Source organism: Streptomyces sp. NPDC048481 (assembly GCF_043200075.1).
Classification (GTDB): Bacteria; Actinomycetota; Actinomycetes; order Streptomycetales; family Streptomycetaceae; genus Streptomyces.
In genome coordinates, this window is record NZ_JBICXC010000012.1 from 170,216 (window position 1) to 254,235 (window position 84,020).

The following is an 84,020-nucleotide window of genomic DNA, read 5'->3' on the forward strand; positions in this document are numbered from 1 at the left end:
GTCCGACGCCGCCGCAGCCGGTGCCCGCGCCGGACCCGTCGCCGTCGCCGATCCCTCCGGGTCCCGAGCCGGTTCCCAGTCCGGAGCCGGGCCCGCCTCTGAGCTGAGGTCGTGGCCCGAGGGGCTGCATGGCCCGGCGCGAGCGGGCGGCGGCAGGTGGCTTGGTGCCGTCCGCCGCCGCCCGCTCGGCGGTGACATGTCCGTCCGGAGCCGTGCCCGTCCCGGATGCCGCGTCGCGCCCGGACCGCGCATCCTGCGCGGACTGTGCGCCCGCGGACGGCGGGGGAGACGTCCTCCGCCGTCCGCGCGCCGCGCGTGGTCCGTTACGCGTCCACCTCCGAGCGGTCGCCGCCCCACAGGGTGTGGAACGCGCCCTCGCGGTCGACCCGGCGGTAGGTGTGGGCGCCGAAGTAGTCCCGCTGGCCCTGCGTGAGCGCCGCGGGCAGGCGTTCCGCGCGCAGGGCGTCGTAGTAGGCGAGCGCGGCGGCGAAGCCCGGCGTGGGGACTCCCTGGAGTGTCGCGGAGACCAGCACCTCGCGCCAGGCGTCCTGGGCGGCGGCGATCTCCGAGGCGAACGTCGCGTCGGAGAGCAGGCTCGGCAGGTCGGCGCGGGCGTCGTACGCGGCGCGGATCCGGTCGAGGAAGGCGGCGCGGATGATGCAGCCGCCACGCCAGATCGACGACACGGCTCCGAGGTCGATGTCCCAGCCGTACTCCTCGCTGCCCGCGGCGATCTCGTGGAAGCCCTGGGTGTACGACACGATCTTCGAGGCGTACAGCGCCTGCTCCACCCGGTCGGCGAAGGCCTGCGCCTCCGCCTCGCCCAGCGCGGACGCCTTCGGGCCCGCCAGGTCGCGGGACGCCTCGCGCAGCGCCGCGTGACCGGACAGCGAACGGGCGAAGACGGCCTCGGCGATTCCGGACACCGGGACCCCGAGGTCCAGCGCGATCTGGACGGTCCAGCGGCCGGTGCCCTTCTGCTCCGCCTGGTCGACGACGACGTCCACGAAGGGCCGGCCCGTCGCCGCGTCCACGTGGGACAGCACCTCGGCCGTGATCTCGATCAGGTACGAGTCGAGGCGGCCGGTGTTCCAGGTGCGGAAGATGTCCGCGATCTGGGCGGGCTCGTACCCGGCGACGTCGCGCAGCAACTGGTAGGCCTCGCCGATGAGTTGCATGTCGGCGTACTCGATGCCGTTGTGCACCATCTTCACGAAGTGGCCGGCGCCGTCCGGGCCGACGTGCGTGACGCAGGGGGAACCGTCCGCCGCCTTCGCGGAGATCTTCTCCAGCATCGGGCCCAGGGACTCGTACGACTCCGGCGAGCCGCCCGGCATGATGCTCGGGCCGTGCAGCGCGCCCTCCTCGCCGCCGGAGATGCCCGCGCCGACGAAGTGCAGCCCCTGTTCGCGCAGCTCGCGCTCGCGGCGGCGGGTGTCGGCGAAGTGCGCGTTGCCGCCGTCGATGATCATGTCGCCGGGTTCGAGCAGCGGGGCGAACTCCCGGATCACGGCGTCGGTGGGCTCACCGGCCTTCACCATGACGACCAGCCGGCGGGGCCGCTCCAGCGCCGCGACGAACTCCTTGGCGGTCTCGGCCGCGATGAACTCGCCCTCGCCGCCGAACTCCTCGACCAGGGCGCGGGTACGGGCCGCCGTCCGGTTGTGCAGCGCGACCGTGTAGCCGTTGCGCGCGAAGTTGCGGGCGAGGTTGCGCCCCATCACCGCGAGACCCGTGACGCCGATCTGGGCTGAAGTGCTCATACGGTTGGCTCCTTGGAGAGGTGTGCCCGTCAGTATCGTCCTCGGTCCATCCTGACGGGTCGCGGGTCCGGTTTCCCGCCGGGTTCCCGTCGTGCCGCCGGCCGGACGTGAGCGGCCGGTTGTCGCCTTGTCATGGCCTGTTCGGGGCCCTTACTTTTGCCGCTCCTGACGCATGTCGAGGGGGATCTCCATGGCCGTACGCGGCCGGCACCGCCGGTATCAGCCGAACAGGATCAACCGAGCCTCGCTCACCGTCACGGCGGGCGGCGCCGGCATGGCGATACCGCTCATCGGCGCGGGAGCCGCCCAGGCGGCCGACGTGGACACCTGGAACAAGGTCGCCGCCTGCGAGTCCAGCGGCGACTGGAGCATCAACAGCGGCAACGGCTTCTACGGCGGACTGCAGTTCACCCAGTCCACCTGGGAGGCGTACGGCGGCGCCCGGTTCGCGGCCCGCGCGGATCTGGCCACCCGCGACCAGCAGATCGCCGTCGCCGAGAAGGTCCTGGACGGCCAGGGTCCCGGCGCGTGGCCGGTGTGCTCGGGCAAGGCCGGGCTGAGCCGGGGCGGACACGCGCCCGACGTCCACCCGGACGGCGCGCGCGCCAAGTCGGCCGGCTCGTCCACCGGGGCCTCGAAGGGGCATTCGCAGTCCCAGCAGTCTCGGCAGGCGCCGCAGTCCAAGCATGCCGAGCAGGCCAAGCAGCCCAGGACGTCTCTCGACGACGTGCGGGCGCACAGCACCCCGCAGTCCCGTGCGGGCACGGCGCGGATGTACACGGTCGTGCGCGGCGACACGCTCTCGGGCATCGCGGACGCCGAGGAGGTCAGGGGCGGCTGGCGCGGGCTCTACGCCGCGAACCGGACGACCGTCGGCGCCGACCCCGACCTCATCCTGCCCGGTCAGCGGCTCAGCCTGGACGGCCGGACGGCCGCCCCGCGGACGCCGAACGGGGCCGGGCACCACCCGCACAAGCCGAAGACCTCTCCGGAGGCCGAGGCCGGTAAGCACAAACCGGCCAAGAGCGCCAAGGACAAGGGCGCCAAGGAGACGGGCTCTCACGGCAGGGCGAGGACCGGCCACGCCTTCGTCGCGCCGGTCGGCGCGGCGACCGGGACGCCGTACCACGCGAGCGGTTCCTCCTGGTCGAAGGGCTACCACACGGGCGTCGACTTCCCCGTGCCCACCGGGACGTCCGTGAAGGCGGTGGCGTCGGGCGAGGTGGTGAGCGCGGGCTGGGGCGGCTCGTTCGGCTACCAGGTGGTCATCCGGCACGCCGACGGCCGCTACACCCAGTACGCCCACCTGTCCGCGATCTCGGTCCGGGACGGGCAGTCGGTGAGCGGCGGTCAGCGCATCGGCCGCTCCGGCTCCACGGGCAACAGCACGGGCCCGCATCTGCACTTCGAGGTGCGGACCGGGCCCGGCTTCGGGACGGACATCGACCCGCTGTCCTATCTGCGGGCCGGTGGCGTCAGGATTTGACCCGCTCCCGATGCCGGTCCACGACCGGCATCGGGACGAACAGACCTCCGTACAGCGGGGTGTAGAACGACGGGGGCACGTCCGGGACGGACGGCTCCTCCTCGAAGGGGACGCCCTCGGCGGCGCGCGCGGGGGCCGGCACGGACGCGGGCGGCACGGGTGCGGACGACGGCCTTTCGTCGCCGCCCTGCGCCGGCAGCTCGCGGAGCCGCAGGACCTTCGGCCCCACCTCGTCCGGCCGCACGTCCTGTCGTCGTGCGTCTTCGCGCCCGGCGGCTTCCGGTCTCGGGCCTTCCAGCCTCAGACCGTCCAGCCGCAGGTCTTCCAGCCTCACGTCGTCCGGCCACGCGTCGTTGAGCCGTGCGTTCTCCAGGCGCGCGTCGCCCAGCGCGGGGGCGCGGTTCAGGAGGCTGTTCCCGAGCGGTGTCGCCGCCGCCGATCGCCGGGGCAGCCGGAGCACCGGCCCCAGCGGGGGCGCCGTGGCGCTCCGCGCGGCCGGGTTCGCGGCATGCACGGCCGGGGTCGCCGGGATCGTGATCTTCACGGCGGGGCCCGCGGCCCGCACGGCCGGGGCCGCGTTCTCAGCCGTCGTCGGGGCGGGCACGGCGCCGGGCGTGCCGGGCGTGCTGTCGGCCGGGGTCGTGGTCGCGGGGGGCGGGCCCGTGACGGCGGCCGGTGCCGGCGTCGCCGTTCGCTCCTGGCTCGTCTGGAGTCGCTCCGTCGTCAGCAGGATCAGGCCGCCCGCCGCGACCACACCGCAGCCCAGGGCGAGCACGGTGCCGGTGGTGCCGTAGCGGAAGGTCTCGCCGAACATCGTGATGCCGACGGCCGCCGCCACCACCGGGTTGACCACGGTCAGCGTGGCCAGCGGAGCCGCGAGGCCGGCGCCCCGGTAGGACGCCTGCGACAGCAGCATGCCGGACGTGGCCAGCACGCCGATCACGGCCAGCGAGGGGACGTCGGCGGCCGTGACGCCGTCGGTCCAGTCGACGGCGACGGTCTTGGTGAACACCGACGACATGCCGAACGCGATGCCGGACGCGGTCGCCAGCAGCATGCTGCGGACCGCGGGGTGCCGGTGCGCGGCCCGGCCGGCGATCATCAGGGTCACGACCGCGCCCGCGGTGACCACGGCGACGGCCACGCGCTGCGCGGTGCTCAGCGACTGCGCGTCGGACGCGCCGACGAGGGAGAGCAGGCCCGCGAGACCGACCGTCGCCATGACCGCGCCCCGCCAGGCCGTCGCCCCGGCCCTGCGGCCGACGAACAGGGCCGCCATGGGCAGGGCGAACACGATGGTCAGCGCACCGAGCGGCTGGACCAGGCTGAGCGGACCGTAGGCCAGCGCCACCACGTGCAGAAGTCCGCCGAGACCGTTCAGCGCCACAGCGGCCCACCAGCCCGGACGGCGCAGCGGGGCGTACTCCTCGTCGGGCGAGGACACCGCGACCTGCTCCTGCACGATCGCCCCGGCCGCGTACGCGACAGCGGAGACGAGCGACAGGACCACGGAGAACGCGAGGGCGCTCATGAGCTGCTCCTCTGCGTGAGGCGGGGGCACCGGGCCCGACGCGGCGAACGGTCGTCATCCATGACCAACACGATGCCCTGTGGATCTGTTCCCGTCGTCGTCCCTGAGCACCCAATGAGTCCTACTACCGATGGAGTACGACGGGCCCGCCGTCCTCCCCCAGGCGGGTGACGGACCGGGGATCCCCCTGACCCACGCCCCTGACGGCCCTTGGTACTACTGGACTTCGTGACTCTCGACCCCGGTCTCGGCCTGCTCCGTCCGCTCGGCGGCTTCTTCGCCCTGCACACCCCCGCCGACGGCTCGGCGGGCCCGGCCCCCGGACTGCCGACCCTCGCCCGGGCCTACGGCGACCCCGCCGACGGCGCGGCGCCGGGGCCCTTCGGGGATCCGCTGACGTTCCGGGTCCGCAAGGTGGTCCGGGCCCTGCGCGCCCCGGAGGAGCGGATCGGCGCCTCCGTCGCCCAGCAGGGGCTCGCGGCCCGGCTGTGGTCCGTCACGCTGGGCTGCGCGGTGCTGTACGGGCGCGTCCCCGACCTCGCCCCGGAGCTGCTGCGCTGGGACCCGGACGGGGCCGCCCCGGACGACCTGTGGCTGACGCGGGTGCGGTCCCGGCCGGCGGACGCGGCGACGGTCGCCGAGGTCGTCGTCGACGGCCATCTGGAACCTCTCGGCGCGGCTCTGCGGGCCCGCCACCCGGTCGCGGGGGGCCTGCTGCGGGGGAACGCCGGATCGGCCCTGGCCGCGACGGCCCGGCTGCTGGAGCAGTGGGCCCGCGGGCACGGCAGGCCCGACGTCGCCGCACACGCGCGTGCCCTCACCGCCGACCTGCTCGCCCACCCCCGGCTGGCGGGCGCCGGCGTCCTCACCGGCGACGTCTTCCGCCGCCGCAGCTGCTGCCTGTACTACCGGGCGCCCGGCGGGGGCCTGTGCGGCGACTGTTGCTTCACACGACCCCCGCGCTCTTCCCCACGCGCCCCGTCTGAGTGACCATGAAAGGGAACCGGTCGCAAAGATGGGGGTTACGGGTGCGAGTGGGACTGCTGACCCGGGAGTTTCCCCCGGACGTGTACGGCGGCGCCGGCGTCCACGTCGAGTTCCTGGCCCGCGAGCTGCGGCGGCTGGTCGACGTCGACGTGCACTGCTGGGGCGAGGGCGCCTCGGACGGCGTACGGCGCCACCGCCCCTGGTCCGCGCTCGACGGGGCCAACGACGCGCTGCGCACGTTCTCCGTGGACCTCGCCATGGCGGCCGCCCTCGAAGGCCGCGAGCTGGTCCACTCACACACCTGGTACGCCAATCTCGCCGGGCATCTCGCCCAGCAGCTGTACGGCGTCCCGCACGTGGTGACCGCGCACTCGCTGGAGCCGCTGCGGCCCTGGAAGGCCGAGCAGCTGGGCGGCGGCTACGCCCTGTCGAGCTGGGCCGAGCGGACCGCGCTGGAGGCCGCGGACGCGGTGATCGCCGTCTCCGGCGCCATGCGCGACGACGTCCTCGCCTGCTACCCCGCGCTCGACGCGGACCGGGTGCACGTCGTGCACAACGGGATCGACACCTCGCTCTACCGTCCCGACCACGGCACGGACGCCCTCGCCCGGATCGGTCTCGACCCGGACCGCCCTTTCGTGCTGTTCGTCGGGCGGATCACCCGCCAGAAGGGCGTGCCGCACCTGCTGCGCGCCGTCCGGGACATCGACCCGGCAGCGCAGGTCGTGCTGTGCGCGGGCGCGCCCGACAAGCCCGAGATCGACCAGGAGTTCCGGGACCTCTTCGGCCGGCTGAGCGGAGCCCGCGACGGCGTCCACTGGATCCCGGGGATGCTGCCGCGTCCCGAGGTGATCCAGCTCCTCACGCACGCGGCCGTGTTCGTGTGCCCGTCGGTGTACGAGCCCCTCGGCATCGTCAACCTGGAGGCGATGGCGTGCGGCACGCCCGTCGTGGCCTCCCGGGTGGGCGGGATCCCCGAGGTCGTCGAGCACGGCGTGACCGGCACGCTCGTCCCCCTGGACGACGAGGGCGAGGCCTTCGAGGCGGGTCTCGGCCGCGCGATCGACGAGATCCTCGGCGATCCGGCCGCGGCGCGCCGCATGGGCGAGGCGGGCCGGGTCCGCGCCGTCGGCGAGTTCGGCTGGGACGCGGTGGCACGCCGTACGGTCGGACTGTACGAGGAGATCCTCAAACAGGCGTAGAGAGCCCCGCGCCGGGGCAGCCATGGGTATCAACCAGGGTGAGGGGAGCGACCAATGCGTCGTGGCGGGCCTTCGGTGCTCGGGATCGTACTGGCGGGCGGTGAGGGCAAACGGCTGATGCCGCTGACCGCGGACCGCGCCAAACCGGCGGTCACCTTCGGCGGCACGTACCGCCTCGTGGACTTCGTGCTGTCCAACCTCGTCAACGCGGACGTCCTGCGCATCTGCGTGCTGACGCAGTACAAGTCGCACTCGCTGGACCGCCACATCACCACCACCTGGCGGATGTCGAGCCTGCTCGGCAACTACGTCACCCCGGTCCCGGCGCAGCAGCGGCTCGGCCCGCGCTGGTACCTCGGCAGCGCCGACGCCATTCTGCAGTCGCTGAACCTGATCTACGACGAGCGGCCCGAGTACGTGGCGGTCTTCGGCGCGGACCACGTCTACCGCATGGACCCGCGCCAGATGCTGGAGCGGCACATCGACAGCGGCGCGGGCGTGACCGTGGCGGGCATCCGGGTGCCGCGCGGCGAGTCCTCGTCGTTCGGGGTGATCACTCCGGGCTCGGACGGCCAGACGGTCGAGCGGTTCCTGGAGAAGCCCGCCGACCCGCCGGGGCTGGCGGACGACCCGGAGTCGGTGTTCGCGTCGATGGGCAACTACATCTTCACGACGAAGGCCCTCATCGAGGCCCTCCAGCGCGACTCCGAGGACGAGCGGTCCGTGCACGACATGGGCGGCTCGATCCTGCCCCAGCTCACCGAGCGCGGCGAGGCCGCGCTGTACGACTTCCAGGACAACCACGTTCCGGGGGAGACCACCCGCGACCAGGGCTACTGGCGTGACGTCGGCACGCTCGACGCCTACTACGACGCCCACATGGACCTGATCGCCGAGCGGCCGGCCTTCAACCTGTACAACCGCAACTGGCCGATCTACACCCACTCGGGCCAGTTGTCCCCGGCGCGTTTCAACGCGGGCGGCATCGCCGGCGAGTCGATCATCAGTGCGGGCTGCCTGATCCGCGGACAGGTCACCCGCTCGGTGCTCTCACCGGGCGTCGTCGTCGACCCCGGCGCGGTGGTGCAGGGCTCGATCCTGCACGACAACGTGCACATCGGGCGGGGGGCGGTCGTGCGCGGGGCGGTCCTGGACAAGAACGTCGAGGTCCCTCCGGGGGCGACCATCGGGGTGAACCCGGAGCGCGACGCCGATCTCTACACCGTCTCGCAGGGCGGCGTGATCGCCCTGGGCAAGGGCCAGCTGGTCACGTAGACGCCGGGCCCGGTCATGGGACGCCGTGCAACGCGAACGTCATCCGATGTTGACTGTGCGTAGCACGATCGTACTTGACCGTAATCGGTGGTGAGAGGTTGACTGCCTCCTCACCCCATCGTGACGCGAGGCGAGCCCTTGACTGCTGAAGATCTGCTGGCACCGCTGGACCTGGCGTTCTGGAACATCGAGTCCGCCGACCACCCCATGCACCTCGGCGCGCTCGGGGTCTTCTCGGCCGCGTCGCCCGCTGCGGCCGCCCACGCCGCCGATCTGCTCGCCGGCCGGGCGGCCGCCGTGCCCGGACTGCGCATGCGGATCCGGGACGTGTGGCAGCCCCTCGCCTTCGGCGGCGCGGTCCGCGAGCCCGACCCGGACTTCGACCCCCTGCACCACGTCCGGCTGCACGAGCGCGCCGCCGACTTCCAGGCCGAGGCGGGCCGGCTCATGGAACGGCCGCTGGAGCGCGGCCGCCCGCCCTGGGAGGCGCACGTGCTGCCCGGCGCGGACGGCGACTCCTTCGCGGTCCTCTTCAAGTTCCACCACGCCCTCGCCGACGGACTGCGCGCGCTGACCCTGGCCGCCGCCGTCCTGGACCCCATGGACATGCCCGCACCGCGCCCCCGGCCGGCCCCGCCCCCCGCGCCGCTGCTCCCGGACGTGCGCAGACTCCCCGACCTGCTGCGCGGGGCGGTCTTCGAAGTCGGCCGCGCCCTCGACATCGGCGCGTCGGTCGCCGTGTCGGGCCTGGGCGTGCGCTCCAGCGCCGCGCTCACCGCCGAGTCCACCGGGACCCGCCGCACCGCCGGCGTGGTCATCGACCTCGACGACGTGCACCGGGTCCGCAAGGTCGCGGGCGGCACCGTCAACGACGTGCTGATCGCGGTCGTGGCGGGGGCCCTGCGCCGCTGGCTCGACGAGCGCGGCGACGGCAGCGCCGGGGTGCGGCCCCGTGCCCTGATCCCCGTCTCCCAGCGGCGCCCGCGTACCGCGCATCCGCAGGGCAACCGGCTGTCCGGATACGTGCTGCGGCTCCCGGTCGACGACCCCGACCCGCTCGGCCGGCTCGCCCACTGCCGGACCGCGATGGACCGCAACAAGGACGCGGGTCCCGGCCGGGGCGCCGGGGCCGTCGCCCTGCTCGCCGACCACGTCCCGGCGCTCGGCCACCGGCTGGGCGGGCCCGTGGTCGGTCAGGCGGCCCGGCTCTGGTTCGACATCCTCGTCACCAGCGTCCCGCTGCCCGGCTTCGGCCTCAGACTCGGCGGGAACCCCCTCGCCGAGGTCTTCCCCTACGCCCCCCTCGCCCGCGGGCAGGCCCTCGCGGTCGCCGTCTCGACGTATCGCGGCCAGGTCCACTACGGGCTGGTCGCCGACGCCGAGGCGGTCCCCGACCTCGACCGGTTCGCGGGCGCGCTGACCGCCGAGGTGGAGACGCTCATCACGGCCTGCGGCTCTTGACGGGAACGGGTTTGGAGGAGCGGCCCGGCGCTCCGTAAAATTCCCCGTTCGTAGGGCGGGCGCGGTCGGAGCGCCGCACACGTGAGCAGGGAAAGCGGCAGCGCGATGACGGTGACAGAGGACGGCTCGGCGGCGATCGCGGACGACGTCGTGGACGAGGTCGTGTACGGGCCCGGCATCGATCCGGAGCGGCTGGCGGTGTGCCTCGCCGTGCTGGACGAGCTCGACAGGCTGGACGTCGACCACCCCGACGCGATCGCCGTGCGCCGGGCCACCGCCGGCGTCTACCGCACGGTCAAGCAGCGCCGCAGGCAGGAGCGCAGGGCCGCCAAGACCGCCCACGACAAGGCCGTCACCGAGGCCACCGCCACCGGCTCCGCCCAGCGCATCGACGACGAGACCGAGGGCATCCTGCCGTCGTCCGTCACCGAGGAGGGCAGGATCGCGGGGATACTCCAGCGGCCCCGCTCCTGCTACACCTGCAAGACGCGGTACGTCGAGGTCGACTACTTCTACCACCAGCTCTGTCCGGCCTGCGCCGAGCTGAACCGCTCCCGCCGCGACGCCCGCGCCGACCTCACCGGCAAGCGCGCGCTGCTCACCGGCGGCCGCGCCAAGATCGGCATGTACATCGCGCTGCGGCTGCTGCGCGACGGCGCCCACACGACGATCACCACGCGTTTCCCCAAGGACGCCATCCGCCGCTTCAAGGCCATGGACGACTCGGCCGACTGGCTCCACCGGCTGGAGGTCGTCGGCATCGACCTGCGCGACCCGGCGCAGGCCGTGGCGCTCGCGGACCGGGTCGCCGAGGCGGGCCCGCTCGACATCCTCGTCAACAACGCGACGCAGACCGTGCGCCGGCTGCCCTCCGCCTACGCGGCGCTGGTCGACGGCGAGGGCGCCCCGCTGCCCGCCGGCGAGCTGCCCGCCCACCACGTCATCGGCGCGTTCGGCTCGGGCGCGGTGGACGGCCTGGCCGCCCTGCCCGTCGGCATCAGCGGCCTGGACGCCCAGCAGGTCGCCGACCTCGCGCTGGTCGCCGGCAACGCCAGCGTCGCCCGGCACCTCGACGGGACCGCGATCGACGCGGGCGGGCTCGTCCCCGACGTCGTCGACAGCAACACCTGGGTGCAGACCATCGAGCAGATCTCCCCGGTGGAGCTGCTGGAGACCCAGCTGTGCAACTACACGGCGCCGTTCATCCTGATCAGCAAGCTCCGCCCGGCCATGGCCGACGCCGCGCGGAAGGCGTCGAGCGGACGCGCCTACGTCGTCAACGTCTCGGCGATGGAGGGCGTGTTCGGCCGCGGCTACAAGGGCGCGGGCCACCCGAACACCAACGCCGCCAAGGCCGCGATGAACATGGTGACGCGAACCAGCGCCCAGGAGATGTTCCAGACCGACGGCATCCTGATGACCTCGGTCGACACCGGCTGGATCACCGACGAGCGCCCGCACTTCGACAAGCTGCGGCTCGCGGAGGAGGGCTTCCACGCCCCCCTCGACCTCGTCGACGGCGCGGCCCGGGTCTACGACCCGGTCGTGCGCGGCGAGGCGGGCGAGGACGTCTACGGGGTCTTCCTGAAGGACTACGCGCCCGGCAAGTGGTAGGCCCGCCGGACGCGCGGTGAGGGGCGCGGGCGGGGGCCGTGCGGCCCGGCACGGGCGGGTCACCCCGGCCGTCCGCCCCTCCGCGGCCGTCAGGGCGTGCCGCGGGCCCTTCGCACCCGTGTTCCGCCGTCCACCAGCAGGTCCGCGCCCGTGATCCACTCCGCCGCGTCCGACGCCAGCCACAGCACCGCCCGCGCCACGTCCTCGGGCTCCCCGATGCGGGCCAGCGGCAGGGCGGCCGCGGTCTCCCGCTCTCCCGGCTCCCACACGAACCGCGCCATCTCGGTGCGGACGAGACCGGGGGAGACCGAGTTGACCCGGACGCCCGGGCCCAGCTCTCCGGCCAGCTGCCGGGTCAGGTGCAGCAGGGCCGCCTTGCTGGTGCCGTACGCGCCCACTCCGGGGCCGGGGTGCGTGGCGCCCTCGGTGCAGATGTTGACCACCGTCCCGCCGTGCTCGCGCATCCAGCCCCGCCACGCGCACTGCACCAGCCGCAGCGGCGCCTCGACGTTGACGGCGAACGCCTCCCGCCAGAGCGCGGGGTCGGCGTCCATCAGGGGCCCCAGCGGCTGGTTCGTCGCCGCGTTGTTGACCAGGACGTCCAGCCGGCCGAACGCGCGCAGGCACAGACCGGTCAGCGCCTCGGGGTGACCGGGGTCCCCGACGCTTCCGGCCAGGCCCACCCCGTCCAGTTCGGCGGCCGCGCGCCGCACGTCGTCCGGGTCGCGCGCGCTCACGCACACCCGCGCCCCGGCGTCGGCAAGCGCGCGGGCCACGGCCCGGCCGATGCCCCGGGTGGCCCCGGTGACCACCGCGGCCCTTCCCCGCAGAACGTACCGTCCGTGCGACGACGTCATCGGCGTACCGTCTCACGACGGCCTGTCAATCGACAGTCCTCATACGGGAGTTGTGCACCGAGACCAGCTCCAGCACGGTGCGCCAGTCCTCCAGGACGCCCGCGTCGAAGACGCTCGTCAGAGCGTCCTCGTCGGCCTGGCGCAGGCTGAGCAGATCGCCGTCGGCCGGGACGCCGCGCCGGGGATGCAGCCGTACCAGACCGGCGACCCTGGGCCCGAGCAGCGGCCGCACCGCGTCGGCGGCCCGCCCCGCCCGGCCGGCCGGGTCGGCGGGACTCAGCAGCCGCCCCACGGGACGGACCAGCCCGGCGAGCTGGAGCTCCTTGTCCGCGGGCCGGGCGCGGCGCAGCAGCGCGGCCGTGCGCAGCGCGTGGTCGTGGAGGTCCACCGACGGGGCCGGGCGGCGCGTGGCGTCCCGTACGCCGCGGCACGCGTACAGCAGGTCCATCAGCTCCTCGACGCTGCGCAGCTCCATGCGTCGGTCCTCCCGGGAGTCGGCCGTTCTGCACATCAGCAGATCATGGCCCGCTTGCGATCCGGCGAACGGCGCCTGAACGACGCGCCCGGATCGGCAGAGGTGTTCACCGTTGTACGCCGGTCGAGTGAACACGACGGGTATATAAGGGTGTATAAGGGTTCAATTCACCTGCGGAGACGTTCGGGTCACACGCCACGGTTGTCCCAAATCTTCTGGCGCTATCGAGCGGCACCCCGCTCATCTGGTTACGCTGTCACCGACGGACAGCAGGACGGAGTGCCACCCACACCCACCGTCCGTCTGGGACAAGCCGGTTCACCACGGCCAGCTCTCCTGGGAGTCACCGGCGCAACCGTGTCGCCACCGACTCCAGCCCGACCCGAGGGAGCGTCCAGCGCCGGACCGCAGAGTGGCCGGCACGCCCCGAGGGTGATCCGACACATAAGGAGTGCGCGGTGACACCGGAGAAGACGAATCGCGAACAACGCCCCAAGGAACGCACCGAGCGCGCCGGCCGACGGCCCGGCGAGCTCGGCAGCCTCGACGTGTGGGCCCGCTCCGCCCCGATCCGCCTGGCGGGCTACGAGGACGACCTCGCCGAGCCCCACATCCTGCCCAGCGTGGACTGACACCGCCCGCGGGAACCCTCGCGATCGCCGACCGCATGGGCGTGCGCCGCACAGCCCGCGCCCATGCGAACCACCGACCCTCCCGATCCCGCGCACCGGTCCCCACCCCTGTGCCGGCCTTGCCCGCCCGCCCCGCGTGCGTCTGCGCCCGTCCCCGGCCCCCAGGGCTCGCGCTCAGTCCAGCGGGGCAGTCCGCCGCCACGGCCGCAGGGACTCCAACTGTTCGGCCAGGCGCAGGAGTTCGCTCTCCGTCCCCGGCCGGCCCACCAGCTGCACGGCCGTGGGGGCGCCGGACGGCAGCGTCCCGAAGGGGACGGACATCGCCGGCCAGCCCGTCAGGTTCCACGGCGGGGTCAGCGGCGAGTAGTTCGTGTTCACCGCGATGTTGCGCAGCCAGCCCCGCTCGTGCCACGGCTCCGACCTGGGCGACCGCCGCGCCAGCGCCGGAGTGAGCAGCACGTCGTACCGCGTGAAGAACGGCTCCAGCCGCCGGCGCAGCTCCTCCCGTGCCGCACCCCCGCGGACCCGGTTCACGAAGCGCCGGCCGACGGCCGCGTGCACCCGGGTGCGCCGGGCCAGCAGCCGGGCGTCCAGACCCCCGGCGTCCACCGCGGTGCCCGCCGTCCAGTGCGCGAGCGAGGTGACGCCGAGCGACAGCGGGTACGGCGGCTCCGCCCGCTCCACGTGATGGCCGGCCCGCACGAGCACCCCGGCCGCCTCCCGGGCCGCGTCCGTGTACGGCCGGCTCACGGTGACCCCGGCCAGCGGACTGCGCACCGAGACGGCGACTTTCAGCGCGCCGGGCTCCACGGGTCCCGCGAACTCGGAGCCGGCCAGGACCGACAGCATCAGCCGCACGTCCCGCACGGTCGTCGCCAGCGGACCGTTCTCCGACATCCCGAACCAGTCGCCGTCGCCGATCCCGGCCGGCACCACCCCGTGACCCGGCTTGATCGTCACCAGCCCGCAGTTGGCGGCCGGGATGCGCAGGGAGCCCATGCCGTCGTTGCCGAGGGCGATCGGCGTCATCCCGGCGGCGACCGCGGCCGCACTGCCGCCGGAGGAGCCGCCCGCCGTGCGGGAGACGTCCCAGGGATTGCGGGCCGTGCCGTGGACGCCCTCCGTCGTGCCGAAGACGCACAGCTCCGGCACGTTGGTCAGGCCGACGACGACCGCCCCGGCGGCCCGCAGCCGGGCCACGGTCACGTGGTCGGCTTCGGCCGGCGCGTCCGGCGTCGCGGCCGAGCCGACGCGGGTCGACTCGCCCCGCACCCCGAGATTGTCCTTGACCGCCAACGGCACGCCGGCCAGCGGGAGTCCGGCCAGGTCGGCGCGGGCGGCCACCTCGTCCGCCTCGGCGAGGGCGGCCGCGGCGCGCACCGTGCGGAACGCCCCGATGCGCCCGTCCAGCCGCTCGATGCGCGCCAGGTGCTCGGCCAGCACCTCGCGGGGCGTGACCTCCTTCGCGCGCACGGCGGCGGCGATCTCGACGGCGGTCCGGCCGGTCCAGACGGTCACGGCAGCTCCTCGGGGCTCGGTCACTACTCATGAGTACACGCAGGTGCGCGGGAGAACTCTGCCCCGCCGAGCCGCTCCCGTCGACCTCGCACACGATGCGCCGCCCCCGGCCGGCCGGCGGTGCGGCCCCTCCGGGCGCCGCGCCACGCCCCGACCGAGCGACTCCGCGGGGCTGACGGTCCTGGTGACGGGGGCGTCACGGCCTGCGTGCCGACTGCGCGAGCCGGGTCGGCGGCAGGTACTCGCGCACGTACGTCCGGTGCCACCATGCGCCCGTCTCCCGCAGTTCCCGCCGGGTCGTGCAGCGGTAGCGGAACAGGCGGGCGCGGACGTGCCGCGGCGGCCGGCCGGGCGGGAACGGGGAGCGGCGCAGCAGCCTCAGGGTGTCGCGGTCGTCCTCCAGCAGCCGTTCCACCAGGGCGGCGAACCACGCCCCGGCGTACGCGGGGGAGAGCGCCGCGAACCACATCATCCAGTCCAGGCGCAGATGGTAGGGGGCGAACTGGCGCGGGCGGCGGCGGGGATCGCCGGGCTTGCCCCGGAACTCGTACTCCCGCCAGTCGGAGTCCTCGCGCGGCACCTCGTCGAGCGTGCCCTCGACCACCACCTCGTAACGGATCCGGCTGACGCTGCCGAACGCGCCGTAGGTGTTGACCAGGTGCAGCGGATCGAAGGAGCGGTTCATCACCTGCCGCCGGGACAGCATGTTGACCACCGGGTGATAGCTCAGGAACAGCAGCAGGGCGGCCGTGGCCAGGACCACCACCTCGAACCACAGGGGTGCGGCGGGCGCCGTGCGGTGTCCGCCCGGCAGGGCGAGCGCGGACACGGCCAGCACGACCGTGATCCAGTTCAGCCAGGCGAAGTTGCCCGACAGCACCAGCCACAGCTGGGTGGCGGTCATCGCGGCCGCGGCCGCCGTCGCGACCGGCTGCGGGGCGAACAGCAGGAACGGCACGACGAGTTGGGTGACATGGTTGGCGGCCGCCTCGACACGGTGCAACGGCTTCGGCAGCCGGTGGAAGTACCAGCTCAGGGGGCCGGGCATCGGCTGAGTCTCGTGGTGGTGGTAGAGGCAGGTCAGCTTCCGCCAGCAGGCGTCGCCGCGCATCTTGATCAGGCCCGCGCCGAACTCGACCCGAAACAGGAGCCAGCGCAGCAGGAAGAGCACGACGACGGGCGGGGCCACCTCGTCGTTGCCGAGGAACACGGCGAGGAAGCCCGTCTCCAGCAGCAGTGACTCCCAGCCGAAGCCGTACCAGGTCTGCCCCACGTTCACGATCGACAGGTACAGCGCCCACGGCGCCAGCCACAGCGCCATCGCCGCCCACAACGGCACGAGGGAGTCCGCCCCCGCCAGCAGCGCCGCGGCCAGAGCGCAGCCCGTCCAGGCGCAGACGGCGAACAGCCGGTCGGAGTAGCGCAGGTGGAACAGGCTCGGCGCCCGCCGGAAGGGCACCCGCCGCACGAACAGCGGGATCGGCAGCATCCCGCGCTCGCCGAGCAGCGGGCGGAACTGCAGGGCCGCCGTCAGGAACGCGACCAGGTACACGGCGGCCAGGCCGCGCTGGAAGAGCAGCCGGCTCAGCCAGTACTCGGGTGCGTTGAACCAGTCCACGGCCGTGCGCTCCTCCCGTCCGCCGCCCCGTCACGGTGCGCGTCCGGATCCTCCGCTTGCGTGACCGGGGCGGGTGAAGCAGACAATAGTGGGCGAATCCCCGCAAGGGGGCGGACCGAGTCGATGCGGGAGAACGTGGTGCGACTACCCACTGCCACCGTCCTCACCGCCTGCGCGCTCTCGGCGGCGCTCCTCGTCGCCGGCCGCGCCGGTGACGGAGCGAAGTACACGATGCCGGGCCCGGACGCGGTCCTCCCGGCGGCGCAGGGCCGCGTCCTGTTCGCCGACCCCCTCACCGACCTCTCGGACACCGGCGCCGACCCGGAGTCCGCCGCGGACGCGGAGTCCGGCGCGGACCTCGACCGCGGCCTCGGCCCGGACGCCGTCGGACCCGAGACCGTCCCCGAGATCCCCGACCCGCCCGACGGCGGCGGGCTGGTCCCCGACGGGCCGGACGAGTCCGACGCGCTCGACCCGTCCGACCCCGTCTTCGGCAGCCCGGTCGACACCGTCCTCGGCTGACCGTGGCCGCAGGCCCCCGCTCCCCGGTCGAAGAATCGGGCAAACCCTGGCAAGGTGGCCCCATGGCTGATCGGGGAGCGAGTGCCCTGTCACTCCCGGACGACTGGCCCGCCCACCCGGATCCGATCCTGGCGCTCAACCGCATGGGCAGCTTCGACTGGGACCTGGACTCGGGGCTGTTCCACATGGACGCCCGGGCCCACGAGATCTTCGACATCCGCCCCGACGAGTACGACGGCGATCCGGCGTCCCTCGGTGTGCGGGTCCCGCCGAACGAGGCCATCCGCCTGGACGCGCTGGTCGCCCAGGCGATCAAGGACGGCAGCGAGAACTACGGCGCCTACTTCCGCCTGCGGATGCGCGGCGGTGACCTGCGCTGGACCCACACCCAGGGCTACATCCGGCGCGACTCCACCGGCCGCCCGCGCCGCATCGTCGGCATCGTCCGTGACGCGACCGACGAACTCGGCGACCTCGCCGCCCGCCGCGACGAGAACGCCCTCGACGACGCGCGCCGCGACCAGACCAACGTCGTCCAGCTCACCACGGCGGCCCTGGCGCACGCCCGCACCGTGCAGGACGTCATCGACGTCCTCAAGGACACCCAGGGCCTCACCCATCTGGGCGCCACCAGTCTCGTCATGGGCCTGGTCGAGGCCGGGCGCATCCGGCTGATCGCCGAGGGACCCGAGGGCAGCTTCGTGCCCGGCACCCTCGTCACCCGGATCGACGAGCCGTACCCGATGAGCGAGGTGGTGCGCACCCTGACCCCCCGCTTCATCGAGTCGCCGGACGAGTTCGCCCGCGGCTATCCCGTGCTGTGGCCGCACCTGACCGACCTGCGGATCACCTCGGCGGCCTATCTGCCGCTCATCGTGCAGGCCCGCCCGATCGGCGCCATGGGCCTGCTCTACAGCGACCGGCGCGGCTTCACCCCCGAGGAGCGCAACATCCTCGTCGCCCTGGGCAGCAGCATCGCCCAGAGCCTGCAACGGGCCATGTTCTACGAGCAGGAGAAGGACATCGCCCAGGGCCTCCAGCAGGCCATGCTGCCGCGCACCATCCCCAGCGTGCCCGGCGCCGACGTGGCCGTCCGCTACCGGGCCGCCACCATCGGCGGCTCGCTCGGCCGCGACATCGGCGGCGACTGGTACGACCTGATCCCGCTGCCCGGCGGCGCCCCCTCCGGGGGAGGCCGGGTCGGCGCCGTCATCGGCGACGTCCAGGGCCACGACACGCACGCGGCCGCCGTCATGGGCCAGCTGCGCATCGTGCTCAGGGCCTACGCGGCCGAGGGGCACACGCCGGCCACCGTCATGGCCCGCGCCTCCGTCTTCCTGCACGAACTGGACACCGACCGCTTCGCGACCTGCCTGTACGCGGAGGTCGACCTGTCCACGGGCGTCGTGCAGGTGGTGCGCGCCGGGCACATCGACCCCCTGCTGCGCGCCCCCGACGGCGCCTGCCGGCGCGTCCCGGTGCCCGGCGGGCTGCCGCTCGGGCTGTCCGCCGAGTTCGGCAGCCTGGAGTATCCGGTCGGCACCATCGAACTCGACCCCGGCCACACCCTGCTGCTGTGCACCGACGGGCTCGTCGAGCAGCCCGGCGCCGACCTCGACGACGGCATGCTCGCCCTCGCCGCGTCCATCTCCGCCGGCCCCGGCGACGTGCGCGCCCTCGCCGACCGGCTCATCGACGTCGCCGAGGAGCGCGGCGGGGACGACGACGTGGCCCTGCTCCTGCTGCGCCGGCGCGGGCCGGACGGCACGCAGACCGGCAACCGGCTCCAGCAGCACGTCGCGCCGGGCGATCCGGAGGCCCTCTCCGAGGCACGGCACATGATCCGCGCCGCCGTGCGCGCCTGGGGCGCCCGGGACCGCTCCGACGAGATCGAACTGGTCGCCGACGAGCTGATCACCAACGCGCTGATGCACACCGAGGGCGCGGCGATCGTCACCCTGCGGGCGCTCACCGGCGGCGAACGGCGGCTGCGCGTCGAGGTGGAGGACTCCTCCAGCGCGCTGCCGCGCCGCCGCGAGGCGGGCGAGTCGGGCGTCTCCGGGCGCGGTCTGATGCTGGTGGACCTGCTCGCCGACGGATGGGGCGTCGAGGCGCGCGGCGGCGGCAAGTGCGTGTGGTGCGAGTTCGCGGTGCCCCCGCGGTGACCGCCCGGCCCACGGCACGCCGCACCCGTCCCGCGAGGCGATGTCCGTCCCCGGTGGCACTCTGGACGTATGCCGGAACTTCCCGAGGTCGAAGCGCTCAAGGACTTCCTGGCCGAACAGGCCGTCGGCCACGAGATCGTGCGGGTGCTGCCCGTCGCGATCAGCGTGCTGAAGACGTACGACCCGCCCGTCACCGCCCTGGAGGGCCGGCCCGTGACCGCTGTGGCCCGGCACGGAAAGTTCCTCGACCTGGCGACCGGCGACGGCCCCCATCTGGTCGCCCACCTGGCCCGCGCCGGCTGGCTGCACTGGAAGGACCGCCTCCCCGACGGACCGCCCCGCCCCGGAAAGGGCCCGCTGGCCCTGAGGGTCGCCCTGGAGACGGGGGAGGGCTTCGACCTGACCGAGGCCGGCACCCAGAAGCGGCTCGCGGTGTACGTGGTGCACGACCCCCGGGAGGTCCCCGGCGTGGCCCGGCTCGGGCCCGACCCGCTCGCCGACGACTTCGACGAGGCCCGCTTCGCCGCGCTGCTCGCGGGTGAGCGCCGCCGGCTGAAGGGGGCTCTGCGCGACCAGAGCCTGATCGCGGGCGTCGGCAACGCCTACAGCGACGAGATCCTGCACGCGGCGAGGATGTCCCCGTTCAAACTGGCCTCGTCCCTGACCCCGGAGGAGACCCACACCCTCTACGAGGCGCTGCGCACCACGCTCACCGAGGCGGTCGAACGCTCGCGGGGACTGGCGGCGGGCCGGCTGAAGGCCGAGAAGAAGAGCGGCCTGCGCGTCCACGGCCGCACCGGCGAGCCCTGCCCGGTCTGCGGCGACACCGTCCGGGAGGTCTCGTTCAGCGATTCCTCGCTCCAGTACTGCCCCACCTGCCAGACGGGCGGCAAGCCGCTGGCGGACCGGAGGATGTCCCGGCTGCTGAAGTAGCGCGGCGGCCCGAGCGGAGCGCGGGCGACCGCCTCCCCGGGCTCGCGTCCGTCCGGGACGTCCGCCTCAGCGCGCGGCCGGCGTGTGCGCGTCCAGCGTCACCAGGTGCTCGCCGCCCGCCGTGCGCAGTTCGTAGGCGACGATCTCCTCGGGGTGCCAGGCGGCCGTGCCCTGCACGGTGTTGGGCCGGGCGTCGTGGCGGGGCACGGTCCAGCTGGTCACGGTCTGCTCGGAACCGTCGGCGCCGATGGCGATCAGACGGCAGGAGCGGGGGCCCGCCCCGTCCTTGACCTGGAGCTCCACATGGCTGCCCCACGCCTCGTCCTCGGTGGTCACCTGCGCCCACACGCCCGACTTCTCGTCCGTGGCGGTCAACCGCACGGCGTCCTCACCGCCGCTTGCGCTGCCCGCCGCCATGGCGAGCACGGGGGCCGCCAGGGCGACGACCACGGAGGCCGCCACCGCGTACAGCACCCGCCGGCGCACGGCCCGGCGCCGGGCCGCCACCTCGGCGAGCAGCCGCTCCAGCAGCTGCGGGCCGGGGCCGGCGAAGGGGTGCACGGTGCGCGGGGTCGCGCGCCGGTAGAGCATCATCTGACGTGCGGTGGGGCCGAACTCGGTGACCTGCGCCGCACACTGAGGACACTCCATGAGGTGGTCCTCGAAGCGGAAGGCTTCCGCTTCGTCCAGCACGCCGAGCGCGTACGCGCCGACGTCGCGATGCCTTTCCAGGGACCTCATGCCGAAACCTCGTGCCGTTGAGTGCCAGTGGGGTTACTCCTTGCTCCCACCGGTACGCACCAGGCCGCCGAATCACTCAAGCCGCGTACCGAATCGTGACCCACATATTCGGAGCGGCCGGCCCTGCGGATTGGTGTGAATCTAAAAAAGATGAATCGCCAGATGCCCGAGGGGCAGTCCGAGCTGCCAGGCGGGCGTCCAGACCTTCGGTCCCTCGTCCTCGCCGGCCCCGGTACCGCCGGGCACCGCGTTGAGATCCGGGGCGAGCAGCTCGGTCTCCTCCAGCCAGCGCCAGGCCGCGGCAGCCAGTTCGAGATCGGGAGCGGGGCCGTCCAACCGGGCCGCCTCCGCCCTCAGTTGAGACATACGTTCGTCGACCCAGTTCTGCCACGGCTGGTCGTACGCCGTGAGCGAAAGCCAGGTCTCCAGCTGAGTGACGACCCGGATCCCGGGCAGCTCCCCGTCGGTGTCGGACAGGAAGATCGTCAGCGCCAGGGCGTCGCGCCCGGCGCGGAACTCGAAGGACGTCGGCGGCATGAGATCGCCGGTCCGCAGCAGTTCGTCGGCGATGTACTCGGCGTACAACCAGGCCATGGGAACGGTGAGTTCACCGCCGCCGGTGCCGTCCGTGCTCTGGTGACCTCTGTGCAGCATCCCTTCCTGCCTTCCTCCGGTGCTTGCGCGTCGCCCGTTGCCGGGACCCCAGTCCGCAACACGGATAAGGACACCCGATTACCCGAAGGGGGTCCACGGCAAGGCGCTTTACGGAGGCTTGACCCGATCGCCGGTTTCAGTGCAGGTCGGCCGCGTATCCCGGAAGCACCCTGCGCAGGGCGCGCAGCGCATAGTAGGCGCGCGACTTCACCGTACCGGGCGGAATTCCGAGCGCCTCGGCGGCCTCCGCCACACTCGCCCCTCGGAAATACACCAGCACCAGGACTTCACGGTGTTCCGGAGTGAGTGTCTTCACAGCCTCGCGGACGTCGAGGGCGGCGGCCGCCCGCTCGGCGTGGTCGGCGCAGACGGGCGCGTTCTCCAGGACGGCGTCCCCGACCTCGGGCGGCCGGGCCTGCCGTGCCCGCCGCGCGTCGATGGCCAGCCGGCGGCCCACGGTGAGCAGCCAGGGCCGTACGGAGTCGAAGGCGTCGGCGCGCAGCGCCTCCGGGTGCTGCCAGGCGCGCACCAGCGTCTCCTGTACCAGGTCCTCGGCGCGCTGGCGGTCGCCGTCGCACAGGCGCAGCAGCAGGGCGAACAGGGGTCGGCCGTGTTCGCGCTGGAGCGCGGCGAGTTCGTGTTCGGCGGTCGTCGTCCTGGCGGTGAGGGCGGTTCCGGCGGTCATGGGCGTATGGCACCGCAAGGGGCGGGATCGGGACAGGGTGCGCACCGGGCTCTGCGGCGGACGGTCGATCGCGTCGACGAACGGTTCGACGAACGGTCCCGGCTACGCCGATCGCGGGCATCGGCCTGGACGAAGGGAGTGCCGGAGCCGTCCACCGACGTCGATGGATTAGTAGTGATACATGCGTAAATATGACAACCCATCCGAACCGGGGTGATCCGATGCTCGCCCGCAGACAGCAGGTGGCCCTGGCGCTGACGGCCCTGCTCACATCGGCCGCCGCCTGCCAGGCCCACGGTCACCGTCCGGCCGGCCCCGACCGCCCCTCGGCCGGCCGGGCCGGACACCCCGCCCCGGCCGCCGCCCGCGACTTCACCCTCGTGGCCTCGGGCGACATCCTCCCGCAGGCCACGGTCGTCGACCGCGCCCGCTTCGACGCGGGCGGCGCGGGCTACGACTTCCGCCCCCTGTTCGAGGACGCCAGGCCCGTCGTCTCCACCGCGGACCTGGCCCTGTGCCACCTCGACACCGTCCTCGGCGCCGAGGACGGCCTCACCGGCTCCCCGCCACCCGGCTCACCGGCGCCCGGTTCCCCGGCGCCGGCCTCACCCGCACCCGGCTCCCCGCCGGAGATCGCCGCCGCGCTCGCGGCCACCGGCTACGACAGCTGCTCCACCGCCTCGCCCCACAGCCTGGACGCCGGCGCCGACGGCGTACGGCGCACCCTCGACGCGCTGGACGCGGCCGGCGTGCGCCACGCGGGCACCGCGCGCACCGAGGCCGAGGGCAACGCGGTCACCCTGCTGCGCGCGGGCCCGGCGACCGTCGCCCACCTCGCCTACACCGGCGACACCGCGGGGCATCCGCCACCGCCGGGGCAGCCCTGGGCCGTCGGCCTCGCCGACCGGGACCGCATCCTCGCCGACGCCAGGGCCGCCCGGAAGGCGGGCGCCGACGTGGTCGTCGTCTCCCTGCACTGGGGCACCGCCTGGCAGGACGCCCCGGACGAGCGCCAGCTCGTCCTCGCCCGCGCCCTCACCGCCTCCCGCACCGGCGGCCGCCCCGACGTCGACCTGATCGTCGGCGCCGGCCCGCACGTCCCCCAGGCCTACGAGAAGGTCAACGGCACCTGGGTGGTCTACGGGCTGGGCGACCAGATCGCGGGGGAGATGTTCAACGGCCAGGGCCTCCAGGACGCCCGCGGCACCCAGTCCACCGTCGCCCGCTTCACCTTCACCCGGCCCGCCCGCCCCGGCGGACGCTGGCGGGTGCGCAGGGCGGAGTCCCTGCCCGGGATGTTCGACATCGACGCCGGCCGCGTGGTCGACCTCGACCGCGCCCTCGCCCGGGGCGCCGAGGTCGAGGGCGTACGCGACCGCATCAGGGCCGTCACCCTCAGCCGCGGCGCGGCCGCGGCCGGACTGGTGACGGACGGAAAATGACGTGAGGCGGGCGGCTGCCGTCACGGCACCACGGTCACCGGCCAGCGTCCCGCCTTCACCAGCCGCACCGCCACGGACCCCACGATCCGGTGCCCGGCCTGCTCGGAGGCGCCCACCACCACGGCGTCCGCCTTGAGCCGGTCCGCCGCCTTCACCAGACCGCCGTAGGGATCACCGCGGAACGTGTGGAACTCCCAGCGCACGTCGAATATCCCGCGGGTCCGCTCGGCGGCCTCCCGGATCTGCGCGACGAGGTCCTCGGCGATCGCGTCGCTCGTCTCCGCCACCGGCGCCCCGAGCGCCGCGCCCGCCGCCAGCACCGGCTGCACGTACACCACCGCGAGCAGGGCGTGCTGGCGCCGGGCCAGACCGCCCGCGTAGGCCGCGGCACGCAGCGAGGATTCGGAGCCGTCCACCCCGACGAGAACGACCTTGGGCCCGTCCGTGCCCCGCTCGAACTGGTGGGCCGGCTGCTGCGAGTGCTGTTCCGTCACGGCCAGAGGCTATCGGAAGCCCCTGATCCGGCCCCTGGCCGGGCCGCCGTCCGCTCCCCGTGCGGGACGCTCGACGGGCGGCCGGGCCCGGGTGTTCCTACAGTCGAGACATGAGTGCCCCCGCGGAGACCGCCACGACCGAGGGCGCTGCGGGCCCGCCCCGCCGGCCCGCGAGCCGCTTCCTCAACCGGGTGCCCGAAGCCTTCGCGACGTTCTTCGGCGCCCTCGCCCTGCTCTGCGTCCTGCTGGCGCTGATCCCGCCCCTGCGCCGCCTGCTGCGGCCGGTCGTGCGCTTCCTCGACCTGCTCATCGTCCCGGTCAGCGCCAACCTCGCCTACGCCGTCTTCCTGCTGCTGCTGGCCGCGGCCATCGCCGCCCGCAAGAAGGTGGCCTGGTGGCTGGTGGTCGTCTACCTCGGGCTCCTCGTGCTCACCGACGTCCTCGGCGTCGTCGTCGGCCTGTACGCGCAGTCGGTCCCGTCCCTCGTGGTCTGCGGGCTCGCGCTGGGCGTCCTGGTCGTCGCCCGGGGGGAGTTCTACGCCGCCTCGCGCCGCGCGGCCGTGCGGCGGGCGCTCGCCGTCCTCGTCGTCGGCCTCGTCCTGGCGATGCTCGCCGGCTGGGGCCTGGTCGCGCTGTTCCCCGGCACGCTCCCGGCCGGCCAGCATCTGGCCTGGGCCGCCAACCGCGTCCTGGGCGGCCTGGTCTCCGCGGGCTCCTTCGACGGCCGTCCGCCGCGCGCCCTGTACTTCCTGCTCGGCCTGTTCGGCGCCCTCGCCCTTCTCAACGCCGCCGCCGTCCTCTTCCGCTCCCAGCGCATGGAAGCGGCCCTGCACGGCGACGAGGAACCCCGTATCCGCGCCCTGCTGAAGGCCTACGGCGGGCAGGACTCACTCGGCTACTTCGCCACCCGGCGCGACAAGGCCGTCGTCTTCTCTCCCAGCGGCAAGGCCGCCGTCACCTACCGCGTCGAGGCGGGAGTCTGCCTGGCCAGCGGCGACCCCGTCGGCGACCGCGAGGCCTGGCCGCACGCCATCGCCGCCTGGCTGGACGCCGCCCGCCGCTACGCCTGGGCGCCCGCGGTGATGGGCGCCTCCGAGGACGGCGCCAAGGCCTTCGCCCGCGCCGGCCTGGGCGCCCTGCAACTCGGCGACGAGGCCATCGTGCACGTCGCCTCCTTCGACCTCGGCGGCCGCGAGATGCGGGTCACCCGGCAGGCCGTGAACCGGGTGCGCCGTACCGGAGCCACCTGCCGGGTCCGCCGCCACCGCGACCTCACCGAGCAGGAGATGGAGGAGATCGTCGGCCGCGCCGACGCCTGGCGCGACACCGAGACCGAACGCGGCTTCTCCATGGCCCTCGACCGCCTCGGCGACCCCGCCGACGGCGACTGCCTCCTCGTGGAGGCCCTCGACGACGACGGCCGCCTGCTCGCCCTGCTCTCCTTCGTCCCCTGGGGCGCCGACGGCGTCTCCCTGGACCTGATGCGCCGGGACCGCTCCGCCCCCAACGGCGTCATGGAGTTCATGGTCGCCGACCTGTGCGCCGCCGCCCCCAAACTCGGCGTGCGCCGCATCTCGCTGAACTTCGCCGTCTTCCGCTCGGTCTTCGAGGAGGGGGCCCGCATCGGCGCCGGACCCGTCCTGCGCCTGTGGCGGCGACTGCTGCTGTTCTTCTCCCGGTGGTGGCAGCTGGAGGCCCTCTACCGGTCCAACGCCAAGTACCGGCCGCAGTGGTACCCCCGCTTCCTCTGCTACGCCGACGCGGGCTCCCTGGCCCGGGTGGGGCTGGCCTCCGGCATCGCCGAGGGATTCGTCAAGGTGCCCTCCCTGCGCACCCTGTGGGGCCGACGGCGGTCCACCGGCGGGCCGCGCCCCGCCACCACCGAGGGGCTGCCGCCCACCGCGGCGCTCGGCCTCGACGCGCCGGACGGGGCGGCCGGACCCGCCGGGCCGGACGCCGGCCTGCCCGAACAGGTCCGCGTCCGGCACCGCACCCTCGACCGGCTGCGCGCCGCCGGCACCGACCCCTACCCGGTCGGCGTCCCGGCCCGCACCCACACCCTCGCCGAGGTGCGCGCGGGCGGGACGGTCACCGTCGCGGGCCGCGTCATGCGCGTCCGCGACTTCGGCGGCATCGTCTTCGTGACCCTGCGCGACTGGTCCGGCGACCACCAGCTCGCCCTCACCCGCGACACCCTCTCCCGCGAAGCCCTCGACACCTTCCGGGCCGACACCGACCTCGGCGACCAGCTCTGCGCCACCGGCACCGCGGGCGCCAGCGACAAGGGCGAACCCACCGTCTTCGTCGCCTCCTGGCAGCTCACCGCCAAATGCCTGCGCCCCCTGCCCGACAAGCGCCGCGGCCTCACCGACCCCGAGGCCAAGGTCCGCATGCGCTACCTCGACCTCGTCTCCAGCCCCGCCGCCCGCGACGTGATCCGGGCCCGCTCCGACGCCGTGCAGGCCCTGCGCCGGGGACTGCTGGAGCGCGGCTACCTCGAGGTCGAGACGCCGATGCTCCAGCAGATCCACGGCGGCGCCAACGCCCGCCCCTTCACCACCCACATCAACGCCTACGACCTCGACCTCTACCTGCGCATCGCGCCCGAGCTGTACCTCAAGCGGCTGTGCGTGGGCGGCATGGAGAAGGTCTTCGAGATGGGCCGTACCTTCCGCAACGAAGGCGTCTCCTACAAGCACAACCCCGAGTTCACGATGCTGGAGGCCTACCAGGCCTACGCCGACTACGACGAGATGCTCCACGTGGCCCGCGAGCTGATCCAGGGCGCGGCCACGGCCGCCTTCGGCTCACCGGTGGCCCGCAAGGACGGCCGGGAGTACGACATCTCCGGGCAGTGGCCGGTCAAGACCGTCTACGGCGCGATCTCCGAGGCGCTCGGCGAGGAGGTCGACGCCGACACCCACCTGACGGTCCTGCACCGGCACTGCGACCGGGCGGGCGTCCCCTACACCGCCGACGACGGGCGCGGCGACGTCGTCCTGGAGATGTACGAACGCCTCGTCGAGGAGAAGACCCGGCTCCCCACCTTCTACAAGGACTTCCCCACCGACGTCTCGCCGCTCACCCGGCAGCACCGCGTCGACCCGCGCCTCGCCGAACGCTGGGACCTGGTCGCCTTCGGCACCGAACTCGGCACCGCCTACTCCGAGCTGACCGACCCCGTCGAGCAGCGTCGCCGGCTGACTGAGCAGTCCCTGCTGGCCGCGGGCGGCGACCCCGAGGCGATGGAACTCGACGAGGACTTCCTCGACGCCCTGGAGTACGCGATGCCCCCGACCGGGGGCCTCGGCATCGGCGTCGACCGCCTGGTCATGTTCCTCACCGGCCTCACCATCCGCGAGACCTTGCCGTTCCCTCTGGTCCGCCGCCGCTGACCTGACACCCGCCCGCCGTCACCGGGGTGGCCCGCGGCTGCGCCGTGCGGGTGGAATCGTGCGGCTCAACCGGTGTCGCCGGGGTGGGTCGGCGGCCCGCCGGGCGACTGATGACTGCATGAAGAAGGAGCAGTTGTTCACGCGCCGCCGGGCGTTGCTCGCCGGCGCCGCCGCCGTCGCAGCGGCCGGCACGGTCAAAGTGTTCGGGTGGGGCGAGGACGGCGAGCCGGTCAGGGCCGCCGCACCCGCCGCGGGCGCCCCGGCCCGCAGCCTCCCGCTGAAACCCTCCGCCTACCGCCTCCAGCCCCTGGCCGGTTACGGCCCCCCGCCCACCGCCCCCGTCCGCACCCCGGTGCGCCACGAGCCGCTGACGAGCATGACCGGCCGCGGCCGCACCATGGTGCTCACCTTCGACGACGGCCCCGACCCGCGCTACACCCCCCAGATCCTCGACACCCTGGCCGAGTACGACGTGCGCGCCACGTTCTTCGTGTGCGGCGAGATGGCCGCCGACAACCAGGACCTGCTCGCGCGGATGGCCGACGAGGGCCACGTCGTCGGCAACCACACCTGGTCGCACCCCCTGCTGACACGCCTCACCCGCCGTCAGATCCACTCCGAGATGTCCCGCACCAGCGACGTCATCGAGACGGGCTACGGGGAGCGGCCGCGCTGGTTCCGGGCCCCCTACGGCGCCTGGAACCGCGCGGCCTTCCAGCTCGGCGCCGAGATGGGCATGGAGCCGCTCGCCTGGACGGTCGACACCCTCGACTGGACCACGCCGGGCGCCGGCGTCATCGCCGACCGGGTGCGCAAGGGCGCCGCCCCCGGCGTCGTGGTGCTCTCGCACGACGCCGGGGGCGACCGCTCGCAGAGCGTGCGGGCGCTGCGCACGTACCTGCCGCGCCTGCTGGACTCCGGCTACCACCTCACCGTGCCCCGGCGGCAGTACGCCTGACCCCGGCGCCCCGCCCGCCCGGTCCCGGCGCCGCTCAGCGGACCTCGGCCAGGCGGGCGAAGGCGACGACGTTGCCGTCGTAGCCGTTCGCCTTGGAGAACCCGCCGCCGCACGTGATGACGCGCAGTTCGGGGGCGCCCTTGGAGGCGTAGACGCGGTCGCCGGGGAAGTCGCTCTTCTCGAAGACCTCGATGCCGTAGATCTCGAACACCGCGGTCCTGCCGTCCCTGCGGGACACCTCGACGCGGTTGCCCTTCTTCAGCGCCCCGAGCCCGTAGAACACGGCGGGGCCGAGCTTGTTGTCGACATGGCCGACGAGGACCGCCGTGCCCTTCTCGCCGGGCGAGACGCCGCCGGTGAACCAGCCGGCCAGGTTGGGGTCCTCGGGCGGCGGCGCGCCGACCCAGCCGTCCGCGTCCAGGCCGACGGCCATGACCGGGGCGTCCACCCGGATGGCCGGGATCCGCACCCGGTCCGGTTCGGCGAACGCCAGCGGGGTCGGGGCCCGGCCGAGGACGCCGGCGGCGGTGCGGCCGTCCGCGGCCGCCGCGGCGGCCGGCTGGGGCGGGCCGACGTCGAACTCGCCCGACCCGTTGCGGATCAGCGCGAGCCCGGTCAGCAGAACAAGCGCTATCACGCCCCAGGGGGCGCGCTTCCTCTGCCGCTCCTCTTCTTCCGCGGCCTCGGACAGCTCGTACGCAGACATTCGCCATCCCCTTTCGACGCGGCCGTCGCCGCGTCCCTTCGCGCATACGAGAACGCTAAGCGCGACGACGCGAACCGGCGACGGGACGACGGCGAACGGGTGGCCCCCCTCCCGCGCGGTGCGCCATCCGAGTTGACGGCGAAAGGATTTTTCTGACGGTCCGTGACCTGCGGCTATATGCGATTGTGTGCATGGCGGGCGGCGTGTCCTCTCACCAGGACGGACCAGTCCCGAAATGCGGGCCCGCGCACGGCATCCGAGGGTCGTGCCGGGAGGCGCTTTCTCGCCGACATGCCGGGGACGGGCCCCGGGGCGCCTTCCGCGGAGGATCACATGCCCACCACTCGCGCCCTGGCCGCCTCGGCGGTCTCCGCCGCCGCGATCGCCGCCCTCGGACTCGCCGCCCCCGCCGCCGTCGCACGCGACGGCATGGGCGCCAACCCGAGGAACATCGTCGTCCTGCCCAGCGTCATCGCCCGCGGCGGCCAGCTCACCGTCACCGTCGACGGCTGCCCCGGCGGCGGATCCATGACCTCGCCCGCGTTCGCGCAGGCCCCCCTGACGCCGGTCAACGGCGTCAACCAGACCGCCAAGGGCACGGCCACCGTCAGCGCCAACGCCCGCCCCGGCGCCTACGACATCACCGTCAACTGCTCCGGCAGGACCCTGACCCGTCCCAACGCCTTCACCGTCATCGGCGGCGTCCGCGGCGGCCTCGGCGGCAGCGTCGGCACCGGCGCGTCCCCGACCGACATGGCCATCGGCGGTGGACTCGTCGCCGCGGCCGTGGTGGGCGGCGGGCTGTTCTGGATGCGCCGCCGCGCCGAGCGCCGCATCTGACGTCCGACGTCCGCCCTCGTCGAAGACCGCACGCGGCACAGGACTTCGCCCCGGTCCCCGAGGGGGACCGGGGCGAAGACCCGCGCACGGCGCGAACGCCGGCCGTCAGGCGCCGTCCTCCACGTCGCGCCGCCGCGCGAAGCGGTACGCGACCGCCGTCGCCCCCACGACGAGCGCGGCGCCGAGCCCGATCTCCCGCAGGTCGAATCCCGCGACGCTGCCGCCCTCGCCGGCGTGCACGCCCCGCGGGACGGGACGGGGCACCGGGGTGACGTCGGCCGGGCGGCCGCCCGAGATCGTCAGCTCCTTCACCGCGCTGACGCCGCCGCAGGTGAACGTCACCCGGTAGGAAGCGCCGGGTCGGGCGTCCCGGTCGACGGTGGCCACCGCCGACATCGCCCCCCTCGGCACGACGAGCGTGTCGAACACGCCCGAGGACACCGTCACGGCCTTCATGCAGCCGCTGACGTCGCGGTCCACCCGGACGGCGACCTCTCCGCCCGGCGCGACGGTCGAGGGCAGCAGGCTGTAGCCGTTCGACATGACGTAGTGGCCGTCGTCGTCGCTCGCCACGGCGGCCGATGCGGAGAAGGCCAGGGCGGCTGTGCCCAGGAAAGCGGCCGTGGCGACGCGTATCGCGCGCATGGTGGATCCTCCGGTCTCCGAGGAGCAGCTTGCGGACCTTTTCCGCATACGTCATCGATGCGCCTCGATGTCCGAAACGCTAGGAACATGTGTGCGCGTCCGCGATCGCAGTAGTGCGAACGGGGTATGCCTGTGGGCCGCCCGGGGGAAAACGCCGCCGCTCCCGGGGGACCGCGGCGGCGTGGCGGCCGCGGTCTCCCGGGAGCGGAGTGGCGCGAAGGGGCGGACGCCGGCGGCCGGGCTCAGCGCCCGGCGTCGGGGAACAGGTTGACGAACGGCTCCGCCGACGCGCTCACGCCCCGGCTGTAGGGGGCGTCGAAGTCCCAGATCAGGAAGAGCAGAAACGCGATGAGGGCGGAGAACAGCCCGGCCAGCACCAGTTCGCGGGGCGTGCGCCGGATCTGCAGCGCGAAGACCATGCCGATGGTGATGACGGCCCCCGTCAGCAGCCCGAACCACACCACCCCCGGCATGGTCGCCCCGGTCGAGTCGGCGCGGGCGTGACGGGCCTGGTCGGCGGTGGCCATCTGGTCCAGCAGCGGCTGGTAGGCCTGCGCCTCGAAGTCGGAGGCCGGCTGGTAGTCGGTGAGGTCCACCCGGATCCGCTGCAACAGCTCGTCGCCGCGCGGGGTCACCTCCCCGTCGTCGGCCATCTTCTTCCACTCGACGTCGACGACGTGTCCGACATAGGCGTTGACATCCGCCCGAATGCGGTCACGGACGGCGGGCGGATAGACCCGCGCCCGCTCTGAGATCTCGTGCAGGGCCTGGGCCTCCGTCTGGACCTGGTCCTGGGCGACGCTGCGTGCCTCCCAGACGCCCGCGATGGCCAGGCCCAGCACGATGGCGTACACGACGCCGATCCACATCGTCATGTACTCGATGACGTCGGGGGTCTCGGAGGGGTCCTCGTCCTCGGGCGCCCTGCGGTGCCGTACGAGGGTGACGATGACCACCACCGCACAGGCGGCGAGCATCGCGAGGGTGAGAACAAGCCATTCCGGCAAGAGAGGCCTCCTGGATCGGCGTTAGCGCGGCCGCAGCGCGGCGACGGCGATCAGCGCGGGGACGGTGATGAGCAGGACGTAGGTCACCGGCGACTGCCCGCCGCGGACCGACCGCCGGTGCGGCGCGGAGTGGTACGCCGGATAACTCACCGGACGCGCCGAGGGGCGCGGAGCCGGCCTGGGCTTCGGTGCGGGCGGTGGCGGTGGTGCCGGGACGGGGTCCGGGGCGGGTGGCGCCGGAGGCGGCGCGGGCCGGGGCGGAGCGGGCTCCGGGCGCGGCGCGGGGGGCGGCTTCGGAGCCGGCGGCCTGGGCTTCGGTGGCGGTTTCGGGACGGGGGCGGGGGTGGGGGTGGGCGTCGGTTTCGGGGGTGGTGGCTTCGGGGGCGGTGGCGTGGGAGTGGGCTTCGGCTCGGGCGTCGGCTCGGGCGGCGGGGTGGGCGTCGGCTTCTGGCACACCGGGGGCGTGGGCCACCCGTGGCCGCCCGCGACGGCCACCGCCTCGGTCCCGTCCGGGCCCGTCGAGGCGTACGCGCACGCGTCGGCCACGGCTGTGCCGGCCGGCGCGGCGGCGAGGATCCAGGCCACGGTCACCAGGGCCAACGCCCTGGTGAGAAGTGCGGATCGGATCGGTTCGGGTCCATGCACGACGGTGATCATCCGGCTTCGGGCACTGCCGTGCGTCCATGCCTGGCGGGGATTGCCCCGAACGGGGGAAGTTCCGGTTCGCGGGTTTGCCGCCCGGTGCGCTCGCGTTTGCGGCCCCTCGTGCGCGCGTGCGAGCGGGCCCGCCCGGCCCGCGCGACGCTCGCGCCGGCGCCCCTCGCACGCCTTCGGGGACGGCCCGTTCGGCCCCCCGGCACGAGCCGCGGAAAAGAATTTCGGGCCGTGTTTGAACACAACCGGTGCTCCGGTGCGTACTCAGGTCCGTGCGGCGGCGCAGCAGGGCGCTGCAACACCCTTGTGACGATCGGGGAGTTGTTGACGATGAAGACCACCTGGCGGAGCGCCTCACTCGCGGCGGGCACGGTGGCCGTGCTGGCGCTGACGGCGGCGTGCGGATCGGAGAGCGGCACGTCGGCGTCGAGCCAGAACGTCGGAGCAACGGCTCCGGCGGGTGGCATCGCGGGAGTCGGCAGCGGCTACGGCGCCGCCGGTGCGAGCCAGAGCCCCGCACCCGGCGGAGTCGGCGCGGGAACGGGGACGGGAGCCCAGACCGGCGGCGCCGGCGAGCTGGCCGTCTCCGCCAACGGCGACCTCGGCAAGATCCTCACCGACGGCGCGGGCAAGACCCTCTACCGTTTCGACGCGGACACCGCCGAACCGCCGAAGTCGAACTGCGACGGCGACTGCGCGACCACGTGGCCGCCGGTCTCCGCGGACGACGTCAGCGCCGGCGACGGCATCGACAAGTCGCTGCTCGGCGAGATCACCCGCTCCGACGGCTCCAAGCAGCTCACCGTGGGCGGCTGGCCCGCCTACTACTACGCCAAGGACGCCAACGCGGGCGACATCAGCGGCCAGGGCGTGGGCAACAAGTGGTTCGCGCTGACCCCCGAGGGCAAGAAGGCCAAGGCGGGCGGCGGCGCGTCCGACGCCGCTCTGGCGGGTCTGTCCGTGCGCAAGGACCCCAACCTCGGCGAGATCGTCGTGGACAAGAACGGCATGACGGTCTACCGCTTCCTCAAGGACAAGGCGTGGCCCAAGCCGGTCTCGAACTGCAACGGCGCCTGCCTTCAGAAGTGGCCGGTCGTCGCGCCGGTCGAGGCCAACGACACCAAGGGCGTGCAGAAGAAGGGCCTGATGAGCTTCACCCGCGGTGACGGCGTCAAGCAGCAGACCGTCAACTGCTCGCCGATCTACACCTTCGCCGGCGACAAGGCCCCCGGCGACATCAACGGCCAGGGCGTGGGCGGCACGTGGTACGCCGTCGCGCCCGACGGCAAGCTGGTCGGAGCGCCGGCGCAGTAGAGACCGCCTCCCCAGGGCCGGTCCCGCAGCTGCCCCACGCGCACGACCTCAGGTCCGCCCCCTCCGCGCCGCACGGAGGGGGCGGACCGCTGTGTTGTCCCGGCCGGGTGTCGTGTGCGTAGACTTTCGCCGCTCCGAGGGCCGCTGCGGGGACTCTCCGGAGCGCCTCGGGCACTTTCCGCAGCCCCGCGGGGCAGGGGCGTCGATTCGGCACGTGCCGCAGGCAGTGACCGGGAACGGACGGTCAATTTCCGTTTCCACTCGCCCGTTTGGCGGGCGATCAGTAGCCTCAGCTCGAACACCGGATCGCCTACGTCATGGAGAGACAGATGGAGCGTCCCGCCTGGGCCCCTCGGAGCATCGACATCTCGGTGCCGAGCGTCTCGCGGATCTACGACTACTACCTGGGCGGATCCCACAACTTCGAGGTGGACCGGGAAGCGGCCCGCAGGGCCATGGAGTTCCTGCCGGGACTGCCGAAGATCAGCCAGGCGAACCGGGCGTTCATGCGTCGTGCCGTGCGTCACGCGGTGGCCGAGGGCGTCACCCAGTTCCTCGACATCGGCTCGGGCATCCCCACGTTCGGCAGCGCGCACGAGGTCGCCCGCGCGGCGAGCCCCGGCGCGCGCGTCGTCTACGTCGACAACGACCCGGTGGCCGTGGCGCACAGCGAGGCCGTGCTGGCGGGCGACGACGACGCCGACGTCGTCGCCGCCGACCTGCGCAAGCCGCAGGAGATCCTGCGCAGCCCCCAGGTGGCGCGGCTGATCGACCCCGGCCGGCCGGTGGCGCTGCTGCTGGTCGCCGTCCTGCACTTCGTGGAGGACCAGGACGACCCGTACGCGGCGGTGGCCGAACTCGGCGCGGCGCTCGCGCCCGGCAGTCTCCTCGTGCTCACGCACGCCTCGTACGAGGGGATCCCGCTGCCGGCGGAGCGGGCCGAGGGTGCGGTCGACGTGTACAAGGACATCCGCAATCCGCTGATCATGCGCTCTCGGGACGAGATCGGGCGGTTCTTCGAGGGGTACGAGATGGTGGAACCGGGACTGGTGCCCATGCCGCGCTGGCGGCCGGACACCGCGCCGGAGGACGACGAGGACCCCTGGGCCCTCTCGGGTTTCGCCGGCGTGGGACGCAGGCCGTGACCGCGGAGCCGGACGGACCGGAGGACAGACTGCGGCGGTTCGCGACGATCTGGAGCCGGGCCGTGTTCCCGGTGACCGCGACGTCGTTGACCCGGCTCGAACTGGAGGAGCGGCTGCTGCCGCTGGCGCGGCGGCTGCGCGGGGCGCTGCTGGAGCGGGGCTTCGACGCCGAGGCCGGCAAGGACGTGGGCGCCGCCCTGGTCGACGCGCACTGCACGGATCCCGACGCGCTCAGCCACTCCCTCGACTGCGTCGACGCCTACCTGGTGCTGTACTGCGGCGAGGGCGGCCCCCAGGAGGACCTGCGCGTGCGTGCCTCGCGGCTCCAGCACGCCATGGCGGCCGGCTTCGCGCGGGCGCTGCGCGAGCGCACGCTCGCCGAGCAGGAGGCCATCGCCCAGGCCGCGTTGCGCGCCCAGGGCGTCGTCGCGCAGGCGCTGCACGCGAGCGAGGCCCGCTTCCGGGCGGTCTTCGAGGGCGCCGCGATAGGGATCGGCATCGCCGACCTCGACGGCAACGTCCTTCAGATCAACGGGGCGTTGCTGCGCATGTTCGGGGGCTCCGAGCACACCCTGCGCGGCCGCCGGGTGCAGGACCTCACCCATCCCGAGGACGCGCCCCAGACCTGGAAGCTCTACGACGAACTCGTGCGCGGCGAACGCGAGCACTACCACACGGAGAAGGCGTTCAGCCGTCCCGACGGGACGGTCCTGTGGACCAACCTGACGGTCTCCCTGCTGCGGGACGCCGACGGCGCGCCGCAGTACACGCTGGCCCTCATGGAGGACACCACCGAGCGCCGGCTGCTCAATCTGCGGCTGCGGTACGAGGCCACCCACGACGCGCTCACCGGCCTGCCCAACCGCACGCTGTTCTTCGAGCGTCTGGAGAAGGTGCTCGGCGCGGGCGAGGGCAAGCGTTTCGGGCTGTGCTACCTCGACCTGGACGGCTTCAAGACCATCAACGACAGTCTCGGTCACGCGGCCGGCGACCGGCTGCTCGTCGAGGTCGCCGACCGGCTCCAGTCCTGCGCGACCGCGCCCGGCGAGATGGTGGCCCGTCTCGGCGGCGACGAGTTCGTCGCGCTGACCACCGGGCCCGACACCCGCCACGAGGTCGACGAACTCGCCGCCCGCATCATGAACGTCCTGGTCGCGCCGGTGAGCATCGACGGCCGGGAGCTGACCGTGCGCGGCAGCATCGGCATCGTCGAGGGCCCGGCGGGGGAGCGCAGCGCGGCCGAGGTGCTGCGCAGCGCCGACATCACCATGTACCGGGCCAAGTCGGCGGGCGGCAACCGCTTCGAGCTGGCCGACCCGGAGGCGGACGCCCGGGCGATCACCCGGCACGGTCTGACCACGGCGCTTCCGGCGGCCCTGGAACGCGGTGAGTTCTTCATCGAGTACCAGCCGCTGGTGCATCTCGGCGACGGCAGCGTACGCGGCGCCGAGGCCCTGGTGCGCTGGCTGCACCCCCAGCACGGGGTGCTCGGCCCGGACCGGTTCATCCCGCTCGCCGAGCGGACGGGGCTGATCGTGCCGCTGGGCCGCTGGGTCCTGGAGCAGTCCGTCCGCCAGGCCGGCGAGTGGCGTGAGCGCACCGGCGGCACCGACCCGCTGCGCATCAACGTCAACCTCTCCCCGTGCCAGCTCACCCATCCCGGTCTGGTGCAGGACACGGTCGACATCCTCGAACGCGCCGGCGTGCGGCCCGAGGCCCTGTGCCTGGAGGTCACCGAGTCGGCGCTGATCGGCGCCGACGACGACCTGCTCAAGCCGTTGCGCCGGCTCGCCGAGATGGGCGTCGACATCGCGCTGGACGACTTCGGGACCGGCTACTCCAACCTGGCCAACCTGCGCCGGCTGCCGGTGAGCGTGCTCAAGCTGGACCGCTCGTTCACCCAGGGCATGCAGCAGTTCCCGGCGGACCCGGTCGACCTCAAGATCGTCGAGGGGATCGTCTCGCTCGCGCACAGCCTGGACCTGGCGGTGACGGTGGAGGGTGTGGAGACCGGGGCGCAGGCGGAGCAGCTGCGGATACTGGGCTGCGACACCGCGCAGGGCTGGTACTACGCCCGGCCGGGCCCGCCGGACCGGCTCCACGAGCTGGCCCTGGTGGACGCGACGGGCTGACCGCGCACGAGGGCGCGGGGGAGAGCGGGCCGCGTGCGAGGACCCGGGCCGCGGGGGCGCGCGGGCCGCACGCGAGGATGGTCGGGTGAACCACGCGGAAGACGACGTGAACGAGGCGATCGCCGGCGAACTGGCCCTGCTGGACCCGGCCGTGCGCGCCTGCCGTGCCCGCTTCGAGCCCCTGCTCGACCCCGAGTTCGTGGAGGTGGGCTCCTCGGGCCGCCGCTACACGTACGAGGACATGCTGGCCTGGCTGCCCGGCGACCCGGGCAGTTCGCGGGAGGGCCCGCGGTACGAGCCGCCGTCGATCCAGGGCGTCGTGCTGGCCCCCGGGCTCGTCCACCTCACCTACGAGACGGACTTCGACGGCCTGCGCGCCCGCCGCAGCTCGCTGTGGCGCAGGGGGAACGGGGAGGCGGGCTGGCGGCTGTACTACCACCAGGGGACCCCCGTGCCGCCCGGGATCCGGTAGGTCAGCCGGCCTCCCGCGCGCGGACGTCGTCGGCCACCGACACGGCGGCCCGCACGAACGCGGCGGTGGCCGTCGAGCGCGACTGCTGGGGCCAGGCGACGGCCATGACCGCGGCGGGCGCGTCCAGGACCGGCCGGTAGACGACCCCGGGCCGGGGGTAGCGGCCGGCGACGGAGGCGGGCAGCAGGGCGACCAGCTCGCCCAGGCCGACGAGCGTGAGGAGCTGGGCGAGGTCCTGGCCCCTGCCGCGGACCTCCTCGATGAAGCGGAGCGTCTCGTCCTCGCGCAGCCCCAGGTCGGCCAGGCGCAGCCCGGTCCGGGCGGCGAGGGGGTGAGTCGCGGCGAGGGCGGCGACCCGCGGCTCGGCGACGAGGTCCTCGGTGTCGAGGCCCTCCGGCTCGTACGGCTCGTACATCAGGGCGGCGTCGGCCTCGCCCCGGCGCAGCATCCGGGCCTGCTCCTGCCAGCCGGCCAGCCGTACCGTGACCGGCAGGGCCGCCGGGTCGGCCGCGTAGCGAGCGAGGATCGTCTCCAGCAGACCCGCGTCGCCGTCCGCCTTCACGGCCAGCACCAGCTCGGGGTCGGCGCCGGCCGCGCGGCGGGCCCGCCGGCCCGCGGCGTCCAGCGCGTCCAGGGCGAACCTGGCCTCGGCGAGCAGGACCGCGCCGGCCGGTGTCAGGGTCACGCTGTGGGTGGTCCGCTCGAAGAGGACGGCCCCCAGCTCGCTCTCCAGCGCGCGGATCGAGCGGGACAGCGGCGGCGGTGAGATGCCCAGCCGTTGCGCGGCGCGGGCGAAGTTGAGCTCCTCGGCGACGGCGACGAAGTAGCGCAGCGGACGGGACTCCATGGGCGGCCCTCCGTTCGGTATTGCCCTGAGGGTAACAAGCGCTCGCCGATCGGTCCTTCCGTCCGTCCGGGCCGGGCAGCAGGCTCGTGACCGTAGCGACCGCCACCGACCCTGGAGCAGTTCATGATCGTCGTCACCACCCCGACCGGCCAGATCGGCCGCGAGGTCCTGTCCCTGCTGCTGGACGCCGACCAGGACGGCGCGACCCCGGTCCGGGTCGTCGTCCGCGACCCCGCCCGGCTCGCCCCGCGGGACCGCGAACGCGTCGAGGTCGTCCGGGGTTCGCACGCGGACCCGGCCGTGCTGAAGGAGGCGTGCGAGGGCGCCGACCGGATCTTCTGGCTGGTGCCCCCGACACCCGGCGTCGAGGACGTCGACGGCCACTTCCGCGCCTTCACGCAACCGCTCCTGGAGGTGATCGACTCCCGGAGCGGGCCCGAACGCGTCGTGGCCGTCTCGACCCTTGGCCGGGGCGTCGCCCGCGACGCCGGGCCGATCTCCGCCTCCCTCGCCATGGACGAGGCGATCGCGGCGACGGGCGTGCACTACCGGGCGCTCTGTCCGCCGGCGCTGATGGAGAACCTGCTCCGGCAGGCGGCCCCGATCCGCGACGAGGGCGTGTGGACCGAGGCGCTGGCACCCGATCGCGTGCTGCGCACCTGCGCGGTCCGCGACATCGCCGCGCAGGCGGCCCGGCTGCTCCTCGACCCCTCCTGGACCGGTTACCGCGACGTCGCGCTGGCGGGGCCCGACGACCTGACGCCCGAGGACATGGCCCGTGTCGTCGCGGACGTGCTGGGGCGCCCCGTGCGGCTGCGCCGGATCACCTCGGCCGAACTGAAGGCGACGATGATCCGCCACGGCGCGACCGAGGCCTGGGCGCGGGCCATCGCCGACATGACGGACGCCCAGAACACCCAGGGCTTCTACGGCGCGTCCCAGCCCGCGACCCCCGGCCGCACGCCCACCGGCTTCCGTCAGTGGTGCGAGGAGGTGCTGGCGCCGGCCCTGCGCGGCTGACGCCGGCCGGGCGGCCGCCACTCACCGCTCCAGCAGCATCCGCTGCAGTTCCCGGGCCGCACGGGGCGGGGCCACGTCGCTGCGGTGGGCGAGGGCGATCGTGCGGTGCAGGCCGGGCCGCGCGAGCGGGGTCACGCGCAGTCCCTGTCCCGAGCGGGCGGCCACCATGCGGGGGACGACGGCCACCCCGAGACCGGCCCGCACGAACCCCAGCACCGCGTCCATCTCGCCGCCCTCGACCGCGAAGCCCGGCTCGAACCCCTCGGCCCGGCACGCCGCCACCGTGAGTTCCCGCAGGTCGTAGCCGTGCCGGAACATCACCAAAGGCTCGTGCTCCAGATCGGCGATCTGCACCGTGCGCCGCCCGTCCCCCGGCCTGGGGGCCTCCGGCGAGGACACCACCACCAGGTCCTCGCGCAGCACCTCCACCGCCGTCAGCGCCGGGGCCGGCGTCGGCAGGGGCAGCACGACCAGGGCGAGATCGAGGGCGCCGCGGGCCAGCTCCCGGACCAGGTCGTGCGAACCGCCCTCCTCGATCAGCAGCCGGACGCCCGGATAACGGTCGTGGAAGGCGCGCAGCACGTCCGGCAGCAGGCCCGTGCACAGACTCGGCGTGGCCCCCAGCCGCACCCGGCCGCCCCGCAGCTCCACCAGCTCCCGCACCTCGTACCGCGCGGTCTCGGCGTCGGCCAGGATCCGCCGGGCCAGCGGCAGCAGTGCCTCGCCCGCGTCGGTGAGCGTGATGTTGCCCCGCGCGCGCTGGAACAGATCCGCGCCCAACTCCCGCTCCAGCGCCCTGATCTGCTGGGACAGCGAAGGCTGCGCCACATGCACGAGCTCGGCGGCCCGGGTGAAGTGCCGGGTCTCGGCCACCGCCACGAAGTAGTGGAGCTGCTGGAACTGCATCAGGCCATCATAGGCGCAGGCTATGGAAACGAGCCGGACCATGTCTTGGACCGATGAGGGGCGGGGGCCCTAGCGTCAGAGGCATGGCTCTGGCAACGCGGACGGACCGACGGTCGTCCATGGCGCGCACCGTGTGGAACTCCACCGTCGGCAAGAAGACCGTGATGGCCGTCAGCGGCCTGATCATGCTGCTGTACCTCGTCGTCCACATGATCGGCAACCTGAAGATCTTCTTCGGGCCGGGCGAGTTCGACCACTACGCGCACTGGCTGCGCACCGTGGGCGAGCCGTTCATGCACTACGAGTGGACGCTCTGGCTGATCCGGGTCGTGCTGGTCGCCGCGGTCGTCGCGCACGCCGTCTGCGCCTACCAGCTCAGCCGCCGCGACCTCAGGGCCCGCCCCGACAGGTACGTGCACCGCAAGGCGCGCGCGAGCTACGCCACGCGCACCATGCGCTGGGGCGGCGTCATCCTCGCCCTGTTCATCGTCTGGCACATCCTCGACCTGACGACCGGCACCGTGCACAGCGGCGGCTTCCAGGAGGGCCACCCGTACCAGAACGTCGTGGACACCTTCTCCACCTGGTACGGCAACGTCGTCTACATCGTCGCGATGCTCGCCCTCGGCCTGCACGTCCGGCACGGCTTCTGGAGCGCCGCCCAGACCCTCGGCGCCGGCAGCCGCACCCGCGACCGCGCCCTGAAGGCCACGGCCGACGTCCTCGCCCTCCTGCTCACGGCCGGTTTCATCGCCGTCCCCGTGGCCGTCATGACCGAAGTGGTGAGCTGAATGACCGACTTCACCGACTACACCACCGGCGAACCCCTTGCCGACGCCAAGGCGCCCGACGGGCCGATCGCCGAACGCTGGGACCGGCGCCGCTTCGAGGCGAAGCTGGTCAACCCCGCCAACCGGCGCAAGCACACGGTGATCGTGGTGGGCACCGGCCTGGCCGGCGGATCCGCGGGCGCCACGCTCGCCGAACAGGGCTACCACGTCGTCCAGTTCTGCTACCAGGACTCCCCGCGCCGCGCCCACTCCATCGCCGCGCAGGGCGGCATCAACGCGGCCAAGAACTACCGCAACGACGGCGACTCCGTCCACCGTCTGTTCTACGACACCGTCAAGGGCGGCGACTTCCGGGCCCGGGAGTCGAACGTGCACCGCCTCGCGCAGATCTCCGTCGAGATCATCGACCAGTGCGTCGCCCAGGGCGTGCCGTTCGCCCGCGAGTACGGCGGGCTCCTCGACACCCGCTCCTTCGGCGGCGTGCAGGTCTCGCGCACCTTCTACGCCCGCGGCCAGACCGGCCAGCAACTGCTGCTCGGCGCCTATCAGGCCCTCAGCAGGCAGATCGCCGCCGGCAACGTGGAGATGCACCCGCGGACCGAGATGCTCGACCTGATCGTCGTCGACGGGCGGGCGCGCGGGATCGTGGCCCGCGACCTGATCACGGGGAGGATCGACACCTACTTCGCGGACGCCGTCGTCCTCGCCACCGGCGGCTACGGCAACGTCTTCCACCTGTCGACCAACGCGATGAACTCCAACGCCACCGCGATCTGGCGGGCGCACCGGCGCGGCGCGTACTTCGCGAACCCGTGCTTCACCCAGATCCACCCCACCTGCATCCCGCGCACCGGCGACCATCAGTCCAAGCTGACGCTGATGAGCGAGTCGCTGCGCAACGACGGCCGGATCTGGGTGCCGAAGACCAAGGGCGACGACCGGCCGCCGAACGACATCCCCGAGGACGAGCGCGACTACTACCTGGAGCGGATCTACCCCTCGTTCGGCAACCTCGTCCCCCGCGACATCGCCTCCCGCGCCGCGAAGAACGTCTGCGACGAGGGACGCGGGGTCGGCCCCGGCGGACAGGGCGTCTACCTCGACTTCGCCGACGCCGTCGAGCGGATGGGGCGCGAGGCGGTCGAGGCCAGGTACGGCAACCTCTTCGACATGTACCAGCGGATCACCGACGAGGATCCGTACGACGTCCCGATGCGGATCTACCCGGCCGTGCACTACACGATGGGCGGGCTGTGGGTCGACTACGACCTCCAGACCACCGTCCCCGGCCTGTTCGCGATCGGCGAGGCCAACTTCTCCGACCACGGCGCCAACCGGCTCGGGGCGAGCGCCCTGATGCAGGGCCTGGCCGACGGGTACTTCGTGCTGCCGGCCACCGTCAACGACTACCTCGCCCGCAACCCCGACCAGGGCGAGGTGAGTGCCGGGCATCCCGTCGTCCAGGAGGTGCTGGCCGACACCCAGGACCGGCTGCACCTGCTCCTGTCCGTCGACGGCGACCGGACCCCCGACTCCTTCCACCGCGAACTGGGCGAAGTGATGTGGGAGTTCTGCGGAATGGCCCGCACGGACGCCGGGCTGCGCAAGGCCCTGCGGCGCATCCCGCAGATCCGCGAGGAGTTCTGGCGGCGCATCAAGGTGCCCGGCACGGGCGAGGAGTTCAACCAGTCCCTGGAGAAGGCCAACCGCATCGTCGACTACCTCGAACTCGCCGAGCTGATGTGCCTCGACGCACTGCACCGCGCCGAGTCCTGCGGCGGCCACTTCCGCGAGGAGTCCCAGACCCCGGACGGCGAGGCGGCCCGCCGCGACGACGCCTTCGCCTACGCGGCCGCCTGGGAGTTCACCGGCGCCGGCGAGCCGCCCGTCCTGCACCGGGAAGACCTGGTGTTCGAGTACGTCCATCCCACTCAGCGGAGCTACGCATGAAGCTCACCCTGCGCGTGTGGCGGCAGCGCGCCGCCGACGCCGACGGCGCCATGGCCACCTACGAGGTGGACGGCATCTCGCCCGACATGTCCTTCCTGGAGATGCTCGACACCCTCAACGAGGACCTCATCCTGCGCGGTGAGGACCCGGTCGCCTTCGACCACGACTGCCGCGAGGGCATCTGCGGCGCGTGCTCGCTCGTCATCAACGGCGACGCCCACGGCCCCGAACGCACCACCGCCTGCCAACTGCACATGCGGTCCTTCCGCGACGGCGACACCGTCGACGTCGAACCGTGGCGGGCCGCCGCCTTCCCGGTCGTCAAGGACCTGGTGGTCGACCGGTCGGCGTTCGACCGCATCATCCAGGCCGGTGGCTACATCAGCGCCCCCACCGGCGCCGCCCCGGAGGCGCACGCAGCCCCCGTGCCCAAGCCCGACGCCGACCTCGCCTTCGAGCACGCCGAGTGCATCGGATGCGGGGCCTGCGTCGCCGCCTGCCCCAACGGCGCGGCGATGCTGTTCACCTCCGCCAAGATCAATCACCTCAACGTGCTGCCGCAGGGCGCGCCGGAACGGGAGACCCGGGTCCTGGACATGGTCGCGCAGATGGACGAGGAGGGATTCGGCGGCTGCACCCTCGCCGGGGAGTGCGCGACGGCCTGCCCCAAGGGCATCCCGCTGACGTCCATCACCGGCATGAACCGGGAGTGGCTGCGCGCCACGCGCAAGGCGGCCAAGCGGTAGGGCGGCCGAGAAGAACGTTCGCCGAACAGCGCGGACGGGCGGGACCGGGAGTGGTGCTCATCCCCGGTCCCGTCTGGCACACGGCGACGAGGGGGAGTCGGCCGCACCGGGTGGCATCATGACGCTTCCGAACTCCGAGGGGAGCGCGCGTGAACGCAAGCCCGGCCGGCCGGACGGTCCTGGTGACGGGAGGCAGCGGCTTCGTCGCCGCCCATCTCGTCCGGCGACTCCTGATACGCGGTCACCGCGTACACACCACCGTCCGACCCACGGCGAACCCGGCCAAACTCCGGCCGCTGCGCGCCCTCCAGGACGCCCACCCCGGCCGCCTCGGCCTGTACGAGGCCGACCTGCTGGCGGACGGCTCCTTCGACGAGGCGGCGAAGGGCTGCTCGGTGGTCTTCCACGTGGCGTCGCCGTTCCTGATGCCGGAGAAGATCAAGGACGGCCGGCGCGACGTCGTGGAACCGGCCCTGCGCGGGACCCGGCACGTGGTGGACGCCGTGAACCGCACCCCGACGGTCGAGCGCCTCGTCCTCACCTCCACCGTCGGCGCGATCTTCGGCGACTACGCCGACGTCCGCCAGATGGACGGACAGGTGCTGTCCGAGCGGTACTTCAACACCACCAGCACGGTGGAGAACAACCCCTACCACTACGCCAAGACGGTCGCCGAGAAGACGGCGTGGGAGGCCGAGGCGGCCCAGGACCGCTGGCGCATGGTCGCCGTCAACCCCGGACTCGTCCTCGGCCCCTCCCTCACCCCCGCCTCCGACTCGGGCAGCCTGTTCCTGCTCGACGAGCTGTTCAAGGGCTACTTCTTCTACGGCGCACCCGACTTCAGCTTCACCACGGCCGACGTGCGCGACGTCGCGGAGGCCCACATCGCGGCGGCGGAACGGCCCGAGGCGCACGGCCGCTACATCGTCGCCGCGCCGGAGATGACCTCCTTCCACGACATGGCGGCGATCCTGCGCAGGCACCACCCGGGCGACCGGCGGCTGCCGCGCACCGCGCTCCCGCACTGGCCCGTGCGCCTCCTCGGCCCCGCCTTCGGCCTCTCCCAGACCTACATCCGCAACCACCTGGGCATCCGCTTCCCGGTCGACAACCGCAGGAGCGTCGAGGAACTGGGCCTCGTCTACCGTCCGGTCGAGGAGACCCTCGTCGACCACTACCGGTCCTGGCGCGAGCAGCGCGCTCAGGGCCGCCGGGGAGCCGACGCGCGGGCCAGATAGGGCGCCGTCGCGCTGCCGGGCGCCCGCGCCGCCTCGGCCGGCGTCCCCGCCGCCACGACGCGCCCGCCCGCGTCGCCGCCGCCGGGACCGAGGTCGATCACCCAGTCCGCGCCCGCCACCACCGCCATGTCGTGCTCCACCACGACCACGGTGTTCCCGGCGTCCACCAGGGCGTGCAGCTCGCGCATCAGGACCTCGACGTCGGCCGGGTGCAGCCCCGTCGTCGGTTCGTCGAGCAGATAGAGGGTGTGACCGCGGCGGGCCCGCTGCAACTCGTTGGCCAGCTTGACGCGCTGCGCCTCGCCGCCGGACAGCTCCGTCGCCGGCTGGCCGAGACGCAGATACCCCAGACCGACGTCGAGCAGGGCGGCCAGGCTCCGGGAGACCGCCGGGGTGTCGGCGAAGAAGCCGGCCGCCGCCTCCACGGTCAGGTCCAGCACCTGGGCGATGTCACGGCCCCGGTACGTCACTTCCCGGGTCTGCGGGTTGTAGCGGGCCCCGCCGCAGTCCGGGCACGGCGCATACGTGCTGGGCAGGAAGAGCAGCTCGACGCTCACGAACCCCTCGCCCTGACAGGTCTCGCAGCGGCCGCCCGCCACGTTGAAGGAGAAACGGCCCGCGCCGAATCCCCGGGCGCGCGCCGCGTCCGTCCGCGCGAACACCTTGCGCACGACGTCGAACAGGCCCGTGTACGTGGCCAGGTTGGAACGCGGGGTGCGCCCGATCGGCTTCTGGTCGACCGAGACCAGCCGGCCCACGCCGGGCAGCCCCTCGGCGATCTCCCCGACGAGCGTGGACTTCCCCGACCCCGAGACGCCCGTCACCGCGGTGAACACGCCCAGCGGGAAACGGGCCGTCACCCCGCGCAGGTTGTGCCGGGTCACCGGGCCGACCTCCAGCCAGCCCCGGGCCGCGCGGACCTCGCGCGCCGGCGCCGGGGCGCGGCCGAAGAGGTGGCGTGCCGTCGCCGAGTCCTCCACCGACGCCAGGTCCGCCACCGGGCCGCTGTGCAGCACCCGCCCGCCGTGCTCGCCCGCCCTCGGACCCACGTCCACCAGCCAGTCGGCGGCACGCATCACGTCCAGCTGGTGCTCGACGACGAACACCGAGTTGCCCGCCGCCTTCAGCCGCCGCAACACCGTGAGCAGGGCGCGGGTGTCCGCCGGGTGCAGCCCCGCCGACGGCTCGTCGAGCACGTACACCACCCCGAACAGTCCGGAGCGCAGCTGGGTGGCGAGCCGCAGCCGCTGCAACTCGCCCGCGGAGAGCGTCGGCGCGGCGCGGTCCAGGGAGAGGTAGCCCAGGCCGAGTTCGACGACCGGGGCGACACGGGAGCGCAGATCCGCGGTCAGGACGCGTGCCGCCTCCGAACCGCCGTCGGGCAGCCGGGCCAGCTCGGCCAGCGGGAGGGCGGCCGTGTCCGCGATCGTCCGGCCCGCGAAGGTCACGGCGAGGGCCTCGGGCCGCAGCCGGGCGCCGCCGCAGGCCGGGCAGGGCGCGGAGGTCAGGAACCGCTCCGCCCTGGCCCGCAGGGCCGCGCTGCGGGAGTCGGCGAAGGTCTTCATCACATAGCGGTGGGCGCTCATGTACGTGCCCTGGTAGGGGCGTTGGATGCGGTCGGCGTCGCGCACCGGGTGGACCGTCACCACCGGCTGTTCGTCCGTGAACAGGATCCACTCGCGCTGCGCGGCCGGGAGCTCGCGCCAGGGCACGTCGACGTCGTGACCGAGCGCGTCGAGGATGTCCCGCAGGTTCTTGCCCTGCCAGGCGCCGGGCCAGGCGGCGATCGCGCCCTCGCGGATCGACAGCGACGGGTCCGGGACCAGCGACTCCTCGGTGGCCCGGTGGACCCGGCCGAGCCCGTGGCATTCGGGGCAGGCACCGACCGCCGTGTTGGGCGAGAAGGAGTCGGAGTCGAGGCGCTCCGCGCCCGGCGGGTAGTCGCCGGCCCGGGAGAACAGCATGCGCAGCGAGTTCGACAGGTTGGTGACCGTGCCCACCGACGACCGTGAGGTGGGCGCCGACCGGCGCTGCTGGAGGGAGACCGCCGGGGGCAGTCCGGTGATCTCGTCGACGTCGGGCGCGCCGACCTGGTGGATCAGCCGGCGCGCGTAGGGCGCGACCGACTCGAAGTACCGGCGCTGGGCCTCCGCGTAGATCGTCCCGAACGCGAGCGAGGACTTGCCCGAACCGGACATCCCGGTGAACACGGCCACCACGTCCCGCGGGACGTCGACGTCCACGTTCCGGAGATTGTGCTCGCGCGCGCCCCGCACGCAGACGTGCCCCGCCCGCACGGACGGGGCGGGGCCGGGCGGCTCGGAGGGGCTCGGCATGGGGAACTCCGGTGACGTCAGGGGCCGGTGGGGGCGGACAAACCCCGCAATCCTACGTTCGCCCTGGCGCGGCCCCCGGACCGACACCCGGCGCCCGCCGGCCGGCGGTCAGGCGTACGCGCCCGCGTCCGTGGCGGTGTCGGAGTCGCCGGGGGGAGGGGGTCCGGCGACGGAGCCGGCGGTGGCGGCCGGGGCGCCGGAGCGGGCCGCGTCCACGATCGCCGCGAGCCGCCGGTAGGAGTCCACCAGGGCCGCACGGTCGTAGGTGCTGGTGGTGACGAGGACCTCCTGCGCCCCCGTCTCGTTCAGCACCGTCTCCAGCTCGCGGGCGACCTGCTCCTCGGTGCCCGCGAGCTGCCCGGCGAGACCGGACTCGTAGAAGCCGCGTTCCCTCGCGGTCATGGTCCGGTTCGCGGCCTGCTCGGCGGGCGGCAGCGGCGGGAAGACGCCGTGGGTGCGCGAGTACGCCATCGACCAGGCCTCCGGCACCAGCAGCCGGTGCGCCGCCTCGGCCGTGGGCGCCACGGCGATCGTCCCGGAGACGACCACGTACGGTTCCGCCGCCCAGGCCGAGGGCCGGAAGCGGGCCCGGTAGCGGTCGACGCCGCGCCGCATCCGCTCCCGGTCGCGCAGGTCGCCGATGACCATCGGCAGTCCCGCTCGCGCGGCGATGTCCGCACCCTCGCCCATCGCCAGCACGAACGGCGGCACGCTCAGCCCCCGCGCCGGGTACGCGTGCGCTCCGGCGGGGGAGGGGCCCCGGAACCAGCCGAGAAGTTCCTCCAGCTGGGCGGCGAAGTCGTCGGCGTCGCCCTTGTCGTGGCCGAGCGCCCGGCGCACCCCGTCGGTGAAGCCCACCGAGCGGCCGAGGCCCATGTCGACGCGGCCGGGGAACAGCGACTCCAGGACGCCGAACTGCTCGGCCACGACCAGCGGCCGGTGGTTGGGCAGCATCACCCCGCCGGTGCCCACCCGGATCGTGCGCGTGGCCCCGGCCACGGCGGCGGCGAGCACGGTGGGCGCCGAGCCCGCCACCCCGGGCACGCCGTGGTGCTCGGAGACCCAGAACCGGTGGTAGCCGAGGCGCTCGGCCTCCCTCGCCAGCGCCACCGTGTCCCGCAGCGCCTCGGCGCCGGTGTGCCCCTCGCGCACGCGCGAGCGGTCGAGGACGGAGAAGCGGGCGGAGGCGATCGCGGAACTCATACCCTGTTCAACGCCTGCGGGCCGGGAGGATTCCTGGCCGCTTAGGGTGGGGCCGTGACCGACAGCAGCGGACGGCCCCTCGCCGTGTTCGACCTGGACAACACCCTCGCCGACACGGCCCACCGGCAGCGGTTCCTGGAGCGCAGGCCGCGCGACTGGGACGCGTTCTTCGCGGCCGCGCCGCAGGACCCGCCGATCCCGGAGGGCGTCGCGCTGGCCCTCGCGAGCGCGCGGGAGTGCGAGGTCGTCTACCTCACCGGCCGGCCCGAGCGCTGCCGTCGGGACACCGTGGAGTGGCTCGCCGCGCAGGGGCTCCCGGACGGGCGCCTGCACATGCGGCGCAACGACGACCGCAGGCCCGCGCGCCGCACCAAGCTGGAGGTCCTGCGCAGGCTCGCCCGCGACCGGGACGTCCAGGTCCTCGTGGACGACGACGAGCTGGTGTGCGACGACGCCGAACGCGCCGGGTTCACCGTCGTCAGGGCCCGCTGGACCGCCCCGTCGGGCGCGCTGCGGCAGGCCCAGGAGGGCGAAGGCCGCACGTGAGGCGGCCGGGCGCGAGCATTGCGCGCCCGGCGTCCGCGCCCGGCCGCCCGGCCGGTGTCCGGTCCGTCGTCCGGTCAGTCCGACTCGTCGAGACGGAAGCCCACCTTCAGGCCCACCTGCCAGTGCGCGATGTCGCCGTTCTCGATCTGGCCGCGCACCTGGGTGACCTCGAACCAGTCCAGGTTGCGCAGGGTCCGCGAGGCGCGGGCGAGGCCGTTGCGGACGGCCGCGTCGACGCCGTCGGGCGAGGTGCCGACGATCTCCGTGACCCGGTAGGTGTGGTTCGACATCAGGGTGCTCCTCTCGGCCGGGACGGCGTCGCATCGGCGTCGTCCCATGTGTCACGCGTCACTCCACCGTGCCCCAAGCTGCGGCGCTGCGCGAGACGTCGGACGCGCCGGCCCGATCCCCCGGGTGCCCTCTTGACCCCTCGCATTGGTCCATACCAAAATCCTGGACACCCGCACGAGCCCCGCGCTCGTCCCCCACGCCGGGCCCCTCGCCCTGTCCGTCAGACAGAACAGGACCCCCGTGAGACGTCGTCGCCTGCTCGCCCTGCTGTGCGTGTCCGCCTTCCTGCTGACCGGCTGCGGGGCGCTGCCCGGGACCGGGGGCGCCGACCGCAGCACGGTCACCGTGTGGCTGATGAAGGACAGCGCCTCACCGGAGTTCCTGGACCGCTTCACCGAGGACTTCGAGGACGCCCACCCCGACCTCGAACTCCGCATCCTCATCCAGGAATGGACCGGCATCGGCGCCAAGGTGCAGGCCGCCCTCAAGGCGGACGACCCCGGTTCGCCGGACGTCATCGAGGTCGGCAACACCCAGGTCCCGCAGTACGTCGAGGGACGCGGACTGCTCGACCTGACCCTGGAGTCCGCCACCAGGTGGGGGCGCGACGACTGGCTGCCCGGCCTCGCCGAGCCGGGCCGTGAGCGCTTCCACCAGTACGGCATCCCCTGGTACGCGGCCAACCGGGTGGTGATCTACCGCAAGGACCTCTTCGCACGGGCCGGCGTCACCGCACCGCCCCGCACCCGCGCCGAGTGGCTCGCCGCCACCGAGAAGCTGAACAAGGGCGGTGACCAGGGCATCTACCTGGCCGGGCAGGACTGGTACACGCTGGCCGGGTTCGTCTGGGACGAGGGCGGCGACCTCGCCACGGAGAGCGGCGGCCGCTGGGAGGGCGCCCTCGACACGCCCGCCGCCCTGCGCGGGATGGACTTCTACCGCCGGCTCCAGTCGCTCGGCGGCGGGCCCGTCGGGGCCGACGAGGAACATCCGCCGCAGGCAGGGGTGTTCGCGCGCGGAAAGGTCGCGCAGATCGTGGCCGTGCCCGGACTCGCCCGCACCGTGCTGGAGCAGAACCCCGCCCTGCGCGACCGGCTGGGCTTCTTCCCCGTTCCGGGCAGGACCGCGGGACGGCCGGGCGCCGTCTTCACCGGCGGCTCCGACCTCGTCGTCCCCCGCAACACCGACGTGCGCGAGGGCGCCGTCGCGGTGGTCTCCGCGCTGACCGGCGCCCGGTGGGACACCGAGCTGGCCCGCACCATGAACTACGTGCCGAACAAGGCGAAACTGGCGAAGGCCGTCGCCGGCGAGGAGGGGGTCGCGGCCATGGCGGCGGGTGCCGCACAGGGACGCGCGACCCCCAGCACGCCCGAATGGGCGGCCGTCGAGGCGGACAACCCCATCAAGGGCTACATGACGAAGGTCCTCACCGGCTCCGACCCGGCGACCGAGGCGCGCCGCGCCTCGCACCGCATCTCCGAGGCGCTGACGGTCACCTACTGACGGCACGCGGCAGGCGGTGCGCGAGTGGGCGCACCGCCTGCCGCACGATCACCGCACGGTGGACGACGACAGGGCGAAACGTCCCGCGCGATCGGTCCACCAGTGCGTCAGCTCCAGCCCCGCGGCGGCCAGTTCGGCGCGTACTCCCTCCTCCCGGAACTTCGCCGACACCTCGGTGCGCAGTTCCTCGCCGGCCGCGAAGTCGACCGCCAGATCGAGCGCGGGCACCTTCACGGTCTGCGCTGTCCGCGAGCGCAGCCGCATCTCGATCCATTCGTCGTGCGGATTCCACAGCGCGACGTGGTCGAAGGCCCCGGCGTCGAAGTCGGCCCCCAGCTCGCGGTTGACCACGGCCAGGACGTTCTTGTTGAACGCGGCGGTCACCCCGGCCGCGTCGTCGTACGCGGGGACCAGGATCCGCTCGTCCTTGACGAGGTCCGTGCCGAGCAGCAGCGTGTCGCCCGGCGCGAGCATCGCGCGCACCGAGGCCAGGAACACCGACCGCTCGGCGGGCAGCAGGTTGCCGATCGTGCCGCCGAGGAAGGCGAGCAGCCGGGGCCCCGGGGTGTCGGGCAGCGTCAGGCCCGCCGTGAAGTCGGCGATCAGCGCGTGCACGTTCAGCCCGGGCCGTTCGGCGGCCAGCGCCCGCCCGGCCTGGCTGAGCGCGCTCTCGCTGACGTCGACGGGCACATAGGTGTCCAGGCCGGTCAGGGCGTCGAGGAGATGGCGGGTCTTCTCCGAGGAGCCCGAGCCGAGTTCGACGAGGGTGCGGGCGCGGGCCGCCGCGGCGATCTCGCCGGAGCGGTCCACGAGGATCTCGCGCTCGGCGCGCGTCGGGTAGTACTCGGGCAGTTCGGTGATCCGCTCGAACAGGTCGCTGCCGTGCGCGTCGTAGAACCACTTGGGCGGCAGCGTCTTGGGGGTGGCGGTGAGGCCGCGCAGGACGTCGTCGCGCAGGGCGGCGTCCGTGGCGTCCACGGGGAGGGTACGGGTGATCTGGAACGGGCTCACGTGCCGGTCTCCTCGAGTGGTGCGGATGCCGCGTCCGGGCTCTGGTCCTTGAGCGGGGTGAGCAGGACGTCGGCGCGGCTCGCCACGAGCAGGGTGCGGTCCGGGACCTCCTGCCAGCGCGGATCGTCGTCGTACGGTTCGGAGGCCACGACCGTGCGCGGGCCGGGCCCCGTCAGGTACCACAGGGTGTCGCCCCAGGCGGTGGCGGCGATGGTGGCGCCGTCGGTGAGCAGCAGGTTCAGGCGTGATCCGGGAGCCGCCTCGGCGACCTCCAGGACCGTGTCCGCCAGCGCCTGGCCCTCGGTGTCGCCGGCGCGCAGCCGGGCCAGCACCAGCGCCCACACGAAGGCCGAGTCGTTGCGGGCCTCCATCGACAGCAGCGCCGAGGCGGGCAGCGTCCCGGCGAGCGGATCCAGCGAGCCCGGCCAGCCGGCCACCGCCCCGTTGTGGCTGAACAGCCGGCCGTCGGCCGCGTAGGGCGCAGCGGCGGCCTCGGCGTCGGCGCCGGCCAGGGTGGCGTCGCGTACGGCCGCCAGCAGCGCCCGGCTGCGCACCACGCGCGCCAGGTCGGCGAAGGACAGGTCCGCCCAGATGGGCCCGGCCCTGCGGTAGCGGGCCGGCTCCGGGTCGCCGTCGGCGTACCAGCCCACCCCGAAGCCGTCGGCGTTGACCGTTCCGTACCGCTGCCGCCGGGGCGCCCACGACTGGCGGTACAGGGCGTGTCCAGGCTCCGTCAGGAGCCGTCCCAGCGGCTCCTCGGGCCCCAGATAGGCCAGGTGGCGGCACATCAGACGGCCTCCGAGCGGGCCGTGCGGAACCCGGAGAAGATCTGCCGGCGGATCGGGTAGTCCCAGTTGCGGAAGGTGCCGCGGCAGGCCACCTGGTCGACGGCGAAGGAACCGCCGCGCAGCACCTTGTACCCGGGCCCGAAGAACACCTCCGAGTACTCCTTGTACGGGAACGCCCGGAAGCCCGGGTAGGGCAGGAAATCGCTGGAGGTCCACTCCCAGACGTCCCCGATCAGCTGCCGTACGCCGAGCGGCGACTCGCCGGCCGGGTAGCTGCCCGCGGGCGCCGGCCGCAGGTGGCGCTGTCCGAGGTTGGCGTGCTCGGGACCGGGATCGGCGTCGCCCCACGGATAGCGCCTGGAGCCGCCGGTCGCGGGGTCGAAGCGGGCCGCCTTCTCCCACTCGGCCTCGGTGGGCAGCCGCCGCCCGGCCCAGCGGGCGTAGGCGTCGGCCTCGTACCAGCACACGTGCAGCACCGGCTCCTCGGGCGGCACGGCCTCGGTGGTCCCGAAGCGGCGGCGCAGCCACTGCCCGCCGTCGCGCCGCCAGAACAGCGGGGCGTGGATGCCGTGGCCGCGGATGTGCGCCCAGCCCTCCTTCGTCCACCAGCGTTCCTGCTCGTAGCCGCCGTCCTCGATGAACGCCCGGTAGGCGCCGTTGGTGACCGGGGCGGTGTCGATGCGGAACGGCGCGACCTCGCGGCGGTGGGCGGGCCGTTCGTTGTCCAGCGCCCAGGGCTCGTCGGAGACGCCCATGGTGAACGGGCCGCCCGGCACGAGGACTTCGGCCGGCCCGGTGGACAGCGGGGCGGGATCCGGGTCGGGGGCGGTCAGCGCCGGCGGACCCGTGCGGAGCTGATGGGTGATCAGCATGGTCTCGTCGTGCTGCTGTTCGTGCTGCGCGATCATCCCGAAGGCGAAGCCGGCCTCCGTCAGGCGGGTGCCGTGGAAGTCGGCCGTCTCCAGGACGTCCAGCACCCGGCCGCGTACCTCAGCCGCGTAAGCCCGGGCCTCGGCGGGCGGCAGCAGTGGCAGGGTGGGCCGTTCGGCGCGGGAGTGCTCGAAGGCGTCGTAGAGACCGTCGATCTCGGGGCGCATCGGCTCACGGCCGGCCACCGCGCGCAGCAGCCACAGTTCCTCCTGGTTGCCGATGTGGGCGAGGTCCCACACCAGCGGCGACATCAGGGGGGAGTGCTGGGCGGTGAGGTCGGGCTCCTCGACGCAGTCCGTCAGCAGCGTGGTGCGTTCGCGGGCGGTGGTGAGCGAGGCGAGCACCCGGGTGCGCAGGGTCTCCGCGTCCGGGGCGGCCCCGGCGCCAGGCGCGGCCTCGCCGCCCGGCGCGGGCTCGGTGTCCGGCGCGGGCTCGGTGTCCAGGGCGGGCTCGGTCATGGGCGGGGATCCTTCCCGTGCGCGCGGGCGTCGGCGCCGCGCAGGCGGTCGAGCTGGTCGTCGGCCGGGGTGCGGCCCGGCCGGACGTAGCGGTCGAGGTAGTCCGCCACGGCCGCCACGATGTCGTCGTCGGCGCCGATGCGCGGCAGCGCCCGCAGCGCGGTGGCGAAGCAGGCGACGGCGGTCTCGTGCAGCTCGGGGTCGGCCAGCCCGTGGCGGGCGGCGGCGGTCCACAGCGGGTTGTGCGGGGCGGGCAGCGGCCGGGCCCGCTCGGCGAGCGGCTTCACCGCGCGGTAGGCGATCTCGGCGGCCTCCGGGTCCTCGAACAGCGCCGTCGTCACCGCGAGGGGGACGATCCAGCCGTCCTCGCCGGGCTGGGCGTCGATCATGCGCAGTTCCAGGTGGCCGCGGGGTCTGACCGGCGGGAACAGGGTGCTGATGTGGTAGTCGAGGTCCTCGCGGGTGGGGGCGCCCGTGCGGGTCCACTCCCGGAAGGTGAGGCGTTCGGGCACGTCCCAGGGGGCGTCCTCGCGCCGTACACACATCACGGGCGAGTCCAGCACGTGCCGGGCCCACGAGGTGCGGGGGTCTCCGTCCAGGACGGGGCCGCCCGCGCGGCCGGCGCCGATCTCCATCCACAGCAGCTGCCGGGTGGAGCGCCAGCCGGTGGGCGCGCCGCCGAGCAGCGGGGAGTTGGCGAAGGCCGCCACCAGCACCGCGCCCAGCGTATGGGACAGCCACCAGCGCCGCCCGAGTCCCAGCGGACCGGGTTCCTCGTGGCCGGCGTCGAGACAGACCTGCACGGAGGCCGAGGCGCACATCATGGCGCGGCCGGCCGGACCGGTGCGGTCCAGGCAGGTCTCCATGGCGTCGTAGCGGGGTTCGCGCAGGAAGCGGCGCGGTGTCCGCCAGGGATCCGTGCCGCTCCCGGCGAGGGCGAGGTCGTGCTCGTCCAGGACCGCGCGGACGGCGGCGAGGTCGGCGGAGACGGTGCGTACGCACTCCGTCAGGGAGGCGGCCGGCAGCGAGCTCAGCTCCAGCTGGCCGCCGGGTTCGACGGTGAGCGGTGAGCTCAGCGGCACGGTGCGCAGTGCGGCGTACGCGGCGTTGAGCCGTTCGGGTGTGACGGGGAGCCGCGGCGAGCGCAGCTCGTGGACGAGCCATTCCAGTTCCACCCCGACGGCGCGGGGCGGGCCGGTCTTGAAGCAGATGCCCTTGACCAGCGCCTCCACCTCGGCTTCGGTGAGGGCGGTGCGGGGCTGTGCGGCGTCGGTACAGTCGCCGACCGAGTCGGACATGTCGGGATCCTCCTGAGATTCCACCATGCCACCGGTCCGGCCCCGGTGCGGGCCCGACCGGTATGGCTCGTTCCACCCAAGACCCTCGACCCGATCCGCACAAGGGTGCAGAACAGGACTTTCCGGACCGCGGATCTCGAACGGGCTGTCGTTTCCTCGACGGTTCCCCGGGGGTTCGCCGACCGTTCCCCGACCGCTCGCGGCCGGTTCCGACCTGCTTCCCGCACGTTCCCGTCGCATGCCTCGGCATCTCCCGGCACCGGAAAATCCCGTTGCACGCGATGTCCAGGATCGCTCACGATGCGTGCGTGGGCACGACGGGAACGTCGGACGCCACGACGGGGGAGGCGGGCGCGGCGCGATCGTGCGCGCGCGGCACGCTCATGGCGTCCACGGGGGTGGCGCCATGGGCGCACGGCCGCGGGGGCCGCGGGGGTCGCGCCGGACCCGCCGGAGGTGGTCCCGGCGGGCCGCTGCAACGCCTCGGCGTGTGCCAGGCGGCTCTGACCGCGGGCGCGAGGCGGCTCTGACCGCGGCGATCGGATCGGGCGGGTCGGCCTAGTCGATCGGCACGCAGATCGGCACCGGCAGCCGGGGCGTCCACTTCTGGGTGGTCCAGTCGTAGGCGCGGGCGTAGCCGTTGGCGGTGCCCGGCGCGCACGGGGAGGCGACCGTGGTCTCGACGTACACGGCTCCGCCCGGCGTGATGGGATGCGTCCGGGCGTACACGTTCTTGGCCCAGAAGACCTTGCCGTTGTTGAACTTGACGGCGACGTAGACGCGGCCGCCCACGGTGAAATCGCCCCCGCCGATCTTCAGATGGTGGTTGAACGTGTAGCTGAAGATGAACGGCTGCTGCGGGGCGCGGGTGAGGGCGGCGGGCGCGGCCCGCGGTGCGAGCGGCGCGGCGGGTGCGGCCGCGGCGAGGGGGGCGGCCCCGATGGTCGCGGCGACCGCGGCGGTGATCGCGGTCAGGCCGGCGCGTCGCAGGGCGGGGCGGGGGGAACGGCGGAGCGTGCGCATGACTGCTCCAAGCGGGGGTGCGGCGTGGGGATGCGCAGGACCCGGGTGCGCGGCTGCCCCTCCAGGGGGCGGATTTTCCTGCTCCGTCTCCACCCTAGGCCCGCTGCCGGACCCCCTCAACTCGCGGGCCGGCGGGGGCCCGGCGGGTCCGGGCCGCCCCCGCGCGGCCCGGCCGACGGACCCTCAGGTCCAGCCGTAGCGCTCGTGCAGCCGCTGCCGCACCAGGTTGAACCGCATCCGGTCCAGGGCGCACGCCTCGCGGCGCATGCCGTCCTCGTGCAGTCGCAGGACCCGGTCGACGTCCACCCAGGAGTCCCGGCCGGTCCGGTCCCACGGGCCGCTGCCGATCGCCACCCACTCGCGGTCGCCGTCGTGGCGCTTGCTGGAGAGCTGCACGGCGAGGAAGGTCCCGGCCGCCTCGCGGGCGACGACGAGCACCGGGCGGTCCTTGCCCCGGCCGTCGTTCTCCTCATAGGGGACCCAGGTCCAGACGATCTCGCCGGGGTCCGGGTCGCCGTCGTGCGCGGGGGAGTACTCGGTGCGCACCCGGCCGACCTCGCGCGGGTCGGCCTCGGCGGTGGCGGTGGGGCCGGAGCGGCCCGGAACGTCTGCATCGGTAAACGCGGTCACGGGAGGCACCCTAAGGGCTGCCCCCGAAGCGCGCTCCACCGGTGTCGTCCGACGCTCCGTCACCTGTGGCGCGGCCGGGCGCCGTCTGCGTGCGACGCTCCCCGGCCGGCGGCTTCCGCGACGGACCGCCGGTCCCGCCCGCGCGCCACCGGCAGGCCGGCGTCTACGCGCCGCGGTCGCCACAGGCGGCGCACGGGCGTCATCCCTTTCCTGCGCAAAGGATTGACGGGCCCCCGGGACCCCCCTACTTTCTGATCGACTTTCCGAACTTCGTTCGGGATTTCGAACCTTGAGCCGTAGGAGAGCCGCACCATGACGACACCTCCCCCCACCCCGTCCCGTCGTTCCCTGCTGCGCGCGACGGCGGCCCTGCCCGTCGCCGCACTCGTGCTCGGCGAGGCTCCCGGACTGCTCGGCACGGCCCTGGCCGCCGCGCCCGCCGCCGGATCCGCCACCCGCTACACCATCGTCCCGTTCCTCGACAGCAACGACGGCACGGTGAACGTCTACCAGTCCGACGACGCGACGGACTTCCGGCTGGTGCGGTCCTCCGCCTACACCCCGCCCGCCAACCGCATCCGGGACGCGAGCGTCTTCAAGCACACCGACGGCTACTACTACCTCACCTACACCACCCACACCTGGCAGGACCCCAGCACCACCATCGGTTTCGCCCGCAGCTCCGACCGGGCCGACTGGAGGTTCCTGTACGACTACACGGTCCCGATCGCCAACCTGTCCCGCGCCTGGGCCCCGGAGTGGTTCGTCGACAGCGACGGCAGCGTCAACGTCATCGTCTCCTGCTCGGTCGCCGGCGACGAGTGGATCTTCACCCCGTACCTGCTGAGGGCCACCGACTCCGGCCTCACCGCCTGGACTTCGCCGGTCGCCCTGTCCGGCATCGGACCGAACCACATCGACACCTGCATCGTGAGGACCGGCTCGACCTACCACGCCTTCACCAAGAACGAGACGGCCAAGTACATCGAGTACGGCACGGCGTCCAAGCTCACCGGCCCCTACACCATCACCAGGACCGGGAACTGGGCCGGCTGGGGCAGCTACCGCGAGGGCCCCTCCGTCATCCAGCTCGACAACGGCGCCTGGCGGATCTTCTTCGACGGCTACGGCGACGGCAAGTACTACTACAGCGACAGCTACGACGCCTTCGCCACCTGGAGCGCGCCCAAGGCGCTGCCCGGCATCTCGGGCACGGCACGCCACTTCACCGTCGTCAAGGAGACCGTGACCGGCGGCCCGGCCCTGACCCGGAACACCACCCGCTCCCTGCGCTCCGCCAACTACACCACCCGGTACTGGCAGGAGCAGTCCGCCCTGCTCGACCTGCCCGTGGTGACCGCCTCCAGCGCCGCCGCCGAGAAGCAGGCGGCCACCTTCACCGTCGTCGCCGGCCTCGCCGACGCCAACGCCTTCTCCTTCCGCGACGCGGCCGGCCACTACCTGCGCCACTACTCCTTCCGCGGCCGCTTCGACGCGAACGACGGCACGTCCACCTTCGCCCGGGACGCCACCTTCATCGCCCGGACCGGGCCGACGAGCGGTTCGGTCCGCTTCGAGTCGTACAACTACCCCGGTCACTACCTGCGCCACTACGACTACCAGCTGCGCGTCGAACCGTCCGACGGCACCGACCTGTTCCGTCAGGACAGCGCGTTCGTGCCGACGGCCCCCTGGGCCTGACCGCCTGACCGCCTGACCGCCTGCCGACGACCCGACGGGCCTGGGCACGGCCGCCGCCCACCGCGGCGCGGCCGTGCCGGGGCCGGTCAGCGGCTCGGGGACCGGCGGACGGTCAGCACGGCGACGTCGTCGTGGCGGCGGCCGTCGCCGGTGAATTCCCGGGAGTCCTCGTGCAACGCCTTCGGCAGCTCGGTGGGCGACAGGTCCAGGTACTTCGCCAGGCGCTCGTCGAGCGGGTAGAACGTGCCGTCGCCGGCGCGGGTCTCGGTGAGGCCGTCGGTGGTCAGCACCAGCGTCGATCCGGCCGGGAAGGTGAACCAGTCCACGGTCGTCGGCTCGACGGCCAGTTCGGCGAGTCCCAGCGGGACGCCCGTGTCCACGACCGGCGTGGCCACAACACCCTCGTGCAGCAACCGGGGCGGCACATGACCGCAGTTGACGACCTGCGCCTCCGCGTCCGCGTCGATCCCGACCACGAGAGCGGTGACGAACCGGTCGTCGTCGCCGGTCTGCTCGGCATAGGAGTTGTGCCGGACGACCGCCCCGTCCAGCGCGTCGACGAGCGCGGTGAGCGTGGGCTCGCGGTGGGCCGCCTCCCGAAAGGCGCCGATCACGGCGAACGCCGCGCCCACGGCGGCCAGCCCCTTGCCCTGCACGTCACCGATCAGCACCCGGGTGCCCCAGGGCGACGCGACGACGTCGTAGATGTCGCCGCCGACCAGCCGGTCCTCCTGTACGGGCTCGTAGATCCCGTTGACCAGGACGTCGTCGGTGAGCAGCGGCAGCGGATGCAGGATGTGCCGCTGCATGGCGGCGGCGGTGGAGCGCAGCCGCAGCATCTCGTGCTCGCGGCCGATGCGCCGGTGGCAGGCGTAGACGGAGGCGGCCCCCAGTGCCAGGGTGAGCAGCACCAGCAGCGCCCGGTCGAGCCAGCGGTCCCCGGAGACGGCCCGCACCACCACGGTGAAGGTCACGAACAGCGTGGTCCAGGCGGCCACGAACTTCGTCTGCTGGACGGTGCACAGCGCCGACGCAGTTCCGGGCAGGAAGACCAGGAGTCCGAGGAGCCACACCTCGGACCCGGACAGCACACCCAGCACCTCCACCAGGACGGTCACCGACAGCACGCCGACGACGGTCTCGACGTTGCCCGGCGGCTCGATGGCGTCGATGGAGTCGAGGGCGTCGGCGGGTCTCTTCCGACGGATACCGGTCATGGGGGCTCCCGGGCAGGCGGTGATCCTCTCTTACCTTAGACAGCCCGCGGGCCCGGCGCGGCCGCGTAGCGGTGAGCGGTGAGCGGTGAGCGGTGAGCGGTGAGCGGTGAGCGGTGAACGACGCCCGTGCCGCGTCCGTACCTTCTGCCGTACGCCGTCCACCGGCGAGGACGACGAGACCGCCGGCAGCCTCATACGGAGGGACACGTGTTCCAGCAGCCCACGGCCCGCCTGGTGCGGGGCGCCGCACTGGCCGGGAGTCTGGCCCTGTTCCCCTTCACGGCCGCGTGCGGCGGCGGGGACCGCGCCGACGACGGGAGCGCGCCCGGGGCGGCCGCGGTGACCGCCGCCCCCGAGGCCGGGGTAGTGGCCCCGGCCAAGGTCGAGGTGATCGCCGGGCTGACCGGCTGCACCGCCGAGATCCGCATCGAGGCCGACGAACTGCGCCAGGGCGTCTGCCGCACGGAGGAGTCCGACTACCTCATCACCACGTTCCCCGAGGAACGGCACAAGGAGTCCTGGTTGGAGGCGGCCTCCGGCTACGGGGGCCAGTACCTCGTGGGCTCCCGCTGGGTGGTCGGCGGGCAGCCGGAGGCCCTGTCCCGCCTGCGGCCCCGGCTCGGCGGAATCATCCGGCAGCTGCCCGGCACGGGCCCGGCCGCCGCCCCGACGACGCGGTGACCCCTCGGCGGGCCGCCGCCGGTCCCGGTGATGAGATCATCCGCTCATGGACACGGGGGAGCGAGGCCTGACGATGATCGAGGTGCCGCCGGGCAGGGTCACCCTCTCGGACCGGCGCACGCGGCGCAGTTGGGCGGTCGACGTGGCGCCCCACCTGCTGGCCGCGCACCCGGTCACGCGCGAGCAGTACGCGCGCGTCGCCGGCCGGCCCGGACCCGGCGACGGGACGGACCGTCTGCCCGTCGAGAGCGTGTCCTGGTGGGACGCGGTCCGCCACTGCAACGCCCTGTCCGCACACGAGGGCCTCACGCCCGCCTACCGGGTGGACACCGGCGGCGACCTCGTCCACCTGGACGCGTCCGCCGACGGGTACCGGCTGCCCACCGAGGCGGAGTGGGAGCACGCCTGCCGCGCCGGGACCTCCGGTCCGCGCTACGGGCCGCTCGACGACATCGCCTGGCACCGGGGGAACTCCGGCGAACGCCTCCACGAGGTCGGCGGCCTGCTCCCCAACCCGTGGGGCCTGTACGACATGCTCGGCAACGTGTGGGAATGGTGCTGGGACGTCTACGACGCCGAGGTCTACGGCGCCTACCGGGTGCTGCGCGGCGGTGGCTGGTTCGACGAGCACTGGAGCTGCCGGGCCTCGGTGCGCCGCCGCAGCCACCCCACGTTCCGGGTGGACGACGTCGGGTTCCGCCTCGCGCGCACCACGCACTGACCGCCGTGCCCCCGCGCGGTGGCCGCTGGTCCTCCACCCGGTCCTGAGGAGGCCGGGACGCCCTAAGGGCGCGGCCAGGGGCGGCCGCCGAGGGCCTCGATGCCGTTGTTGAAGCGCCGCAGGTAGGCCGCGAACGCGGCCACGTCCTCGTCCGTCCAGTCGGCCATGACCATGCCCAGGGCGTCCACGATCCCGTCGCGTTCCGCGTCCAGCAGACGCGCGCCCTCGTCGGTGAGGCGGAACTTGCGGGCCATCCCGCCGTCGGGGTCCGGGATCCGTTCGATCAGCCCGGCCCGCATCGCCGAGGCGGTCTGCCGGTTCAGGGTGGAGGCGTCCAGGCCGAAGGCGTCGCTCAGCTCCCCGATCGACATGGGTCCCTGGACCCGGATCCGGCTCAGCATGATGTAGGCGCTGCGCTCCATGTGGCTGTCCTTGCGGCGGCCCCCGCGCTGGTTCAGGAACGAGTGGCGGCTGAGCAGCATCTGCTCGTACTCGACCTCGTGCGTCGGCGACTCCATGGCCCGGCCTCCGGTTTCCGTGCGGCACGACCATCCTGGCACATCGTGTGCATGCCCCATGCGATGTGGTGAATACACATCGCATGTACGATGCACATCGGCCGTACGGCTTCCCGACGGCGTCGTCCGACATCCCAGCCGAGGAGTCCCATGGGCGCCCCCGCTCCGCACCTCACAGCCCGCCCGGGCGCCGTGATCGCCACCCTGGCCTTCGCCGGCACCACGGCGGCGATCATGCAGACGCTCGTCACCCCCCTGATCGCCGAACTGCCGCAGATCCTGGACACCTCGTCCTCCAACGCGGCCTGGGTGATCACGGTCACCCTGCTGGTCGCCGCCGTGTGCGTGCCGGTCGTCGGCCGCCTCGGCGACCTGGTCGGCAAGCGCCGCATGCTGCTCGCCTGCTCGGCGCCGCTGATCGTAGGCTCGGTGGTGTGCGCCCTCGCCTCGGACGTCGTCACGATGATCGTGGGACGCGGGCTCCAGGGCATGGGCATGGGCATGGTGCCGCTGGGCATCGCCCTGCTCCGGGACGTCGTGCCGGCCGAGAAACTCAGCGGGTCCATCGCCCTGGTCAGCGCCTCCATGGGCATCGGCGGCGCCATCGGGCTCCCGCTGGCCGCGGCGGTTGCCCAGTACGCGAACTGGCGGGTGCTGTTCTGGGGATCCGCAGTGCTCGCGGCCGTCGTCGCCGTGCTGATCTTCCTGCTCGTCCCGGACGTCCCCGCGGGCGCCAAGGGCCAGCGCTTCGACCTGCCCGGCGCGATCGGCCTCGGCGTCGGCCTGGTCTCCCTGCTGCTCGCGGTCTCCAAGGGCGCCGACTGGGGCTGGGCCTCGGGCGCCACCCTCGGCCTGTTCGCCCTCGCCGTCGTGGCGCTGCTCGCCTGGGGCCTGTGGGAGGTGCGCACCACCGACCCGCTCGTCGACCTGCGCACCACGGCCCGCCCCCGGGTGCTCCTGACCAACGTCGCCTCGGTCTTCGTCGGCTTCGGCATGTACGCGAGCATGCTGGTGATGCCGCAGCTGCTCCAGTTCCCCGAGGCCACCGGCTACGGCCTCGGCCAGTCGATGCTCGCGGCCGGCCTGTGGATCGCGCCCGGCGGCCTGATGATGATGCTGGTCTCCCCGCTCGGCGGGAAGCTCACCAACGCCCGCGGTCCCAAGTTCACCCTGGTCTGCGGCGCCCTGGTGCTGGCCGCCGGGTACTTCGCCTCCATGGCGCTGATCGGCTCCGCCTGGGGCGTCATGCTGGTCACGGTCATCACCAGCAGCGGGGTCGGCCTCGCCTACGGCGCCATGCCCGCGCTGATCATGAGTTCGGTCCCGGTCACGGAGACCGCCGCCGCCAACGGCTTCAACACCCTCATGCGCTCGCTGGGCACCTCGATCGGCTCCGCCGTCATCGGCGTGATCCTCTCCCAGATGACCACGACCCTGGGCGGCCACACCCTCGCCTCGGAGTCCGGGTTCCGCACCGCCCTCCTCGTCGGAGGCGGGCTCGCCCTGGTCTCCGCGGCCATCGCCGCCGTCATCCCCGGCGCGCGCCCCACGGCGTCCGACGAGGACCGCGCCGACCTGGCGTCCGCCCCCGAGGAGACGACCGTCTGAGGCGACGCGGGTTCCGAGAGGCGGCGGGGGCGGGCCGCCCCCGCCGCCGGAGCCGGGCGGCGTCTGGTGCGTGCGATCGCAAGGCGGAGGGTCGCCCCGATACGGGGTCTCACCCGCGTCCCCGCGCCCCCGACCCGTACGGGACGGTCACTCGGCGAGCAGGCGGCGAAGCCAGTCCAGGTGGGCGGCACGGGCCGACTTCGACAGCGCGGCCTGCGGCGCGAAGCCGTCGAACCCGTGGAAGCCGCCCGGCCACACGTGCAGTTCGGCGATCCCGCCCGCCTGCCAGATCCGCGAGGCGTATGTGACGACCTCGTCCCGGAAGGTCTCCGCGGAGCCGACGTCGAGGAAGGCCGGGGGCAGCCCGGACAGGTCCTCGGCGCGGGCGGGCGCCGCGTACGGGGAGACGTCGGGCCCGCCGCGCCGGTCGCCGAGCAGGGCCGTCCACCCGGTCTCGTTGGCGGTGCGGTCCCAGGCGCCGACTCCCGCCATCTGGTGGCTGGAGGGTGTGTCGTTGCGGTCGTCGAGCATCGGGCACATCAGCAGCTGGCCGACGGGCCGCGGTCCGCCGCGGTCGCGCAGCATGAGGGCGAGGGCCGCGGTGAGGCCGCCGCCCGCGCTGGCGCCGGCGATGACGATCCGTTCAGGGTCCGCGCCCAGTTCCCTGGCGTTCTCCGCCGTCCACAGCAGGCCCGCGTAGACGTCCTCGGCCGGTGCGGGGTGCGGATGTTCGGGCGCCAGCCGGTACTCGACGGAGACCACGACCATGTCCAGTTCGCGCGCCCAGCCGAGGATCACGTCCACGCCGGCCCGCCGGTCGCCGAGGACCATTCCGCCGCCGTGCACGTGGTAGACGACCGGCCGGGGCCGGTCGGGGACCGGTCCGGCCGGACGGCAGATCAGCAGGGAGACGTCCGGGGCGCCCTCGGGTCCCGGCACCGTGCGGTCCTCGGCCTCGAAGGCCCCGCCGGCCGTCAGGTCGATCAGCGAGAGCAGTTCGACGCCCGGTCCTCGGCGGGCGGCTTCGACGTCCTCCATGGACAGCCCCGGCTGGATCATGTCCTTGACGGGTTCCAGGGCGGCGGCGAGTTCGGGGTCGAAGGGCGGCGGCTGGGACATCATGGGCTGCTCCTCACGCGGACGGCGGGTGCTCGGCGGCTCGTGCCGCTCATGGTCGGCCTGCCGGCCGCGTCACCGGGCACCGCCGTACGCGGAACGTGCCCGCCATCCGGCGGGTGACACCGGGCCCGGCCCCGAAGGCCGCCCGGAGACGGCGCGTCGCCGGCGCGTTGCGGCCCTACGACGTGGGCGCGGCGTCCGCGCGCATCAGCACGCAGTCGAACTCGATCACCCGTCCCGTCGTCGCCTCGCGCGTCACCGGGTACATGCCGGTGATGCCGAATCCGGCCGCCTCGTACGCCGCGACGGCCTCGCCCATGCCGGGGCTGCCCTCGTACAGCCTGAGCACCGCGACCTCGGACTGCATGCCCGTGAACTCCGCGATCCGCTCGCCGGCTCCGGCGAACACCTCCAGGTCGTAGCCCTGGGTGTCCATCTTGAGGAAGGGGCGGGGTTCGGCGAGCCCTTCCAGCGCCTCGTCCATGACGTCGGCGAGCCTGCGGACGCGGATCTCCTCGGTGGCGCCCTGGGCGAAGCGGCTGTAGCGGCCCTTGCCGTAGTCGCTCGCCGGGAGCAGGGAGTTCATCGTCTTCCAGCCGGTGTGGATCTGCGCCGTCGTCTCCTCGCGGCCCAGGCCGCACCGGTGCACCTGCCAGGCGGGATCGTCGGCGGCGGCCTTCTCCAGCCGGGCGAACGTCTGGGACGTGGGCTCGAAGGACACGATGCGGCCGGTGTAGCCGAGTCTGCGCAGCCGCTTGGCGTACTGGCCGGTGTTGGCTCCGACGTCGAAGACGCAGTTCACCCCGTACAGCTCCAGCATCGCGGTGACGTGCTGCGTGCACAGGTACTCGGCCGCCGCGAGCTGGAGCCTGCGTTCGTCGCGCCGCTGCGGGGCGTCCATGAGGAGGACGGCGCCGGTGTCGCCCAGCCGCACGGCCTCGCCGTCGTCGACGCCGGGGCGCTCGCCGTCCCTCGTACGCCGCAGCACCCAGGTGTCCCTGCCCGCGCCGATGGCCCGGTAGGGACGGCCGCGCCGGGCGACCACCGCCGTCCCCGGCCCGAGGTCGGTCACCTGGACGCCGATGCGGGGCATCAGGGCCAGCAGTCGTCGATAGAGGGTCTGCATCTTTCCAGCCCTATCAGACGGGGAGGCGCACGGTCTGCGGCTTCGACGACTTTTGCCCGGCTCTCCACCCGACGGCCGGGACGCCGACACGAAGGGGAACGGCCGGACGGGGCCCGGAAGGTGTCCGGGCCCCGTCCGGCCGTGATCAGCCGCCGGCGCTGCCGGTTTTGCCGGCTACCGGGTTCAGGCGGCCGCGGCCTCGCCCGCGTGGCCGTGCAGACGGGCGACGACCTCGGTCAGCTGCGCGGCGACCTCGGCGTCGTCCACCGGGTGGGTCTCGGCGAAGCGGGTGAGGGAGCCGGGGATGGAGAGCTTGAGGTCCTCGATCACACGGCCGCCGGCGATGCCGACGGCCTTGCGGGCCTCGTCCTGCGCCCACACGCCGCCGAACTGGCCGAACGCGGTGCCGACCACGGCGACGGGCTTGCCGCCGAAGGCGCCGGCGCCGTAGGGGCGGGACAGCCAGTCGATGGCGTTCTTCAGGACGGCCGGGATGGTGCCGTTGTACTCGGGGGAGAAGAGCAGGAAGGCGTCGGCGGCCTGGGCGGCGGCGCGCAGCTTCGCGGCGGCGGCCGGGACGCTGCCCTCCACGTCGAGGTCCTCGTTGTAGAAGGGGATTTCCGCCAGACCCTCGAAGAGGTCGACCTCTGCGCCCTCGGGAGCGACCTTGACGGCCGCCTCGGCGAGCTGGCGGTTGGTGGAACCGGCGCGAAGGCTGCCGACGAGCGCAAGGATGCGGACAGACATGGGTACTCCCAAAGGCTGTGAAGCGGGTACTGAGGCATGGTCGTCATGAATACGGACCGGGGTCCGCTTATTTTCTAGCACTCCAAACGGACCGCGGTCCAGTTTCATTCCCCGTGCTTTACGCTGAGTTCATGTCCGCCGTTCTGCCCCCCTGTCCGGAGCCCGAGGAGACCGTCGACGCGCCCGAGCTGCTGCACCTCGGACCGTTCGACGACGAGCCGTGCCTGCGTGCCGACGCGGCCCGCAACCGGGCCCGGCTCCTGGACGCCGCCGCCCGGCTGATCGCCGAGCACGGCGCGGCCGGGGTCACGATGGACGCCGTGGCGAACGCGGCCCAGGTCGGCAAGGGCACGGTGTTCCGCCGCTTCGGGGACCGCACCGGCCTGCTCACCGCGCTCCTGGACCACTCCGAGCGCAACTTCCAGGCCGCCTTCCTGAGCGGCCCTCCGCCGCTGGGGCCCGGCGCGCCCCCGGTGGAGAGGCTGCGGGCCTTCGGCGTCGCCATGCTCCGGCGTTCCGTCGACGAGCTGGACCTGCAACTGGCGGCCGAGCCGGTGGCCGAACGCCGGTACTCCGTGCCGCCGCGCCGCGTCCACCTCGCCCATCTGACGATGCTGCTGCGCGAGGCCCTGCCGGGCGCGGACGCCGAGCTGCTCGCCCACACGCTCATGGGGTTCCTCAGCCCCGTCCTGGTGCACCACCTCACCCGGCAGTCGGCGATGCCGCCGGCCCGGCTGGAGGCGGGCTGGAACGAGCTGGTCGACCGGGTGACGGGGGCCGTCGGGGGAGCGCCGGGGACGGGGTCGCCGGATCAGGGGTGAGCCGCGAAGAGGTCGACGACGGGCTGCGGGGCGTCCTTCGCGAACAGGGCCGTCGCGTTCGCCGCGGACTCGGCGGCCGCCGCCTCGCTGCGCGGGAACAGCTTCTCCTCGTAGCGGGTCAGCGCCGTCTCGTGGTCGCCGGGATGTTCCACGAGCGCCCGGCCCAGTTCGGCGCCGTCCAGCATCGCGAGGTTGGCGCCCTCGCCCGCGAACGGTGACATCAGGTGGGCGGCGTCGCCGAGCAGGGTGACGCCGGGCACGCGCTCCCAGCGGTGGCCGACCGGCAGGGCGTGGATCGTGCGGGGCGTCAGCGGGCCGGGAGCGTCGGCGATCAGCGCCCGCAGGCTCTTGTCCCAGTCCGCGAAGTGCTCCAGCACGCGGGCCTTCGCCGTGCCGAGGTCGGTGAAGTCCACGCCGTCCGCCCAGTCCTCGGCGACCCGCAGCGCGGCGTAGACGTGCAGGCCGCCGTCGGGCTCGCGGTGGGCGAGGAAGCCCTTGCCGTGGCCGAGCGCGAAGAGCAGCCCGCCGCCGACGACCTCGGCGCTCACCGGATGACGCGTGTCCGCGTCGGGCAGGTCCGCCTCGACGAAGGACACGCCCGAGTACACGGGCCGGGCGGCGGACAGCAGCGGCCGGATCCGCGACCAGGCGCCGTCGGCCCCGACCAGCAGGTCGGTGGTGAAGGCGGCGCCGTCGGCGAGGGAGACCTCGTGGCGGCCGCCGCCCAGGGGGCGCGCGCCGGTGACCTTGGCGCCCCAGCGGACCGTTCCCCCGGGCAGCGCGCCCAGCAGCAGGTCGCGCAGGACGCCGCGGTCGATCTCGGGACGGCCGCCGGCGCCGTCGTCGTGCTCGGCGTGCCGGACCACGGCGTCCTTGTCGAGGACCCGCACCGCCTCGCCGCCGGGCATGATCAGCTTCCGGAACTCCTCGTGCAGTCCGGCGGCCCGCAGGGCGAGCTGGCCGGACTCCTCGTGGATGTCCAGCATGCCGCCCTGGGTGCGGGCGGCGGGGGAGGCGTCGAGGTCGAGGACGGCCGCCTCGACGCCGTGCGCGTGGAGCACCGCAGCGAGGGTGAGCCCGCCGAGTCCGGCGCCGATGATCGCTATGGGGTGGTGGCTCACGGTGAGGTCTCCTTGGTCGGGGTGCCGGGTGCGGCGGTGCGCTCGATGCCGGCGATGAGGGTCCTGATGCCCCAGGACAGGCGGGCCCCGGGCGGGCCCGACAGCAGGGGTCCGGCGAGGGCGGCGATGCGCGGGTGGGTGTCCGGCGAGGCCTCGCGCACCGCGTGCCGCAGGGCGTCCCAGTCCTCCTCGGAGGCTTCGTCCGCGTGTTCGGCGGCCGTCGCGGTGGCGTGCTGGAGCAGCAGGTCCACGCCCCACGCGGCCTGCGCGGCGGGCGTCCCACCCTCTTCGAGCAGCCCCAGCAGGGTCTCGATCAGGTTCAGGTAGTGCGGTCCGCTGGGCCGGGCGGTGAGGGCGGAACGGGCGAGGTCCGGATGCTCCAGGAGCATCGCGGTGTAGCCGGTGAGGACCTGTTCCAGCCGCTCGTGCCAGGCGCCCTCGGCGGCGGCCGGGCCGATGGTGCCGAGGAGTTCGTCGAGCACGGCCGCGTGCAGCTCCGCGGTGTTGCGGACGTAGACGTAGAGCGAGGCCGGGCCGGTGTCCAGCTCCTCGGCAAGGCGACGCATGGTGACCTTGCGCAAGCCTTCGGCGCGCAGGACCGCGACGGCGGCGGCCACGATGCCCTCCCTGGTCAGGGCGGGCTTGGCCGGGCGCTCGCGACGGCTGCGCGGGGTGTCGGGGCGTGCTGTCATGCCCTCACGATAACGAACATGTTCGTTGCGAACAAGTACGTCACGAACATGTTCGTTGACGGTTCGTCGGACGGAGCGTCCCCCGCCCCGGACCCCCCGCACGGCTTCTGCCAAGATGCGGTACGTCATGGTGCAGATACCGAACACGCCCGCGCCGACGAAATCGCCGGCCCCGCGCCCCGTGCCCACGAGCGCCGACGTGGCCCGCCTGGCCGGCGTCTCGCGCGCGACCGTCTCCTACGTCCTGAACAACGCCGGCGCCGTACGCATCAGCGAGCCCACCCGCCGCCGGGTCCGCCAGGCGGCCGAGGACCTCGGGTACGTGCCCCACGCCGCCGCCCGCACCCTGCGCGCCGGACACAGCCGGGTGGTCCTGATGCCCACGCTGCCCGTCCCGGCGGGCGCGCTCTACAGCCGGTTCGTGCACGACTTCCAGGGGGCGCTCACCCGCCTCGACTACACCGTCGTCCAGTACGGCGCCCCCGGACTGCGCGGCGACGACGCGGCGCGGGCCTGGGCCGAACTGCGGCCCGTCGCCGTGCTGGTGCCCGTCCCCGGCATCGGGCCGGAGGGCGTCGCGGTCCTCAAGCGCTCCGGCGCGCGCGCCGTGGTGACCCTCGGTCCCGAGCCCGTCGACGGCGCCCACGCGCTGTGCCTGGACCATGCGGACGTCGGCCGCGGGGCCGTCGCCCACCTCTGTGCGCGCGGCCGCCGCCGGATCGGCGTGGTCGTCCCCGAGGAGCCGGGCATGGAGGTGTTCTCCGCGCCCCGCCTCCAGGGCGCCCGCGAGGCATCGGCCGGGACCGGGGCCACGGTGACCGAACTGCCTCTCGCCTACCGCGAGGAGTCGGCGGCCGCCCTCGCCGCTCGCTTGCCCGCACTGGGCCTGGACGCCGTGTTCGCCTACAACGACGAGTACGCCATGCTGCTGATGCGCGCCTTGCAGGAAGCGGGCGTGCGCGTTCCCGAGGACGTCGCCGTCATCGGCGCCGACGACCTCGTGCTGGGGCGGGTGCTGCGGCCCCGGCTCAGCACCGTGCGGATCGCGCTGCCCTCGGGCCGGTATCTCGCCTCGCTCGTGGACCGGGCCGTCCGCAGTCCCGCGGCCGCCCTCGAATCGCACGAGCCGTTCGCGGCGACGGTCGTGCACCGCGAATCCAGCTGATCCCGCGGCCCCGGCCCGCCCCACAGCCGCGCCCGGCCGGCTTTGCCAAGTACCCGCCTGAGCGGGGGAGTTGAACCGGAGGCCGGGGGGTGGCCCCTCCCGGCCCGGGGAGCGCGGCCCGGCCGCGCCGCGTACCGTGGGGACCCGGGCCGTACGCGTCGGGAGACCCCCGATTCCGCCGTGAAGCGACTAAGATGTTGCATGCTCAACCAGATGGGGATGCGTTCGCTCACGCATGCAGCCCGCCCGGCTGCGCAGGATCACCGCATCCCGCCATGCCGCCGCCGAACTGGCGGCCACCGCACAGGGCTTGCCCTCCGCGTCCTTCGCACGGGAGCGGGCGGGTCCCGCGGGTCACCGATCGGAGAGCCCTCCATGCCGTTGCTCGACCCCCAGAACTGGCAGCCCCGCACCCTCTCGGGCCCCCGGTACACCGTCACCGAGCCCGCGACCGGCGACTCGCTGGGCACGGTCGTCCTGGCGAGCGGCGCGGACGTCGGCCCGGCCGCCGAGGCAGCCCACGCCGCCCGGTCCGAATGGGCCCGCCTGCCGCACTTCGTGCGCGCCGGAGTGCTGCGCAGGGCCGGCGACCTGTTCGCCGCGCACACCGCGGAACTGCGCGACTGGATCGTCCGCGAGTCCGGCTCCATCCCCGGCAAGGCCGAGTTCGAGCTGCACGTCGCCGCCCAGGAGTGCTACGAGGCCGCCGCCCTCGCCTCCCGCCCGGCCGGCCAGGTCCTGCCCAGCGAGGCCCCCCGGCTCTCCTACACGCGGCGCGCGCCCGTCGGCGTGGTCGGCGTGATCTCCCCGTTCAACGCCCCGCTGATCCTGTCGATCCGCTCCGTGGCCCCCGCCCTCGCGCTCGGCAACGGCGTCGTCCTCAAGCCGGACCCGCGCACGGCCGTCTGCGGCGGGCTGGCCCTCGCCGCGGTCTTCGCCGAGGCGGGCCTGCCCGACGGCCTGCTGCACGTCCTGCCGGGCGGCGCCGAGACCGGCGCGGCCCTCGTCGCCGACCCGCGCGTGCCGGTGATCTCCTTCACCGGCTCCACCGCTGCCGGCCGCGCGGTCGGCGAGGCCGCCGGACGCCACCTCAAGCGAGCCCACCTGGAACTCGGCGGCAACTCCGCCCTGATCGTCCTTCAGGACGCCGACCTCGACGCCGTGATCTCCACGGCCGCCTGGGGCTCCTTCTTCCACCAGGGCCAGATCTGCATGACCACCGGCCGCCACCTGGTGCACGCCTCGCTCTACGAGGAGTACGTCGAACGCCTCGCGGCCAAGGCCGACGCCCTCGCCGTCGGCGACCCGCACCGCGCGCAGGTGCACCTCGGACCGCTCATCGACGACGCCCAACTCGCCAAGGTGCACGCCCTCGTGGAAGCCAGCACGGGCGGCGGCGCCAAGCTCGCCGCCGGCGGCACCCACGACAGCCTCTTCTACCGCCCGACGGTCCTCGCCGGCGTCGACGACGACACCCCCGCCTACGCGGAGGAGGTCTTCGGCCCCGTGGCGCCGGTACGCCCCTTCACCACCCCGGACGAGGCGGCCGCGCTGGCCGCGCGCAGCTCCTACGGCCTCTCGCTCGGCATCGTCACCCGCGACGCGGCCCGCGGCCTCGACCTGGCCGAGCGCATCCCGACCGGCATCGTCCACATCAACGACCAGACCGTGAACGACGAGGCCGTGGCGCCCTTCGGCGGGGTGGCAGCCTCCGGAACCGGCGCCCGCTTCGGCGGCGAGGCCAACCTGGAGGCCTTCACCGACGTGCGCTGGACGACCGTCCGCGGCGACGTGGCCCCCTACCCCTTCTAGAACACCCCGAGGGCCTCGGGCCCTCGCGGGCCCGCAGGCACGCTCCGGGGCTCACTCGCCCGGGGCGGCGGGGGAGCCGTCGGCCCCCTCCTTCGCCTGCTGCTCCTCGATCGACCGGCGGACCTCGTCCATGTCCAGCTCTCGGGCCTGCCCGATGACGTCCGTGAGGGCGGCCTCGGGCAGCGCGCCCGGCTGGGCGAACACGGCGACCCGGTCCCGCACGATCATCAGCGTCGGGATCGACTGGATGCCGAAGGCGGCGGCCAGCTCCGGCTGCGCCTCGGTGTCCACCTTCCCGAACACCAGGTCCGGGTTCTCCTCGGCGGCCTTGTCGTAGACCGGGGCGAACTGACGGCACGGCCCGCACCACGACGCCCAGAAGTCGATCAGGACGAACTCGTTCTCGGTGACCGTCCGGTCGAAGTTCTCCTTGGTCAGCTCCACGGTGCTGCTCATGACCTGAATCCTTCTTCCCGGTGCTTCCTGCCAGGCGCTCCCTGGCATGGGGTGAAGACCTCCGCGGCAACGCCGCCGGCCGCTCGCGTATTCCGCGCGCCTACCCGTGTGGCCACCCCGCACACCACCCACCAGACTGACCCCATGACGGAAACGGAAACCAACCTGTACGACGTGGTCGTGCTCGGGGCCGGACCCGTGGGGGAGAACGTCGCCGACCGCACCCGCGCGGCCGGCCTCACCACCGCGGTCGTGGAGAGCGAACTGGTCGGCGGCGAGTGCTCGTACTGGGCCTGCATGCCCAGCAAGGCCCTGCTGCGCCCGGTCATCGCCCGCGCCGACGCCCGCCGCCTGCCCGGCCTGCGCCAGGCAGTGCAGGGCCCCCTGGACACCGAGGCGGTCCTCGCCCGCCGCAACTGGTACACCGGCGACTGGACCGACGACGGCCAGGTCGACTGGCTCAGGAGCATCGGCGCCGACCTGCACCGCGGCCGGGGCAGACTGACCGGCCCGCGCACGGTGAGCGTGGGCGACCGGGTGCTCACGGCCCGGCACGCGGTCGTCGTCGCCACCGGCACCCGCGCCGCCCTGCCCGCCCTGCCCGGCCTCGCCGACGTCCGGCCCTGGACGAGCCGCGAGGCCACCAGCGCCCAGTCCGCGCCCGGCCGCCTCGTCGTGGTCGGCGGTGGAGTCGTCGCCACCGAGATGGCCACCGCCTGGCAGGCCCTCGGCTCGCAGGTCACCCTCCTCGTGCGCGGCAAGGGACTGCTCGACCGGATGGAGCCGTTCGCGGGCGAACTGGTCGCCGAGGCCCTCGCCGAGGCCGGCGCCGACGTCCGCACCGGCACCTCCGTGGCGTCCGTGACGCGCGCGGACGGCGTCGTCGTGGTCGTCACCGACACCGGCGAGCGCATCGAGGCCGACGAGATCCTCTTCGCCGTCGGCCGCGCCCCGCGCACCGACGACATCGGCCTGGAGACCGTCGGCCTGGAACCCGGCTCCTGGCTCGCCGTCGACGACAGCCTGCGCGTCGACGGCACCGACTGGCTGTACGCGGTCGGCGACGTCAACCACCGCGCCCTCCTCACCCACCAGGGCAAGTACCAGGCGCGGATCGCGGGAGCCGCCATCGCCGCCCGCGCCGCCGGAACGCCCCTGGACCGGGCCGACCCGTGGAGCGCGCACGCCGCCACGGCCGACCACGAGAGCGTCCCGCAGGTCGTCTTCACCGACCCGGAGGCCGCCTCCGTCGGCCTGTCCCTGGCCGAGGCGGAAGCCGCCGGGCACCGGGTGCGGGCCGTCGACGTCGACATGTCGTCGGTGGCGGGCGCCGGTCTGTACGCCGAGGGCTACAAGGGCCGTGCCCGGATGGTCGTCGACGTGGAGCGGGAGATCCTGCGCGGCGTCACCTTCGTCGGCCCCGGCGTCGGCGAACTCATCCACTCCGCGACCGTCGCCGTCGTGGGCCAGGTCCCGATCGCCCGCCTCTGGCACGCGGTTCCGTCCTATCCGACGATCAGCGAGGTGTGGCTGCGTCTCCTGGAGGCCTTCCGCGACAACTGACGCACAGCCGCCCGGAGTTCACCGACGGCCGGCGCGCGAGCCGTCGGCCCGCGCCGGCCGCGGGCGGGACGGGCGCGCCTACGGCAGCGGGAAGCCCAGCGCGGCGGCCGCCTCGGCGGGCGTGGGCCGGGCCCAGCGTTCCAGCACCGCCTGGTTCGACGACAGCGAGCGCAGTTCGGCCCGGTCGAGGTAGAGCAGGCCGTCGAGGTGGTCCGTCTCGTGCTGGACGATGCGGGCCGGCCATCCCGTGAACACCTCGTCCAGGGGCCGCCCGCGCTCGTCCTCGCCGGTCAGCCGGACCCCGGCGTGCCGGGCCACCACCGCCTGGTAGCCCGGCACGCTCAGGCAGCCCTCGAAGAAGGCCGCCCGGTCCGGACCGACCGGCTCGTACACCGGGTTGACCAGCACCCGGAACGGCTGGGGCACCCTGCCGCGGGCCCGCCGCACCTCGTCCGGCACCGGCGCGGGATCCTCGATCACCGCGATGCGCAGCTCCACCCCGACCTGCGGCGCGGCGAGGCCGACCCCGGGCGCCGCGTGCATGGTCACCCGCAACGCCTCGACGAACCGGGCCAGCAGGTCCGCGTCCAGCTCGCCGTCGTAACGCGCGACGCCCGCCCGCAGCACGGGGTCACCGGCCGCGACGATGGGCAACGGGACGCCCGGGGCGAGGAGTTGCTCGATCCGTTCGGCGAGGGGGGCGCGGGGAGGGGGAGTTGCCATACGGCCAGCATCCCAGATCCGGTGATGTGACGCGGGTCACTACGGGCGGCGGGAACTCGGGCCGGTCCCGCTCCGACTACTGGGACGTCACGGCCGAAGAACGCACCCGGAAGCCCTCACCGGACGGCTCCCGCCGGCTCTTCGCTCCCCCCGACCACGGAGAAGCCCGCCGATGTCCACCGTTCCCCCGACCTCACCCGCCCTCGACGCCGCCGGACCAGAAGGGCCGCCGCCGAGCGACGCGCCGCAGTCGGCGCAGACCACGCCGAGGTCTCGCGGCCCGTGGGCCCCGCTGCTCCCGCTGGTGCTGCGTCTGCACTTCTACGCCGGCGTGTGCGTCGCCCCCTTCCTGCTGGTCGCCGCGGTCACCGGGTTCCTCTACGCCGGCGCGTTCCAGGCCGAGCGACTCCTCTACGCCCACGAGATGACCGTGCCCGTCGGCGCCGCCGAACTCCCCGTCTCCGCGCAGGTGGAAGCGGCCCGCAAGGCCCACCCCGAGGGCACGGTCACGGCCGTCCGCCCCTCGCCCGAGGACGGCGCCACGACCAGGGTCATGCTCTCCGGCGTCGAGGGAGTCGGCGCCACCCACACCCTCGCCGTCTTCGTCGACCCGTACACCGGCCGGGTGCGCGGCGCGCTGGAGCAGTACGGCTCGACCGGCGCACTGCCCCTGCGCACCTGGATCGACGAGTTCCACCGCGACCTGCACCTCGGCGAGAGCGGCCGGCTGTACAGCGAGTTCGCCGCAAGCTGGCTGGGGGTGATCTCGGCCGGGGGCCTCGTGCTGTGGTTCTCCCGCCGCCGCGCCCTGCGCGCGGTGCGCGGCACGAGCGGCCGGCGTCGCGCGCTCGGCCTGCACGGCACGGTCGGCGCGTGGACCGCGGCCGGCTTCCTCTTCCTGTCCGCGACCGGGCTGACCTGGTCGGCCTACGCGGGCGCCAACGTCGACGAACTGCGCACCGCCCTCGGCCAGTCCACCCCGTCGGTCTCGGCGGCCGCGAGCGGCGGCGACCACGCGGGCCACGCCGGTGCGTCCGGCACGGGCGGCGACGCCGGGCACGGGGTGGGGCTCGACAGGATCCTCGCCGCCGCGCGAGCCGAGGGGCTGGGCGACCCGGTCGAGATCGTCCCGCCCGCGGACGCGTCCTCCGCCTACGTCGTCAAGCAGGTGCAGCGCAGCTGGCCCGAGAAGCAGGACGCCGTCGCGGTCGACCCGGCCACCGGCGAGGTCACCGACGTCTCCCGCTTCGCCGATTTCCCGCTGCTCGCCAAGCTGACCCGGTGGGGCATCGACCTGCACACCGGCGTCCTGTTCGGCCTGGTCAACCAGGTGGCGCTGATGCTCCTCGCGCTGGCACTGATCCTGCTGATCGTGCTGGGGTACGTCATGTGGTGGCGGCGCGGCCGCGGCTCCTCCTTCGGCCGGCCCGTCCCTCGCGGGGCCTGGGCCCAGGTCCCGCCGCACGTCCTCGTCCCGCTGATGGCGGGGGTCGCCGCCGTCGGCTACTTCGTCCCGCTGCTGGGCATCCCGCTCGTGGGCTTCGTCGTCGTGGACGTCGTCCTCGGGGAGATCGCGCACCGCCGCAGCAGCCGGACGGCCTGACCGTCGGCGCTCCGGGGCCCCGCCCGTCCGGGGCCCCGCCTCCGAGGCGCCCGCGGACCCCGTCACCGGCACCGCCCAGGTGCCCGCCGCGACGGCATGCCGTGCCGGCGGGCCCGTGCGCGGACGTCAGCCCTGCGCGAACTCCCCGGACAGGGCGGCGGCCAGCCGCAGGTGCGGCGCCGCCTCGTCGTGCCGCCCCTGCCGCTCCAGGGTGCGGCCCAGCATCAGCCGCGCGTAGTGCTCCACCGGGTCCCGTGCGACGATCGTCCGCAACTCGGCCTCCGCGCGCCGCAGTTGAGCCGAGTGGTAGTACGAGCGCGCCAGCAGCAGCCGCGGTCCGGTCTGCTCCGGCTCCTCCTCGACGAGCCCGGTGAGCACCCGCGCGGCGGCGGTGTACTCCTTCGCGTCGAAGAACAGCCGGGCCCGCTCCCACCGTTCGGCCTGTGTTCCGTGGGCGTAGTACGCGCTCGCGCCGGTCGTCGTCCCGTAGGTCGTGTCCACTGGTGACCTCCTTCGGGGCCGACAACCGGAACAGGTTGTTGAATATTCCAGCACCTCGCCGGGTGGCGCTGCCGGACCCCCTTGCCATGCTGGGGAGGTCGTGACACCACGAGGATGCGAGGGCCGACGCCATGGCCGGGAACCGGCAGATCCTGTTCGTCCAGGGCGGCGGAGCGGGCACGTACGACGCCTGGGACGACAAGCTGGTCGCGGCCCTTCGGCGAGCGCTCGGCGAAGGGTACGAGATCCGCTACCCGCGCATGCCCGACGAGGACGACCCCGGCCCCGCGCGGTGGGGGCCGGCCCTCCGGCGCGAGCTGGCGGACCTGGAGGACGGCGCGGTCGTGCTCGGGCATTCGGTGGGTGGCACGATCCTCGTCCACACGCTCGCGGAACGGCCGCCCGAGGCCCGGCTCGCCGTGGTCGTGCTGGTCGCCGCCCCGTTCGTCGGCCGGGACGGCTGGCCGGCCGACGGGTTCGGGCTGCCCGACGACCTCGGCGCACGTCTGCCGCCCGGCGTACGCGTGCACGTCTTCCACGGACTCGCGGACGAGACCGCCCCGCCGTCGCACGCCGGTCTCTACGCCCGCGCGATCCCGCGGGCCCGGGTGCACCGGCTGCCCGGACGCGACCACCAGCTGAACGACGATCTGCGCGAGGTGGCCGAAGCGATCCGCTCCGACGCCCCTCCACTCCCGGGCGGACGCTCGTGATCACCTGAGGCGGCCACGCACGGAGGCGGCGGCGAGGGGCTCGGGACGGTGTGTACCGGCGGATTTCGGTCCTCGGCGCAAAGGGCGCCGCATCACGGGGTAAACGGTTTCCGGAGGGGAACAGCTCCGCAGGACAGTTGCCGTTTGACAACTATAGCCGTGAGGCAAGAAAGTGGAGGCCGGACGTGCAGGGGGAGGGATCTGGATGCTGCGGTGGGCGGAGTACGCTCCGTTCGCCGGACGTCGGCGTCGAACGGCGGGCGACAGATGAGACGCCTCCGGTCGGCCGTGCATGCTGCGTGGGTTCCGGCGTCCCGGGCGTCGTCGCGCGTCCGCGTCGGCATCGCGTCGCCGAGCGGCGCGACTCCCCCCGCGCTCTCGCGGCGGGCACGTCGGCCGGCGGGGCGCGCACGGCCCCGGCCGCCCACGGAGCGACGCACCTCGCGCCGGTCCACGGCCGCGGCAACCGCCTCCCGCTGGACGGAACCGGCTCTCCGCAGCCGGTCGCACGGCCGGCCAGCCGACGGTGGCGTGGACGCGAGCGTCCCGGCGATCATGCGCAGACCGACGCCTTCGCGATGTCCGGGAAGCGGCGGCACACGCGGCCACGAAGCCGAGACGCGCGCCGCGGCGGATCGGAGCCTGCCCCTGGCACTGTGGGCCGCGATGCGCCCCGTGCCCGCGATCTGCGCGTGACCTGCGAACGTCCGACGAAAGATTGGGTGTATTGACAACCGTGAACAGATTTGTGACCGCCGAGCGTGCTCTGCGTACGGCGGCGCCCCATGAGTTGCCCGACGCGGCCCGCCGCGTGCTCCGCGAGGAGTACGCGGCGTCCTCGGTCGAGCTCTTCATGGCCGACTACGGTCTGACCGTGCTCCAGCCGGTGTCCGTGCTGCCGCACACCCTCGAACCGCTGTCGGTGCACAACAGCCCGGCGGGCCGTGCCTTCGGTGCCCAGCAGCCGTACCTCGAGGCCCTGCCGGACGGGCAGGTGCGCGTGCACCTGCCCGTGACCGTGCGCGGGGACCGGATGGGCGTCCTGTCGGTGACCGTGCCGGACGAGGAGCACGCACGGGAGTGCCTCACCGAACTGACCGAGATCGCCGACGTGCTCGCGCACGAGGTGGTCGTGGCCGAACGAGACACGGACCTCTATCTGCAGGCGCGGCGCAAGGACCGGCTGACCCTGGCCGCCGAGATGCAGTGGCACCTGCTGCCCGGCCGTTCCTGCAAGCGCCCGGAGTACGAGCTGGGGGCCCAGCTGGAGCCCGCGTACGCCATTTTCGGCGACAACTTCGACTGGTCGGCCACCGCCGACCGGCTGACGCTCTACGTGTCCAACGGCATGGGCGAAGGCATCGAGGCCTCCCTCCTGACGAACCTGGCGGTCAACGCCCTGCGCAACGCCCGGCGCGCGGGCATCTCCCTCGCCGACCAGGCGGCCCTCGCCGACCAGGCGATCTACGCCCACTACCGCGGCCGCTGCTACCTGTCGGTCCTGATGTTCGACTTCGACCTCGCCACCGGTCACGCCCGCGTGGTGGACGCCGGCTCGCCGCAGCTTCTGCGTCTGCGCGACGGAACGGTCGAACGGGTCGCGTTCGAGGCGCAGCTGCCGCTGGGAATGTTCGAGGAGACCGACTATCTGGCGCAGGACTTCCGGGTAGAGCCGGGCGACCGTCTCGTCTTCGTCAGCGACGGCGTGTACGAGGTCCCTTCCCCCGGAGGGGAGACGTACGGGGACACCGCCCTGGCCCGCGCGATCCTGTCGACGCGACTGCTTCCGGCCGCCGAGGTCCCCCGCGCCGTGCTTCGGGAACTGACGGGCCACCGCGGCCGGACCGCGCCGAACGACGACGCCCTGGTGGTCTGCCTCGACTGGCACGGACGGCCGTGACGGCCGTGACGGCCCACGGAGCGTCCCGCCCCGGCGTCGCGCGGACGGCGGCGCCGAGCCGCACCGGACCGCACCGGCCGGTCCGCGCGGGGCGGGCACGGCCTGCCGCCCCGCCCGCCCCCCGAGGGCGGCGCGCGGCCGCTCCGCCCGGCCCGCGCCGACGGGCGGGGGCGAGTCTGCTCATCGGGCCCGTCAGGCGCGGGTTCCCCGCGGTCGCCGGGCCCCTCGGACGCCCTATGTCCCCCCGGTCGGGCCGAGGCGCGCATGGCGATAGTGTGGAGGGAATAGGGGGAGAGAGTGGATGCCGTGAACACATCTGAACCGGCGCCGTCCGCGGAAAGCCTGCTGCGCGCCGCCGCGCCCCACGAGCTGGTCGCCACCGCCCGCCGCCTCCTGACGGACCGTGTCGGGGCCGGGGAGGTGACCCTGCTCATGGCCGACTACGCGCTGAGCGTCCTCCAACCGGTCACCCATCTCCCGCACACCGCGGCCCCGGTCGCCGTGCACGACGGGCCCACGGGACGCGCCTTCATCGACCAGGCGCCGGTGGTCGAGGTCGCCGACGGCTCGCCGTCCACGCACGTCGTCCATCTGCCCCTCACCGTCCGCGGCGACCGGCTGGGCGTGCTGTCCGTCCGGCTGCCCAGCAGCGCGACCGACCCGGCCACCGTGCTCCGGCTCACCGACTTCGCCACCGCCCTCGCCCACGAGGTCGCCACCGCCGGACGCGACACCGACCTGTACCTCCAGGCCCGCCGCACCCGCCGGCTGACCCTGGCCGCCGAGATGCAGTGGCAGCTCCTGCCCGGCCGGGGCTGCGGCCGCCGGGAGTACGTGATCGGCGCCCACCTGGAGCCCGCCTACACCATCGGCGGCGACAACTTCGACTGGTCGACCGACGCCGACCACCTCACCCTCACCGTGACCGACGGCATGGGCCAGGGCATCGAGGCCTCCCTGCTCACCGGCCTCGCCGTCGGTGCGCTGCGCAACGCGCGCCGCGCCGGCATAGGGCTCGCGGACCAGGCCTGCCTCGCGGACCAGGCCCTCTTCGCCCAGTACGGCGGCAAGTCCTACGCCTCGACCCTGCTGTTGCGGTTCGACCTGGAGACCGGCGTCGTCCACGCCGTCGACGCCGGTTCGCCGCAGCTCTTCCGCCAGCGCGAGGACACCGTCGAGCGCATCGAACTCGAGGCGCAACTCCCGCTCGGCATGTTCGAGGAGACCCAGTACGACGAGCAGACCTTCCGGGTGGAACCGGGCGACCGGCTCATCGTGGTCAGCAGCGGCGTGCACGGCGCACGCGCCGCCGACGGCGGATCCTTCGGGGAGCGGGCCCTGCGGCAGACGCTGAGCGCCACCCGCCGGGAGTCCCCGCACGAAGCCGCCCGCGCCATCGTGTCCGGCCTGATCGAGCACTTCGGCAGCAAGGAACTCGCCGCCGACGCCGCGGTCGTCTGCCTTGACTGGCACGGCCGCGACGGCGCGACCTGACGGCCGAGGGGGACGCCCCGGACCGCGTCAGCGGCGGTCGGGGTCCGCGGCGCCGGACCGCTTCGACGCGGCCCCGCGGGCGAGGTGCAGGGCCCGCAGCCCGCGGCCCAGCGCCACCATGTCGGCCGGCTCCAGCAACCCCAGCACGGCGGCGAGCGCCTGCGTGCGCCGTCCGGCCACGTCGCTCAGCACCTGCCGGCCGGTCAGCGTCAGCCGCAACTGCACCTCGCGGCGGCTGAAGGGATGCGTGCCGCGCTCCAGCAGGCCGGCCGCCTCCAGGCGGTCGCAGAGCCGGCTGGCCGTCGGCATCCCGATGTCCAGCCGCTCCGCGAGGGCGGTGAGGTTGAGGCCGGGCGCGTCCGCGACGGCCCGCAGCGCCTTCAGCTGATGCAGGGACAGCCGCAGCGCCGCCTCCTGGGCGGCCACGGTCCACAGGTCCGTCAGGCTCTCCACGGCGTCGGCGATCTCCCGGGCGGCGGCCCGAGGACCGTGGTCCGGCCCCTTCGCCTGATCGTTGTCGGCGCCGTCGAGGTGCGTCACGAACGAGTCTCTTTCAGTAAGCCCGAGGCAATTCACATGCAATGCTCATTCAAACGCACTACCCGAAGAGCGAACGAGCAACCGGCCGATACTGCATCCGGTCCAGGACATCCGCGTGACGAAGAGGAGCGGCCCGTGAAGTCCGGCGTCGTCCGCGTCGTTCCGCACGCGAACGCCAGGAACGCTTGCAGCGCCCACGGCGTCGCGGCGGGCCGCACGCCACTGGTGGCGGACGTGGTTCTGTGCGCCGCGGGCAGCGACCACGTCGAGTGGGCCGTCTGCGCCCGCCGGCTGGAGGAGAACCCCGACGCCGTCGGCCGGCTGCGCGAGCACCCCGCCGAGGCCGCCGCGCCGAACCGGCCCTGAGCGCTGCTCGTCGCCGCCCTCCTGCTCCTCCCGCCCTTTCCGTTCCGAGGGCGCGGGGAGGGCACCGATCCCGTCAATCCGGCTCGCATGATTCGGTGTCGGAGGCGAAAACTTTCGGGATCCGTGAGCTTTTGTGATGGCTCAGCAGGGGCGGATGTGACAGCCGGCCTGTCCGCCGTGTTGACACCCGCGGCAGTCTCTCTACCATCCGTGGGGTCGGCATTCCGAAATCCTACCGAAATTTCGAACAGGTCCCATGGATGTCATATGCATGACATTCACCGTGCGCGTTCCCGCGCGCATCCCACGCGTGCCAGTCATCCCCTGTCTCCCACGGCGTCGTCGGTGACCACCCCTCGGCGCCCCGCCCCCCGGAAAGGAAGCCGAGTGCCCAGACCAGGCAGACGACTCCTCGATCTCCTCGCGGCCGCCGCGCTGACCGTCGCCGCCTCCCTCACGGCCGTCGTCCACTCCTCCGCCGTCGCCGAGGCCGCCCCCGGCAGCCCGGCGCTCACCCCGCCGCTCGGCTGGAACAGCTGGAACAGCTTCGGGTGCGGAGTCACCGAGGCGCAGGTCCGCCAGGCCGCCGACGCGATGGCCTCCTCGGGCATGCGGGACGCCGGTTACCGGTACGTCGTGGTCGACGACTGCTGGTTCGACCCGCAGCGCGACGCGTCGGGCAATCTGCGGGCCAATTCCTCCAAGTTCCCCGGCGGCATGAAGGCGCTCGGGGACTACATCCACGGCAAGGGCCTGAAGTTCGGCATCTACCAGGTCCCCGGCGACCGGACCTGCGCGCAGACCAGCGGCGCCTACCCCGGATCGACGGGCAGCAGGGGACACGAGGCCCAGGACGCGGCCACGTTCGCGTCCTGGGGCGTGGACTACCTCAAGTACGACTGGTGCTCGTCGAGCGGCACCCGTGACGAGCAGGTCGCGCGGTTCACGCTCATGCGCGACGCGCTGCGCGCCACCGGCCGGCCGATCGTCTACAGCATCAACCCCAACAGCTTCCACGCCATCACGGGCGCCTCGTACAACTGGGGCGAGGTCGCCGACCTGTGGCGGACGACCGAGGACCTGCTCGACATCTGGCAGAACGGCAACACCAACAGCTACCCGATGGGCGTCGGCAACGTCCTGGACGTCACCGCCCCGCTGGCGGCCCAGTCGGGCCCGGGACACTGGAACGACCCCGACATGCTCGTCGTCGGCCGCCCCGGTCTGTCGCTCACCGAGTCCCGCTCCCACTTCGCGCTCTGGGCCCTGATGGGCGCTCCGCTCATGGCCGGCAACGACATCCGCACCATGTCCTTTGACGTGAGCGCGATCCTGCGCAACCCGCGGCTGCTGGCCGTCGACCAGGATGCGCTGGGCGCGGGCGGCCGCCGGGTGCGCGACGACGGCAACACCGAGGTGTTCGCCAAGCCGCTGTCCGACGGCTCGGTCGCGGTCGGCCTGTTCAACCGCGGGTCGGGCGCCGCGACGATCTCCACCACGGCGGCGCAAGCCGGCCTGTCCGGAGGGCAGTTCACCCTCACGGACCTGTGGACCGGCGGCACGTCGAACTCGTCGGGATCGATCTCGGCGAACGTGCCCGCACACGGAGTGGCCGTCTACCGGGTGAGCGGCGGCAGCCCGCTGGCCGCCACCACCTCGCGACTGCGCGGCGCCGGCTCCGGCCGCTGCCTGGACGTGGACAACGGCTCCACCGCCGCCGGCGCCGCCGCGCTGCTGTGGGACTGCCACACGGCCGCCAACCAGCTCTGGACCACCTGGGCGGGCGGCGAGATCCGCGTGTTCGGCGACAAGTGCCTCGACGCCTACGAGCGGGGAACCGCCAACGGCACCCGCGTCGTCACCTGGCCCTGCAACGGCCAGGACAACCAGAAGTGGACCGTCGGCTCCGACGGCACGGTCCGCAACGTCCACGCGGGACTGTGCCTCGACGCCGACCGGTCCGGCACCGCCAACGGCACCCACCTCGTCCTGTGGAGCTGCGACGGCCGGGCCGGGCAGAAGTGGAGCCGCGCCTGAACGACGCCGACGGCGCGACCCGGACGATCGCGGCAGCCGCCGGGCCGGCCCCCCGGAAGGGGTGGGCGGTCCGGCGGCCGGCGCGCGAACCCACGGCCTCGGGGGGGGGGGGCCCCCGCCCCCCCCCCCCCGGCCGGGGCGGCGCGCCCCCCCCCCGGGGGGGGCGCGCCCCGGGGGCGCCCCCCCCCGCCCCCACCCCCCCCCCCCCCCCCCGCCCGCCGGTGACAATGCCGGAGG

General features: G+C 73.8%; 74 protein-coding genes and 1 pseudogene. 39 read left to right on the forward strand and 36 right to left on the reverse strand.

What is annotated here, in order from left to right; all coding sequences use genetic code 11:
- Positions 1–323: 323 nt before the first annotated feature.
- On the reverse strand, positions 324–1,763 hold the full coding sequence (gene gndA, locus ACGFSH_RS29600; protein ID WP_329415710.1) for an NADP-dependent phosphogluconate dehydrogenase: 1,440 nt from the start codon (positions 1,761–1,763) through the stop codon (positions 324–326).
- Positions 1,764–1,953: 190 nt separating this feature from the next.
- Here gndA and ACGFSH_RS29605 point away from each other — a divergent pair, with 190 nt between their 5' ends.
- On the forward strand, positions 1,954–3,249 hold the full coding sequence (locus ACGFSH_RS29605; RefSeq protein ID WP_393353798.1) for a transglycosylase family protein: 1,296 nt from the start codon (positions 1,954–1,956) through the stop codon (positions 3,247–3,249).
- Positions 3,250–3,958: 709 nt separating this feature from the next.
- Here the strand turns inward: ACGFSH_RS29605 and ACGFSH_RS29610 are convergent.
- Positions 3,959–4,780: pseudogene (locus tag ACGFSH_RS29610) on the reverse strand (DMT family transporter); the annotation flags it as partial.
- A 228-nt stretch (positions 4,781–5,008) separates the two neighbouring features.
- Between ACGFSH_RS29610 and ACGFSH_RS29615 the strand changes: the two are divergent.
- The 5 genes from ACGFSH_RS29615 to ACGFSH_RS29635 all read left to right on the forward strand — a co-directional run bounded on the left by ACGFSH_RS29615 (position 5,009) and on the right by ACGFSH_RS29635 (position 11,319).
- Positions 5,009–5,770 carry a (2Fe-2S)-binding protein gene (locus ACGFSH_RS29615; RefSeq protein ID WP_393353799.1) on the forward strand — a complete coding sequence of 254 codons (762 nt, stop codon included), beginning with the start codon at positions 5,009–5,011 and terminating at the stop codon, positions 5,768–5,770.
- Between the two features lie 38 nt (positions 5,771–5,808).
- Positions 5,809–6,969, forward strand: coding sequence for a glycogen synthase (glgA, locus tag ACGFSH_RS29620; protein ID WP_393353800.1), 1,161 nt, complete (start codon positions 5,809–5,811; stop codon positions 6,967–6,969).
- A 54-nt stretch (positions 6,970–7,023) separates the two neighbouring features.
- Entirely contained in the window at positions 7,024–8,244 is a 1,221-nt protein-coding gene (gene glgC / locus ACGFSH_RS29625; protein WP_393353801.1) for a glucose-1-phosphate adenylyltransferase, read from the forward strand.
- A gap of 138 nt (positions 8,245–8,382) precedes the next feature.
- Positions 8,383–9,705, forward strand: a complete 1,323-nt coding sequence (locus ACGFSH_RS29630; RefSeq protein WP_393353802.1) for a wax ester/triacylglycerol synthase family O-acyltransferase — start codon at positions 8,383–8,385, stop codon at positions 9,703–9,705.
- 105 nt (positions 9,706–9,810) lie between these two features.
- A complete protein-coding gene (locus ACGFSH_RS29635) occupies positions 9,811–11,319 on the forward strand; it encodes an SDR family NAD(P)-dependent oxidoreductase (RefSeq protein WP_393353803.1) in 1,509 nt (502 codons plus the stop codon).
- A gap of 89 nt (positions 11,320–11,408) precedes the next feature.
- Here the strand turns inward: ACGFSH_RS29635 and ACGFSH_RS29640 are convergent, their stop codons facing one another.
- Both ACGFSH_RS29640 and ACGFSH_RS29645 read right to left on the reverse strand, forming a co-directional pair.
- The gene (locus ACGFSH_RS29640; RefSeq protein ID WP_393353804.1) at positions 11,409–12,176 is read right to left on the reverse strand and encodes an SDR family oxidoreductase; all 768 of its coding nucleotides are present in this window, start codon (positions 12,174–12,176) and stop codon (positions 11,409–11,411) included.
- Between the two features lie 25 nt (positions 12,177–12,201).
- Positions 12,202–12,651, reverse strand: a complete 450-nt coding sequence (locus tag ACGFSH_RS29645; RefSeq protein WP_393353805.1) for a hypothetical protein — start codon at positions 12,649–12,651, stop codon at positions 12,202–12,204.
- A gap of 458 nt (positions 12,652–13,109) precedes the next feature.
- On the opposite strand from ACGFSH_RS29645, the gene ACGFSH_RS29650 reads away from it, so the two are divergent.
- Positions 13,110–13,283, forward strand: a complete 174-nt coding sequence (locus tag ACGFSH_RS29650; protein WP_106980896.1) for a hypothetical protein — start codon at positions 13,110–13,112, stop codon at positions 13,281–13,283.
- A 174-nt stretch (positions 13,284–13,457) separates the two neighbouring features.
- On the opposite strand, the gene ACGFSH_RS29655 is transcribed toward ACGFSH_RS29650, so the two are convergent.
- A complete protein-coding gene (locus tag ACGFSH_RS29655; RefSeq protein WP_393353806.1) occupies positions 13,458–14,801 on the reverse strand; it encodes an amidase in 1,344 nt (447 codons plus the stop codon).
- Between the two features lie 196 nt (positions 14,802–14,997).
- Positions 14,998–16,419: a lipase maturation factor family protein gene (locus ACGFSH_RS29660; RefSeq protein ID WP_393353808.1), complete on the reverse strand. Its 1,422-nt coding sequence runs from the start codon at positions 16,417–16,419 to the stop codon at positions 14,998–15,000.
- A gap of 138 nt (positions 16,420–16,557) precedes the next feature.
- On the opposite strand from ACGFSH_RS29660, the gene ACGFSH_RS29665 reads away from it, so the two are divergent.
- The 3 genes from ACGFSH_RS29665 to ACGFSH_RS29675 all read left to right on the forward strand — a co-directional run bounded on the left by ACGFSH_RS29665 (position 16,558) and on the right by ACGFSH_RS29675 (position 20,039).
- Positions 16,558–16,941, forward strand: a complete 384-nt coding sequence (locus ACGFSH_RS29665; protein ID WP_393353809.1) for a hypothetical protein — start codon at positions 16,558–16,560, stop codon at positions 16,939–16,941.
- A gap of 62 nt (positions 16,942–17,003) precedes the next feature.
- Positions 17,004–19,106, forward strand: a complete 2,103-nt coding sequence (locus tag ACGFSH_RS29670; protein ID WP_393353811.1) for a SpoIIE family protein phosphatase — start codon at positions 17,004–17,006, stop codon at positions 19,104–19,106.
- Positions 19,107–19,175: 69 nt separating this feature from the next.
- Positions 19,176–20,039: an Fpg/Nei family DNA glycosylase gene (locus ACGFSH_RS29675; RefSeq protein ID WP_393353812.1), complete on the forward strand. Its 864-nt coding sequence runs from the start codon at positions 19,176–19,178 to the stop codon at positions 20,037–20,039.
- Positions 20,040–20,105: 66 nt separating this feature from the next.
- Here ACGFSH_RS29675 and ACGFSH_RS29680 read toward each other — a convergent pair whose 3' ends face one another.
- From ACGFSH_RS29680 to ACGFSH_RS29690, 3 genes are all read right to left on the reverse strand, one after another.
- Positions 20,106–20,780 (reverse strand): zf-HC2 domain-containing protein, encoded by a 675-nt coding sequence (locus ACGFSH_RS29680; RefSeq protein WP_393353813.1) that lies wholly within the window; start codon positions 20,778–20,780, stop codon positions 20,106–20,108.
- A 141-nt stretch (positions 20,781–20,921) separates the two neighbouring features.
- Positions 20,922–21,434 carry a hypothetical protein gene (locus ACGFSH_RS29685; protein WP_393353815.1) on the reverse strand — a complete coding sequence of 171 codons (513 nt, stop codon included), beginning with the start codon at positions 21,432–21,434 and terminating at the stop codon, positions 20,922–20,924.
- 136 nt (positions 21,435–21,570) lie between these two features.
- The gene (locus ACGFSH_RS29690; protein WP_329415741.1) at positions 21,571–22,119 is read right to left on the reverse strand and encodes a sigma-70 family RNA polymerase sigma factor; all 549 of its coding nucleotides are present in this window, start codon (positions 22,117–22,119) and stop codon (positions 21,571–21,573) included.
- A 221-nt stretch (positions 22,120–22,340) separates the two neighbouring features.
- Here ACGFSH_RS29690 and ACGFSH_RS29695 point away from each other — a divergent pair, with 221 nt between their 5' ends.
- Entirely contained in the window at positions 22,341–23,561 is a 1,221-nt protein-coding gene (locus ACGFSH_RS29695; RefSeq protein ID WP_393353816.1) for a CapA family protein, read from the forward strand.
- Between the two features lie 20 nt (positions 23,562–23,581).
- On the opposite strand, the gene ACGFSH_RS29700 is transcribed toward ACGFSH_RS29695, so the two are convergent.
- Entirely contained in the window at positions 23,582–24,055 is a 474-nt protein-coding gene (locus ACGFSH_RS29700; protein WP_393353817.1) for a universal stress protein, read from the reverse strand.
- Between the two features lie 110 nt (positions 24,056–24,165).
- On the opposite strand from ACGFSH_RS29700, the gene lysX reads away from it, so the two are divergent.
- Together lysX and ACGFSH_RS29710 are read left to right on the forward strand one after the other, a co-directional pair.
- Complete coding sequence (gene lysX / locus ACGFSH_RS29705; RefSeq protein WP_393353818.1) at positions 24,166–27,450, forward strand: bifunctional lysylphosphatidylglycerol synthetase/lysine--tRNA ligase LysX; 3,285 nt, start codon at positions 24,166–24,168, stop codon at positions 27,448–27,450.
- 118 nt (positions 27,451–27,568) lie between these two features.
- Positions 27,569–28,408: a polysaccharide deacetylase family protein gene (locus ACGFSH_RS29710; protein ID WP_393353819.1), complete on the forward strand. Its 840-nt coding sequence runs from the start codon at positions 27,569–27,571 to the stop codon at positions 28,406–28,408.
- Positions 28,409–28,442: 34 nt separating this feature from the next.
- On the opposite strand, the gene ACGFSH_RS29715 is transcribed toward ACGFSH_RS29710, so the two are convergent.
- The gene (locus ACGFSH_RS29715; RefSeq protein ID WP_393353820.1) at positions 28,443–29,114 is read right to left on the reverse strand and encodes a class F sortase; all 672 of its coding nucleotides are present in this window, start codon (positions 29,112–29,114) and stop codon (positions 28,443–28,445) included.
- Positions 29,115–29,447: 333 nt separating this feature from the next.
- On the opposite strand from ACGFSH_RS29715, the gene ACGFSH_RS29720 reads away from it, so the two are divergent.
- A complete protein-coding gene (locus tag ACGFSH_RS29720; RefSeq protein WP_393353821.1) occupies positions 29,448–29,954 on the forward strand; it encodes a hypothetical protein in 507 nt (168 codons plus the stop codon).
- A gap of 105 nt (positions 29,955–30,059) precedes the next feature.
- Here ACGFSH_RS29720 and ACGFSH_RS29725 read toward each other — a convergent pair whose 3' ends face one another.
- The 3 genes from ACGFSH_RS29725 to ACGFSH_RS29735 form a co-directional block, all read right to left on the reverse strand.
- Positions 30,060–30,599 carry a hypothetical protein gene (locus ACGFSH_RS29725; RefSeq protein ID WP_393353822.1) on the reverse strand — a complete coding sequence of 180 codons (540 nt, stop codon included), beginning with the start codon at positions 30,597–30,599 and terminating at the stop codon, positions 30,060–30,062.
- 242 nt (positions 30,600–30,841) lie between these two features.
- Positions 30,842–31,606 (reverse strand): hypothetical protein, encoded by a 765-nt coding sequence (locus ACGFSH_RS29730; protein ID WP_393353823.1) that lies wholly within the window; start codon positions 31,604–31,606, stop codon positions 30,842–30,844.
- A 21-nt stretch (positions 31,607–31,627) separates the two neighbouring features.
- Positions 31,628–31,756: a hypothetical protein gene (locus ACGFSH_RS29735; RefSeq protein ID WP_393353824.1), complete on the reverse strand. Its 129-nt coding sequence runs from the start codon at positions 31,754–31,756 to the stop codon at positions 31,628–31,630.
- 834 nt (positions 31,757–32,590) lie between these two features.
- Here ACGFSH_RS29735 and ACGFSH_RS29740 point away from each other — a divergent pair.
- The 4 genes from ACGFSH_RS29740 to ACGFSH_RS29755 all read left to right on the forward strand — a co-directional run bounded on the left by ACGFSH_RS29740 (position 32,591) and on the right by ACGFSH_RS29755 (position 37,323).
- The gene (locus tag ACGFSH_RS29740) at positions 32,591–33,574 is read left to right on the forward strand and encodes an SCO0930 family lipoprotein (RefSeq protein WP_393353825.1); all 984 of its coding nucleotides are present in this window, start codon (positions 32,591–32,593) and stop codon (positions 33,572–33,574) included.
- 329 nt (positions 33,575–33,903) lie between these two features.
- A complete protein-coding gene (locus tag ACGFSH_RS29745; RefSeq protein WP_393353826.1) occupies positions 33,904–34,719 on the forward strand; it encodes an SAM-dependent methyltransferase in 816 nt (271 codons plus the stop codon).
- On the forward strand, positions 34,716–36,851 hold the full coding sequence (locus tag ACGFSH_RS29750) for a putative bifunctional diguanylate cyclase/phosphodiesterase (protein WP_393353827.1): 2,136 nt from the start codon (positions 34,716–34,718) through the stop codon (positions 36,849–36,851). The genes ACGFSH_RS29745 and ACGFSH_RS29750 overlap by 4 nt, the downstream gene beginning before the upstream one ends.
- Positions 36,852–36,936: 85 nt before the next feature.
- Positions 36,937–37,323 (forward strand): DUF4440 domain-containing protein, encoded by a 387-nt coding sequence (locus tag ACGFSH_RS29755; protein ID WP_393353828.1) that lies wholly within the window; start codon positions 36,937–36,939, stop codon positions 37,321–37,323.
- Position 37,324: 1 nt separating this feature from the next.
- Here the strand turns inward: ACGFSH_RS29755 and ACGFSH_RS29760 are convergent, their stop codons facing one another.
- Positions 37,325–38,170, reverse strand: a complete 846-nt coding sequence (locus tag ACGFSH_RS29760) for a LysR family transcriptional regulator (RefSeq protein WP_393353830.1) — start codon at positions 38,168–38,170, stop codon at positions 37,325–37,327.
- A gap of 123 nt (positions 38,171–38,293) precedes the next feature.
- Here ACGFSH_RS29760 and ACGFSH_RS29765 point away from each other — a divergent pair, with 123 nt between their 5' ends.
- Positions 38,294–39,190, forward strand: a complete 897-nt coding sequence (locus ACGFSH_RS29765) for an NAD(P)H-binding protein (RefSeq protein ID WP_393353831.1) — start codon at positions 38,294–38,296, stop codon at positions 39,188–39,190.
- Between the two features lie 21 nt (positions 39,191–39,211).
- Here the strand turns inward: ACGFSH_RS29765 and ACGFSH_RS29770 are convergent, their stop codons facing one another.
- The gene (locus tag ACGFSH_RS29770) at positions 39,212–40,096 is read right to left on the reverse strand and encodes a LysR family transcriptional regulator (protein WP_393353832.1); all 885 of its coding nucleotides are present in this window, start codon (positions 40,094–40,096) and stop codon (positions 39,212–39,214) included.
- Positions 40,097–40,215: 119 nt separating this feature from the next.
- Between ACGFSH_RS29770 and ACGFSH_RS29775 the strand changes: the two genes are divergently transcribed.
- From ACGFSH_RS29775 to ACGFSH_RS29790, 4 genes are all read left to right on the forward strand, one after another.
- On the forward strand, positions 40,216–40,887 hold the full coding sequence (locus ACGFSH_RS29775; protein WP_393353906.1) for a succinate dehydrogenase: 672 nt from the start codon (positions 40,216–40,218) through the stop codon (positions 40,885–40,887).
- Entirely contained in the window at positions 40,888–42,837 is a 1,950-nt protein-coding gene (locus ACGFSH_RS29780; RefSeq protein WP_393353833.1) for a fumarate reductase/succinate dehydrogenase flavoprotein subunit, read from the forward strand.
- Complete coding sequence (locus ACGFSH_RS29785) at positions 42,834–43,583, forward strand: succinate dehydrogenase/fumarate reductase iron-sulfur subunit (RefSeq protein WP_393353835.1); 750 nt, start codon at positions 42,834–42,836, stop codon at positions 43,581–43,583. Before ACGFSH_RS29780 ends, ACGFSH_RS29785 begins: the two co-directional genes overlap by 4 nt.
- A gap of 149 nt (positions 43,584–43,732) precedes the next feature.
- The gene (locus ACGFSH_RS29790; RefSeq protein ID WP_393353837.1) at positions 43,733–44,821 is read left to right on the forward strand and encodes an NAD-dependent epimerase/dehydratase family protein; all 1,089 of its coding nucleotides are present in this window, start codon (positions 43,733–43,735) and stop codon (positions 44,819–44,821) included.
- On the opposite strand, the gene ACGFSH_RS29795 is transcribed toward ACGFSH_RS29790, so the two are convergent.
- Entirely contained in the window at positions 44,785–47,157 is a 2,373-nt protein-coding gene (locus tag ACGFSH_RS29795; RefSeq protein ID WP_393353839.1) for an ATP-binding cassette domain-containing protein, read from the reverse strand. The two genes, ACGFSH_RS29790 and ACGFSH_RS29795, sit on opposite strands and share 37 nt — an antisense overlap.
- Before the next feature lie 108 nt (positions 47,158–47,265).
- Positions 47,266–48,360 (reverse strand): LLM class flavin-dependent oxidoreductase, encoded by a 1,095-nt coding sequence (locus ACGFSH_RS29800; protein ID WP_393353841.1) that lies wholly within the window; start codon positions 48,358–48,360, stop codon positions 47,266–47,268.
- Positions 48,361–48,414: 54 nt separating this feature from the next.
- Here ACGFSH_RS29800 and ACGFSH_RS29805 point away from each other — a divergent pair, with 54 nt between their 5' ends.
- Positions 48,415–48,906: an HAD family acid phosphatase gene (locus tag ACGFSH_RS29805; RefSeq protein ID WP_393353843.1), complete on the forward strand. Its 492-nt coding sequence runs from the start codon at positions 48,415–48,417 to the stop codon at positions 48,904–48,906.
- Between the two features lie 74 nt (positions 48,907–48,980).
- Here ACGFSH_RS29805 and ACGFSH_RS29810 read toward each other — a convergent pair whose 3' ends face one another.
- Positions 48,981–49,196, reverse strand: coding sequence for a dodecin (locus ACGFSH_RS29810; RefSeq protein ID WP_069768851.1), 216 nt, complete (start codon positions 49,194–49,196; stop codon positions 48,981–48,983).
- 241 nt (positions 49,197–49,437) lie between these two features.
- Here ACGFSH_RS29810 and ACGFSH_RS29815 point away from each other — a divergent pair, with 241 nt between their 5' ends.
- Positions 49,438–50,700, forward strand: a complete 1,263-nt coding sequence (locus tag ACGFSH_RS29815; protein WP_393353845.1) for an extracellular solute-binding protein — start codon at positions 49,438–49,440, stop codon at positions 50,698–50,700.
- 48 nt (positions 50,701–50,748) lie between these two features.
- Here the strand turns inward: ACGFSH_RS29815 and egtD are convergent, their stop codons facing one another.
- From egtD to ACGFSH_RS29845, 6 genes are all read right to left on the reverse strand, one after another.
- Entirely contained in the window at positions 50,749–51,711 is a 963-nt protein-coding gene (egtD, locus tag ACGFSH_RS29820; protein WP_393353847.1) for an L-histidine N(alpha)-methyltransferase, read from the reverse strand.
- Entirely contained in the window at positions 51,708–52,499 is a 792-nt protein-coding gene (gene egtC, locus ACGFSH_RS29825) for an ergothioneine biosynthesis protein EgtC (protein ID WP_393353849.1), read from the reverse strand. The genes egtD and egtC overlap by 4 nt, the downstream gene beginning before the upstream one ends.
- Entirely contained in the window at positions 52,499–53,887 is a 1,389-nt protein-coding gene (egtB, locus tag ACGFSH_RS29830; RefSeq protein ID WP_393353851.1) for an ergothioneine biosynthesis protein EgtB, read from the reverse strand. The genes egtC and egtB overlap by 1 nt, the downstream gene beginning before the upstream one ends.
- Positions 53,884–55,185 carry an ergothioneine biosynthesis glutamate--cysteine ligase EgtA gene (gene egtA, locus ACGFSH_RS29835; protein ID WP_393353853.1) on the reverse strand — a complete coding sequence of 434 codons (1,302 nt, stop codon included), beginning with the start codon at positions 55,183–55,185 and terminating at the stop codon, positions 53,884–53,886. Before egtA ends, egtB begins: the two co-directional genes overlap by 4 nt.
- 558 nt (positions 55,186–55,743) lie before the next feature.
- Positions 55,744–56,208, reverse strand: a complete 465-nt coding sequence (locus tag ACGFSH_RS29840) for a hypothetical protein (protein ID WP_393353855.1) — start codon at positions 56,206–56,208, stop codon at positions 55,744–55,746.
- A gap of 183 nt (positions 56,209–56,391) precedes the next feature.
- The gene (locus ACGFSH_RS29845; RefSeq protein WP_393353857.1) at positions 56,392–56,838 is read right to left on the reverse strand and encodes a type II toxin-antitoxin system PemK/MazF family toxin; all 447 of its coding nucleotides are present in this window, start codon (positions 56,836–56,838) and stop codon (positions 56,392–56,394) included.
- A gap of 312 nt (positions 56,839–57,150) precedes the next feature.
- Between ACGFSH_RS29845 and ACGFSH_RS29850 the strand changes: the two genes are divergently transcribed.
- Positions 57,151–58,539, forward strand: a complete 1,389-nt coding sequence (locus tag ACGFSH_RS29850; protein ID WP_393353859.1) for an AbfB domain-containing protein — start codon at positions 57,151–57,153, stop codon at positions 58,537–58,539.
- 86 nt (positions 58,540–58,625) lie between these two features.
- Here the strand turns inward: ACGFSH_RS29850 and ACGFSH_RS29855 are convergent, their stop codons facing one another.
- Positions 58,626–59,756 (reverse strand): PP2C family protein-serine/threonine phosphatase, encoded by a 1,131-nt coding sequence (locus ACGFSH_RS29855; protein ID WP_393353861.1) that lies wholly within the window; start codon positions 59,754–59,756, stop codon positions 58,626–58,628.
- Positions 59,757–59,963: 207 nt separating this feature from the next.
- Here ACGFSH_RS29855 and ACGFSH_RS29860 point away from each other — a divergent pair, with 207 nt between their 5' ends.
- Positions 59,964–60,437: a hypothetical protein gene (locus ACGFSH_RS29860; protein WP_393353862.1), complete on the forward strand. Its 474-nt coding sequence runs from the start codon at positions 59,964–59,966 to the stop codon at positions 60,435–60,437.
- 46 nt (positions 60,438–60,483) lie between these two features.
- Positions 60,484–61,158 (forward strand): formylglycine-generating enzyme family protein, encoded by a 675-nt coding sequence (locus ACGFSH_RS29865; RefSeq protein WP_393353864.1) that lies wholly within the window; start codon positions 60,484–60,486, stop codon positions 61,156–61,158.
- 62 nt (positions 61,159–61,220) lie between these two features.
- Here ACGFSH_RS29865 and ACGFSH_RS29870 read toward each other — a convergent pair whose 3' ends face one another.
- The gene (locus ACGFSH_RS29870) at positions 61,221–61,676 is read right to left on the reverse strand and encodes a MarR family winged helix-turn-helix transcriptional regulator (RefSeq protein WP_393353866.1); all 456 of its coding nucleotides are present in this window, start codon (positions 61,674–61,676) and stop codon (positions 61,221–61,223) included.
- 150 nt (positions 61,677–61,826) lie between these two features.
- Between ACGFSH_RS29870 and ACGFSH_RS29875 the strand changes: the two genes are divergently transcribed.
- Entirely contained in the window at positions 61,827–63,284 is a 1,458-nt protein-coding gene (locus tag ACGFSH_RS29875) for an MFS transporter (protein WP_393353867.1), read from the forward strand.
- A gap of 147 nt (positions 63,285–63,431) precedes the next feature.
- On the opposite strand, the gene ACGFSH_RS29880 is transcribed toward ACGFSH_RS29875, so the two are convergent.
- The 3 genes from ACGFSH_RS29880 to ACGFSH_RS29890 all read right to left on the reverse strand — a co-directional run bounded on the left by ACGFSH_RS29880 (position 63,432) and on the right by ACGFSH_RS29890 (position 66,276).
- Positions 63,432–64,406 carry an alpha/beta hydrolase gene (locus ACGFSH_RS29880; protein ID WP_393353868.1) on the reverse strand — a complete coding sequence of 325 codons (975 nt, stop codon included), beginning with the start codon at positions 64,404–64,406 and terminating at the stop codon, positions 63,432–63,434.
- A gap of 175 nt (positions 64,407–64,581) precedes the next feature.
- Positions 64,582–65,529, reverse strand: coding sequence for an FkbM family methyltransferase (locus ACGFSH_RS29885; RefSeq protein WP_393353869.1), 948 nt, complete (start codon positions 65,527–65,529; stop codon positions 64,582–64,584).
- A gap of 183 nt (positions 65,530–65,712) precedes the next feature.
- Complete coding sequence (locus ACGFSH_RS29890) at positions 65,713–66,276, reverse strand: NAD(P)H-dependent oxidoreductase (protein ID WP_393353870.1); 564 nt, start codon at positions 66,274–66,276, stop codon at positions 65,713–65,715.
- Positions 66,277–66,407: 131 nt separating this feature from the next.
- On the opposite strand from ACGFSH_RS29890, the gene ACGFSH_RS29895 reads away from it, so the two are divergent.
- Positions 66,408–67,097, forward strand: a complete 690-nt coding sequence (locus tag ACGFSH_RS29895; RefSeq protein ID WP_393353872.1) for a TetR/AcrR family transcriptional regulator — start codon at positions 66,408–66,410, stop codon at positions 67,095–67,097.
- On the opposite strand, the gene ACGFSH_RS29900 is transcribed toward ACGFSH_RS29895, so the two are convergent.
- Positions 67,088–68,218 (reverse strand): FAD-dependent oxidoreductase, encoded by a 1,131-nt coding sequence (locus ACGFSH_RS29900; RefSeq protein WP_393353874.1) that lies wholly within the window; start codon positions 68,216–68,218, stop codon positions 67,088–67,090. The genes ACGFSH_RS29895 and ACGFSH_RS29900 overlap by 10 nt on opposite strands.
- Positions 68,215–68,910 carry a TetR/AcrR family transcriptional regulator gene (locus ACGFSH_RS29905; protein ID WP_393353875.1) on the reverse strand — a complete coding sequence of 232 codons (696 nt, stop codon included), beginning with the start codon at positions 68,908–68,910 and terminating at the stop codon, positions 68,215–68,217. The genes ACGFSH_RS29900 and ACGFSH_RS29905 overlap by 4 nt, the downstream gene beginning before the upstream one ends.
- A gap of 127 nt (positions 68,911–69,037) precedes the next feature.
- On the opposite strand from ACGFSH_RS29905, the gene ACGFSH_RS29910 reads away from it, so the two are divergent.
- Positions 69,038–70,075, forward strand: coding sequence for a LacI family DNA-binding transcriptional regulator (locus ACGFSH_RS29910; RefSeq protein ID WP_393353876.1), 1,038 nt, complete (start codon positions 69,038–69,040; stop codon positions 70,073–70,075).
- Between the two features lie 375 nt (positions 70,076–70,450).
- The gene (locus tag ACGFSH_RS29915; protein WP_393353877.1) at positions 70,451–71,887 is read left to right on the forward strand and encodes a benzaldehyde dehydrogenase; all 1,437 of its coding nucleotides are present in this window, start codon (positions 70,451–70,453) and stop codon (positions 71,885–71,887) included.
- Between the two features lie 51 nt (positions 71,888–71,938).
- Here the strand turns inward: ACGFSH_RS29915 and trxA are convergent, their stop codons facing one another.
- Entirely contained in the window at positions 71,939–72,343 is a 405-nt protein-coding gene (gene trxA / locus ACGFSH_RS29920; RefSeq protein WP_393353878.1) for a thioredoxin, read from the reverse strand.
- Between the two features lie 144 nt (positions 72,344–72,487).
- On the opposite strand from trxA, the gene ACGFSH_RS29925 reads away from it, so the two are divergent.
- Complete coding sequence (locus tag ACGFSH_RS29925; protein ID WP_393353879.1) at positions 72,488–73,906, forward strand: dihydrolipoyl dehydrogenase family protein; 1,419 nt, start codon at positions 72,488–72,490, stop codon at positions 73,904–73,906.
- A 78-nt stretch (positions 73,907–73,984) separates the two neighbouring features.
- On the opposite strand, the gene ACGFSH_RS29930 is transcribed toward ACGFSH_RS29925, so the two are convergent.
- The gene (locus ACGFSH_RS29930; protein WP_393353880.1) at positions 73,985–74,629 is read right to left on the reverse strand and encodes a peptide deformylase; all 645 of its coding nucleotides are present in this window, start codon (positions 74,627–74,629) and stop codon (positions 73,985–73,987) included.
- 172 nt (positions 74,630–74,801) lie between these two features.
- Here ACGFSH_RS29930 and ACGFSH_RS29935 point away from each other — a divergent pair, with 172 nt between their 5' ends.
- Positions 74,802–76,232 carry a PepSY-associated TM helix domain-containing protein gene (locus ACGFSH_RS29935; RefSeq protein ID WP_393353882.1) on the forward strand — a complete coding sequence of 477 codons (1,431 nt, stop codon included), beginning with the start codon at positions 74,802–74,804 and terminating at the stop codon, positions 76,230–76,232.
- A 126-nt stretch (positions 76,233–76,358) separates the two neighbouring features.
- Here ACGFSH_RS29935 and ACGFSH_RS29940 read toward each other — a convergent pair whose 3' ends face one another.
- The gene (locus ACGFSH_RS29940) at positions 76,359–76,733 is read right to left on the reverse strand and encodes a tetratricopeptide repeat protein (RefSeq protein ID WP_393353883.1); all 375 of its coding nucleotides are present in this window, start codon (positions 76,731–76,733) and stop codon (positions 76,359–76,361) included.
- A gap of 131 nt (positions 76,734–76,864) precedes the next feature.
- On the opposite strand from ACGFSH_RS29940, the gene ACGFSH_RS29945 reads away from it, so the two are divergent.
- The 3 genes from ACGFSH_RS29945 to ACGFSH_RS29955 all read left to right on the forward strand — a co-directional run bounded on the left by ACGFSH_RS29945 (position 76,865) and on the right by ACGFSH_RS29955 (position 80,840).
- Positions 76,865–77,446, forward strand: coding sequence for an alpha/beta hydrolase (locus ACGFSH_RS29945; RefSeq protein WP_393353885.1), 582 nt, complete (start codon positions 76,865–76,867; stop codon positions 77,444–77,446).
- Positions 77,447–78,182: 736 nt separating this feature from the next.
- Complete coding sequence (locus ACGFSH_RS29950) at positions 78,183–79,346, forward strand: PP2C family protein-serine/threonine phosphatase (protein WP_393353886.1); 1,164 nt, start codon at positions 78,183–78,185, stop codon at positions 79,344–79,346.
- Between the two features lie 297 nt (positions 79,347–79,643).
- The gene (locus ACGFSH_RS29955; RefSeq protein ID WP_393353888.1) at positions 79,644–80,840 is read left to right on the forward strand and encodes a PP2C family protein-serine/threonine phosphatase; all 1,197 of its coding nucleotides are present in this window, start codon (positions 79,644–79,646) and stop codon (positions 80,838–80,840) included.
- A 27-nt stretch (positions 80,841–80,867) separates the two neighbouring features.
- Here the strand turns inward: ACGFSH_RS29955 and ACGFSH_RS29960 are convergent, their stop codons facing one another.
- Positions 80,868–81,380, reverse strand: a complete 513-nt coding sequence (locus ACGFSH_RS29960; RefSeq protein WP_393353890.1) for a MarR family winged helix-turn-helix transcriptional regulator — start codon at positions 81,378–81,380, stop codon at positions 80,868–80,870.
- Positions 81,381–81,515: 135 nt separating this feature from the next.
- Here ACGFSH_RS29960 and ACGFSH_RS29965 point away from each other — a divergent pair, with 135 nt between their 5' ends.
- Both ACGFSH_RS29965 and ACGFSH_RS29970 read left to right on the forward strand, forming a co-directional pair.
- Positions 81,516–81,746: a hypothetical protein gene (locus ACGFSH_RS29965; protein ID WP_393353892.1), complete on the forward strand. Its 231-nt coding sequence runs from the start codon at positions 81,516–81,518 to the stop codon at positions 81,744–81,746.
- 387 nt (positions 81,747–82,133) lie between these two features.
- Complete coding sequence (locus ACGFSH_RS29970) at positions 82,134–83,783, forward strand: glycoside hydrolase family 27 protein (RefSeq protein ID WP_393353893.1); 1,650 nt, start codon at positions 82,134–82,136, stop codon at positions 83,781–83,783.
- Positions 83,784–84,020: the final 237 nt, after the last annotated feature.

Bases quoted from the DNA above. Each gene is read 5' to 3' on its own strand.
- gndA (WP_329415710.1), bottom strand. From the start codon at position 1,763: ATGAGCACTTCAGCCCAGATCGGCGTCACGGGTCTCGCGGTGATGGGG.
- ACGFSH_RS29605 (WP_393353798.1), top strand. From the start codon at position 1,954: ATGGCCGTACGCGGCCGGCACCGCCGGTATCAGCCGAACAGGATCAAC.
- glgC (WP_393353801.1), top strand. From the start codon at position 7,024: ATGCGTCGTGGCGGGCCTTCGGTGCTCGGGATCGTACTGGCGGGCGGT.
- ACGFSH_RS29635 (WP_393353803.1), top strand. From the start codon at position 9,811: ATGACGGTGACAGAGGACGGCTCGGCGGCGATCGCGGACGACGTCGTG.
- ACGFSH_RS29640 (WP_393353804.1), bottom strand. From the start codon at position 12,176: ATGACGTCGTCGCACGGACGGTACGTTCTGCGGGGAAGGGCCGCGGTG.
- ACGFSH_RS29645 (WP_393353805.1), bottom strand. From the start codon at position 12,651: ATGGAGCTGCGCAGCGTCGAGGAGCTGATGGACCTGCTGTACGCGTGC.
- ACGFSH_RS29670 (WP_393353811.1), top strand. From the start codon at position 17,004: ATGGCTGATCGGGGAGCGAGTGCCCTGTCACTCCCGGACGACTGGCCC.
- ACGFSH_RS29675 (WP_393353812.1), top strand. From the start codon at position 19,176: ATGCCGGAACTTCCCGAGGTCGAAGCGCTCAAGGACTTCCTGGCCGAA.
- ACGFSH_RS29680 (WP_393353813.1), bottom strand. From the start codon at position 20,780: ATGAGGTCCCTGGAAAGGCATCGCGACGTCGGCGCGTACGCGCTCGGC.
- ACGFSH_RS29685 (WP_393353815.1), bottom strand. From the start codon at position 21,434: ATGCTGCACAGAGGTCACCAGAGCACGGACGGCACCGGCGGCGGTGAA.
- ACGFSH_RS29690 (WP_329415741.1), bottom strand. From the start codon at position 22,119: ATGACCGCCGGAACCGCCCTCACCGCCAGGACGACGACCGCCGAACAC.
- ACGFSH_RS29695 (WP_393353816.1), top strand. From the start codon at position 22,341: ATGCTCGCCCGCAGACAGCAGGTGGCCCTGGCGCTGACGGCCCTGCTC.
- lysX (WP_393353818.1), top strand. From the start codon at position 24,166: ATGAGTGCCCCCGCGGAGACCGCCACGACCGAGGGCGCTGCGGGCCCG.
- ACGFSH_RS29710 (WP_393353819.1), top strand. From the start codon at position 27,569: ATGAAGAAGGAGCAGTTGTTCACGCGCCGCCGGGCGTTGCTCGCCGGC.
- ACGFSH_RS29715 (WP_393353820.1), bottom strand. From the start codon at position 29,114: ATGTCTGCGTACGAGCTGTCCGAGGCCGCGGAAGAAGAGGAGCGGCAG.
- ACGFSH_RS29720 (WP_393353821.1), top strand. From the start codon at position 29,448: ATGCCCACCACTCGCGCCCTGGCCGCCTCGGCGGTCTCCGCCGCCGCG.
- ACGFSH_RS29725 (WP_393353822.1), bottom strand. From the start codon at position 30,599: ATGCGCGCGATACGCGTCGCCACGGCCGCTTTCCTGGGCACAGCCGCC.
- ACGFSH_RS29740 (WP_393353825.1), top strand. From the start codon at position 32,591: ATGAAGACCACCTGGCGGAGCGCCTCACTCGCGGCGGGCACGGTGGCC.
- ACGFSH_RS29745 (WP_393353826.1), top strand. From the start codon at position 33,904: ATGGAGCGTCCCGCCTGGGCCCCTCGGAGCATCGACATCTCGGTGCCG.
- ACGFSH_RS29760 (WP_393353830.1), bottom strand. From the start codon at position 38,170: ATGGAGTCCCGTCCGCTGCGCTACTTCGTCGCCGTCGCCGAGGAGCTC.
- ACGFSH_RS29765 (WP_393353831.1), top strand. From the start codon at position 38,294: ATGATCGTCGTCACCACCCCGACCGGCCAGATCGGCCGCGAGGTCCTG.
- ACGFSH_RS29770 (WP_393353832.1), bottom strand. From the start codon at position 40,096: ATGCAGTTCCAGCAGCTCCACTACTTCGTGGCGGTGGCCGAGACCCGG.
- ACGFSH_RS29775 (WP_393353906.1), top strand. From the start codon at position 40,216: ATGGCGCGCACCGTGTGGAACTCCACCGTCGGCAAGAAGACCGTGATG.
- ACGFSH_RS29780 (WP_393353833.1), top strand. From the start codon at position 40,888: ATGACCGACTTCACCGACTACACCACCGGCGAACCCCTTGCCGACGCC.
- ACGFSH_RS29785 (WP_393353835.1), top strand. From the start codon at position 42,834: ATGAAGCTCACCCTGCGCGTGTGGCGGCAGCGCGCCGCCGACGCCGAC.
- ACGFSH_RS29795 (WP_393353839.1), bottom strand. From the start codon at position 47,157: ATGCCGAGCCCCTCCGAGCCGCCCGGCCCCGCCCCGTCCGTGCGGGCG.
- ACGFSH_RS29800 (WP_393353841.1), bottom strand. From the start codon at position 48,360: ATGAGTTCCGCGATCGCCTCCGCCCGCTTCTCCGTCCTCGACCGCTCG.
- ACGFSH_RS29810 (WP_069768851.1), bottom strand. From the start codon at position 49,196: ATGTCGAACCACACCTACCGGGTCACGGAGATCGTCGGCACCTCGCCC.
- egtC (WP_393353849.1), bottom strand. From the start codon at position 52,499: ATGTGCCGCCACCTGGCCTATCTGGGGCCCGAGGAGCCGCTGGGACGG.
- egtB (WP_393353851.1), bottom strand. From the start codon at position 53,887: ATGACCGAGCCCGCCCTGGACACCGAGCCCGCGCCGGACACCGAGCCC.
- egtA (WP_393353853.1), bottom strand. From the start codon at position 55,185: ATGTCCGACTCGGTCGGCGACTGTACCGACGCCGCACAGCCCCGCACC.
- ACGFSH_RS29840 (WP_393353855.1), bottom strand. From the start codon at position 56,208: ATGCGCACGCTCCGCCGTTCCCCCCGCCCCGCCCTGCGACGCGCCGGC.
- ACGFSH_RS29850 (WP_393353859.1), top strand. From the start codon at position 57,151: ATGACGACACCTCCCCCCACCCCGTCCCGTCGTTCCCTGCTGCGCGCG.
- ACGFSH_RS29855 (WP_393353861.1), bottom strand. From the start codon at position 59,756: ATGACCGGTATCCGTCGGAAGAGACCCGCCGACGCCCTCGACTCCATC.
- ACGFSH_RS29865 (WP_393353864.1), top strand. From the start codon at position 60,484: ATGGACACGGGGGAGCGAGGCCTGACGATGATCGAGGTGCCGCCGGGC.
- ACGFSH_RS29870 (WP_393353866.1), bottom strand. From the start codon at position 61,676: ATGGAGTCGCCGACGCACGAGGTCGAGTACGAGCAGATGCTGCTCAGC.
- ACGFSH_RS29875 (WP_393353867.1), top strand. From the start codon at position 61,827: ATGGGCGCCCCCGCTCCGCACCTCACAGCCCGCCCGGGCGCCGTGATC.
- ACGFSH_RS29880 (WP_393353868.1), bottom strand. From the start codon at position 64,406: ATGATGTCCCAGCCGCCGCCCTTCGACCCCGAACTCGCCGCCGCCCTG.
- ACGFSH_RS29885 (WP_393353869.1), bottom strand. From the start codon at position 65,529: ATGCAGACCCTCTATCGACGACTGCTGGCCCTGATGCCCCGCATCGGC.
- ACGFSH_RS29890 (WP_393353870.1), bottom strand. From the start codon at position 66,276: ATGTCTGTCCGCATCCTTGCGCTCGTCGGCAGCCTTCGCGCCGGTTCC.
- ACGFSH_RS29895 (WP_393353872.1), top strand. From the start codon at position 66,408: ATGTCCGCCGTTCTGCCCCCCTGTCCGGAGCCCGAGGAGACCGTCGAC.
- ACGFSH_RS29905 (WP_393353875.1), bottom strand. From the start codon at position 68,910: ATGACAGCACGCCCCGACACCCCGCGCAGCCGTCGCGAGCGCCCGGCC.
- ACGFSH_RS29910 (WP_393353876.1), top strand. From the start codon at position 69,038: ATGGTGCAGATACCGAACACGCCCGCGCCGACGAAATCGCCGGCCCCG.
- ACGFSH_RS29915 (WP_393353877.1), top strand. From the start codon at position 70,451: ATGCCGTTGCTCGACCCCCAGAACTGGCAGCCCCGCACCCTCTCGGGC.
- trxA (WP_393353878.1), bottom strand. From the start codon at position 72,343: ATGAGCAGCACCGTGGAGCTGACCAAGGAGAACTTCGACCGGACGGTC.
- ACGFSH_RS29925 (WP_393353879.1), top strand. From the start codon at position 72,488: ATGACGGAAACGGAAACCAACCTGTACGACGTGGTCGTGCTCGGGGCC.
- ACGFSH_RS29930 (WP_393353880.1), bottom strand. From the start codon at position 74,629: ATGGCAACTCCCCCTCCCCGCGCCCCCCTCGCCGAACGGATCGAGCAA.
- ACGFSH_RS29935 (WP_393353882.1), top strand. From the start codon at position 74,802: ATGTCCACCGTTCCCCCGACCTCACCCGCCCTCGACGCCGCCGGACCA.
- ACGFSH_RS29945 (WP_393353885.1), top strand. From the start codon at position 76,865: ATGGCCGGGAACCGGCAGATCCTGTTCGTCCAGGGCGGCGGAGCGGGC.